The sequence below is a fragment of the Pseudomonas sp. JS3066 genome (genome assembly GCF_036328175.1).
GTDB lineage: Bacteria > Pseudomonadota > Gammaproteobacteria > Pseudomonadales > Pseudomonadaceae > Metapseudomonas.
This window is the reverse complement of record NZ_CP143312.1, coordinates 57672-170978: the sequence shown is the minus strand read 5'-3', so window position 1 is coordinate 170978 and position 113307 is coordinate 57672. Positions and strand designations below refer to the sequence as shown.

General features: G+C 61.2%; 109 protein-coding genes, 6 tRNA genes, 3 rRNA genes and 1 riboswitch (2 of these 119 running past the window's edge). Of the genes, 31 read left to right on the top strand and 87 right to left on the bottom strand.

The features are described from left to right. Both SA496_RS00825 and SA496_RS00820 read left to right on the top strand, forming a co-directional pair. On the top strand, positions 1-290 hold the end of the coding sequence (locus SA496_RS00825; protein WP_330114873.1) for an ATP-binding protein. It extends 712 nt beyond the left edge of the window; 290 of the gene's 1002 nt are visible here — the last part of the coding sequence; its start codon lies beyond the left edge, outside the window; the stop codon is at positions 288-290. Beyond that, complete coding sequence (locus SA496_RS00820) at positions 215-946, top strand: vWA domain-containing protein (RefSeq protein WP_153918413.1); 732 nt, start codon at positions 215-217, stop codon at positions 944-946. Before SA496_RS00825 ends, SA496_RS00820 begins: the two co-directional genes overlap by 76 nt. 68 nt (positions 947-1014) lie before the next feature. Here the strand turns inward: SA496_RS00820 and SA496_RS00815 are convergent, their stop codons facing one another. From SA496_RS00815 to cbiE, 3 genes are read right to left on the bottom strand one after another with little or no spacing between them, the layout of a single operon-like run. Beyond that, complete coding sequence (locus SA496_RS00815) at positions 1015-1722, bottom strand: (2Fe-2S) ferredoxin domain-containing protein (protein ID WP_330114872.1); 708 nt, start codon at positions 1720-1722, stop codon at positions 1015-1017. Further along, entirely contained in the window at positions 1719-2450 is a 732-nt protein-coding gene (locus SA496_RS00810; protein WP_120653257.1) for a cobalt-precorrin-6A reductase, read from the bottom strand. The genes SA496_RS00815 and SA496_RS00810 overlap by 4 nt, the downstream gene beginning before the upstream one ends. Before the next feature lie 22 nt (positions 2451-2472). Continuing rightward, the gene (cbiE, locus tag SA496_RS00805; protein WP_120653258.1) at positions 2473-3675 is read right to left on the bottom strand and encodes a precorrin-6y C5,15-methyltransferase (decarboxylating) subunit CbiE; all 1203 of its coding nucleotides are present in this window, start codon (positions 3673-3675) and stop codon (positions 2473-2475) included. 79 nt (positions 3676-3754) lie between these two features. Continuing rightward, a riboswitch (cobalamin riboswitch) is annotated at positions 3755-3947 on the top strand. Positions 3948-4034: 87 nt separating this feature from the next. On the opposite strand from cbiE, the gene cobG reads away from it, so the two are divergent. The 7 genes from cobG (at position 4035) to SA496_RS00770 (ending at position 12686) form a co-directional block, all read left to right on the top strand. After that, positions 4035-5351: a precorrin-3B synthase gene (cobG, locus tag SA496_RS00800; RefSeq protein WP_280357760.1), complete on the top strand. Its 1317-nt coding sequence runs from the start codon at positions 4035-4037 to the stop codon at positions 5349-5351. Continuing rightward, on the top strand, positions 5348-5974 hold the full coding sequence (locus SA496_RS00795) for a precorrin-8X methylmutase (protein WP_120653260.1): 627 nt from the start codon (positions 5348-5350) through the stop codon (positions 5972-5974). The genes cobG and SA496_RS00795 overlap by 4 nt, the downstream gene beginning before the upstream one ends. Continuing rightward, on the top strand, positions 5971-6720 hold the full coding sequence (locus tag SA496_RS00790; protein ID WP_120653261.1) for a precorrin-2 C(20)-methyltransferase: 750 nt from the start codon (positions 5971-5973) through the stop codon (positions 6718-6720). The genes SA496_RS00795 and SA496_RS00790 overlap by 4 nt, the downstream gene beginning before the upstream one ends. A gap of 90 nt (positions 6721-6810) precedes the next feature. After that, complete coding sequence (gene cobJ / locus SA496_RS00785) at positions 6811-8460, top strand: precorrin-3B C(17)-methyltransferase (protein WP_120653262.1); 1650 nt, start codon at positions 6811-6813, stop codon at positions 8458-8460. Positions 8461-8566: 106 nt separating this feature from the next. After that, positions 8567-9064, top strand: a complete 498-nt coding sequence (locus tag SA496_RS00780; protein WP_120653263.1) for a sigma-70 family RNA polymerase sigma factor — start codon at positions 8567-8569, stop codon at positions 9062-9064. Further along, positions 9064-10020, top strand: coding sequence for a FecR family protein (locus tag SA496_RS00775; RefSeq protein ID WP_330114871.1), 957 nt, complete (start codon positions 9064-9066; stop codon positions 10018-10020). Before SA496_RS00780 ends, SA496_RS00775 begins: the two co-directional genes overlap by 1 nt. A 251-nt stretch (positions 10021-10271) precedes the next feature. After that, on the top strand, positions 10272-12686 hold the full coding sequence (locus tag SA496_RS00770; protein ID WP_330114870.1) for a TonB-dependent siderophore receptor: 2415 nt from the start codon (positions 10272-10274) through the stop codon (positions 12684-12686). A 248-nt stretch (positions 12687-12934) separates the two neighbouring features. On the opposite strand, the gene SA496_RS00765 is transcribed toward SA496_RS00770, so the two are convergent. The 10 genes from SA496_RS00765 to SA496_RS00720 all read right to left on the bottom strand — a co-directional run bounded on the left by SA496_RS00765 (position 12935) and on the right by SA496_RS00720 (position 25391). After that, positions 12935-13873, bottom strand: coding sequence for a 2-hydroxyacid dehydrogenase (locus SA496_RS00765; RefSeq protein WP_330114869.1), 939 nt, complete (start codon positions 13871-13873; stop codon positions 12935-12937). An 88-nt stretch (positions 13874-13961) separates the two neighbouring features. Beyond that, on the bottom strand, positions 13962-15518 hold the full coding sequence (gene garD / locus SA496_RS00760; protein ID WP_330114868.1) for a galactarate dehydratase: 1557 nt from the start codon (positions 15516-15518) through the stop codon (positions 13962-13964). Between the two features lie 107 nt (positions 15519-15625). Next, positions 15626-16972, bottom strand: coding sequence for a glucarate dehydratase (gene gudD / locus SA496_RS00755; protein ID WP_330114867.1), 1347 nt, complete (start codon positions 16970-16972; stop codon positions 15626-15628). A gap of 19 nt (positions 16973-16991) precedes the next feature. After that, entirely contained in the window at positions 16992-18368 is a 1377-nt protein-coding gene (locus SA496_RS00750) for an MFS transporter (protein ID WP_120653269.1), read from the bottom strand. A gap of 88 nt (positions 18369-18456) precedes the next feature. Next, positions 18457-19728 (bottom strand): glucarate dehydratase family protein, encoded by a 1272-nt coding sequence (locus tag SA496_RS00745; RefSeq protein ID WP_330114866.1) that lies wholly within the window; start codon positions 19726-19728, stop codon positions 18457-18459. Between the two features lie 91 nt (positions 19729-19819). Then, positions 19820-21262, bottom strand: a complete 1443-nt coding sequence (locus tag SA496_RS00740) for an aldehyde dehydrogenase family protein (protein WP_330114865.1) — start codon at positions 21260-21262, stop codon at positions 19820-19822. A 21-nt stretch (positions 21263-21283) separates the two neighbouring features. Further along, positions 21284-22195, bottom strand: coding sequence for a 5-dehydro-4-deoxyglucarate dehydratase (gene kdgD, locus SA496_RS00735; protein ID WP_330114864.1), 912 nt, complete (start codon positions 22193-22195; stop codon positions 21284-21286). A 405-nt stretch (positions 22196-22600) separates the two neighbouring features. Continuing rightward, positions 22601-23350, bottom strand: coding sequence for a FadR/GntR family transcriptional regulator (locus tag SA496_RS00730; protein ID WP_120653272.1), 750 nt, complete (start codon positions 23348-23350; stop codon positions 22601-22603). Positions 23351-23501: 151 nt separating this feature from the next. Next, a complete protein-coding gene (locus SA496_RS00725) occupies positions 23502-23987 on the bottom strand; it encodes a single-stranded DNA-binding protein (RefSeq protein ID WP_044872677.1) in 486 nt (161 codons plus the stop codon). Positions 23988-23996: 9 nt separating this feature from the next. After that, entirely contained in the window at positions 23997-25391 is a 1395-nt protein-coding gene (locus SA496_RS00720; RefSeq protein ID WP_120653273.1) for an MFS transporter, read from the bottom strand. A 208-nt stretch (positions 25392-25599) separates the two neighbouring features. Here SA496_RS00720 and uvrA point away from each other — a divergent pair, with 208 nt between their 5' ends. Beyond that, a complete protein-coding gene (gene uvrA / locus SA496_RS00715; protein WP_120653274.1) occupies positions 25600-28434 on the top strand; it encodes an excinuclease ABC subunit UvrA in 2835 nt (944 codons plus the stop codon). A 425-nt stretch (positions 28435-28859) separates the two neighbouring features. Here the strand turns inward: uvrA and rplQ are convergent, their stop codons facing one another. The 54 genes from rplQ to tyrS form a co-directional block, all read right to left on the bottom strand. Then, a complete protein-coding gene (gene rplQ, locus SA496_RS00710) occupies positions 28860-29249 on the bottom strand; it encodes a 50S ribosomal protein L17 (protein ID WP_077525974.1) in 390 nt (129 codons plus the stop codon). Positions 29250-29293: 44 nt separating this feature from the next. After that, complete coding sequence (locus SA496_RS00705) at positions 29294-30295, bottom strand: DNA-directed RNA polymerase subunit alpha (RefSeq protein WP_028629274.1); 1002 nt, start codon at positions 30293-30295, stop codon at positions 29294-29296. Between the two features lie 22 nt (positions 30296-30317). Further along, the gene (gene rpsD / locus SA496_RS00700) at positions 30318-30938 is read right to left on the bottom strand and encodes a 30S ribosomal protein S4 (protein WP_069081980.1); all 621 of its coding nucleotides are present in this window, start codon (positions 30936-30938) and stop codon (positions 30318-30320) included. Between the two features lie 16 nt (positions 30939-30954). Then, on the bottom strand, positions 30955-31344 hold the full coding sequence (rpsK, locus tag SA496_RS00695) for a 30S ribosomal protein S11 (RefSeq protein ID WP_003093689.1): 390 nt from the start codon (positions 31342-31344) through the stop codon (positions 30955-30957). A gap of 30 nt (positions 31345-31374) precedes the next feature. Beyond that, entirely contained in the window at positions 31375-31731 is a 357-nt protein-coding gene (gene rpsM / locus SA496_RS00690) for a 30S ribosomal protein S13 (RefSeq protein WP_077525972.1), read from the bottom strand. 132 nt (positions 31732-31863) lie between these two features. Next, entirely contained in the window at positions 31864-31980 is a 117-nt protein-coding gene (gene rpmJ, locus SA496_RS00685; protein WP_037025762.1) for a 50S ribosomal protein L36, read from the bottom strand. Positions 31981-32010: 30 nt separating this feature from the next. Continuing rightward, positions 32011-33339: a preprotein translocase subunit SecY gene (gene secY / locus SA496_RS00680; RefSeq protein ID WP_120653275.1), complete on the bottom strand. Its 1329-nt coding sequence runs from the start codon at positions 33337-33339 to the stop codon at positions 32011-32013. Then, positions 33340-33774: a 50S ribosomal protein L15 gene (rplO, locus tag SA496_RS00675; protein WP_120653276.1), complete on the bottom strand. Its 435-nt coding sequence runs from the start codon at positions 33772-33774 to the stop codon at positions 33340-33342. Positions 33775-33777: 3 nt separating this feature from the next. Beyond that, complete coding sequence (gene rpmD, locus SA496_RS00670) at positions 33778-33954, bottom strand: 50S ribosomal protein L30 (protein WP_120653277.1); 177 nt, start codon at positions 33952-33954, stop codon at positions 33778-33780. A gap of 2 nt (positions 33955-33956) precedes the next feature. Continuing rightward, positions 33957-34457 carry a 30S ribosomal protein S5 gene (gene rpsE / locus SA496_RS00665; protein ID WP_003448746.1) on the bottom strand — a complete coding sequence of 167 codons (501 nt, stop codon included), beginning with the start codon at positions 34455-34457 and terminating at the stop codon, positions 33957-33959. Between the two features lie 3 nt (positions 34458-34460). Beyond that, entirely contained in the window at positions 34461-34811 is a 351-nt protein-coding gene (gene rplR / locus SA496_RS00660; RefSeq protein ID WP_044872684.1) for a 50S ribosomal protein L18, read from the bottom strand. 10 nt (positions 34812-34821) lie between these two features. Beyond that, on the bottom strand, positions 34822-35355 hold the full coding sequence (gene rplF, locus SA496_RS00655; RefSeq protein WP_077525967.1) for a 50S ribosomal protein L6: 534 nt from the start codon (positions 35353-35355) through the stop codon (positions 34822-34824). A gap of 12 nt (positions 35356-35367) precedes the next feature. Further along, positions 35368-35760 carry a 30S ribosomal protein S8 gene (gene rpsH / locus SA496_RS00650; RefSeq protein WP_016490543.1) on the bottom strand — a complete coding sequence of 131 codons (393 nt, stop codon included), beginning with the start codon at positions 35758-35760 and terminating at the stop codon, positions 35368-35370. Between the two features lie 191 nt (positions 35761-35951). Beyond that, positions 35952-36257: a 30S ribosomal protein S14 gene (gene rpsN / locus SA496_RS00645; protein WP_077525966.1), complete on the bottom strand. Its 306-nt coding sequence runs from the start codon at positions 36255-36257 to the stop codon at positions 35952-35954. 13 nt (positions 36258-36270) lie between these two features. Further along, on the bottom strand, positions 36271-36810 hold the full coding sequence (gene rplE, locus SA496_RS00640; protein WP_077525965.1) for a 50S ribosomal protein L5: 540 nt from the start codon (positions 36808-36810) through the stop codon (positions 36271-36273). A 20-nt stretch (positions 36811-36830) separates the two neighbouring features. Beyond that, positions 36831-37145, bottom strand: a complete 315-nt coding sequence (rplX, locus tag SA496_RS00635) for a 50S ribosomal protein L24 (protein ID WP_077525964.1) — start codon at positions 37143-37145, stop codon at positions 36831-36833. Positions 37146-37157: 12 nt separating this feature from the next. Continuing rightward, on the bottom strand, positions 37158-37526 hold the full coding sequence (gene rplN / locus SA496_RS00630; protein ID WP_003448734.1) for a 50S ribosomal protein L14: 369 nt from the start codon (positions 37524-37526) through the stop codon (positions 37158-37160). A gap of 22 nt (positions 37527-37548) precedes the next feature. Beyond that, entirely contained in the window at positions 37549-37815 is a 267-nt protein-coding gene (rpsQ, locus tag SA496_RS00625; protein ID WP_021219597.1) for a 30S ribosomal protein S17, read from the bottom strand. Positions 37816-37817: 2 nt separating this feature from the next. Continuing rightward, positions 37818-38009 carry a 50S ribosomal protein L29 gene (gene rpmC / locus SA496_RS00620; RefSeq protein WP_016490538.1) on the bottom strand — a complete coding sequence of 64 codons (192 nt, stop codon included), beginning with the start codon at positions 38007-38009 and terminating at the stop codon, positions 37818-37820. Next, entirely contained in the window at positions 38009-38422 is a 414-nt protein-coding gene (gene rplP / locus SA496_RS00615) for a 50S ribosomal protein L16 (RefSeq protein WP_016490537.1), read from the bottom strand. The genes rpmC and rplP overlap by 1 nt, the downstream gene beginning before the upstream one ends. 12 nt (positions 38423-38434) lie before the next feature. Further along, on the bottom strand, positions 38435-39121 hold the full coding sequence (gene rpsC / locus SA496_RS00610; protein ID WP_028629286.1) for a 30S ribosomal protein S3: 687 nt from the start codon (positions 39119-39121) through the stop codon (positions 38435-38437). A 13-nt stretch (positions 39122-39134) separates the two neighbouring features. Next, the gene (gene rplV / locus SA496_RS00605) at positions 39135-39467 is read right to left on the bottom strand and encodes a 50S ribosomal protein L22 (protein WP_007161246.1); all 333 of its coding nucleotides are present in this window, start codon (positions 39465-39467) and stop codon (positions 39135-39137) included. A 13-nt stretch (positions 39468-39480) separates the two neighbouring features. After that, complete coding sequence (gene rpsS, locus SA496_RS00600) at positions 39481-39756, bottom strand: 30S ribosomal protein S19 (protein ID WP_027590504.1); 276 nt, start codon at positions 39754-39756, stop codon at positions 39481-39483. 14 nt (positions 39757-39770) lie between these two features. Further along, entirely contained in the window at positions 39771-40592 is an 822-nt protein-coding gene (gene rplB / locus SA496_RS00595) for a 50S ribosomal protein L2 (RefSeq protein WP_077525962.1), read from the bottom strand. 11 nt (positions 40593-40603) lie between these two features. Next, positions 40604-40903, bottom strand: a complete 300-nt coding sequence (rplW, locus tag SA496_RS00590) for a 50S ribosomal protein L23 (protein WP_077525961.1) — start codon at positions 40901-40903, stop codon at positions 40604-40606. Further along, positions 40900-41502, bottom strand: coding sequence for a 50S ribosomal protein L4 (gene rplD / locus SA496_RS00585; RefSeq protein WP_077525960.1), 603 nt, complete (start codon positions 41500-41502; stop codon positions 40900-40902). The genes rplW and rplD overlap by 4 nt, the downstream gene beginning before the upstream one ends. Positions 41503-41516: 14 nt before the next feature. Beyond that, complete coding sequence (gene rplC / locus SA496_RS00580) at positions 41517-42152, bottom strand: 50S ribosomal protein L3 (RefSeq protein WP_077525959.1); 636 nt, start codon at positions 42150-42152, stop codon at positions 41517-41519. 84 nt (positions 42153-42236) lie between these two features. Beyond that, positions 42237-42548, bottom strand: a complete 312-nt coding sequence (gene rpsJ / locus SA496_RS00575) for a 30S ribosomal protein S10 (RefSeq protein ID WP_003243886.1) — start codon at positions 42546-42548, stop codon at positions 42237-42239. 155 nt (positions 42549-42703) lie between these two features. Further along, a complete protein-coding gene (gene tuf, locus SA496_RS00570) occupies positions 42704-43897 on the bottom strand; it encodes an elongation factor Tu (RefSeq protein WP_103102850.1) in 1194 nt (397 codons plus the stop codon). A 30-nt stretch (positions 43898-43927) separates the two neighbouring features. Continuing rightward, on the bottom strand, positions 43928-46057 hold the full coding sequence (gene fusA / locus SA496_RS00565; protein WP_120653278.1) for an elongation factor G: 2130 nt from the start codon (positions 46055-46057) through the stop codon (positions 43928-43930). A gap of 30 nt (positions 46058-46087) precedes the next feature. Next, positions 46088-46558: a 30S ribosomal protein S7 gene (gene rpsG, locus SA496_RS00560; RefSeq protein ID WP_003448710.1), complete on the bottom strand. Its 471-nt coding sequence runs from the start codon at positions 46556-46558 to the stop codon at positions 46088-46090. Between the two features lie 108 nt (positions 46559-46666). Continuing rightward, positions 46667-47038, bottom strand: coding sequence for a 30S ribosomal protein S12 (gene rpsL, locus SA496_RS00555; protein ID WP_003448708.1), 372 nt, complete (start codon positions 47036-47038; stop codon positions 46667-46669). 164 nt (positions 47039-47202) lie between these two features. Continuing rightward, positions 47203-51402, bottom strand: a complete 4200-nt coding sequence (gene rpoC / locus SA496_RS00550; protein WP_077525957.1) for a DNA-directed RNA polymerase subunit beta' — start codon at positions 51400-51402, stop codon at positions 47203-47205. Positions 51403-51469: 67 nt separating this feature from the next. Beyond that, a complete protein-coding gene (rpoB, locus tag SA496_RS00545; RefSeq protein ID WP_120653279.1) occupies positions 51470-55543 on the bottom strand; it encodes a DNA-directed RNA polymerase subunit beta in 4074 nt (1357 codons plus the stop codon). A 221-nt stretch (positions 55544-55764) separates the two neighbouring features. Further along, positions 55765-56133, bottom strand: coding sequence for a 50S ribosomal protein L7/L12 (gene rplL / locus SA496_RS00540; RefSeq protein WP_028630534.1), 369 nt, complete (start codon positions 56131-56133; stop codon positions 55765-55767). A gap of 86 nt (positions 56134-56219) precedes the next feature. Next, the gene (rplJ, locus tag SA496_RS00535) at positions 56220-56720 is read right to left on the bottom strand and encodes a 50S ribosomal protein L10 (RefSeq protein ID WP_016490524.1); all 501 of its coding nucleotides are present in this window, start codon (positions 56718-56720) and stop codon (positions 56220-56222) included. 212 nt (positions 56721-56932) lie between these two features. Further along, on the bottom strand, positions 56933-57628 hold the full coding sequence (gene rplA / locus SA496_RS00530) for a 50S ribosomal protein L1 (protein WP_153917510.1): 696 nt from the start codon (positions 57626-57628) through the stop codon (positions 56933-56935). Further along, entirely contained in the window at positions 57628-58059 is a 432-nt protein-coding gene (gene rplK / locus SA496_RS00525; RefSeq protein ID WP_003448698.1) for a 50S ribosomal protein L11, read from the bottom strand. The genes rplA and rplK overlap by 1 nt, the downstream gene beginning before the upstream one ends. Positions 58060-58175: 116 nt before the next feature. Continuing rightward, positions 58176-58709, bottom strand: a complete 534-nt coding sequence (gene nusG / locus SA496_RS00520) for a transcription termination/antitermination protein NusG (protein ID WP_028630537.1) — start codon at positions 58707-58709, stop codon at positions 58176-58178. 10 nt (positions 58710-58719) lie between these two features. After that, complete coding sequence (gene secE, locus SA496_RS00515) at positions 58720-59088, bottom strand: preprotein translocase subunit SecE (RefSeq protein ID WP_153917512.1); 369 nt, start codon at positions 59086-59088, stop codon at positions 58720-58722. A gap of 47 nt (positions 59089-59135) precedes the next feature. Continuing rightward, positions 59136-59211 (bottom strand) — tRNA-Trp (locus SA496_RS00510). Between the two features lie 53 nt (positions 59212-59264). Next, a complete protein-coding gene (gene tuf, locus SA496_RS00505; protein WP_103102850.1) occupies positions 59265-60458 on the bottom strand; it encodes an elongation factor Tu in 1194 nt (397 codons plus the stop codon). A gap of 84 nt (positions 60459-60542) precedes the next feature. Further along, a tRNA-Thr gene (locus SA496_RS00500) sits at positions 60543-60618 on the bottom strand. Positions 60619-60644: 26 nt separating this feature from the next. Then, a tRNA-Gly gene (locus tag SA496_RS00495) sits at positions 60645-60718 on the bottom strand. Between the two features lie 26 nt (positions 60719-60744). Next, positions 60745-60829: transfer RNA gene (locus SA496_RS00490), tRNA-Tyr, on the bottom strand. Between the two features lie 140 nt (positions 60830-60969). Further along, a complete protein-coding gene (locus tag SA496_RS00485) occupies positions 60970-61647 on the bottom strand; it encodes an SPOR domain-containing protein (protein ID WP_120653282.1) in 678 nt (225 codons plus the stop codon). A 9-nt stretch (positions 61648-61656) separates the two neighbouring features. Continuing rightward, positions 61657-62406 (bottom strand): pantothenate kinase, encoded by a 750-nt coding sequence (locus SA496_RS00480; RefSeq protein ID WP_120653283.1) that lies wholly within the window; start codon positions 62404-62406, stop codon positions 61657-61659. Further along, positions 62396-63352: a bifunctional biotin--[acetyl-CoA-carboxylase] ligase/biotin operon repressor BirA gene (birA, locus tag SA496_RS00475; protein ID WP_120653284.1), complete on the bottom strand. Its 957-nt coding sequence runs from the start codon at positions 63350-63352 to the stop codon at positions 62396-62398. Before birA ends, SA496_RS00480 begins: the two co-directional genes overlap by 11 nt. 191 nt (positions 63353-63543) lie before the next feature. Next, positions 63544-63659, bottom strand: a 5S ribosomal RNA gene (rrf, locus tag SA496_RS00470). Positions 63660-63794: 135 nt separating this feature from the next. After that, positions 63795-66685: ribosomal RNA gene (locus tag SA496_RS00465) — 23S ribosomal RNA — on the bottom strand. A gap of 228 nt (positions 66686-66913) precedes the next feature. Further along, positions 66914-66989 (bottom strand) — tRNA-Ala (locus SA496_RS00460). Positions 66990-67021: 32 nt separating this feature from the next. Further along, positions 67022-67098, bottom strand: a tRNA-Ile gene (locus SA496_RS00455). Positions 67099-67163: 65 nt separating this feature from the next. Then, a 16S ribosomal RNA gene (locus SA496_RS00450) occupies positions 67164-68700 on the bottom strand. The 16S, 23S and 5S rRNA genes sit together here with 2 tRNA genes alongside, the layout of an rRNA operon. A 526-nt stretch (positions 68701-69226) precedes the next feature. Next, on the bottom strand, positions 69227-70426 hold the full coding sequence (tyrS, locus tag SA496_RS00445) for a tyrosine--tRNA ligase (RefSeq protein ID WP_153920459.1): 1200 nt from the start codon (positions 70424-70426) through the stop codon (positions 69227-69229). A 181-nt stretch (positions 70427-70607) separates the two neighbouring features. On the opposite strand from tyrS, the gene SA496_RS00440 reads away from it, so the two are divergent. Next, on the top strand, positions 70608-72047 hold the full coding sequence (locus SA496_RS00440) for a peptidoglycan DD-metalloendopeptidase family protein (protein WP_120653286.1): 1440 nt from the start codon (positions 70608-70610) through the stop codon (positions 72045-72047). A gap of 4 nt (positions 72048-72051) precedes the next feature. Continuing rightward, positions 72052-73143 carry an anhydro-N-acetylmuramic acid kinase gene (locus tag SA496_RS00435; protein WP_120653287.1) on the top strand — a complete coding sequence of 364 codons (1092 nt, stop codon included), beginning with the start codon at positions 72052-72054 and terminating at the stop codon, positions 73141-73143. 57 nt (positions 73144-73200) lie between these two features. On the opposite strand, the gene erpA is transcribed toward SA496_RS00435, so the two are convergent. After that, the gene (erpA, locus tag SA496_RS00430) at positions 73201-73551 is read right to left on the bottom strand and encodes an iron-sulfur cluster insertion protein ErpA (protein ID WP_120653288.1); all 351 of its coding nucleotides are present in this window, start codon (positions 73549-73551) and stop codon (positions 73201-73203) included. Between the two features lie 151 nt (positions 73552-73702). Beyond that, positions 73703-74737 (bottom strand): N-acetyl-gamma-glutamyl-phosphate reductase, encoded by a 1035-nt coding sequence (gene argC, locus SA496_RS00425; protein ID WP_120653289.1) that lies wholly within the window; start codon positions 74735-74737, stop codon positions 73703-73705. Positions 74738-74871: 134 nt separating this feature from the next. Between argC and hemJ the strand changes: the two genes are divergently transcribed. The 5 genes from hemJ (at position 74872) to SA496_RS00400 (ending at position 79518) form a co-directional block, all read left to right on the top strand. Next, positions 74872-75297 (top strand): protoporphyrinogen oxidase HemJ, encoded by a 426-nt coding sequence (gene hemJ, locus SA496_RS00420; RefSeq protein ID WP_120653290.1) that lies wholly within the window; start codon positions 74872-74874, stop codon positions 75295-75297. A 21-nt stretch (positions 75298-75318) separates the two neighbouring features. Then, complete coding sequence (locus SA496_RS00415; protein WP_120653291.1) at positions 75319-76281, top strand: NAD(P)H-dependent flavin oxidoreductase; 963 nt, start codon at positions 75319-75321, stop codon at positions 76279-76281. Beyond that, positions 76278-77537, top strand: a complete 1260-nt coding sequence (locus SA496_RS00410; RefSeq protein ID WP_153920456.1) for an alanine racemase — start codon at positions 76278-76280, stop codon at positions 77535-77537. The genes SA496_RS00415 and SA496_RS00410 overlap by 4 nt, the downstream gene beginning before the upstream one ends. 94 nt (positions 77538-77631) lie before the next feature. Beyond that, a complete protein-coding gene (locus SA496_RS00405) occupies positions 77632-78675 on the top strand; it encodes a DUF805 domain-containing protein (RefSeq protein ID WP_153920455.1) in 1044 nt (347 codons plus the stop codon). A 54-nt stretch (positions 78676-78729) separates the two neighbouring features. Beyond that, positions 78730-79518, top strand: coding sequence for an SDR family NAD(P)-dependent oxidoreductase (locus SA496_RS00400; protein WP_120653294.1), 789 nt, complete (start codon positions 78730-78732; stop codon positions 79516-79518). 6 nt (positions 79519-79524) lie between these two features. On the opposite strand, the gene SA496_RS00395 is transcribed toward SA496_RS00400, so the two are convergent. Next, positions 79525-81006 carry an AAA family ATPase gene (locus tag SA496_RS00395; protein WP_120653295.1) on the bottom strand — a complete coding sequence of 494 codons (1482 nt, stop codon included), beginning with the start codon at positions 81004-81006 and terminating at the stop codon, positions 79525-79527. Between the two features lie 90 nt (positions 81007-81096). Between SA496_RS00395 and SA496_RS00390 the strand changes: the two genes are divergently transcribed. Both SA496_RS00390 and coq7 read left to right on the top strand, forming a co-directional pair. Beyond that, positions 81097-81435, top strand: coding sequence for a histidine triad nucleotide-binding protein (locus tag SA496_RS00390; RefSeq protein WP_120653296.1), 339 nt, complete (start codon positions 81097-81099; stop codon positions 81433-81435). Between the two features lie 84 nt (positions 81436-81519). Then, the gene (gene coq7, locus SA496_RS00385) at positions 81520-82167 is read left to right on the top strand and encodes a 2-polyprenyl-3-methyl-6-methoxy-1,4-benzoquinone monooxygenase (RefSeq protein WP_120653297.1); all 648 of its coding nucleotides are present in this window, start codon (positions 81520-81522) and stop codon (positions 82165-82167) included. A 60-nt stretch (positions 82168-82227) separates the two neighbouring features. On the opposite strand, the gene speD is transcribed toward coq7, so the two are convergent. Together speD and SA496_RS00375 are read right to left on the bottom strand one after the other, a co-directional pair. After that, the gene (gene speD, locus SA496_RS00380) at positions 82228-83022 is read right to left on the bottom strand and encodes an adenosylmethionine decarboxylase (RefSeq protein ID WP_120653298.1); all 795 of its coding nucleotides are present in this window, start codon (positions 83020-83022) and stop codon (positions 82228-82230) included. Between the two features lie 251 nt (positions 83023-83273). After that, a complete protein-coding gene (locus SA496_RS00375; RefSeq protein ID WP_330114863.1) occupies positions 83274-83699 on the bottom strand; it encodes an OsmC family protein in 426 nt (141 codons plus the stop codon). Positions 83700-83925: 226 nt separating this feature from the next. Between SA496_RS00375 and crp the strand changes: the two genes are divergently transcribed. After that, entirely contained in the window at positions 83926-84570 is a 645-nt protein-coding gene (gene crp, locus SA496_RS00370) for a cAMP-activated global transcriptional regulator CRP (RefSeq protein WP_028631060.1), read from the top strand. A gap of 60 nt (positions 84571-84630) precedes the next feature. On the opposite strand, the gene trpC is transcribed toward crp, so the two are convergent. The 12 genes from trpC to SA496_RS00310 form a co-directional block, all read right to left on the bottom strand. Then, complete coding sequence (gene trpC / locus SA496_RS00365; protein WP_120653300.1) at positions 84631-85467, bottom strand: indole-3-glycerol phosphate synthase TrpC; 837 nt, start codon at positions 85465-85467, stop codon at positions 84631-84633. Further along, positions 85464-86513 carry an anthranilate phosphoribosyltransferase gene (gene trpD, locus SA496_RS00360; protein ID WP_120653301.1) on the bottom strand — a complete coding sequence of 350 codons (1050 nt, stop codon included), beginning with the start codon at positions 86511-86513 and terminating at the stop codon, positions 85464-85466. Before trpD ends, trpC begins: the two co-directional genes overlap by 4 nt. Then, positions 86513-87106 (bottom strand): aminodeoxychorismate/anthranilate synthase component II, encoded by a 594-nt coding sequence (locus SA496_RS00355; protein WP_120653302.1) that lies wholly within the window; start codon positions 87104-87106, stop codon positions 86513-86515. Before SA496_RS00355 ends, trpD begins: the two co-directional genes overlap by 1 nt. Before the next feature lie 10 nt (positions 87107-87116). After that, a complete protein-coding gene (gene trpE / locus SA496_RS00350; RefSeq protein ID WP_120655293.1) occupies positions 87117-88604 on the bottom strand; it encodes an anthranilate synthase component I in 1488 nt (495 codons plus the stop codon). 93 nt (positions 88605-88697) lie between these two features. Next, complete coding sequence (locus SA496_RS00345) at positions 88698-89537, bottom strand: phosphoglycolate phosphatase (RefSeq protein ID WP_120653303.1); 840 nt, start codon at positions 89535-89537, stop codon at positions 88698-88700. Between the two features lies 1 nt (position 89538). Beyond that, the gene (rpe, locus tag SA496_RS00340) at positions 89539-90207 is read right to left on the bottom strand and encodes a ribulose-phosphate 3-epimerase (protein WP_330114862.1); all 669 of its coding nucleotides are present in this window, start codon (positions 90205-90207) and stop codon (positions 89539-89541) included. Between the two features lie 139 nt (positions 90208-90346). Beyond that, complete coding sequence (locus tag SA496_RS00335; RefSeq protein ID WP_120653305.1) at positions 90347-91174, bottom strand: ABC transporter permease; 828 nt, start codon at positions 91172-91174, stop codon at positions 90347-90349. A 13-nt stretch (positions 91175-91187) separates the two neighbouring features. After that, the gene (locus SA496_RS00330) at positions 91188-92435 is read right to left on the bottom strand and encodes an ABC transporter permease (RefSeq protein ID WP_330114861.1); all 1248 of its coding nucleotides are present in this window, start codon (positions 92433-92435) and stop codon (positions 91188-91190) included. A 112-nt stretch (positions 92436-92547) separates the two neighbouring features. Then, the gene (locus SA496_RS00325; RefSeq protein WP_120653307.1) at positions 92548-93579 is read right to left on the bottom strand and encodes an ABC transporter substrate-binding protein; all 1032 of its coding nucleotides are present in this window, start codon (positions 93577-93579) and stop codon (positions 92548-92550) included. A 49-nt stretch (positions 93580-93628) separates the two neighbouring features. Further along, entirely contained in the window at positions 93629-94738 is a 1110-nt protein-coding gene (locus tag SA496_RS00320) for an ABC transporter ATP-binding protein (RefSeq protein ID WP_077520863.1), read from the bottom strand. A 151-nt stretch (positions 94739-94889) separates the two neighbouring features. Further along, positions 94890-95519 (bottom strand): response regulator, encoded by a 630-nt coding sequence (locus tag SA496_RS00315; RefSeq protein WP_120653308.1) that lies wholly within the window; start codon positions 95517-95519, stop codon positions 94890-94892. Then, positions 95516-97906 carry a PAS domain-containing sensor histidine kinase gene (locus tag SA496_RS00310; RefSeq protein ID WP_330114860.1) on the bottom strand — a complete coding sequence of 797 codons (2391 nt, stop codon included), beginning with the start codon at positions 97904-97906 and terminating at the stop codon, positions 95516-95518. The genes SA496_RS00315 and SA496_RS00310 overlap by 4 nt, the downstream gene beginning before the upstream one ends. A gap of 135 nt (positions 97907-98041) precedes the next feature. Here SA496_RS00310 and SA496_RS00305 point away from each other — a divergent pair, with 135 nt between their 5' ends. Beyond that, the gene (locus tag SA496_RS00305; RefSeq protein WP_330114859.1) at positions 98042-99058 is read left to right on the top strand and encodes an alpha/beta hydrolase family protein; all 1017 of its coding nucleotides are present in this window, start codon (positions 98042-98044) and stop codon (positions 99056-99058) included. 4 nt (positions 99059-99062) lie between these two features. Here SA496_RS00305 and SA496_RS00300 read toward each other — a convergent pair whose 3' ends face one another. From SA496_RS00300 to SA496_RS00290, 3 genes are read right to left on the bottom strand one after another with little or no spacing between them, the layout of a single operon-like run. After that, on the bottom strand, positions 99063-99830 hold the full coding sequence (locus SA496_RS00300) for a TerB family tellurite resistance protein (RefSeq protein WP_120653311.1): 768 nt from the start codon (positions 99828-99830) through the stop codon (positions 99063-99065). A 1-nt stretch (position 99831) separates the two neighbouring features. Continuing rightward, positions 99832-100503 (bottom strand): N-acetylmuramate alpha-1-phosphate uridylyltransferase MurU, encoded by a 672-nt coding sequence (gene murU, locus SA496_RS00295; RefSeq protein ID WP_120653312.1) that lies wholly within the window; start codon positions 100501-100503, stop codon positions 99832-99834. Then, the gene (locus SA496_RS00290; RefSeq protein ID WP_330115675.1) at positions 100500-101525 is read right to left on the bottom strand and encodes an aminoglycoside phosphotransferase family protein; all 1026 of its coding nucleotides are present in this window, start codon (positions 101523-101525) and stop codon (positions 100500-100502) included. The genes murU and SA496_RS00290 overlap by 4 nt, the downstream gene beginning before the upstream one ends. 126 nt (positions 101526-101651) lie before the next feature. On the opposite strand from SA496_RS00290, the gene SA496_RS00285 reads away from it, so the two are divergent. The 10 genes from SA496_RS00285 to SA496_RS00240 form a co-directional block, all read left to right on the top strand. Then, positions 101652-104429, top strand: a complete 2778-nt coding sequence (locus tag SA496_RS00285; RefSeq protein ID WP_330114858.1) for an LPS-assembly protein LptD — start codon at positions 101652-101654, stop codon at positions 104427-104429. Then, the gene (locus tag SA496_RS00280; RefSeq protein ID WP_330114857.1) at positions 104410-105702 is read left to right on the top strand and encodes a peptidylprolyl isomerase; all 1293 of its coding nucleotides are present in this window, start codon (positions 104410-104412) and stop codon (positions 105700-105702) included. Before SA496_RS00285 ends, SA496_RS00280 begins: the two co-directional genes overlap by 20 nt. Before the next feature lie 75 nt (positions 105703-105777). Beyond that, the gene (gene pdxA, locus SA496_RS00275; RefSeq protein ID WP_153920442.1) at positions 105778-106776 is read left to right on the top strand and encodes a 4-hydroxythreonine-4-phosphate dehydrogenase PdxA; all 999 of its coding nucleotides are present in this window, start codon (positions 105778-105780) and stop codon (positions 106774-106776) included. A gap of 121 nt (positions 106777-106897) precedes the next feature. Continuing rightward, positions 106898-107704 carry a 16S rRNA (adenine(1518)-N(6)/adenine(1519)-N(6))-dimethyltransferase RsmA gene (gene rsmA, locus SA496_RS00270; RefSeq protein WP_120653316.1) on the top strand — a complete coding sequence of 269 codons (807 nt, stop codon included), beginning with the start codon at positions 106898-106900 and terminating at the stop codon, positions 107702-107704. A 30-nt stretch (positions 107705-107734) separates the two neighbouring features. Beyond that, entirely contained in the window at positions 107735-108115 is a 381-nt protein-coding gene (gene apaG, locus SA496_RS00265) for a Co2+/Mg2+ efflux protein ApaG (protein WP_120653317.1), read from the top strand. Between the two features lie 10 nt (positions 108116-108125). Continuing rightward, positions 108126-108953, top strand: coding sequence for a symmetrical bis(5'-nucleosyl)-tetraphosphatase (locus SA496_RS00260; protein ID WP_330114856.1), 828 nt, complete (start codon positions 108126-108128; stop codon positions 108951-108953). Then, a complete protein-coding gene (glpE, locus tag SA496_RS00255) occupies positions 108946-109275 on the top strand; it encodes a thiosulfate sulfurtransferase GlpE (protein WP_153920438.1) in 330 nt (109 codons plus the stop codon). Before SA496_RS00260 ends, glpE begins: the two co-directional genes overlap by 8 nt. A gap of 287 nt (positions 109276-109562) precedes the next feature. Next, positions 109563-111485 carry a PrkA family serine protein kinase gene (locus tag SA496_RS00250; protein ID WP_120653320.1) on the top strand — a complete coding sequence of 641 codons (1923 nt, stop codon included), beginning with the start codon at positions 109563-109565 and terminating at the stop codon, positions 111483-111485. Between the two features lie 98 nt (positions 111486-111583). Next, positions 111584-112855: a YeaH/YhbH family protein gene (locus SA496_RS00245; RefSeq protein WP_120653321.1), complete on the top strand. Its 1272-nt coding sequence runs from the start codon at positions 111584-111586 to the stop codon at positions 112853-112855. A 13-nt stretch (positions 112856-112868) separates the two neighbouring features. After that, on the top strand, positions 112869-113307 hold the 5' end (the start) of the coding sequence (locus tag SA496_RS00240) for a SpoVR family protein (protein ID WP_330114855.1). The gene runs 1127 nt beyond the window's last position; only the first 439 of its 1566 coding nucleotides appear in the window; its start codon is at positions 112869-112871; the stop codon falls past the right edge of the window.

Here is a 113307-nt window from a genome sequence, read left to right as displayed (position 1 = left end):
GCGTCGACGGCATGCGCGCAGACCTGGTCTGGTTGCGCGCCGCACGGGCCCATGCCGCCTGGCGCGGTGCCGACCGGATCGACGCCGAGGACATCGACGCCGTCGAACACTTTGCCCTCGCCCACCGCCGTACGCACGCCCCGACAACGGCCGAGCAGCCACCGCAATCTTCACCGGTCAGCTCCCAGCCCCAAACCTCCAGTGGCGAAGGCCAATGGGGCGAGCTGCCCGCCCAGGCGGTGCCGATGGGAGAACGGCGCGACCTGCCGCGCTGGCCAAAAAAGCCCTGAGCATCCGCCCGCGTACGGTCACAGGGGCGGGTGCCCGGCCCAGACCCGGCACTCTCGGCAACGGTCGCAGCGGCGCTCGCCGCACGGGATTGGTGGGGGCCATCCAGTGGCTACCGACGCTGTTGCGCGGCCGCCCGCGCCAAGCCACCGACCTGATCCGCGCGCCGCGTAGCCAGCGCCCCGAGCAACTCTGGCTGGTGGTAGTGGATGCTTCCGCCTCTACCCGCCGCCACGGCGCCCTGACACAGGCCAAAGGGTTGCTGACGAGCCTGTTCGAAGCGGCTTACCGCCAACGTGCGCGCCTCGCTGTGCTGCACGCCACTGGCCGTCAGCCCAAGTGGCTCTGGCAAGGTCAAAAAGCGTCCCCCGCCCTGCATCACTGGCTCGCCGAACTCGGCGCTGGCGGCGGCACGCCACTGATTGATGCCCTGCAGCAATCGGCCACCTGGCTGGCGCGTCGACAACGACAGAAACCAGCCGAGGAACAGCGTCTGCTGGTGCTTACCGATGGGCGTTTGAAGGACTGGCCTGCGCTGGTGCCGTTGGGCTGCCCGACGCTGCTGGTGGATATCGAAGGTGGGCCGATCAGGCTAGGTCGGGCGAAGAAACTGGCGCAAGAGTTGGAAGCGGAGTACCGAGTCATTTCCGAGCTCTAGGCCAGCCCCCTCTCCCTCCGGGAGAGGGTTGGGGTGAGGGTGCCTTGGTGTGCGGCTCCAGGTACCGATCAGACCTTCATCAACATGTCCGGCACCGACCGCCCTTCCACAATCCTTTCCTGCACCCAGCGCAGCACCTCTTCCTCATCGCGAATCCGGTACCACTCCCCTTCCGGGTAAAGGCTGGCGGTCGGGCCGAGGTCGCACGGGAACTGGCATTGGGTGCGGGTAATGTGTACACCGCCGTCGCACTCCAGTTTGCCGGCGGCCTTGAGGGTTTCCCGCAGTTTCTTCCACAGCGGCAGGGCACCGCGGCGGGTGCAGCGCGGGCCGTTGCACAGCAGGAGGCGGCGAGCATGGGGTGGGATGCAGGACCAGGCGTGTTGCTCTGGCAGCGCGGGTACGTTCACGCAGTCCAGGTGCAGTTCGTGGCGCTCGACCAGCGCACAGGCAGCGCCGGCCGGGTCGCTGTCGAACTGGCCGAGCAGGCTGGCGACGAAGACGTGTTCAGGAGCCTCCAAAACAGCCAGCTCACTGCGCAACCAGTCCAGGTGTTGGGCGGAGGATTGCGGTTCGAGATCGATCACCAGCAGCGGGCGCGGGCTTTCTTCAACGCGCTGCCACAGTGGCTCGTAGCCGGAGCTCGTATCGACGATATCGGCCAGGGCCTCGTCGCCATGCAGGGCGCCGAGTTGGCGGCGGAAAAGTTCGGCGAAGGCGCCTTCAGAGAGGTCCGGCCCGGCGAACAGCACGCGGGCGTAGGGTGTTGCGGTCATGGTGTTTCCAGGTAGGTAGCGAGGGACTGCCAGAGACCCTCGACGGAATCAAATTCTCGGGCCACGGCGGGAAGCTCCGGGCGCTTGAGGATCAGTACCGGCAACCCGAGCTCGCGCGCCACCTGCAGCTTGGGTTCGGTGGACTGGCTGCCACTGTTCTTGCTGATCAGCACATCGCTTGCCAATCGGGCGAACAACTCGCGCTCACCGTCGAGGTTGAACGGACCACGCGCACCGATCACCTCATAGCGCGGGCCGGCAGGCTGGCCTTGCAGGCAGCGCACCGTCCAGTGCTGCTGCGCTGGAATCTCATGCAGATGCTCCAACGGCTCGCGGCCGAGGGTGAAGAAGGGGCGGCGAAAATCCTTCAGGACGGCAATCAGTTCGGCCCAGTCGGCCACATCACGCCAGTCATCTTCAGGGCCTGCCTGCCAGCCGGAGCGCCGCAGCGCCCAACAGGCAATGCCGGCCAGCTCGGCAGCTGCCGCGGCGTTGTGGCTGATCTGAGCGGCATAGGGATGAGTCGCATCGACCAGCAGGCTGATGCCTTCTTCCTCGATGAAACGGGCCATCCCTTCCGCTCCGCCAAAACCGCCGACACGAACCTGGCAGGCAAGGTCGTCCGGCACCTTGCCGAGGCCAGCGAGGCTGTAGACATGATCGGGACCGAGACGCCGCGACAGCGCCAGCGCTTCGGTGATGCCGCCCAGCAGCAGGATGCGTTTCATCGTTGTTCCACACTGGTCGGAGTCAAGGCTTCACCACGTCCAGCAGCGTGATCGGCAGGGCCGAGCGCCAGGTATCGAAGCCGCCCAATGGTTGGGCCTGGGCGACGGCGATACGGGTGAGCTCGCCACCATGGCTTTCACGGAAGGCCACCAGCATCGCTTCGCTCTGCAGCGTCACGGCATTGGCAACCAGGCGGCCGCCCGGTTTGAGCTGGTTCCAGCAGCGATCCAGAACGCCCGGTTCGGTGACGCCACCGCCGATGAAAATGGCATCCGGCTCTGGCAGCCCCTCCAGCGCTAGCGGGGCCTGGCCCGCGACCAGCTGCAATGCAGGTACGCCAAGCGCATCGCGGTTATGGCGGATGTGCGCCTGGCGGCCTTCGTTGGCTTCGATGGCAATGGCCCGGCAGCTCGGATGCGCGCGCATCCACTCGATACCGATGGAGCCGCATCCGGCACCGACATCCCAGAGCAGTTCGCCGGGACGCGGCGCCAGACGCGCCAGGGTAATGGCACGGACGTCACGTTTGGTGAGCTGCCCGTCGTGGCGATAGGCGTCGTCCGGCAGACCGGTGGTCGATGGCAGTGAGCGCGCGCCTTCGCCGGACTGGATTTCAATGGCGACCAAATTGAGTGCGGCAACCTCGTCGAGGGACCAGTCGCGGGCGATGCCATCGATACGACGCTCACGCTCACCGCCAAGATGCTCCAGCACGACAAGGCGGCTGGGGCCATAACCCGCCTCGGCCAGCAGGCCGGCAATGGACGCCGGACTGCAACCATCGTTGCTCAGCACCAGCAGGCGGGCACCGTCGTGCAGATGGGCATTGAGCGTCGCCAGGGGACGAGCGACGACGGAGAGCAGGGTCACGTCCTGCAATGGCCAACCCAGGCGGGCGGCCGCCAGCGAGTAGGACGAGGGCGCGGGAATCACCTGCATCTCGGCCACCGCAACCTGCCGCGCCAGACTGGCGCCGACGCCGAACAGCATGGGGTCGCCGCTGGCCAGCACGCAGACTGGTGTGCCACGTTTTTCCAGCACCGGGGCCAGCGAGAAGGGGCTTGGCCAGGGGTTGCGGCGGGCCCGGATGCAATGCGGCAGCAGGTCGAGCTGGCGCGGGCTTCCGACCACTTCGACGGCAGCCAGCAAGGCACGGCGCGCGGCCTTGCCCAGACCCGCATAGCCGTCTTCACCTATTCCCACCACTGTCAGCCAGGGCTGCATTCGCTGTCCTCGATTCCAGAAAAGCACGACCATTCGGCTCCCGACAGGCAGCCTTTTCATAGGTCCGGGCAAAGCGGGCATAATAGCGCCCTTCATCGGTTGCCGGCGCGGCACACAATCGCTCCGGCTTAAAGGGAACACGGATAAACCGTGGCTGCCCCCGCAACTGTAAGCAGCGAGTCCATGCATTCTGGTCACTGGAAATACTCCGGGAAGGCCGCACGGGACGACGACCTGCCAGCCAGGAGACCTGCCGATGGAACCAGTCGCGTGTGTACGCATCGAGCGGGGTGTATCGATGCAACGTTGTCCCTGTATCAGGGAACCGGGTCGCCGCGACGCCAACCATGGTGACCTGAGTGAAACACGCCCAGCCCACAGCGCCATCCGTCCGTCCCTCGGCATGCCCGGGGCTGCTGCGTATCGTCCAGGCGAAGGACGGCGGCATCTGCCGGATCAAACTGCCCTGCGGTCGCCTGGACTCGCATCAGGCCCGCGCCATTGCGGCAGCCGCAAGCCAGCATGCCAGCGGCGTGATCGAAGCCACCAATCGCTCCAACCTGCAGATTCGTGGCGTGAAGGCCGACGCCGAACAGGCGTTGATCGACGCCTTGCTCGCCGCGCGCCTGGGTGCGGACTCCCCCGGCGCCGACGATGTACGCAACCTGATGGTCAGTCCGCTCGCCGGACTCGACCCGTCCGCCCTTGTGGATATCTCGCCCCTGGCCGCGCGGATTCTTGCGCTGCTGCAGGACAAGGCGCACTTCCACGCCTTGTCGCCAAAGTTCGCCCTGCTGTTGGACGGCGGCGAGTCGATGGCAATGCTGGAACACCCCCACGATCTCTGGGTCTCGGCCATGGGCACCGGCGACCATGCGCAGTTCGCCTTCGGCCTGGCGGGCTGCCCACCGCAATCGACGGGTGACGTCCCTGCCCTGGCCGCCGTACCGCGCGCCCAGGTACCCGCACTGGTAGAGGCCCTGCTGGACCTGTTCCTCGAACTGGCGACGCCCGAGCAGACGCGCATGCGCCACCTGCTCGCGGAACACCCGGAGGGCGACCTGCTGCTGCGTCTGCAACAGCGGCTGGACGTCCCGCTGCTGCCCGTCGGCGACTGGCACAGACCCGCCCCGCAACCCTTTGCCCATCTCGGCATTCACGATGGCCGCCATGTCGGTGGCGCGCCCGCCCTCGGCCGGCTGGATGCCACGCAACTCAAGGCACTGGCCGATCTCGCCGACAGCCTGGGCGACGGCAACCTGCGTCTGACGCCCTGGCAATCGGTGCTGCTGCCCAATGCCCGTGATCCCGAAGCGGTCCAGCAAGCAATGCATGACCTCGGTCTGGCAACCAATGCGAACGCCCCGTTGGCGCGACTGGTTGCCTGTACCGGTTCGGCTGGCTGCGCCAGGGGGCTGGCGGATACCAAGTCCGATGCCCTGGCTCTGGCGGCGCTGCTGCCGCCAGGCGCGGTGGTTCACCTCAGCGGCTGCCCGCGCTCCTGCGCCTCGGCCCATGTGGCGCCCTTTACCCTTCTGGCCACGGGCCCCGGCCAATATGACCTATACCAGCGCGGCGGCGTCGGCTTTGGCCGATTGCTAGCGCGCGACATCAGCCTCAAGGAAGCCGGCGAACGCCTGGCCTCCCCTCCTGACACCTGGAGTTCCACCCAATGATCGAGTACATCCGCGATGGTCAGGAGATCTATCGCAACTCCTTTTCCATCATTCGCGCCGAGGCCAAACTGGCCGGCATTCCCGCGGACCTGGAAAAACTCGCAGTGCGAGTGATCCACGCCTGCGGCATGGTCGATGTGGTGGAAGACCTGCGCTTCTCACCCGGCGCCGGTGCCGCCGGCCGCACCGCCCTGGCCACCGGCGCACCGATTCTCTGTGATGCACGCATGGTGGCCGAGGGCATTACCCGCGCACGCCTGCCGGCAGACAACAAAGTCATCTGCACCCTCAATGATCCCGGCGTTCCGGAGCTGGCCCGCGAGTTGGGCAACACCCGCTCGGCGGTGGCGCTGGAGCACTGGCGCGAACACCTTGAAGGCAGCGTGGTGGTGATCGGCAATGCTCCCACCGCGCTCTTTTACCTGCTGGAAATGCTCGATGCCGGCGCACCGAAACCGGCGCTGATCCTTGGCTTCCCGGTGGGCTTCGTCGGCGCGGCGGAATCCAAGGACATGCTCGCCGCCGACAGCCGCGGCGTGCCCTATGTGATCGTGCGGGGCCGTCGCGGCGGCAGCGCCATGGCCGCAGCAGCGGTCAACGCACTGGCCACGGAGGTGGAATGATGAACGGCAAAGGACGGCTGATCGGCCTCGGCGTGGGCCCCGGCGACCCGGAACTGATCACACTCAAGGCACTGCGCCTGCTGCAATCGGCACCTGTAGTGGGCTACTTCGTGGCCAAGGCGAAGGCCAGCCAGGGTCAGGGCGGCAACGCGTTCGGCATCATCGAACAGCACCTCACCGACGCCCAGCAGCGCATGCCGCTGGTGTACCCCGTGACCACCGAAAAGCTGGAGCCGCCGCTGTCCTACGAGACGGTGATCAGCGACTTCTACGATACCGCCGCCGAACAGGTCGCCCAGCATCTGGAAGCCGGCCGTGACGTTGCCGTGATCTGCGAGGGCGATCCCTTCTTCTACGGTTCCTACATGTACCTGCACGACCGCCTGGCCGCGCGTTACGACGTGGAAGTGGTGCCCGGCGTCTGCTCCATGCTGGGCAGCGCGGCGGTGCTCGGCGTGCCGCTGGTGTACCGCAACCAGAGTCTTTCAGTGCTCTCCGGCGTGCTGCCGGAGGAAGAACTCAAGGCGCGCCTGGCGGACGCAGAAGCGGCCGTGGTGATGAAGCTCGGGCGCAACTTCGACAAGGTGCGCCGGGTTCTGCAGGACCTCGGCATCGCCAGCCGTGCCCATTACGTCGAGCGCGCGACCATGACCAACCAGCGCATCGTGCCGCTGGATGAGGTGGACCCCATGGCCTCGCCCTACTTCTCGATGATCGTCATCCCCGGCCAGAAGTGGAGAGGCTGATGCCGTTCGGGATGTCCGTGCCCGTAGGGTGCGCCAAGCGCGCCAACGACTTCCGGTGCGCACGGCGCACCCTACCTGTGGAACTCTGCCATGCATAACCCTCCGGCCATCGTCCTCCTCGGCAACGGCGGCGTGCCCATCGCCAAGCGCATCCAGGCGCTTTATCCACAGGCACGCATCCTCGGCCTGTCCGGGCGCGTCGAAGGTGCCGACGACAGCTACGCCGAGTTCGGCGAAACCCTGCGCGAGCTCTACCGCACCGACACGCCGATCATCGCCCTGTGCGCCGCCGGCATCGTCATTCGCACCCTGGCTCCGCTACTGGCGAATAAAGGCGCCGAACCGCCGGTGCTGGCGGTGGCCGAGGACGGAAGCGCCGTGGTGCCCCTGCTTGGCGGCATCGGCGGCGTGAATCGCATGGCGCGGGAAATCGCCACGATCCTGGAGGTGGCGCCGGCCATCACCACCAGCGGCGAACTGCGCTTCGGTACCTGCCTGCTGGATCCGCCAAAGGGTTATGTGCTGGCTGACATCGAACAGGGCAAGCGCTTCGTGTCCGACCTTCTGGGTGGTGAATCCGTGCGCGTGCAGGGTGCAGCACCTTGGCTGGAAGAGGCTCACCTGCCACTGGCGGATGAAGCACAACGGGTCATCCACATCACCGCCAACGCGCGCGCAGCCGAACGTCATGAACTGCTGATCCACCCCCGCGTGGCTATCGCCCGCATCGACGGCGCGGCAGACGCGGAGGCTGTTCGTCTGGTGCTCACCGATGCCGGTTTGGCAGAGCGGTCCCTGGCGTGCCTGGTGGCGGACCATTCACGGATGGTGGATGCCGACCTGGCCACGACTGCCGCCGCACTCGATGTCCCCCTGCGCTTCATCACCGATGAAACCGCCCTGCCGCCCCTGCACCAGCAAGCGCATGGCATTCGCCTCTACCTCGCGACCGAGCCGGTGGACTCGGCGCTGCTCGGCCAGCCCCGTGGCCGCCTCACGGTGGTAGGCCTCGGTCCCGGCGCCGCCGAGTTCATGGTGCCGGCGGTACGCCAGGCACTGGACGAGGCCGAGGACCTGCTCGGTTACGAAACCTATATCCGCATGGCCGGCCCACTGCGCCCCGACCAGGTGGCGCACTGCACCGACAATCGCGAAGAGCTCCAGCGCGCCCGCCATGCCTTCGAGCTCGCGGCAAACGGTCGCCGCGTGGTGGTGGTGTCGTCCGGCGACCCGGGCGTATTCGCCATGGCCGCCGCCGTGCTGGAGGCCCTGGATGAATCCCGCGATCCACGCTGGTTGCAGGTCGAGTTGCAGGTGTTCCCTGGCGTTTCCGCGGCGCTGGCCACTGCCGCCAAGGCCGGCGCGCCCCTGGGTCATGACTTCTGCCTGATTTCTCTGTCAGACAACCTCAAGCCCTGGGAAGTGATCGAGGACCGCCTCGACCACGCCGCGGCTGCCGACCTGGCCATGGCCTTCTACAACCCCATTTCCCGCGCCCGCCCATGGCAACTGGGCCGCGCCCTGGAAATCGTCGCCCGCCACCGTCGCCCGGAAACGGTGGTGGTGCTGGGCCGCGACATCGGCCGCCCGGCGGAGAAACTCATCCTCACCAGCCTCGGCGAGCTGACGCCGGAGCAGGTGGACATGCGCACCCTGGTGATCATCGGCTCGTCGTTGACCCGCCGGGTGCCAAAGGGCAATGGCGAGGATTGGGTGTACACGCCGCGCTGGTATCGCTAGCGGAGCGTGCGTATCAGGCAAGACCTAAGGTCGCTGTTGCAAAAGCCCAGGCGCACAATGAAAATGCGATTAATTTTCATTTGTATCGCATGTCGCGGTGGCCTCAATGTCCTCTCCCCATGTCACCCTCCAGGCGCTGTACAGCGAGCATCACGGCTGGCTGAAGAACTGGCTGCGCAGCAAGCTGGGCAATGCCGCCGATGCCGCGGACCTGGCCCAGGACACGTTCCTGCGCCTACTGGGTAAGGGCGAGCACCTCGAACTGCGTACCCCCCGCGCATTCCTGCGCACCGTGGCGCGGGGGCTGGTGATCGACCACTGGCGCCGCGAGGAGTTGGAACGCGCCTACCTGGAAGCCCTGGCACAGCTGCCTGAGGCCGAGGCGCCCTCCCCCGAGGAGCGCGAACTGATCCTCGAACTGCTGGAGCGCATCGCGCGGATGCTCGACCGTCTCAAGCCGAAGGCGCGCACCGCCTTCCTGCTGGCACAGTGCGAAGGCCTGCCCCACAAGGAAGTCGCCGCGCAGATGGGCATTTCCCTGCGCTCCGTGGAGCGCTACGTGGCGGACGCCCTGTACCACTGCTACCTGCTGAGGTTCGAATAATGAGCGCCCAGAGCCAGGTCGCCGCCCCGAGCGAGCAGGTCGTGCGTCAGGCCATCCACTGGATGATGCGTCTGCGCGGCAGCGGCGATGTCGACCTGCAAAAGGCTTGCGAGCACTGGCGCGGGCAGGAGGTCGAGCACGAACTGGCCTGGCAACGGGTGCAGCAACTCGACCGTGAACTCGGGCTGGCCATGCCCGGAGCCGGCCTGGTGCTGGACAACGCCCGCGCTGGACTGCGTCGACGCCAGGCACTCGAGCTGCTCTCCGGCGCTGCCGTCGGGGGCGCGGCCTTCTGGCTGACCCGCGACATCACCCCCTGGGAGCGATTGACCGCCGACCTCGCCACCGCCACAGGCGAGCGTCGAGGCCTGGCGCTGGCCGACGGCAGTCAGCTGCAACTGAACACCGATTCGGCTGTGGATATCCGCTTCGACTCCCGGCAACGGCTGATCGAGTTGCGCCGTGGCGAGATCCTCGTCAGCAGCGCCATCCAGCCCACACCGATGCGAGTACGCACCGCCCACGCCCAGGTGGAAGCCCAGGCCGCGCGTTTCGTGCTGCGGCAGGGCAAGGCGGCATCGCGACTCAGCGTATTGCAGGGCAGCGTGACGCTGGCCCCGTCCAGCGGCCTGTCGAAACAGGTCATCGAAGCAGGCCAGAGTTTCGACGTCACCCACGAAATCATCCGACAGGTGCAGCGCCCGAACATGGAAGCGGGTGCCTGGGTCGAAGGCCTGATCGTCACCCGTGACATGCGCCTGGCGGATTTTCTCGCGGAGGTGGGGCGCTATCGTCACGGTCGCCTGGCCTGCGCCGAGGCTATTGCCAACCTGCGCCTGTCCGGCGTGTTCCGCCTGGACGACACCGACAAGCTGTTGGCGCTGCTGCCGCGCACCCTGCCCGTGGAACTGCACTACCGCACCCGCTGGTGGGTGACGGTGGAGGAGAGGGTTTAATCCCGAATGTTCGCGATTGAGATCGCTCCCACAGGCGCACGACCCAGGCTCTTGTAGGAGCAAATTGATTCGCGAAACAGGCCGCTCCCATGGGGCAGCTGCGCCGCCCTTGGCGATTGAAATCGCCCCTGCAAGTACTGCCGCGCCCCTGGTCTCCCGAACAATCTTCATTTTTTCTGGCGGGTTTTCCCGCCTGCGCCGGCAAAGGGAATGAATCCCATTAACCTTTGCCGATCCCCACGGATGTTTTCATGACCCCACCCCGCGCTTCCCGCCTTGCCCTTTCCATTCGTGGCGCCCTACTGTCCGCCGCCCTTGCCGCACCGTTGCTGCCCTGCTCAGCCATTGCCGACGAGGCTGCCGCAGTGGCCAGCCGCAGCTACGCCATTCCCGCCGGGGCCCTCGATGAAGCGCTGAACCGCTTCGCTCGCGAGGCGGGCATCAACCTCTCTGCCACTCCGGAGCAGACCCGCGGCCTGAGCACCAGCGGTCTGGATGGCTCCTGGTCGGTGCAAGCCGGTCTGGCGCGGCTGCTCGAAGGGACCTCGCTGCAAGCCGAAAACCTTGGCGGCGGTAGCTTCGTGCTGCGTGAGATACCGGCCGGCAGCGCGCTGGAAGTGCCCAGCACCCAGGTATTCGCCCTGGGCAACGCACTGGGCAGCGAGGACGGCTACCTGGCCACCCACAGCCAGATCGCCACCAAGACCAGCAAGTCGTTGATGGAAACGTCGCAGACCGTGTCGGTGATCACTCGCGAGCAGATCGACGACCAGGGATCCAGGACCGTCCAGCAATCCATGCGCTACACGCCCGGCATCTTCACCGGCCAGGTGGGTGCTTCGAACCGCTACGACTACATCGTCATGCGCGGCTTCGCCGACAACAGCGTCGACAACGTCTACCTCGACGGCCTGAAAACCATGGGCGACAGCGGCACCTTCAGCTCGATGCAGGTGGACCCGTATTTCCTCGAGCGCATCGACGTGCTCAAGGGCCCTTCCTCGGTGCTCTATGGCCGCAGCCTGCCGGGCGGTCTGGTGGCACTGACCAGCAAGAAGCCGCTGTACGAGGACTACCACCAGGTGCAGGCCACCGTGGGCAACATGAACCAGAAGGGCGTGGGCTTCGACTTCAGCGGCCCGCTGGATGAGGAGAAGCGCATCGCCTACCGCCTGGTGGGCCTGGGCAAGGGTGGCGACACCCAGTTCGACCACACCAAGGACGAGCGCTACGCGATCGCTCCGACCCTGGCCATCGACTTCAGCGAAGACACCACCCTGACCCTGCAGGGCTACCTGCAGCATGACCCCAATGGCGGCTACCACAGCGGTGTACCGGCCGACGGCAGCCTGTTCCAGCACAACGGCCGGCGTATCAGCCGCGAGTTCTTCGACGGTGAACCTGGACTGGACGACTTCGACCGCACCCAGCGCATGTTCGGCTACCAGCTGGAGCACCGCTTCAACGACGTCTGGAGCGCCCGGCAGAACTTCCGTTACCTGAGTTCGGACGTTGACCTGTCGCAGGTCTATGGCTATCAGTGGACCGCCCCCGACAGCAACGAACTGAACCGCTACTTCTCCGGTGCCAGCGAAGCGCTGGGTGCCTACATCATCGATAACATGGTGCAGGCCGAATTCGACTGGGGCAGCACCCGCCACACCTTGCTCACCGGCCTCGACTACCAGCGCCGCAAGACCCGTGTGGACTGGACCTCTGGCGTTTCCACGCCGCTCAATGCCTTCGACCCGGTATATGGCAACGAGAGCCTGAGTTTCCTCTCCGAAGACAACCACACCCGCCGTCTGGAGCAGACCGGCCTGTACCTTCAGGACCTGATAGACGTCGACCAGTGGCGCTTCTCCCTCGGCATGCGCCAGGACTGGGTAGACGTCTCCGACGAGAACCGCACCGCGCAAACCAAGAGCGACGAGCAATGGAGCAAGTTCACCGGCCGCGCCGGCGTGCTCTATCTCTTCGAGAACGGCATCGCGCCCTACATCAGCTACTCCGAGTCGTTCAACCCGAACGCTTACTCCGATGCATCCGGCAAGGCTCTGGAACCCACCGAAGGCAAGCAGTGGGAAGCCGGGCTGAAGTTCCAGCCCGAAGGCAGCAACAGCATGTACACCGCCTCGGTGTTCCATATCACCCAGGAGAACGTCGCCTCCAAGCTGCCGCAGGACAACTTCTATACGTCGGTAGGCAAGGTGCGCTCCAAGGGTATCGAACTGGAGGCTCACACCCAGGTCACCGACAACTTCAAGGTCCTGGCCAGCTACACCTACACCGACATCACCTACGCCAAATCGCTCGACGGCAACCAGGGCAATACCCCAAACCAGGCGCCCAAGCACATGGCGTCCATCTGGGGTGACTACAACTTCAACGCTGGCGCTCTCGACGGCCTGCGCACCGGCCTCGGCGTGCGCTACGTCGGCAAGACCTGGGCGGACAAGGAAAACACCCTGCACGTGCCCTCCTACACCCTGGTCGACGCCCTTATCGGCTACGACCTCGGCAAGCTGGGCATGCAGGGCCTGGACCTCAGCCTGAACGCCAACAACCTGCTGGACGAGGATTATGTGGCGTCCTGCTACAGCCTCGACTTCTGCTACTTCGGCGAGAAACGCAACGTCACGGCAACCCTGAGCTATCAGTTCTGATTGCGGCAAGCCTGACCAGCAGCGCCAGCCAGCTTCCCTCACCCCAACCCTCTACCGAAGGGAGAGGGTTGGGGTGAGGGATGGTGGGCCTTGCTGGGTCTCACTCCACAAAAAAAACGGCGCACTCGTGGCGCGCCGGCACTGCGAATCTGCAGCTCAATTTCGCGGGAGGAAACGGCGCCCGGCTTGTGGCGGGGGGCCGCATAGTGGGGCCGCCCGATGCGGCCGCCGCTATAGGGTGGGGCGTGTCAGACCACGGGGGTCAGCATCTCGCCCTTGTCGAGGAACGACTGCAGGTTGGCGAACACCAGTTCTTCCATCTGCAAACGGGTTTCTTCAGTGCCGCTTCCGATGTGCGGCGCCAGCACCACGTTGTCCAAGCCGAACAGGACTTCGGGAACACGCGGCTCGGCTTCGAAAACATCCAACCCCGCACCGCCCAGGCGCCCTTCGCTCAAGGCGACTACCAGTGCCTGTTCATCCACCACTGAGCCACGGGCTACGTTGACCAGGATGCCTTCCGGCCCCAGGGCTTCGAGCACCTGCGCCGAGATCAGGTGATGGGTTGCCGCGCCGCCGGGACAGGTCAGCACCAGGAAATCTGCCCAGCGGGCCAGCGCCAGCAGGTCCGGCTCGAAACCGAAGGGGCTGTCTGCGTCCAAGCGGCGATTGTGGTAGCGCACCTGCATGTCGAAACCGCCGGCGCGACGCGCGACGTCCTTGCCGATGCGGCCAAGACCGACAATACCGAGGCGCTTGCCGCTGACCTTGCGTGCCAATGGGAAATTACCGGCCGGCCAGCTTCCGGCGCGAACGAAGCGATCCGACGCGCTGATGCGCCGCGAGCAGTCGATGAGCAGCCCCATGGCCAGATCGGCGACGCAGTCGTTGAGCACATCCGGCGTGGAACTGACCTGGATGCCACGCTGGCGCGCCACGTCGACGGCAATGGCGTCGTAGCCGACGCCGAAGCTGCAGATGGCGCGCACATTGGGCAGGCGCTCGAGCATGGCGACCGAGCAACCGAAGCGGGCCGAGGTGACCACGATGTCGAACTCGGCGCCGTGTCCCTCGAGAAAGGCCAGCGCGTCACCTTGCTGCCAGAGCTGCGTGACCCGCTGTTCGCTGACCAGGCGTTGGTTGAAGCGCTCGGTCAGCGGGCCGACGTGGAGGATCTTGGGTTCCATTCTGGGTCTCTCATTCCAAACAAACAGCGCCTGTCCACGGTCTCGCAAGCTAGAGAAGAACAAGGCGAGACTGGCTGAGGGCGGACGCTCACGTTACAGGAGCTGGATTGAACAGGGTCAGATCGTTGTGCAGCCGATGCTTCTCCGCCCAGGTGCGTTCCTTGCCGCTGGCCACGTCGAGGTAGTAGCGGAACAGTTCCCAGCCCATCTCTTCCAGGGTGACGCGTCCGGAGGTGATGCGACCTGCATCGACATCAATCAGATCGGGCCAGCGCTCGGCCAGTTGGGTACGGGTGGAGACCTTGATCACCGGCACCATGGACAGGCCATAGGGCGTGCCGCGGCCGGTGGTGAACACGTGCAGGTTCATGCCCGCAGCCAGTTGCAGGGTGCCGCAGACGAAGTCGCTGGCCGGCGTCGCGCAATACTGCAGGCCCTTGCCGCGCACGCGCTCGCCCGGAGCGACGACGCCAGCGATGGCGCTGTTGCCGGATTTGGCGATGGAGCCCATGGCTTTCTCGACGATGTTGTTCAGGCCGCCTTTCTTGTTGCCCGGCGTTGTGTTGGCGCTGCGATCAGCCATGCCACGGGCCAGATAGCGGTCGTACCACTCCATTTCGCGCACCAGCGCCTGGGCCACTTCGGGAGTTGCCGCACGCGGGGTGAGCAGGTGGATGCCATCCCGCACTTCGGTGTTCTCCGAAAACATCACAGTAGCCCCGGCACGCACCAGCAGGTCGGCGGCCACGCCCAGAGCCGGGTTGGCGGTAACGCCGGAGAAGGCATCGCTGCCACCGCACTGCATGCCCAGCACCAGCTCGGACGCCGGGCAGGTTTCCCGGCGGCGCAGGTCGAGGACTTTCAGCCGGTCCTCGATCATGCCCATGATCTGCTCGACCATTCCGGCAAAGCCAGTGGCGGAATCCTGCAGGCGGAACAGCCAGGCTTCCTCGTCCTGCCCGGCGGTGAGCTCGTCGCCCGGCATCAGTTGTTCGGCCTGCAGCTTCTCGCAGCCCAGGCCGATCACCAGCGCCTGGCCACCGAGGTTGGGATTGCGCGCAATGTTGTGCAGGGTGCGAATCGGGATCACCGCGTCCGGCGCGTTGATCGCCACGCCGCAGCCGTAACTGTGGGTCAGGGCGACCACATCATCGACATTGGGGTACTTCGGCAGGACTTCCTTGCGCACACGGTCGACGCAGTGATCCAGCACGCCAGTGACGCACTGCACAGTGGTGGTCACGCCGAGGATATTGCGGGTACCGACTCTGCCGTCCGGATTGCGGAACCCTTCGAAGGTGTAGCCGTCCAGCGGCGCCATCGTCGGCGGCACGGCGGTGGCCATGGGCAGGTTGTCCAGACCCGGGGCTTCGGGAATGCTCAGCAGTTCCTCGCGCACCCAGCTGCCACGCGGAATGGGCTTCAAGGCATGGCCGATCACGGTGCCGTAGCGCAGCACGGCACCGCCGGCAGGGATGTCCACCAACGTGACCTTGTGGCTCTGGGGAATGGCTTCACGGGTGACCAGGCCGTCGGGGAACTGACCGCCCTCCGCCACGCCCTGCTCGTTGATAACGATGGCGACGTTGTCGTCGGGGTGCAGGCGCACATGGCGGGGAGAGTCCTGGTGTTGGATCAACTGCATGGCTGACTCCGTTGTTGTTCTCTGTATCAGGCTTGGTATGGCCCTGTGGGAGCAAATTCATCCGCGATTGAAATCACTCCCACAGGAACCAGGTGCCGCTGGTTGCCTCAGCGCACCAGGCAGGGGCGCTTGTTGTTGAAGGTCCAGTTCGGCACCAGGTACTGCATGGCGATGGCGTCGTCTCGAGCGCCCAGGCCCTTGGACTTGTACAGAGCATTGGCCTTGGCCAGTTCGTCCATATCCAGTTCGACACCCAGACCCGGTTTCTGCGGCACCGCCACCTTGCCGCCCTTGATACGCAGCGGCTCCTTGGTCAGGCGCTGGCCGTCCTGCCAGATCCAATGGGTGTCGATGGCGGTGATCTTGCCCGGCGCCGCCGCGGCGACGTGGGTGAACATCGCCAGAGAGATATCGAAATGGTTATTGGAGTGAGAGCCCCAGATCAGGCCCCAGTCGTTACACATCTGCGCCACCCGTACCGAGCCCTGCATCGTCCAGAAGTGCGGATCGGCCAAGGGGATATCCACAGACTGCAGTGAGATGGCGTGGCCCATCTGGCGCCAGTCGGTGGCGATCATGTTAGTGGCGGTCGGCAGGCCGGTGGCACGACGGAACTCGGCCATCACCTCGCGACCGGAGTACCCGTTCTCGGCGCCGCAAGGGTCCTCGGCGTACGCCAACACATGGTGCTGATCGCGGCACAGGGCAACTGCCTGCTTGAGCGACCAGGCACCGTTCGGATCGAGGGTGATGCGTGCCTCGGGGAAGCGTTCGGCCAGTGCGGTGACCGCTTCGATTTCCTCTTCGCCGCGCAGGACGCCGCCCTTGAGTTTGAAGTCATTGAAGCCGTAGCGGGCATGGGCCGCCTCGGCCAGACGCACGACCGTTTCCGGAGTCAGCGCCTCTTCGTTGCGCAGGCGGAACCAGGCGTCGTCGGCGTCGGCTTCGCTGCGATAATCGAGCTCGGTCTTGTTGCGGTCGCCGACGTAGAACAGGTAGCCGAGCATCTCCACCTCGTCGCGCTGCTGGCCTTCACCGAGCAGGGCCGCCACCGGCACCTCCAGGTGCTGGCCGAGCAGGTCGAGCAGTGCGGACTCAAGCGCGGTGACCGCGTGGATGGCGATACGCAGGTCAAAAGTCTGCAGGCCGCGACCGCCGGAATCGCGGTCGGCAAACGCCTGCCGCACCTGGTTGAGCAGGCTCTGGTAGTTGCCGATGGACTGCCCTACCAGCAAGGCACGGGCATCCTCCAGCGTCTGGCGGATGGCTTCGCCGCCAGGTACCTCGCCAACGCCGACGTGACCGGCGTTGTCCTTGAGGATCACCACGTTGCGGGTGAAGTACGGACCGTGGGCGCCGCTGAGGTTGAGCAGCATGCTGTCCTGGCCGGCCACCGGCACCACTTGCAGTTCGGTGATACGCGGTGCGCCCTGATGAAGATTCTGTTGAGTCATTGCCTTGTCCTTCTGCGAATTAACGGGCTGGACTCGCGGCAGGCGCTTCGCTAGCGGCTGCCGGAACCTCAGCGTCAGTCTTTGCACCCTTGAGCTCTACGCGCTTGATCTCGCCGACGATGAACAGGTAGCTGAACGCGGCCATGAAGGCGTTTACGCCAACGAACACCAGGGCCCACTTGAAGGAACCGGTGGCGGCGATGATGTAGCCGATGACGATGGGGGTGGTGATCGAAGACAGGTTGCCGCAGGTGTTGAAGATGCCACCTGACAGGCCGGCGATCTGCTTGGGCGACGTGTCCGACATCACCGCCCAGCCGAGAGCACCGATACCTTTGCCGAAGAAGGCCAGGGCCATGAAGCCCACCACCATCCAGTCGGCGTCCACGTAGTTGCAGAGGATCATGCTCATCGACAGCAGCATGCCGCAGACGATCGGGGTCTTGCGCGCCACGCTCAGGGAATGGCCGCGGCGCAGCATCCAGTCGGACAGCACGCCACCCAGTACACCACCGATGAAGCCGCAGATGGCCGGCAAGGAGGCGATGATGCCGGCCTTGAGGATGGTCATGCCGCGCTCCTGCACCAGGTACACCGGGAACCAGGTGAGGAAGAAGTAGGTGATGGCGTTGATGCAGAACTGGCCCAGGTAGATGCCGGCCATCATGCGGCTGCCCACCAGTTGCTTGATGTGCTCCCACTTCGGCCCATTGCCAGGCAGCTTGCGGTTCTGGTCCATGTCGACGAGCGCGCCGTTGGCGGCGATGTGGTCGATTTCGGCCTTGTTGGCCAGCGGGTGATCTTTCGGGTTGAAGATGAACTTCAGCCAGACCGCGGAGAACAGGATGCCGATCACGCCCATGACGATGAACACGTGTTCCCAGCCAAAGCTGTGGACGATCCAGCCCATCAGCGGGGCGAAGAGCACGGTGGCGAAGTACTGGGCGGAGTTGAACACGGCGGACGCCGTGCCGCGCTCGGCCGTGGGGAACCAGGCCGCGACGATGCGTGCGTTACCGGGGAAGGACGGCGCTTCGGCAAAGCCCACCAGGAAGCGCAACAAGAACAGCGTGACGACGGTCCAGGCCACCGGCAGGGTATCCACGAAGCCCTGCATCAGGGTGAACAGCGACCAGGTGAAGATGCTCACGGCGTAGACGCGCTTGGAGCCGAAGCGGTCGAGCAGCCAGCCGCCCGGAATCTGGCCGAGCACGTAGGCCCAGCCGAAGGCGGAGAAGATATAGCCGAGCATGACGGCGTCGATGCCGAGCTCCTTCTGCATGGTGGAGCCGGCGATGGAGATGGTGGCGCGGTCGGCGTAGTTGATCGTGGTCACCAGGAACAGCATGAGCAGGATCAGGTAACGCACACGGGTTTGTTTCAGTACTTCGCCCATGGTTCTTCTCTCTGAATTGTTCTTGTCGAAGAGCCCACGCGGGATGACCGCGCGGTGTCGTATTGCATTCCGCAGGCAGCGGACGGGGTCAGAACCTCGGCTTGCGTATTTTCCAAGCCGGGTCGTATTTGCGCATCTGCCGCGCGTCGTCGCGACTTCGTATATCGATGGAAAGGTACTGTTCGTGGAGCTTGGCCAGCTGATCCTGATCCAGTTCCACGCCCAGGCCCGGCGCACGGGTGATGCGTACGCAACCGTCCTGGATCGGCAGCTTGCCGCCCTTGATGACCTCCTCGTCCTCCTCCTGCCACGGGTAGTGCGTATCACAGGCATAGGTGAGGTTGGGGACGGACGCCGCGACGTGGGTCATGGCCATCAGGCTGATGCCCAGGTGCGAGTTGGAATGCATCGACATGCCGAGACCAAAGGTGTCGCACATCCGCGCCAGCACCTGGGTATCGCGCAGGCCACCCCAGTAGTGGTGGTCGGCCAGAACGATCTGCACGCTGTTCAAGGCGACGCTGCGACGGAACTCCTCGAAGTCGGTGACCACCATGTTGGTGGCTAGTTGCATGCCGGTCCGTTCGTGCAGCTCGGCCATGCCATCGAGGCCGGGGGTCGGGTCTTCGTAGTACTGCAGGTCATCGCCCAGCAGCTCGGCCATGCGCAGCGCCGTTTCCAGCGACCAGTTGCCGTTGGGATCGATGCGCAGCGGGTGGTCGGGGAAGGCCTTCTTCAGTGCCTTGATGCACGCCACTTCGTGCTCGGGCTGCAAGGCACCGGCCTTCAGTTTGATGCTCTGGAAGCCGTGGGCCTCGATCATCCGAGCGGCCTGGGCGACGATCTGCTCCTCGCTGAGGGCTTCGCCCCAGGAATCCGGCGCATAGGGGGCGTCGATGTGCTTTGCGTACTTGAAGAAGAGGTATGCGCTGAAGGGCACTTCAGTGCGAATGGCGCCCCCCAGCAGATCTACCAGGGGCATGTTCAGCGAGCGCGCCTGCAGATCGAGGAAGGCGACCTCGAAGGCTGAATAGGCGTTGGCCACCTGCTTGCTGGGGTGGGAGCCGGGCGCCAGTTCGGCGCCGGCTTCGGCCGGACCGAGGCGGGCCACCGTCTGAATGACGCGAGCACGCAGACCGTTGAGGTCGAAGGCGTCCACCCCGGCCAGGCTGTCCTGCATGGCCTGCAGTACCGCCAGGACCGGCGCGTCGCCATAGCTCTCGCCGAGGCCGATGTAGCCGTTGTCGCTCTCCACTTCGATGATCGAGCGCAGCGCGAAGGGTTCGTGGATGCCGCTGGCATTGAGCAGCGGCGCATCGCGGAAGGCGATGGGGGTGACTCTGACTCGTTTGATCTTCACGAGCATTTCCTACCTGTGCTTGTTGTTGTACCGGTAGTCCCTGATGGAGCACGGGGGCAAGCCATGCCCCCGCGGGTGCCTGATGCGTTGATCAGCCTCCGATGTAGCTGGTTTTCACCGTGGTGTAGAACTCCTGGGCGTAGCGGCCCTGCTCGCGCGGGCCGTAGGACGAACCTTTGCGGCCACCGAATGGCACGTGGTAATCCACCCCGGCAGTGGGCAGGTTGACCATGACCATCCCGGCCTGGGCGTGGCGCTTGAAGTGATTGGCGTACTTGAGCGAAGTAGTGGCGATACCGGCAGACAGGCCGAACTCGGTGTCGTTGGCCAGCGCCAGCGCCTCTTCATAACTGGCCACGCGGATCACGTTGGCCACCGGGCCAAAGATTTCCTCGCGGCTGATGCGCATGCCCGCCTCACTGTCGGCGAACAGCGCCGGAGCCATGAAGTAGCCCTCGGTCTCGCAGCGCACCCGCTCGCCACCAGCCACCAAGCGGGCACCTTCGGCGCGGCCGATGTCGATGTAGCTCAGGTCTTGTTCCAGCTGCGCCTGGGACGCAACCGGACCGACATCGATGCCACTGTGCAGGGCATGGCCGACCCGGATGGCACGCATGCGTTCGGCCATCGCCTCGACGAAGCGGTCGTGGATGCCGGCGGTGACAATCAGGCGGCTGCTGGCGGTGCAGCGCTGGCCAGTGGAGTAGAAAGCGCTCTGCACGGCGAGTTCGACGGCGAGTTTGAGATCGGCGTCGTCGAGGATCACCTGCGGGTTCTTGCCGCCCATCTCCAGCTGCACCTTGGCACCACGTGCAACGCAGGCAGCGGCGATGCTGCGACCGACACCTACCGAGCCGGTGAAGCTGATGCCATCGACGCGCTTGTCGTTGACCATGGCTTCGCCGACCACGCGACCGCTGCCCATCACCAGGTTGAACACGCCGGCGGGGAAGCCCGCGCGGGAAATGATCTTGGCCAGGGCCCAGGCACTGCCCGGCACCAGGTCAGCCGGTTTGAACACCACGCAGTTCCCGTAGGCCAGCGCAGGCGCGATCTTCCAGGCCGGGATGGCGATGGGGAAGTTCCAGGGGGTGATCAGGCCGATCACCCCCAGCGGTTCGCGGGTAACTTCCACTGCCACGCCAGGGCGTACCGACGGGACGATTTCACCGGCCAGGCGCAGGCATTCACCCGCGAAGAACTTGAAGATATTGCCGGCGCGAGTCACCTCGCCGATGGCCTCGGGCAGGGTCTTGCCCTCTTCCCGCGCCAGCAGGGTGCCCAGCTCCTCGCGGCGGGCGAGGATCTCGCTGCCCACCTTGTCGAGTGCATCGGAACGAGCCTGGATGCCGGATACCGACCAGGACGGGAAGGCAACGCGGGCCGCCTCGATGGCCTGGGCCACCTGGGCGGCATCGGCCTTGGCGTACTCGCCCAGGCAGTCGGCAAGGTCGGAGGGGTTGATGTTGCGCGAGTAGCCGCTGCCGGCCACCCACTCCCCGCCTATGTAGTTGTCGAAGCGTTTCTCAGTCACGAGACTTCTCCTGGTTACAGGTCACTGCGCGCCCTGGGCGTCGATCAGCGCGGCAAGGCGCTCGTACTCGTCGGGCAACAGGTCGGTCAGCGGAGCGCGGACCGGGCCTGCGTCATAGCCAGCGATACGCGCGCCAGCCTTGACGATGCTGACGGCATAGCCAGCGCGGCGATTGCGGATTTCCAGGTAGGGCAGGAAGAAGTCGTCGATCAGCTTGCCCACGGTTTCGTGGTCGTCGCGAGCGATGGCGTTATAGAAGTCCATTGCGGTCTTCGGGATGAAGTTGAACACGGCGGAGGAGTAGACCGGCACGCCCAGCGCCTTGTAGGCGGCGGCGTAGACCTCGGCGGTAGGCAGGCCTCCCAGGTAGCTGAAGCGATCCCCGAGACGGCGGCGAATGGCGACCATCAGCTCGATATCGCCCAGGCCGTCCTTGTAGCCGATCAGATTCGGGCAGCGCTCGGCCAGCCGCTCCAGCAGCGCCGGGGTCAGGCGGCAGACATTGCGGTTGTAGACCACCACGCCGATGTTCACCGATTTGCAGACCTGCTCGACATGGGCGGCCACGCCTTCCTGGCTTGCTTCGGTCAGGTAGTGAGGCAGAAGCAGCAGACCCTTGGCGCCAAGACGCTCGGCCTCCTGGGCGTACTGGATAGCCAGGCGAGTCGGGCCGCCAACACCTGCGAGAATCGGCACGCTGCCGGCGCAGGTATCGACGGCAGTCTTGATGACAGCGGAGTACTCGTCCGGCGCCAGGGAGAAGAATTCACCAGTACCGCCCGCGGCGAAGAGCGCCGAGGCGCCGTAGGGAGCCAGCCATTCCAGGCGACGGACATAGCTTGCAGCGTTGAAGTTACCGGCGGCATCGAAGTCGGTGACGGGGAAGGACAGCAGCCCGGAGGAGAGGATGGACTTGAGTTCTTGTGGATTCATTATTCGAGCACCCTGCGAAGCGGTTTGAGTTAAGCCGGTGATTCGGCTTATGAGATACGTTATCGTACAACTAAAATTGCTATCAATTGCCGTTCATCCTTCCGTGCGTTCATCGCCCGTTTTCCCGGCACCGGCCTACCCTGCCCGCAAAAAATCCATTTAAGGCTTTAGACAGCACAATACAGCTTGACCCTGGATAGACCGGAAATGGCACGAGCAGCTATCGATCGACCTTGTTTGCGACCAGGTCAGGTCGACCTTGTTGGCCGCCAGGCAATCATGTTGTACGACAACATACAACAGCAGATCTTGTAGGACAACTCCCAAAGAGAGAATTTTTCACCCCCTCACGCCGGAAACAAAAAGGGCCGCACATAGCGGCCCTGTTTCCATGCGGCTAGCCCCTCAGGCCTCCCTCCCCTTCTCGGCTTCTTCGTGGGCCTGACGCAGCCGCTCACGGCTGTTGGTCAGGTGCAGGCGCATGGCCGCGCGAGCGGCATCGCTGTCCTGGCGGGCAATTGCCTCGTAGATGTCTTCGTGCTCGCGGCTCAGGCGCGCAAGGTAGTGCTCGCGATCGTCATGCGCGATGCGTGCGGAGTTGAGGCGCGTCCGAGGAATGATGCTTGTCCCCAGGTGGGTCATGATGTCGGTGAAGTATCGGTTGCCCGTAGCCTGGGCGATCTGCAGGTGGAACTGGAAGTCGGAGGCCACCGCGTCGGTGCCGTGGGCAGCTTTGAGGAAGCTGTCCAGCGCCTCGCGCATGGCCACCAGTTGCTCCGGACTACGACGCTGCGCGGCAAGGCCGGCGGACTCCACCTCAAGGCTGATACGCAGTTCGAGTATGGCCATGACGTCGCGCAGAGTGACGATGGTCGCCGGATCAATGCGGAAGCCGCTGGGGCTCGGGGTATCCAGCACGAAGGTACCGATGCCGTGACGGGTTTCTACCAGCCCGGCGGCCTGCAGGCGCGAGATGGCCTCGCGAACCACGGTACGACTAACGCCCTGTGCCTCCATGATGGCCGACTCGGTGGGCAGCTTTTCACCCCGTTTGATCACGCCATCCTGGATTTGCTGGGAGAGCTCGCTCACCAACTCCTGGGCCAGGCTGCGATGCTTGCGGCGAGGACGTTGCTGGGCGCTTGGGTTGTCCATATCGAAATACGATCTCGGCGAAAACTGAGCGACCATCATATCCCAGCGAGTTGTACGATGACACTCATCCGCCCTTCCCGTATCGACGCCAGAAACGACAAAGGCGCAGCCCGAGGGCTGCGCCTTTGTTTGTTCGCTTGCGCGATTCGACTCAGAACGGGATGTCGTCGTCGAAGCTGTCGTAGTCCGGAGCCGGTTGGGCGGCTGGCTGCGGAGCCGGACGCTGCTGCGGAGCAGACTGCTGCGGCTCGCGCTGCGGGCGCGGAGCACGCGGTGCGTCGCCTTCGCTGCCAGGACGGCCGCCGAGCAGCTGCATCTGGCCGTTGATGTCGACCACGATTTCGGTGGTGTAACGCTTCACGCCGTCTTTTTCCCACTCGCGGGTACGCAGGGAACCTTCGACGTAGACTTGCGAACCCTTGCGCAGGTACTCGCCAGCGATCTCGGCGAGACGGCCGAAGAACACCACGCGGTGCCACTCGGTACGTTCCTGCTGCTGGCCGGTTTGCTTGTCCTTCCAGGACTCGCTGGTGGCCAGGGTGACGTTGGTCACCGCGTTGCCGTTGGGCAGGTAGCGGGTCTCCGGATCACCACCGACGTTACCAACCAGAATGACTTTGTTAACCCCACGGGCCATGACGTTCTCCTAGGCTTCAGCACGTTCCGGGGCCGACTCGATCAGGCGCTCCAGGGACGTGCGGTCCAGTTTTTCAGTATCCACTTTTATGTAGATGGCCGCCTCATCGGCCACCACGACGGCATCTGCCACTCCGGGCAGAGCCAGCAAACGCGCAACCAGCCCGGTATCGGCAACAGCCGCTGCACTGAGCGGCATGCGCAGGCTGGTTACGTACGGAGGTTCACGCATAGTAACAGCAATGGCCAACCAAATCGCACAGACCACCGCACAGCCGACGAATACCGTAGACAGCCCGCCATGCTGGAACAGCCAGCCACCGAGGATGCCGCCTACGGCTGCGCCGAGGAACTGGCTGGTGGAGTAGACGCCCATTGCCGTGCCCTTGCCGCCGGCCGGGGCGACCTTGCTGATTAGCGAGGGCAGCGAGGCTTCCAGCAAGTTGAAGGCGGTGAAGAATACGATGGTGCCAAATACCAGCGCACGAAGGCTCTCGCCGAACTGCCAGAAGAACAGTTCGCAGACACACAGCACCGCAACGGCCCCCACCAGCACACGTTTCATCTGACGCTTTTTCTCGCCGTAGATGATGAAGGGGACCATGCCGAAGAAGCCCACCAATAGCGCGGTGAGGTAGACCCACCAGTGTTCTTCCCTGGGCAGTCCGGCCTTTTCCACCAATGCCAGCGGCAGGGCGACGAAGCTGGCCATGAGGACGGCGTGCAGGGCCAGAATGCCGAAGTCCAGGCGAAGCAGGTCTGGGTGTTTCAAGGTCGGAAGCAGCGCCTGGCGCGCTACACCGGACTCACGATGCTGCAGCGGGTGGGCCGCGCGCGGCACCATGGTGGCGATGATCACGATTCCGAGCAGTGCCATGATAGCGGTTGCCCAGAACAGCCCGGAGAGGCCAAAAGCACGGGTCAGCAGCGGGCCGACCACCATCGCCACGGCGAAGGACACGCCGATGCTCATGCCGATCATGGCCATGGCCTTGGTGCGGTGCTGCTCGCGGGTGAGGTCGGACAGCAACGCCATGACAGCCGCGGAAATGGCCCCGGCGCCCTGCAAAACACGCCCTGCAATCACGCCCCAGATGGAGTCGGCGTTGGCCGCCAGAACGGCGCCGGCGGCGAATATCAGCAGGCCGATGTAGATCACCGGCAGGCGGCCAATGCGGTCGGAAACGATGCCGAAGGGTATCTGCAGAATGGCCTGGGTCAGGCCATAGGCGCCAATTGCAAGGCCGATCAGGGCCGGGGTGGCGCCGGCGAGGTCCTGGCCGTAGGTGGCCAGCACTGGCAATACCATGAACATGCCGAGCATACGGAAAGCGAACACCAGGGCCAGGCTGCTGGCCGCGCGCGTTTCGCTGCCGCTCATGCGTTCAGAGTGGGAATCGTGCATAGGTGCCTCAAGGGAGAACGATCGGGGCCTGCGTCATGCGCCCCTGTCTGGCTGGTCACCCATTCCTGGGTGCCCGGCTGTTGCCGGAGCCCGAAAAATGCCGCGCATTCTAGCAGTCCCGGCCGTTTCCGTGACAGCCGTGACGCTTTGCCGCGTCGCCTTGGCGGGCCGTATAATCGGCGGTTTCCGACCGCCAAGTGAGGCCGTTGTGGACAAGATCCTGATCCGTGGGGCACGTACCCATAACCTGAAGAACGTCGACCTCACCCTGCCCCGCGACAAGCTGATCGTGATTACCGGCCTGTCCGGCTCCGGCAAATCGTCGCTGGCTTTCGACACACTCTATGCAGAGGGCCAGCGCCGCTATGTAGAGTCTCTGTCGGCATACGCCCGGCAGTTCCTGTCGATGATGGAAAAGCCCGATGTAGACACCATCGAAGGCCTTTCGCCGGCAATTTCCATCGAGCAGAAGTCCACCTCCCACAACCCGCGGTCCACTGTCGGCACCATCACCGAGATCTACGACTACCTGCGCCTGCTATACGCCCGCGTAGGTATGCCGCGGTGTCCGGATCACGATGTGCCACTGGAAGCCCAGACTGTCAGCCAGATGGTCGACCAGGTGCTGGCCCTGCCCGAGGGCCGCAAGCTGATGCTGCTGGCGCCGGTGATCCGCGAACGCAAGGGTGAGCACCTGGCGGTGTTTGAGGAATTGCGCGCCCAGGGCTTCGTCCGTGCACGCGTGGACGGCAAGCTCTACGAGCTTGACGAGCTGCCCAAGCTGGACAAGCAGAAGAAGCACTCTGTCGACGTGGTAGTGGACCGTTTCAAGGTCCGCGGCGATCTGCAGCAACGTCTCGCCGAATCGTTCGAGACCGCAATCAACCTCGCCGACGGCATCGCCCTGGTGGCACCAATGGACGACGAAGAAGGAGACGAGATCATCTTCTCGGCCCGCTTCGCCTGCCCCCATTGCGGCCACTCCATCAGCGAGCTGGAACCCAAGCTGTTTTCCTTCAACAACCCGGCCGGCGCCTGCCCCACCTGTGATGGCCTTGGGGTCAAGCAGTTCTTCGACGCCAAGCGCCTGGTCAACGGCGAGCTGACCCTCGCCGAAGGCGCGATTCGCGGATGGGACAGGCGTAACGTCTACTACTTCCAGATGCTTGGCTCGCTGGCCTCGCACTACGGTTTCAGCCTGGAGAAACCCTTCGACGAGCTGTCCGCCGAACACCAGAAGGTGATCCTGTTCGGCAGCGGCCGCGAGGATGTGGACTTCCGCTACCTCAACGATCGCGGCGACATCGTCAAGCGCTCGCACCCCTTCGAGGGGATCATCCCCAACCTTGAACGCCGCTACCGCGAGACCGAATCGGCAACCGTGCGCGAAGAGCTGGCAAAGTTCCTCAGCACCCAGCCCTGCCCCGACTGCCGAGGTACCCGTCTGCGCCGTGAAGCGCGCCATGTATGGGTCGGTGACAAGACACTGCCTGCGGTAACCGGCCTGCCGGTGGGCGATGCAGCGGACTACTTCGGCGGGCTCAGCCTCACCGGCAGGCGCGGCGAGATCGCCGAGAAGATCCTCAAGGAGATCCGCGAGCGCCTGCAGTTCCTCGTCAACGTCGGCCTCGACTACCTGACCCTGGACCGTAGCGCCGATACCCTGTCCGGGGGCGAAGCGCAGCGCATTCGCCTGGCCAGCCAGATCGGCGCCGGCCTGGTGGGGGTGATGTACATCCTCGACGAGCCCTCCATCGGTCTGCACCAGCGCGACAACGAACGCCTGCTGGCGACCCTCACCCATCTGCGCAACCTGGGCAACACGGTAATAGTGGTCGAGCACGATGAGGATGCTATCCGCCTCGCCGACTATGTCGTGGACATCGGCCCGGGTGCCGGCGTGCATGGCGGCCAGATCGTCGCCGAAGGAACACCGGACGAGGTCATGGCTCATCCGAACTCGCTTACAGGCAAGTACCTGTCCGGCCGCGTGAAGATCCAAGTGCCGGCCGAGCGTACCCCGCGCGACAAGAAAAAGTCCCTCAAGCTCAAGGGTGCCAGCGGCAACAACCTGCAGCAGGTGAACCTGGAGATTCCAGTGGGCTTGCTGACCTGCGTTACCGGCGTATCCGGCTCGGGCAAGTCGACCCTGATCAACAACACGCTGTTCCCGATCACCGCCACTGCACTCAACGGCGCCACCTCCCTTGAGGCATCCGCCCACGAGAGCTTCGATGGCCTCCAGCACCTGGACAAAGTAGTGGACATCGACCAGAGCCCAATCGGTCGTACTCCCCGTTCCAACCCGGCGACCTACACCGGCCTGTTCACGCCAATCCGTGAACTGTTTTCCGGCGTGCCGGAGTCCCGCTCCCGTGGCTACGGCCCGGGGCGTTTCTCCTTCAACGTCAAAGGTGGCCGCTGCGAGGCCTGCCAGGGCGATGGCGTGATCAAGGTGGAAATGCACTTCCTGCCGGACATCTACGTGCCCTGCGATGTGTGCAAAGGCAAGCGCTACAACCGCGAGACCCTGGAAATCCGCTACAAGGGCAAGAGCATCCATGAAGTGCTGGAGATGACCATCGAAGAGGCCCGCGAGTTCTTCGATGCGGTACCGGCCATTGCCCGCAAGCTACAAACCCTGATGGACGTCGGCCTGTCGTACATCCGCCTGGGTCAATCAGCGACCACACTTTCCGGCGGGGAGGCGCAGCGGGTGAAGCTGTCTCGCGAGCTCTCCAAGCGCGACACAGGGAAGACGTTGTACATCCTCGACGAACCTACCACCGGCCTGCACTTTGCCGACATCCAGCAATTACTTGACGTGCTGCATCGCCTGCGCGATCACGGCAATACGGTGGTAGTGATCGAGCACAACCTCGACGTGATCAAGACCGCTGACTGGCTCGTGGACCTCGGACCCGAAGGCGGCTCCAAGGGTGGCCAGATCATCGCCACCGGCACCCCGGAAGAGGTCGCAGACATGGCGCAGTCCCACACCGGGCGGTTCCTCAAGCCCTTGCTGGAGCGTGATCGCGCCTGATCCAACGGTCTGTAAAGAAAAGGGCCGGGCAGCGATGTCCGGCCTTTTTTGTGGGGGGCAATGTACCTGCGCGAATCCAGCCCGGAGCGAACGGCATTGCCGAAATGCGGAAGCACTGATCGAAGTGCGCCCAGTGCAGGTCAGCAATGAACCGCGGAACACACGTCATAACCCCGGTGATGTCGAAAATGCCCTGTGTATCTGCCCTACTCGCACAAGTGGAACAGCGCACAAGGCTGGTTTCCTGGCTCTTTAAGCCTCACCCACATGATCTGTTTCATTTCCTTCGCTGGGCGAAAAAGGAGTGTCGATCTACCCGTCACACCGCAGTCGAATTGTTAAAAGAACCGAATCGGTAGACGCAGGTTAAATTTCAGACATAAAAAAACCGGGCACTAGGCCCGGTTTTTCATGCAACGACCGACTTACTCGGCAGCAGCTTCGACTTCACCAGCGACCGGACGGTCAACCAGCTCGACGTAAGCCATGGGAGCATTGTCGCCAGCGCGGAAACCGCACTTCAGGATACGCAGGTAGCCGCCCTGACGGTTGGCGTAGCGCTTGCCCAGATCGTTGAACAGTTTGCCTACAGCGGACTTCGAACGGGTACGGTCGAAAGCCAGACGACGGTTGGCAACGCTGTCTTCCTTGGCCAGGGTGATCAGCGGCTCGGCAACGCGGCGCAGTTCCTTGGCTTTAGGCAGGGTGGTTTTGATCAGTTCGTGCTCGAACAGCGACACCGCCATGTTCTGGAACATGGCCTTGCGGTGTGCGCTGGTGCGGCTGAGGTGACGGCCACTTTTACGATGACGCATGGTTCAATTCCTTACCAAACTTCTACGTTCGGTGATTACGACGATCAGGCAGTCGCCTTGTCGTCCTTCTTGAGACTTGCCGGCGGCCAGTTGTCGAGGCGCATGCCGAGGGACAGACCACGGGAGGCCAGGACGTCCTTGATCTCGGTCAGGGACTTCTTGCCCAGGTTCGGAGTCTTCAACAGCTCTACTTCGGTGCGCTGAATCAGGTCACCGATGTAGTAGATGTTCTCCGCCTTGAGGCAGTTGGCCGAACGTACGGTCAGCTCGAGGTCATCAACCGGACGAAGGAGGATCGGGTCGATCTCGTCTTCCTGCTCAACTACTACCGGCTCGCTGTCGCCCTTCAGGTCGACGAACGCAGCCAGTTGGTGTTGCAGGATGGTAGCGGCACGACGGATGGCCTCTTCAGGGTCCAGGGTGCCGTTGGTTTCCAGATCGATGACCAGCTTGTCCAGGTTGGTGCGCTGCTCCACACGGGCGTTTTCAACCACGTAGGCAACACGACGGACGGGACTGAACGAGGCGTCGAGCTGCAGACGACCAATGCTGCGGCTCTCGTCTTCGTCGCTCTGGCGCGCATCGGCGGGCTCATAGCCACGACCGCGAGACACCTTGAGCTTCATGTTCAGGACGCCGTTGTCCGCCAGGTTGGCGATCACGTGGTCGCCGTTGACGATTTCGACATCATGATCCAGCTGAATATCGGCAGCAGTGACCACGCCCGAACCTTTCTTCGAGAGGTTCAGCGTTACTTCGTCACGGCCGTGCAGCTTGATAGCCAGGCCTTTGAGGTTCAGGAGGATCTCGATGACATCTTCCTGAACACCCTCGATGGCGCTGTACTCGTGGAGTACGCCATCGATCTCGGCCTCGACTACTGCACAGCCAGGCATGGAGGACAACAGGATGCGACGCAGCGCGTTGCCCAGGGTATGGCCGAAACCACGCTCGAGAGGCTCGAGCGTGATCTTGGCGCGGGTCGGACTAACCACCTGCACATCAATGTGGCGGGGGGTCAGGAACTCATTTACCGAACTCTGCATGGATGCACCTATTTTCTAGCCCTTACTTGGAGTAGAGCTCGACAATCAGGTTTTCGTTGATGTCGGCGGACAGATCGCTGCGAGCCGGCACACTCTTGAACACGCCGGACTTTTTCTCTGCGTCAACTTCAACCCACTCCACACGGCCACGCTGACCGCACAGTTCGAGGGCTTGGGCAATACGCAGTTGGTTCTTCGACTTCTCGCGAACGGCAACCACGTCACCAGCTTTGATCTGGTAGGACGGAACGTTCACAGTCTGACCGTTGACGCTGATGGCCTTGTGGGAAACCAGCTGACGGGACTCGGAGCGAGTAGCGCCGAAGCCCATGCGGTACACGACGTTGTCCAGACGGCACTCAAGGAGTTGCAGCAGGTTTTCGCCGGTAGCGCCCTTACGAGCAGCAGCTTCTTTGTAGTAGTTGCCGAACTGACGCTCCAGAACACCGTAGATACGGCGCACTTTCTGCTTTTCACGCAGCTGGGTGCCGTAGTCGGACAGGCGGCCGCGACGGGCGCCGTGCTGACCAGGAGCGGATTCGATGTTGCACTTGGATTCGAGCGCGCGAGCACCACTCTTCAGGAAGAGGTCGGTACCTTCACGACGGGACAGTTTGCACTTGGGACCAATGTAACGAGCCATTTCTCACTGTCTCCTATTACACGCGACGCTTCTTCGGCGGACGGCACCCGTTGTGCGGGATAGGCGTCACGTCGGTGATGCTGGCGATCTTGTAGCCGCAGGCGTTCAGAGCACGCACAGCGGATTCGCGACCCGGACCCGGGCCCTTGACGTTCACGTCGAGGTTCTTCAGGCCGTATTCCAGAGCGGCTTGACCAGCGCGCTCGGCTGCAACCTGGGCAGCGAACGGGGTGCTCTTACGGGAACCGCGGAAACCCGAACCACCGGAGGTAGCCCAGGAAAGAGCGTTACCTTGACGGTCGGTGATGGTCACGATGGTGTTGTTGAAAGAAGCGTGGATATGGGCGATGCCATCCACAACTGTCTTTTTGACTTTCTTACGAGGACGAGCAGCAGGCTTAGCCATGACTTAATTCCTGTCGATTCGCGGGCGCAATTACTTGCGGATCGGCTTACGCGGGCCCTTACGGGTACGCGCGTTGGTCTTGGTGCGCTGGCCATGAACAGGCAGACCGCGACGATGACGCAGACCGCGGTAGCAGCCCAGGTCCATCAGACGCTTGATGTTCATGTTGATTTCGCGACGCAGGTCACCTTCAGTGGTGAGCTTCGCGACTTCGCCACGCAGCTGTTCGATCTGCTCGTCAGAGAGATCCTTGATCTTTGCCGCCGGATTAACACCGGTGGTAGCGCAGATGCTCTGCGCAGTGGTGCGACCAACACCGTAGATGTAGGTCAGCGAGATAACAGTGTGCTTGTTATCTGGAATGTTGACGCCTGCAATACGGGCCATTCAGTGAAACTCCAGTTGACAGCTACCTACGCCCCGGAAGCCAAGAAAAGGGCGCGAGATATTAGCGCTGTAGAAACGAATAATCAACCCGGCAGCGCACTAGCTGCCGGGTTCATAACGCGTGAATCACACTCAGCCTTGGCGCTGCTTGTGACGCGGTTCCGCGCTGCAGATCACGCGAACGACACCGTCGCGACGAACGATCTTGCAGTTGCGGCACAGCTTTTTCACCGATGCACGAACTTTCATCAGTAACTCCTAGAACCTTACGGAACTGGGTCAGCGGAGCATGCCGCTGCCGTAGCCCTTCAGGTTGGCTTTCTTCATCAGGGATTCGTACTGGTGCGAAACGAGGTGGGATTGTACTTGGGCCATAAAGTCCATAACAACCACTACCACGATCAGCAACGAGGTCCCGCCAAGGTAGAACGGTACATTCGCTGCAACCACCAGGAACTGGGGCAGCAGACAAACAGCCGTCATGTACAGAGCACCGAACATGGTCAAGCGGGTCAGTACGCCATCGATATAGCGCGCCGACTGCTCACCCGGACGGATACCCGGAATAAAGGCACCGGACTTCTTCAGGTTCTCCGCCACGTCTTTCGGATTGAACATCAAAGCTGTGTAGAAGAAGCAGAAGAAGACGATCCCTGCACTAAACAGCAGAATGTTCAACGGCTGACCAGGAGCGATAGACTGCGAGACATCCTGCAGCCAGCCCATGCTTTCGGACTGACCGAACCAGGCACCCAGAGAGGCCGGGAACAGCAGGATGCTGCTGGCGAAGATAGCCGGAATAACGCCCGCCATGTTCACCTTCAACGGCAGGTGGCTGGTCTGCGCAGCGAAGACCTTGCGGCCCTGCTGACGCTTGGCGTAATGCACAGCGATACGACGCTGGCCACGCTCAATGAACACCACGAAACCGATGATCGCTACTGCCAGCAGACCGATGGCGACCAGAGCGAAGATGTTGATATCGCCCTGACGTGCAGACTCGAAAGACTGCCCGATCGCTCTCGGCAGACCGGCCACGATGCCAGCAAAAATCAGCATCGAGATACCGTTGCCGACACCGCGCTCCGTGATCTGTTCGCCCAGCCACATCATGAACATTGCACCAGCCACGAAGGTGGTGACAGCCACGAAGTAGAAGCCGAAATCAGACGAGAAAGCGACACCCTGACTGGCCAGACCAACGGACATGCCGATGGCCTGAACCAATGCCAGGGCTACAGTGCCGTAGCGGGTGTACTGGCTGATCTTGCGACGGCCAGCCTCACCTTCCTTCTTCAACTGCTCCAGCTGCGGGCTGATCGCGGTCATGAGCTGCATGATGATCGATGCCGAGATGTACGGCATGATCCCCAACGCGAAAATGCTCATCCGCTCCAGCGCACCGCCGGAGAACATGTTGAACAGGCTAAGAATGGTCCCCTCGTTCTGCCGGAACAGCTCGGCCAGCCGGTCAGGGTTGATACCGGGCACTGGGATGTGCGCGCCGATCCGGTAGACGATGATCGCCAGGAACAGGAAACGCAGTCGAGCCCAGAGCTCGGACAACCCGCCATTGCTGAGCGCGGAGAGAGCACCTTGCTTAGCCATTTAGTCCTCGAACTTACCGCCAGCTGCTTCGATAGCCGCACGCGCACCTTTGGTGGCGGCGATACCTTTCAGGGTGACCGCGCGAGTAACGTCGCCGGACAGCATGACTTTCACACGCTGTACGTTCTGGTTAATCACGTTGGCATCCTTCAGCGACTGCAGAGTTACGACATCGCCTTCCACCTTGGCCAGCTCGGAGGTGCGCACTTCAGCGCGATCCATGGCTTTCAGGGAAACGAAGCCGAACTTCGGCAGACGACGGTGCAGCGGCTGCTGACCGCCCTCGAAGCCCGGAGCAATGGTGCCGCCGGAGCGAGAGGTCTGACCCTTGTGGCCACGGCCACCGGTCTTACCCAGGCCGCTACCGATGCCACGGCCCGGACGGTGCTTTTCGCGACGGGCACCCGGCGCGGAACGCAGATCGTTCAGTTTCATGGATTAACCCTCGACGCGCAGAAGGTAGTAAGCCTTGTTGATCATGCCGCGGTTCTCAGGAGTGTCCTGAACCTCTACGGAATGACCAATGCGACGCAGGCCGAGACCTTTGACGCAAGCCTTGTGGTTAGCCAGACGGCCGTTAACGCTCTTGATCAGCGTTACTTTGACAGTTGCCATGATTAGAGAATCTCCTCGACGCTCTTACCACGCTTGGCCGCAACCGACTCAGGGGACTGCATGTTCTTCAGACCCTTGAAAGTGGCGTAAACCACGTTCACCGGATTGGTGGAGCCGTAGCACTTGGCCAGAACGTTCTGCACACCGGCCACCTCCAGAACGGCACGCATGGCGCCGCCGGCGATGATACCGGTACCTTCGGAAGCCGGCTGCATGAACACCTTGGAGGCGCCATGGGCGGACTTGATCGGGTACTGCAGGGTGGTGCCATCCAGATCTACCTGGATCATGTTGCGGCGTGCAGCTTCCATCGCTTTCTGAATGGCAGCAGGCACTTCGCGGGACTTGCCGCGACCGAAGCCAACACGACCTTTACCATCACCAACTACGGTCAGCGCAGTGAAGGTGAAGATACGACCACCTTTTACGGTCTTGGCAACGCGGTTAACCTGAACCAGCTTCTCGATGTAGCCTTCGTCGCGCTTTTGCTCGTTATTTGCCATAACTTAGAACTCCAGCCCGCCTTCACGAGCAGCATCAGCCAGCGCCTTGACGCGGCCGTGGTACTTGAAGCCAGAACGATCGAATGCCACCTGAGTGACGCCAGCGGCTTTCGCGCGCTCGGCAACCAGCTGACCAACCTTCTTGGCCGCGTCGACGTTGCCGGTGGCGCCGTCACGCAGTTCTTTGTCCAGGGTCGAGGCGCTGGCCAGGACCTTGGCGCCGTCGGCCGAAATGACCTGGGCGTAGATGTGCTGGGAGGAGCGGTACACGCAGAGGCGTACGGCTTCCAGCTCGCGCATTTTCAGGCGTGCCTTGCGAGCGCGACGCAGACGAGTTTCTTTCTTTACGCTCATTTGCTATGCCCTACTTCTTCTTAGCTTCTTTACGACGGACGACTTCGTCGGCGTAACGTACACCCTTGCCTTTGTAAGGCTCCGGCGGACGGAAGTCGCGAATCTCAGCGGCCACTTGACCGACCAGCTGCTTGTCGATGCCCTTGATCAGGATATCGGTCTGGCTGGGGGTTTCAGCGGTAATGCCTTGCGGCAGTTCGTAATCCACCGGATGCGAGAAGCCGAGAGCCAGGGACAGAGTCTGACCTTTGGCCTGAGCCTTGTAACCAACGCCCACCAGCTGGAGCTTGCGCTCGAAGCCCTGGCTAACGCCGATTACCATGTTGTTCACCAACGCACGGGTGGTGCCCGCCATGGCCTTGTTCTGCTGGTCGCCATTGCGAGCGGCAAAACGCAGCTCACCGGATTCCTGCAGTACTTCCACAGACGAGTGCACTTTCAGTTCCAGAGCACCCTTGGCACCCTTCACCGAAAGCTGCTGGCCGGCGATCTTGACTTCAACGCCAGCGGGCAGCTTGACGGGGTTCTTAGCAACGCGAGACATGCTTCAACCCCCTTAGAACACAGTGCAAAGCACTTCGCCACCAACACCAGCAGCGCGAGCAGCACGATCAGTCATCACACCCTTGTTGGTGGATACGATCGATACGCCCAGGCCGCCACGTACTTTCGGCAGCTGATCGACGGACTTGTACTGGCGCAGGCCAGGACGACTTACGCGCTTCAGCTCTTCGATGACCGGACGGCCTTCGAAATACTTCAGCTCGATGGACAGCAGAGGCTTAATGTCGCTGCTGACTTGGTATCCCGTGATGTAACCCTCGTTCTTCAGAACGCTGGCTACCGCCACCTTCAGTTTGGAGGACGGCATGCTTACGACAGACTTTTCAGCCATCTGGGCATTACGGATACGAGTTAGCATGTCCGCTAACGGGTCCTGCATACTCATGGGCTAGATGCTCCTGATACAAAAAGAAATAGCCTTGCGGCTAGAGTCACACGCGAGCACTGGACGGACTAATGCCAGGCCCGGGCGAGCCGGACATTCTAGAGATACTCCAGAAACGAATCAAGCCCCAAAAGGGGCTTGATTCTGATGACCTGGGCTGGGCCGACCAAAGCCGGCCCCACCGACGATCATTACCAGCTGGCTTTCACCAGGCCGGGTACATCACCGCGCATGGCAGCTTCACGCAGCTTGTTACGGCCAAGGCCGAACTTGCGGTAAACGCCGTGCGGACGACCGGTGATGCGGCAGCGGTTACGCAGGCGGGAGGCGCTGGCGTCACGGGGCTGCTTCTGCAGAGCTACCTGCGCTTCCCAACGAGCTTCCGCAGTGGAGTTCGGGTTGGCGATGATAGCTTTCAGCTCAGCACGCTTCTTGGCGAACTTAGCAACCGTCTGCTGACGCTTCAGCTCGCGGTTCTTCATGCTCTGTTTGGCCATGTTCCTACTCCAATCAGTTGCGGAACGGGAATTTGAAGGCGCGCAGCAGAGCACGACCTTCTTCATCCGTACGGGCGGTGGTGGTCAGGGTGATGTCCAGACCACGCAACGCATCGATTTTGTCGTAATCGATTTCCGGGAAGATGATCTGCTCTTTGACACCCATGCTGTAGTTACCACGACCGTCGAAGGACTTGGCATTCAGGCCGCGGAAGTCACGCACGCGCGGCAGGGAGATGGAGAGCAGACGATCCAGAAACTCGTACATGCGATCGCGGCGCAGGGTGACCTTGACGCCGATCGGCCAGCCTTCACGAACCTTGAAGCCTGCAATGGATTTGCGGGCGTAGGTCACGACGGCTTTCTGGCCGGTGATCTTTTCCAGGTCAGCAACAGCGCTTTCGATGACTTTCTTGTCGCCGATAGCTTCGCCCAGACCCATGTTCAGAGTGATCTTGGTGATGCGCGGAGTTTCCATCACGTTGCCGAGCTGAAGTTCTTCCTTCAGCTTCGGCGCGATTTCTTTCCGGTAAATCTCTTTTAGTCGTGCCATGGTTTTCTACCTAGCAGTGCTCAAGCATCAACCGGCTTTTGGGTCGACTTGAAGACACGAATTTTCTTACCTTCCTCAACCTTGAAACCAACGCGATCAGCCTTGTTGGTCTCGGCATTGAAGATGGCTACGTTGGAGAGGTGCATGGGCGCCTCTCGCTCGACGATACCGCCCTGGACACCGGCCATGGGGTTCGGCTTGGTGTGGCGCTTGATCAGGTTTACACCGCTGACCAGCACACGACTGTCAGCGAGAACCTTCAGCACCTTACCGCGCTTGCCCTTGTCCTTGCCGGCGATGACGATGATCTCGTCGTCACGACGAATCTTTTGCATGACGGCTTCTCCTTACAGCACTTCGGGGGCGAGCGAGACGATCTTCATGAACTTCTCGGAACGCAGTTCACGGGTCACGGGCCCGAAGATACGGGTGCCGATCGGCTCCTGCTTGTTGTTCAGCAGGACGGCGGCGTTGCCGTCGAAGCGGATGATCGAGCCATCAGGGCGACGAACGCCATGCTTGGTACGAACCACAACAGCGGTCATTACCTGGCCTTTCTTCACCTTGCCGCGCGGGATCGCTTCTTTAACGGTCACTTTGATGATGTCGCCGATACCGGCGTAACGACGGTGCGAACCACCAAGGACCTTGATGCACATAACGCGACGAGCACCGCTGTTATCAGCGACGTCGAGCATGGATTGAGTCTGAATCATATCTTTCTCCGACCCTTAGTCCTTAGACTTCCACGGCACGTTCGACGACTTCCACCAGGGCCCAGGACTTGGTCTTGGCCAGCGGACGGGTCTCACGAATGGTGACCTTGTCGCCGATACGGCACTGGTTGGTTTCGTCGTGGGCGTGCAGCTTGGTCGAGCGCTTCACGTACTTACCGTAGATCGGGTGCTTAACGCGACGCTCGATCAGAACGGTGATGGTCTTGTCCATCTTGTCGCTGACGACGCGGCCGGTCAGCGTGCGGACGGTTTTCTGAGCTTCAGCCATGATTACTTACCTGCTTGCTGGTTGAGCACAGTTTTCACGCGAGCGATGTCGCGCTTCACTTGCGAGAGCAGGTGAGACTGCCCCAACTGGCCAGTTGCCTTCTGCATGCGCAGATTGAACTGGTCGCGCAGCAGGCCGAGCAGTTGCTCGTTCAGCTGCTGTACGGATTTTTCACGAAGTTCATTCGCTTTCATCACATCACCGTCCGCTTAACAAAGGAGGTGGCGAGCGGCAGCTTTGCAGCGGCCAGGGCGAATGCCTCACGCGCCAGCTCTTCGGAAACACCCTCGATCTCGTACAGGACCTTGCCCGGTTGAATCTGGGCTACCCAGTACTCGACGCCACCCTTACCTTTACCCATACGAACTTCGAGGGGCTTCTTGGTAACGGGCTTGTCCGGGAATACGCGGATCCAGATCTTGCCGCCACGCTTCACGTGACGGGTGAGGGCACGACGTGCGGCCTCGATCTGACGGGCAGTGAGACGACCACGGCCAGTAGCCTTCAGCGCGAACTCGCCGAAGCTGACCTTGCTACCGCGCTGAGCCAGACCACGATTGTGGCCGGTCATCTGCTTGCGGAACTTCGTACGCTTTGGTTGCAGCATTTGGCGTACCCCTTACTTAGCAGCTTTTTTACGAGGAGCGGGCGCTACGGGCTTCAGTTCTTCCTGGCGGCCACCGATGACCTCACCTTTGAAGATCCAAACCTTCACACCGATCACACCGTAGGTGGTGTGCGCTTCGTAGGTTGCGTAGTCGATATCGGCGCGCAGGGTGTGCAGGGGCACACGACCTTCGCGATACCATTCGGTACGGGCGATTTCAGCGCCACCGAGACGACCGCTTACCTGGATCTTGATGCCCTTGGCACCAATGCGCATGGCGTTCTGTACAGCGCGCTTCATGGCGCGACGGAACATCACACGACGCTCCAGCTGCTGAGCTACGCTCTGCGCAACCAGCATACCGTCGAGCTCCGGCTTGCGGATCTCTTCGATGTTGATGTGCACAGGCACACCCATTTGCTTGGTCAGGTCCTGACGCAGCTTCTCAACATCCTCACCTTTCTTGCCGATCACGATGCCGGGACGAGCGGTGTGGATGGTGATGCGTGCGGTTTGAGCCGGACGATGAATATCGATACGGCTTACGGACGCGCTTTTTAGTTTGTCTTGGAGGTACTCACGCACCTTCAGGTCGGCAAACAGATAGTCGGCATAAGTGCGCTTATCTGCGTACCAAACGGAGGTGTGCTCCTTGACGATTCCCAGGCGAATGCCAGTGGGATGTACTTTCTGACCCATCTGATCGACTCCGTTACTTGTCCGCAACCTTGACAGTGATATGGCAAGACCGCTTGACGATGCGATCAGCACGGCCCTTGGCACGCGGCATGATGCGCTTCAGCGAACGCCCTTCGTTGACGAAAACGGTGGAAACCTTGAGGTCATCCACGTCTGCGCCTTCGTTGTGCTCAGCGTTGGCCACGGCCGATTCGAGCACTTTCTTCATGATTTCAGCGGCTTTCTTACTGCTGAAAGTCAACAGGTTGAGCGCTTCGCCCACCTTCTTCCCGCGGATCTGGTCGGCGACCAAGCGGGCTTTCTGGGCGGAGATTCGAGCGCCCGACAGCTTAGCGGCTACTTCCATCGTTCCTTACCCCTTAACGCTTGGCTTTCTTGTCCGCAGCATGACCGCGATAGGTGCGGGTGGCAGCGAACTCGCCCAGTTTGTGACCGACCATGTCTTCGTTCACGAGAACCGGGACATGTTGACGACCGTTGTGTACAGCGATGGTCAGACCGACCATTTGCGGCAGAACGATGGAACGGCGCGACCAGGTTTTCACCGGCTTGCGATCGTTCTTTTCCACCGCCACTTCGACCTTCTTCAGTAGGTGAAGATCGATAAAAGGACCTTTTTTCAGAGAACGCGGCACTGTCGTATCCTCAGTTATTTACGGCGACGGACGATCATGTTGTCGGTGCGCTTGTTCGCGCGGGTCTTCGCACCCTTGGTCGGGAAGCCCCACGGAGACACCGGATGACGGCCACCAGAGGTACGACCTTCACCACCACCATGCGGGTGGTCTACCGGGTTCATCGCCACGCCGCGAACGGTCGGGCGAACACCACGCCAGCGCTTGGCACCGGCTTTACCCAGCGAACGCAGGCTATGCTCGGAGTTCGAGACTTCGCCCAGAGTCGCACGGCATTCAGCCAGGACTTTACGCATCTCGCCGGAGCGCAGACGCAGGGTTACGTAGGCGCCTTCACGGGCAACCAACTGAACGGAGGCACCGGCGGAACGGGCGATTTGCGCACCCTTGCCAGGCTTGAGTTCGATACCGTGAATGGTGCTACCAACCGGGATGTTGCGCAGCGGCAGGGCATTACCGGCCTTGATCGGTGCATTGACGCCCGAGATCAGCTGGTCGCCAGCGCTCACGCCTTTCGGCGCGATGATGTAGCGACGCTCGCCATCGGCGTACTTCAGCAGAGCGATGTGAGCAGTACGGTTCGGATCGTACTCGATGCGCTCAACGGTGGCAGGAATGCCATCCTTGTTACGACGGAAGTCGACCAAACGATAGTGCTGCTTGTGACCACCACCGATGTGACGAGTAGTGATACGACCGTTGTTGTTACGACCACCGGATTTCGATTTTTTCTCGACCAGCGGTGCGTAAGGAGCGCCTTTGTGCAGCTCCTGATTGACGACCTTGACCACGAAACGGCGGCCAGCGGAGGTCGGTTTGCATTTAACGATTGCCATGATGCACCCCTTTACTCAGCGCTGCTGGCGAAATCGAGATCTTGGCCCGGCTGGAGAGCGATGTACGCTTTTTTCCAGTCGTTACGCTTGCCCAGACCGCGAACGGTACGCTTGGTCTTGCCCTTGACTACGAGGGTGGTGACACGAGCGACTTTCACGCTGAACAGGCTTTCTACGGCCTTCTTGATTTCCAGCTTGGTTGCATCAGTGGCAACCTTGAAAACGAACTGGCCCTTGCTGTCAGCCAGCATGGTGGCCTTCTCGGAGACGTGCGGACCAACCAGCACCTTGAATACGCGTTCCTGGTTCATGCCAGCAGCTCCTCGAATTTCTTCACGGCGGACACGGTGATAAGCACCTTGTCGTAGGCGATCAGGCTGACCGGGTCGGAACCCTGAACATCACGAACGTCAACGTGCGGCAGGTTGCGAGCAGCCAGGTACAGGTTCTGATCAACGGCGTCGGAAACGATCAGCACGTCGGTCAGGCCCAGGCCATTCAGCTTGCCCAGCAGAGCTTTGGTTTTCGGGGCATCGACAGCAAAGTCTTCAACCACAACCAGGCGCTCTTGGCGAACGAGCTCAGAGAGGATGGAGCGCATGGCAGCGCGGTACATCTTCTTGTTGAGCTTCTGGGAGTGATCTTGCGGCTTGGCAGCGAAGGTGGTACCACCGGAGCGCCAGATGGGGCTACGAATGGTGCCAGCACGAGCACGACCAGTGCCCTTCTGACGCCACGGCTTCTTGCCACCGCCGGAAACTTCGGAACGGGTCTTCTGCGCGCGAGTGCCCTGACGGCCACCGGCCATGTAGGCGACAACAGCCTGGTGAACCAGGGTCTCGTTGAACTCACCACCAAAAGTACGCTCGCTGACTTCGATAGCCTGAGCGCCATTTACATTCAATTGCATCTCAGCTTCCCCTCTTAACCACGAGCCTTGGCTGCCGGACGCACAACGACATCACCACCGGTAGCGCCAGGAACGGCACCTTTGACCAGCAGCAGATTGCGTTCTGCATCGACACGCACAACTTCCAGGGACTGCACGGTTACACGCTCAGCACCGAGGTGACCGGACATTTTCTTGCCCTTGAAGACACGACCAGGAGTCTGGCACTGGCCAATAGAACCCGGGGCGCGGTGGGAGACGGAGTTACCGTGGGTGTTGTCCTGGCCGCGGAAGTTCCAGCGCTTGATGGTACCGGCATAGCCTTTACCCTTGGACTGACCGGTAACATCTACCAGCTGACCAGCTTGGAACAGCTCAGCAGTCAGTTGATCGCCAGCCTGGTACTCGCCTTCTTCAAGACGGAATTCCCAAACACCGCGACCAGCAGCCACGCTTGCCTTGGCGAAGTGACCGGCTTGCGCCTTGGTCACGCGAGAGGCACGACGCTCACCGACAGTTACCTGCACGGCGCGATAGCCATCGCTTTCTTCGTTTTTGAATTGGGTCACGCGATTCGGCTCGATCTCAATGACCGTAACCGGAATGGAGACGCCTTCTTCGGTGAAAATGCGGGTCATGCCGCACTTACGACCGACTACACCAATAGTCATGTTGTAAACCTCATGAGTGTACGGGGCTTTCACCCGCTATGGCCGCCCATTTCAGAGCGTTACACGACTAAAACCCGAAGGTTATTAGCCGAGGCTGATCTGCACTTCCACGCCTGCCGCAAGGTCGAGCTTCATCAGCGCATCGACGGTTTTATCCGTCGGCTGGACGATGTCCAGAACACGCTTGTGGGTACGAATTTCGTACTGATCACGCGCGTCTTTGTTGACGTGCGGAGAGATCAGAACGGTGTACCGCTCTTTGCGAGTAGGCAGAGGAATAGGACCACGCACCTGAGCACCAGTACGTTTCGCGGTTTCCACGATTTCCTGGGTGGATTGATCGATCAGGCGATGGTCAAAAGCCTTCAACCGAATACGGATTTGTTGGTTTTGCATTTTGACCTCAGACTCTATCTCTGCTTTCCCCAACGGACGGACTACGCCCGTTAAAAGGAGGCGTGATTGTACGGATGCGCCGAGGGGGTGTCAACTTTTGACCAGACAAAAGAAAAGGGCCCCGAAGGGCCCTCTCCTCTTAGCGAGATCTTCGATTACTCGATGATCTTGGCTACAACGCCGGCGCCAACGGTACGACCGCCTTCGCGGATCGCGAAGCGCAGGCCGTCTTCCATGGCGATCGGAGCGATCAGGGTGACAACCATCTTGATGTTGTCGCCCGGCATTACCATCTCAACGCCTTCCGGCAGTTCGCAGTTTCCGGTCACGTCAGTGGTACGGAAGTAGAACTGCGGACGGTAGCCCTTGAAGAACGGAGTGTGACGACCGCCTTCTTCCTTGGACAGCACGTACACTTCGCACTCGAACTTGGTGTGCGGCTTGATGGTGCCCGGCTTGGCCAGAACCTGACCACGCTCTACGTCATCACGCTTGGTGCCGCGCAGCAGGGCGCCAACGTTCTCGCCAGCACGACCTTCGTCGAGCAGCTTGCGGAACATTTCAACACCAGTGCAGGTGGTCTTGGTGGTCGGACGGATACCGACGATCTCGATCTCCTCGCCCACCTTGACGATACCGCGCTCAACACGACCGGTCACCACGGTGCCGCGACCGGAGATGGAGAACACGTCTTCGATCGGCATCAGGAACGGCTGATCGATAGCACGCACCGGCTCCGGAATGTAGGAGTCCAGGGTCTCTACCAGCTTACGAACGGCGGAAACGCCGATTTCGTTGTCGTCCTTACCTTCCAGGGCCATCAGAGCGGAACCGACTACGATCGGAGTGTCGTCACCCGGGAAGTCGTAGGTGTTCAGCAGGTCGCGAACTTCCATCTCGACCAGCTCCAGCAGCTCGGCGTCATCAACCATGTCGGCCTTGTTCAGGAACACGACAATGTAAGGAACGCCTACCTGACGAGACAGCAGGATGTGCTCACGAGTCTGCGGCATGGGGCCGTCAGCAGCCGAGCAAACCAGGATCGCGCCGTCCATCTGCGCAGCACCGGTGATCATGTTCTTCACGTAGTCAGCGTGACCGGGGCAGTCAACGTGAGCGTAGTGACGAATGGCGGAATCGTATTCAACGTGGGAAGTGTTGATGGTGATACCGCGAGCCTTCTCTTCCGGCGCGTTATCGATCTGGTCGAACGCACGAGCGGAACCGCCCCAGGTCTCGGAGCAGACCTTGGTCAGAGCAGCAGTCAGAGTGGTCTTGCCATGGTCAACGTGACCAATGGTGCCGACGTTGACGTGCGGTTTGTTACGTTCAAATTTTTCTTTAGCCACGACAGTAAACCTCTTACTTAAAGGGCTGAATCAACCTTGTTTTTTAACCAGTGCTTCGACGACGTTCGACGGAGCTTCGGCGTATTTGGAGAATTCCATGGAGTAGCTCGCGCGACCCTGGGACATGGAACGCACGTCGGTCGCATAACCGAACATCTCGCCCAGCGGAACCTCGGCACGAATAACCTTACCGGAAACGCTGTCTTCCATCCCCTGAATCAGGCCACGACGACGGTTCAGGTCGCCCATCACGTCACCCATGTAGTCCTCGGGGGTCACCACCTCTACCTTCATGATCGGCTCAAGCACTTTACCGCCACCCTTCTGGGCAAGCTGCTTGGTCGCCATGGAGGCAGCGATCTTGAACGCCATCTCGTTGGAGTCGACGTCGTGGTAGGAACCATCGAACACGGAGGCCTTCAGGCCGATGAGCGGGTAGCCGGCAACAACGCCGTTCTTCATCTGCTCTTCGATGCCCTTCTGGATCGCCGGGATGTATTCCTTGGGAATCACACCACCCACGACTTCATTGGTAAACACCAGACCTTCGGCGATGTTGCCTTTCTCATCCACGTCAGCGGAGGAGAAGCGGATCCAGCAGTGACCAAACTGACCACGACCACCGGACTGACGAACGAACTTGCCTTCGATCTCGACATTGTCCTTGGAGATGGTTTCGCGGTAGGAAACCTGCGGCTTGCCGATATTGGCCTCAACGCCGAACTCACGCTTCATGCGATCGACGAGGATATCCAGGTGCAGCTCACCCATACCAGAGATGATGGTCTGGCCGGTTTCTTCGTCGGTCTTGACGCGGAACGAAGGATCTTCCTGGGCCAGCTTGCCGAGGGCGATACCCATCTTCTCCTGGTCAGCCTTGGTCTTCGGCTCAACAGCTACCGAGATGACAGGCTCCGGGAAGTCCATACGCTCAAGGATGATCGGTTTCTCGATGTCGCACAGAGTGTCGCCAGTGGTGACATCCTTCATGCCGATCAGTGCAGCGATGTCGCCCGCGCGCACTTCCTTGATCTCGTCACGCTGGTTGGCGTGCATCTGCACCATACGACCAACGCGCTCTTTTTTACCCTTCACGGAGTTGATGACCGACTGGCCAGACTCCAGAACGCCCGAGTAGACACGAACGAAGGTCAGGGTACCGACGAACGGGTCGGTAGCGATCTTGAACGCCAGCGCAGAGAACGGCGCGCCATCATCTGCAGGACGCTCGTCGTGGATTTCGTTGTCGTCGGTGCTGTCCGGGTGAACGCCCTTGATCGCAGGAATCTCGGTGGGAGCCGGCAGGAAATCGATGACAGCGTCAAGCACCAGGGGCACGCCCTTGTTCTTGAAAGAGGAACCACAGACAGCCGGAACGATTTCGCAGGCGATAGTACGCTGACGCAGGCCGGCCTTGATCTCTTCGATCGTCAGCTCACCTTCTTCCAGGTACTTGTTCATCAGCTCTTCGTTGGCTTCGGCAGCAGCCTCAACCATGTTGTTGCGCCATTCGTTGGCCAGGTCCACAAGCTCAGCGGGAATTTCTTCCTCGCGATAGGAGGTACCCTTGTCGTCTTCGTTCCAGTAGATGGCCTTCATCTTCAGGAGATCGACCTGACCCTGGAACTCGTCCTCAGCACCGATGGCCAACTGAACCGGAACCGGGGTGTGACCCAGGCGGTTCTTGATCTGGCCGACCACGCGAAGGAAGTTGGCGCCAGCGCGGTCCATCTTGTTCACGTAGACGATACGCGGAACGCCGTACTTGTTGGCTTGACGCCATACGGTTTCGGACTGGGGCTCAACACCGGAAGTACCGCAGAATACAACGACAGCACCGTCCAGCACGCGCAGAGAACGCTCCACCTCAATGGTGAAGTCTACGTGGCCGGGGGTGTCGATGACGTTTACGCGGTACTTGTCGTACTGACCACGCGAACCTTCCCAGAAGGTAGTGATGGCAGCAGAGGTAATGGTAATACCACGCTCCTGCTCCTGCACCATCCAGTCGGTGGTAGCAGCGCCATCGTGAACCTCACCCATCTTGTGGCTCAGGCCTGTGTAGAACAGGATGCGCTCAGTCGTGGTGGTCTTGCCCGCGTCAACGTGGGCGCAGATGCCGATGTTGCGATAGCGGTTAATTGCTGTATTACGAGCCATAAAGCCCTCGCAAAAGAATGGATGCCGTAATTAGAAGCGGTAGTGCGAGAACGCTTTGTTGGCCTCAGCCATACGATGCACGTCTTCACGCTTCTTGACAGCAGCGCCTTTGCCATCGAAGGCATCCAGCAGCTCGCCTGCCAGGCGCAGGGCCATGGACTTCTCGCCGCGCTTGCGCGCGGACTCAACCAGCCAACGCATGGCCAGAGCATTACGACGGGACGGACGAACTTCGACCGGAACCTGGTAAGTGGCACCGCCTACACGGCGGGACTTTACTTCGACCAGCGGAGCGATGGCGTCGAGAGCTTTCTCGAAGATTTCCAGGGGATCGCTGTTCTTGCGGGATTTGACGGTATCCAGGGCACCGTAAACGATGCGCTCGGCTACGGCTTTCTTGCCGCTTTCCATCACGTGGTTCATGAACTTGGCGAGGATCAGGCTTCCGTATTTCGGATCGTCCAGAATCTCACGCTTGGCTGCTACACGACGTCTTGGCATTGATAAGCCCTCAAACGGTCTTCAGGTTAGCCCGGGACCATAACCATTCGGTTACGCCCGACCTTACTCTTATCGACTCAATGAATAAAAAACTGATTTAGCACCGAATTACTTCGGACGCTTGGTACCGTACTTGGAACGACCCTGCTTACGGTCTTTAACGCCGGTGGTATCCAGCGAACCGCGCACGGTGTGGTAACGCACACCCGGAAGGTCTTTTACACGACCGCCACGGATCAGCACTACGCTGTGCTCTTGCAGGTTGTGACCTTCACCACCGATGTACGAAGTCACTTCGTAGCCGTTGGTCAGACGAACACGGCAAACCTTACGGAGTGCGGAGTTCGGTTTCTTCGGCGTGGTGGTGTAGACGCGGGTGCATACGCCACGACGCTGCGGGCAGTTCTGCAGCGCAGGTACGTCGGATTTCTCGACGATACGGCTGCGCGGCTTACGCACCAGCTGGTTAATAGTTGCCATCTAATTGCTCCACTGTTGTCTTTCGACGCTATTGCCTTACAAAGAAAGCAAAATGACAGGGCATAGCGCCCTGCCAAATTTAGGGGTGCATGAGTCTAAAGAGACTCAATGTCCCCGTCAAGGCAATACCCCCCGACGGCCAAGGCCTCCGGGGGGTATCACGCTTAGTTGCTGCTGGAGTTCAGCGCTTCGGTCAGCGCTGCTTCCACTTCGCTCGCGCTCACGCGAACCGGCTTGCCGGCTTCACGCTGACGTTTGCGCTCGCTGTGGTAGGCCAGACCGGTACCAGCCGGGATCAGGCGACCCACAACCACGTTTTCCTTCAGGCCGCGCAGGTAGTCGCGCTTGCCGGTAACCGCCGCCTCGGTGAGGACGCGGGTGGTTTCCTGGAAGGACGCCGCGGAGATGAACGACTCGGTGGACAGCGAGGCCTTGGTAATACCCAGCAGGACGCGTTCGAACTTGGCGATGAAGCGGTCTTCGGTCGCCAGACGCTCGTTCTCTTCCAGCACCTGGGTCAGCTCCATCTGGTCGCCCTTGATGAAGCTGGAATCACCCGACTCGGCAATCTCGACCTTGCGCAGCATCTGACGCAGGATGGTTTCGATGTGCTTGTCGTTGATCTTCACGCCCTGCAGGCGGTACACGTCCTGGATCTCGTTGACGATGTACTTGGCCAGCGCGCTGACACCCAGCAGACGCAGGATGTCGTGCGGGTTGCTCGGGCCGTCGGAGATAACTTCGCCGCGGTTCACCTGTTCGCCTTCGAACACGTTCAGGTGACGCCACTTCGGAATCAGCTCCTCGTACGGGTCGCTGCCATCGTTCGGAGTGATGACCAGACGGCGCTTGCCTTTGGTCTCCTTGCCGAAGGAGATGGTGCCGCTGATTTCGGCCAAGATCGAAGGCTCTTTCGGACGACGAGCTTCGAACAGGTCGGCAACGCGCGGCAGACCACCGGTGATGTCGCGGGTCTTCGAGGTTTCCTGCGGGATACGGGCGATAACGTCACCCACACCCACCTGCGAACCGTCGGCCACACCAACCAAGGCGTTCGCCGGCAGGAAGTACTGGGCGGGAACGTCGGTACCCGGCAGCAGCAGCTCCTTGCCATTGGCGTCGACCAGCTTCACGGCCGGACGAATGTCCTTGCCAGCAGCCGGACGATCCTTCGGATCCAGAACTTCGATGTTGGTCAGACCGGTCAGTTCGTCGGTCTGGCGCTTGATGGTGATGCCCTCCTCCATGCCGACGAAGGTAACGGTACCCTTCATTTCGGTCACGATCGGGTGGGTGTGCGGGTCCCACTTGGCAACGATGGCGCCCGGATCGACCTTGTCGCCTTCCTTCACGGAGATCACAGCACCGTACGGCAGCTTGTAACGCTCGCGCTCGCGACCGAAGTCGTCGGCCACGGCCAGCTCGCCGGAACGGGACACGGCAACCAGATGGCCGTTGAGGTTCTCGACGTGCTTCAGGTTGTGCAGGCGGATGGTACCGCCGTTCTTAACCTGGACGTTGTCGGCTGCGGAAGTACGGCTGGCCGCACCACCGATGTGGAAGGTACGCATGGTCAGCTGGGTACCCGGCTCACCGATGGACTGGGCGGCGATTACGCCGACCGCTTCACCGATGTTCACCTGGTGGCCACGCGCCAGGTCACGACCGTAGCACTTGGCGCAGATGCCGTAGCGGGTTTCGCAGCTGATCGGGGAACGCACAATTACTTCGTCGACGCTCATGCGCTCGATGAACTCAACCCACTGCTCATCGACCAGAGTACCGGCCGGAACGATGACTTCATCGGAGCCCGGCTTGAACACGTCACGGGCAATGACACGCCCCAGTACGCGCTCACCCAGAGGCTCGACGACATCGCCGCCTTCGATGTGCGGGGTCATCAGCAGACCGTGCTCGGTGCCGCAGTCGACCTCGGTCACTACCAGGTCCTGGGCAACGTCTACCAGACGACGAGTCAGGTAACCGGAGTTCGCGGTCTTCAGTGCGGTATCCGCCAGACCTTTACGAGCACCGTGAGTGGAGATGAAGTACTGGAGTACGTTCAGGCCTTCACGGAAGTTCGCGGTGATCGGGGTTTCAATGATGGAGCCGTCCGGCTTGGCCATCAGGCCACGCATGCCGGCCAGCTGACGGATCTGGGCCGCGGAACCCCGCGCGCCGGAGTCAGCCATCATGTACATGGAGTTGAAGGACTCCTGGTCGACTTCCTTGCCCTCGCGATCGACAACCTTCTCTTTCGAGAGGTTGGCCATCATCGCCTTGGACACTTCGTCGTTGGCCTTGGACCAGAGGTCGATCACCTTGTTGTACTTCTCGCCCTGGGTCACCAGGCCGGAGGCGTACTGGGATTCGATTTCCTTCACTTCCTCGGTAGCGGCATCGATGATGCGAGCCTTCTCATCGGGGATGACGAAGTCGTTCACACCGATGGAAACACCGGAAATGGTGGAGTAGGCGAAACCGGTGTACATCAGCTGGTCAGCGAAGATGACGGTGTCCTTCAGACCTACCACGCGATAGCACTGGTTGATCAGCTTGGAGATCGCCTTCTTCTTCATCGGCTGGTTGACGACGTCGTACGACAGGCCAGCCGGGACCACCTGGAACAGCAGCGCACGGCCGACAGTGGTGTCGACGATGCGGGTGTTCTTGGTGATGGAGCCGTCCTTGTCCTTCACGGTCTCGTTGATGCGCACTTTCACGCGGGCGTGCAGGGACGCTTCACCGGCGCGGAATACGCGGTCGACTTCCTGTAGGTCCGCGAACACGCGACCTTCGCCCTTGGCGTTAACGGCTTCACGGGTCATGTAGTACAGACCCAGAACCACGTCCTGCGACGGAACGATGATCGGCTCGCCGTTGGCAGGCGAGAGGATGTTGTTGGTGGACATCATCAGCGCGCGCGCTTCCAGCTGGGCCTCGAGGGTCAGCGGAACGTGAACGGCCATCTGGTCACCGTCGAAGTCGGCGTTATACGCGGCGCAGACCAGCGGATGCAGCTGGATGGCCTTGCCTTCGATGAGGACCGGCTCGAACGCCTGGATGCCCAGACGGTGCAGGGTAGGCGCACGGTTCAGCAGTACGGGGTGTTCGCGGATGACTTCGGCGAGAACGTCCCAGACCTCGGGCAGTTCGCGCTCGACCATCTTCTTGGCCGCCTTGATGGTGGTGGCCATGCCGCGGGCTTCCAGCTTGCCGAAGATGAACGGCTTGAACAGCTCAAGAGCCATCTTCTTGGGCAGACCGCACTGGTGCAGGCGCAGGGTCGGACCTACGGTAATTACCGAACGACCGGAGTAGTCCACTCGCTTACCGAGCAGGTTCTGACGGAAGCGGCCTTGCTTGCCCTTGATCATGTCGGCCAGGGACTTCAGAGGGCGCTTGTTCGAGCCGGTGATGGCACGGCCACGACGACCGTTGTCCAGCAGGGCGTCGACAGCTTCCTGCAGCATGCGCTTTTCGTTGCGCACGATGATGTCCGGCGCAGCCAGGTCGAGCAGGCGCTTCAGACGGTTGTTACGGTTGATCACCCGACGATACAGATCGTTAAGGTCGGAGGTCGCGAAGCGACCACCATCCAGCGGAACCAGCGGACGCAGGTCCGGCGGCAGCACAGGCAGGACAGTCAGCACCATCCACTCTGGATGGTTGCCGGAGTCCTTGAAGGCTTCCATCAGCTTCAGGCGCTTGGACAGCTTCTTGATCTTGGTCTCGGAGTTGGTCTGCGGAATTTCTTCGCGCAGGCGGCCGATTTCATGATCCAGATCGATGGCATTGAGCAGTTCGCGAACAGCTTCGGCACCCATGCGGGCATCGAAGTCGTCACCAAACTCTTCGAGGGCTTCGAAGTACTGCTCGTCGTTCAGCAGCTGGCCTTTCTCGAGGGTGGTCATGCCCGGATCGATCACCACGTAGCTCTCGAAATAGAGCACGCGCTCGATGTCACGCAGGGTCATGTCCAGCAGCAGGCCGATACGGGACGGCAGGGACTTCAGGAACCAGATGTGGGCAACGGGCGAAGCCAGCTCGATGTGGCCCATGCGCTCACGGCGCACCTTGGCCAGGGCGACTTCAACACCGCACTTCTCGCAGATCACACCGCGATGCTTGAGGCGCTTGTACTTACCGCACAGGCACTCGTAGTCCTTCACCGGACCGAAGATCTTGGCGCAGAACAGGCCATCGCGCTCCGGCTTGAAGGTACGGTAGTTGATGGTCTCCGGTTTTTTCACTTCACCGAAGGACCAGGAACGGATCATCTCGGGCGAGGCCAGACCAATACGGATGGCATCGAACTCTTCGATTTGACCCTGGTTTTTCAACAGATTCAGCAAGTCTTTCAAGGCCTTTCCTCCTCACGGACCCGCTACGACCGGCCTTGACCAGCCGTAGCGTTTTGGGCGTCGCGTGTTATTCGGTTTCCAGTTCGATGTCGATGCCGAGCGAGCGGATCTCTTTGATCAACACGTTGAAGGACTCGGGCATGCCGGCCTCCATGCGGTGATCGCCGTCCACGATGTTTTTGTACATCTTGGTCCGGCCGTTCACGTCGTCCGACTTCACGGTCAGCATTTCCTGCAGGGTGTAGGCGGCACCGTAGGCTTCCAGTGCCCAGACCTCCATCTCCCCGAAACGCTGGCCACCGAACTGGGCCTTACCACCCAGCGGCTGCTGGGTAACCAGGCTGTAAGAACCGGTGGAACGTGCGTGCATCTTGTCGTCGACCAGGTGGTTCAGCTTGAGCATGTACATGTAGCCGACGGTGGTCGGACGCTCGAACTGATTGCCGGTACGGCCGTCGAACAGGCGCATCTGACCGCTTTCCGGCAGGTCGGCGAGCTTCAGCATGGCCTTGATCTCGCTTTCCTTGGCACCGTCGAACACCGGGGTGGCCATGGGAACGCCGCCCTTCAGGTTCTTGGCCAGGTCCAGGATTTCCTGGTCGCTCAGCTCGTTCAGGCTTTCCTGACGGCCACCGATCTCGTTGTAGATCTCATGGAGGAATTCGCGCAGTTCAGCGATCTTGCGCTGCTCTTCCATCATACGGTTGATCTTCTCGCCCAGACCCTTGGCAGCGAGGCCCAGGTGGGTTTCGAGGATCTGACCGACGTTCATACGAGACGGTACGCCCAGCGGGTTGAGGACGATGTCCACCGGAGTGCCATTGGCATCGTGAGGCATGTCTTCGACCGGCATGATCACGGAGACCACACCCTTGTTACCGTGACGGCCCGCCATCTTGTCGCCCGGCTGGATACGACGCTTGATGGCCAGGTAGACCTTGACGATCTTCAGCACGCCCGGAGCCAGGTCGTCGCCCTGCTGCAGCTTGCGCTTCTTGTCTTCGAACTTGTCATCCAGCATCTGGCGACGATCAGACAGGTAGGCCTGGGCCTTCTCCAGCTGCTCGTTCAGAGCGTCTTCGGACATGCGCAGCTTGAACCACTGGCCGCGCTCGAGGCCGTCGAGGTACTCGTCGGTGATCTCGGTGCCTTTCTTCACGCCAGCGCCACCTTCGGCAACCTGGCCAACCAGTGCGGAACGCAGACGCTCGAAGGTTGCGCCCTCGACAATACGGAACTCTTCGTTCAGGTCCTTGCGGATCTCGTCCAGCTGCATCTTCTCGATGGACAGCGCACGGGAATCGCGCTCGACGCCGTCACGAGTGAAGACCTGGACGTCGATCACGGTGCCCTTGGTGCCAGTCGGCACGCGCAGGGAGGTGTCCTTAACGTCGGACGCCTTCTCACCAAAGATCGCGCGCAGCAGCTTCTCTTCCGGAGTCAGCTGGGTCTCGCCTTTCGGAGTCACCTTGCCGACCAGGATGTCGCCAGCCTGCACTTCCGCACCAACGTAGACGATACCGGCTTCGTCCAGCTTGTTCAGCGCAGCTTCGCCCACGTTGGGGATGTCCGCGGTGATTTCTTCTGGGCCGAGCTTGGTGTCACGCGCCACACAGGTCAGTTCCTGGATGTGGATGGTGGTGAAGCGATCTTCCTGCACCACGCGCTCGGACAAGCAGATGGAGTCCTCGAAGTTGAAACCGTTCCAGGGCATGAACGCGACGCGCATGTTCTGACCCAGGGCGAGTTCACCCATGTCGGTGGACGGACCATCGGCGAGGATGTCGGCGCGAGCGACCACATCACCCTTCTGCACCAGCGGGCGCTGGTTGATGCAGGTGTTCTGGTTGGAACGGGTGTATTTGGTCAGGTTGTAGATGTCGACGCCGGCTTCGCCAGTCTCGACTTCGTCATCGTTGACACGAACCACGATACGGCTGGCGTCGACCGAGTCGATCACGCCGCCACGCCGGGCCACGACGCAGACACCGGAATCGCGCGCAACGTTGCGCTCCATACCGGTACCTACCAGAGGCTTGTCGGCACGCAGGGTCGGCACGGCCTGACGCTGCATGTTCGAGCCCATGAGTGCGCGGTTGGCGTCGTCGTGCTCGAGGAACGGAATCAGCGAGGCAGCAACGGAAACGACCTGCTTCGGAGAGACGTCCATCAGAGTTACGTCTTCCGGCGCCTTCACGGTGAATTCGTTCAGGTGACGTACGGCTACCAGCTCGTCGACCAGTTGGCCCTGCTCGTTCATCGTCGCCGATGCCTGAGCGATAACGTGGTCGGCCTCTTCGATCGCGGAGAGGAAGACGATCTCGTCGGTAACCTGGGTACCCTTCACAACACGGTACGGGCTTTCCAGGAAGCCGTACTGGTTGGTGCGGGCGTAAGTTGCCAGGGAGTTGATCAGACCGATGTTCGGACCTTCAGGGGTCTCGATCGGGCACACGCGGCCGTAGTGGGTCGGATGTACGTCACGAACCTCGAAGCCCGCGCGCTCACGGGTCAGACCGCCCGGGCCGAGTGCGGAAACGCGGCGCTTGTGGGTGATCTCGGAGAGCGGGTTGTTCTGGTCCATGAACTGGGATAGCTGGCTGGAACCGAAGAATTCCTTGATCGCTGCGGCCACAGGCTTGGCATTGATCAGGTCTTGCGGCATCAGGCCTTCGCTTTCGGCCATCGACAGACGTTCCTTGACCGCGCGCTCGACGCGCACCAGGCCAACACGGAACTGATTCTCAGCCATCTCGCCGACGCAACGAACGCGGCGGTTACCCAGATGGTCGATGTCGTCGACGATGCCCTTGCCGTTACGGATGTCGACCAGGGTCTTCAGCACGTCGACGATATCTTCCTTGCTCAGCACGCCCGAACCTTCGATCTCGGTGCGACCGATACGACGGTTGAACTTCATGCGGCCCACGGCGGACAAGTCGTAACGCTCGGCGCTGAAGAACAGGTTGTTGAACAGGGTTTCGGCGGCTTCCTTGGTCGGCGGCTCGCCAGGACGCATCATGCGATAGATCTCGACCAGGGCTTCCAGCTGATTGCCGGTGGAGTCGATCTTCAGGGTGTCCGAAATGAACGGACCGCAGTCGATGTCGTTGGTGTACAGAGTTTCGATGCGGACAACCTGGGCCTTGGCGATCTTCACCAACAGGTCGGTAGTCAGCTCGGTGTTGCATTCGGCGATGATCTCGCCGGTGGCCGGATGCACGATAGCCTTGGCGCTGGTACGACCCAGCACGTAGTCCATCGGAACTTCCAGCTCCTTGATGCCAGCCTTCTCCAGCTGGTTGATGTGGCGGGCAGTAATACGACGACCCTGCTCCACGATCACCTTGCCGTTCTGATCCTTGATGTCGAACACGGCGATCTCGCCCCGCAGACGCTGCGGAACCAGCTCGAGGTGCAGACCTTCGCCCTTCACGTGGAAGACGTTGGTGGCATAGAAGGCATTCAGCACTTCTTCAGTGCTGTAGTTCAGCGCGCGCAGCAGGACAGTGGCCGGCAGTTTGCGGCGACGGTCGATACGCACGAATACGCAGTCCTTCGGATCGAACTCGAAGTCCAGCCAGGAACCGCGGTAGGGAATGATACGAGCGGAGTACAGCAGCTTGCCCGAGCTGTGGGTCTTGCCACGGTCGTGGTCGAAGAACACACCCGGAGAGCGGTGCAGCTGGGAGACGATGACGCGCTCGGTACCGTTGATGATGAACGTACCGTTTTCGGTCATCAGGGGGATTTCCCCCATGTAGACTTCTTGTTCCTTGATGTCCTTGATCGCTTTGTTCGACGACTCTTTGTCGAAGATGATCAGACGGACTTTTACCCGCAGCGGCACGGCGAAGGTCACACCGCGCAGCACGCATTCCTTGACATCGAATGCCGGCTCACCCAGGCGATAGCCGACGTATTCCAGAGCGGCGTTGCCGGAATAGCTGATGATCGGGAAAACAGACTTGAAGGCCGCGTGCAGGCCGATGTCACGGAATTGCTCTTTGCTGACTCCCGCCTGCAGGAATTCGCGATACGAATCCAGCTGGATGGCCAGGAGGTAAGGTACATCCATGACGTCCGGCAACTTGCTAAAGTCTTTGCGGATACGTTTTTTCTCAGTGTATGAGTAAGCCATCAGCGTTCCCCAGCTTGGTCACCTGCTTGTTTGGCCCCTCCGACGGGAGTAGCCAGAAAATCTTGCAAACCCCTTGGTTTGCTCCGCCTCGCAATAGAGGTCGGGTCACGTCCCAGGTGGCGTCCCAAGACAACCACCTAGAACGGAAAAAGGCCGGTGGCATAAGCCACCAGCCGTCAGCCTTGCGCGGAGCGCTTCGGCTGTTGACGCAAGGTCGTCGCTTACTTGAGCTCGACTTTGGCGCCAGCTTCTTCCAGAGCTTTCTTGGCAGCTTCGGCCTCTTCTTTGGAAGCGCCTTCTTTGACCACGCCCGGGGCGCCGTCAACTACTGCCTTGGCTTCTTTCAGACCCAGACCGGTCAGCTCGCGAACGACCTTGATGACGTTCACTTTCTTCTCGCCGGCTTCGGTCAGGATGATGTTGAACTCGGTTTGTTCTTCAACAACAGCGGCGGCAGCAGCCGGGCCAGCAGCAACGGCAGCAGCAGCGGTAACGCCGAACTTCTCTTCCATCGCCTTGATCAGTTCAACGATCTGCATGACGGACATTTCGGATACGGCGTTGATGATGTCTTCGTTGGTCAGAGCCATGACTCTAATTCCTGTATAGGTGGACGGCCTATGCGGCCATCAAAATTTTGAAAGATTCAGCTTGAAAGAGGGTTATGCGGCCTGGATCAGGCAGCAGCGCCTTCTTTCTGGTCGCGAATTGCCGCCAGAGTACGAGCGAGCTTACTGGTAGCGCCTTGGATAACGCTCATCAGCTGTGCAACGGCTTCGTTGTAGGTCGGCAGGGTCGCCAGTACGTCGATCTGATTGGCTGCGAGGAACTGGCCCTCGAATGCAGCGGCCTTGATCTCGAACTTGTCCTGACCCTTGGCGAATTCCTTGAAGATACGAGCAGCAGCGCCCGGATGTTCGTTGGAGAACGCAATCAGGGTCGGGCCTTTGAACACGTCGTTGAGCACCTCGAACTGAGTGCCGGCAACGGCGCGGCGAGCCAGTGTATTACGCACGACACGTACGTACACACCAGCCTCGCGGGCCTCTTTACGGAGTCCGGTCATAGCGGCTACGGTCACGCCACGGGCATCAGCCACGACAGCGGACAGGCCAGCTTTGGCAGCCTCGTTGACTTCAGCGACGATGGCCTTCTTGTCTTCGAGTTTAATTGCCACGGGTCTAACTCCTGGATGTTACCGTTTCGTCCAGCCGGAGCCGGACGGCGTTTTGGTGTCTGATTCGGTAAACGAATCGGGAGCACCATCTGCGTAGGCTCGGAAATCGCTTCCCGGTTTGAGGCTTGCGCCGCCTACGGTCTTGGATAGCCCCCGCCAGGCAGGGACCCCAATACCTGGCGTGACGGATAAATCCGTCGCGCCTTTATCACTTAGCCTTCGAGGGAAGCCTGATCGATCTGCAGACCTGGCCCCATAGTGGTGCTCAGAGTCACGCGCTTCAGGTACACACCCTTGGAGGTGGACGGCTTCAGGCGCTTCAGGTCAGCCAGCAGAGCTTCAACGTTCTGCTTCAGCTTGATCGGCTCGAAGTCGACTTTGCCGACGGAAGCGTGAATGATGCCGTTCTTGTCGGTACGGAAACGCACCTGACCAGCCTTGGCGTTTTTCACGGCGGTAGCTACGTCCGGAGTCACGGTACCGACCTTCGGGTTCGGCATCAGGCCACGCGGACCGAGGATTTGGCCCAGCTGACCGACGACACGCATCGCGTCCGGGGAGGCGATAACCACGTCGTAGTTCAGGTCGCCGGCTTTCATCTCGGCAGCCAGTTCGTCCATACCGACTTTCTCGGCACCAGCAGCCAGTGCAGCTTCAGCGGCCGGACCCTGGGTGAACACGGCAACGCGGACGCTCTTGCCGGTGCCGTTCGGCAGAACGGTGGCACCACGAACGACCTGGTCGGATTTACGCGGATCGACACCCAGATTGATGGAGACGTCCACGGACTCTTTGAACTTGGAGGTCGCCAGTTCAGCCAGGAGCTTGGCGGCATCTTCGAAACCGTACTGCTTGCCAGCTTCTACTTTCTCGGCGATTGCCTTTTGGCGCTTGGTCAGCTTAGCCATTACACACCCTCCACGTTCAGGCCCATGCTACGAGCGGAACCGGCGATGCTACGCACGGCCGCATCCAGGTCAGCTGCAGTAAGATCAGCCTTCTTGGCCTTAGCGATCTCTTCCAGCTGAGCACGGGTAACGGTGCCTACTTTCTGGGTGTTCGGACGCGGAGAACCGCTAGCGATACCGGCCGCTTTTTTCAGCAGAACGGAAGCCGGGGTGCTCTTGGTCTCGAAAGTGAAGCTGCGGTCGCTGTATACAGTGATGATCACGGGAGTCGGCAGACCCGGCTCGAGGCCTTGAGTCTTGGCGTTGAACGCCTTGCAGAACTCCATGATGTTCACGCCATGTTGACCCAGAGCAGGACCGACCGGCGGCGACGGGTTGGCCTGACCGGCCTTCACTTGCAGCTTGATATAAGCTTGAATCTTCTTAGCCATGTATAACTCCAGTTACGGGTTCTAGCGCCCTAAGGCTCCCCGATTGCTTTCGCGTTTATCCCAGTGACGACAAAACCCCGCAACCTAGGGCTGCGGGGTTGGGATGCCATTGTCAGCTAAGCCTTCTCGACCTGACTGAACTCCAACTCTACCGGAGTAGAGCGACCGAAGATGAGCACGGCCACCTGGATCCGGCTCTTCTCGTAATTAACCTCTTCGACAACGCCGTTGAAGTCAGCGAACGGCCCATCAATTACACGAACGGTTTCACCAGGCTCGAACAGCGTCTTCGGCTTCGGCTTATCACCACTGTCAGCGACGCGACGCAGGATAGCCTCAGCTTCTTTTTCAGTGATGGGCGCAGGCTTGTCGGCGGTACCACCGATAAAGCCCATGACGCGTGGCGTATCCTTGATCAGGTGCCAAGTCGCCTCGTTCATTTCCATCTGGACCAGCACATAGCCGGGGAAGAACTTACGCTCGCTCTTGCGCTTCTGGCCATTACGCATCTCCACCACCTCTTCAGTGGGGACCAGAATCTCGCCGAACTCGTCTTCCATGCCAGCCAGCTTGACGCGCTCGATTAGCGAGCGCATGACATGCTTCTCGTAACCCGAGTAAGCATGCACAACGTACCAACGCTTAGCCACGGCGCACCTATTAACCAACAATCAACGAAACAAGCCAGCCGAGCAGGGTATCAAGCCCCCACAACAGCAGCGCCATTACCAGCACGACAGCCACGACAATCAGAGTGGTCTGGGTGGTTTCCTGACGGGTCGGCCAAACAACCTTGCGAATCTCCGCGCGAGCTTCCTTAGCGAGAACAAAGAAAGTCCGACCCTTAGCGGTCTGCAGCGCCACAACAGCAGCGACAGCAGCAAGAGCAAGAAGCGCGAGAACACGGTACAGGATCGGCTCAGAGGAGAAATACTGATTGCCGACCACACCAACAGCAACAAGAGCCACCACAACGACCCACTTCAGAACGTCGAAGCGTGTTTCTTTGGCTTCAGCCTTGGCATTCATCAGCTAAGATCCTGTGAGAGAAATGCCAGATTCTCACTCTTGGAATCTGGCAGGCCAGGAGGGAATCGAACCCCCAACCTGCGGTTTTGGAGACCGCCGCTCTGCCAATTGAGCTACTGGCCTGTAACAAAGTCAGGCCGACCATTATGCCGGCCTGACACACCAAGATCAAGTCGTTATTCGATGATCTTGGCTACAACGCCGGCACCAACGGTACGACCGCCTTCGCGGATCGCGAAGCGCAGGCCGTCTTCCATGGCGATCGGAGCGATCAGGGTGACAACCATCTTGATGTTGTCGCCCGGCATTACCATCTCAACACCTTCCGGCAGTTCGCAGTTTCCGGTCACGTCAGTGGTACGGAAGTAGAACTGCGGACGGTAGCCCTTGAAGAACGGAGTGTGACGACCACCTTCTTCCTTGGACAGCACGTACACTTCGCACTCGAACTTGGTGTGCGGCTTGATGGTGCCCGGCTTGGCCAGAACCTGACCACGCTCTACGTCATCACGCTTGGTGCCGCGCAGCAGGGCGCCAACGTTCTCGCCAGCACGACCTTCGTCGAGCAGCTTGCGGAACATTTCAACACCAGTGCAGGTGGTCTTGGTGGTCGGACGGATACCGACGATCTCGATCTCCTCACCCACCTTGACGATACCGCGCTCAACACGACCGGTCACCACGGTGCCGCGACCGGAGATGGAGAACACGTCTTCGATCGGCATCAGGAACGGCTGATCGATAGCACGCACCGGCTCCGGAATGTAGGAGTCCAGGGTCTCTACCAGCTTACGAACGGCGGAAACGCCGATTTCGTTGTCGTCCTTGCCTTCCAGGGCCATCAGAGCGGAACCGACCACGATCGGAGTGTCGTCACCCGGGAAGTCGTAGGTGTTCAGCAGGTCGCGAACTTCCATCTCGACCAGCTCCAGCAGCTCGGCGTCATCAACCATGTCGGCCTTGTTCAGGAACACGACAATGTAAGGAACGCCTACCTGACGAGACAGCAGGATGTGCTCACGAGTCTGCGGCATGGGGCCGTCAGCAGCCGAGCAAACCAGGATCGCGCCGTCCATCTGCGCAGCACCGGTGATCATGTTCTTCACGTAGTCAGCGTGACCGGGGCAGTCAACGTGAGCGTAGTGACGAATGGCGGAATCGTATTCAACGTGGGAAGTGTTGATGGTGATACCGCGAGCCTTCTCTTCCGGCGCGTTATCGATCTGGTCGAACGCACGAGCGGAACCGCCCCAGGTCTCGGAGCAGACCTTGGTCAGAGCAGCAGTCAGAGTGGTCTTGCCATGGTCAACGTGACCAATGGTGCCGACGTTGACGTGCGGTTTGTTACGTTCGAACTTTTCTTTAGCCATCGAGAACGTCTCCCATCAAGAATTGAGCGAGTCACGCCACCATTAAAACAAAGGCAGATATTTTCATATCTGCCTTTGTTAAGATGGAGCTCATGAGCGGATTTGAACCGCTGACCTCACCCTTACCAAGGGTGTGCTCTACCAGCTGAGCTACATGAGCCAAACACATTGCAAAAGCAGCAAACTTGGAGCGGGTAGCGGGAATCGAACCCGCATCATCAGCTTGGAAGGCTGAGGTTCTACCACTGAACTATACCCGCGGAGCCTGCAGCTCTCGCTTTGAATCTGGTGGAGGGGGAAGGATTCGAACCTTCGAAGTCTATGACGTCAGATTTACAGTCTGATCCCTTTGGCCGCTCGGGAACCCCTCCAAGGGAGGCGGCATTCTATCTCATGCCACCCTACTGTCAAGCTTTTTCTCATTAAAATCTTGAGGTTAGCTTCATTTGACAGCTGCTTCGCAAATCAGCCTATCGGGCCACGCTGCGAAGCGGGCGCCATTCTATTCAAGCTAACGAGGAGATGCAACACCCTCGCACGGCATAAGTTGATGTTTTAACCCAAAAAAATCTTGAGACAGCTGCTCAAGCAATGGATCGTCAACCAACCTGCGGCTTTCCGGTGCAATCCGCACCCAATAATCACGGTGCGCACGAGCCAGTTCGCGCATGAAGGGCTCATAGCCTGCGTCTCGCAAACGCTGCATGACACTCTCGGCAGAATCCATTCGCGAGAAGATCCCGAGGGATATTCCGTTGATCAGGTCTCCCTGGGTGACGATATAGCTGTCGATCTTCCGCGCCTGAAGCTCCTTGAGCTGACGCAGCGAGGCCTCTCGCGAAGCGAGAGGCGCCAGGTAGACCCAATAGTCGGTACCGGCAGCGGCATCTACAGGCCGCACCTCCGACCGCACATCCAGGCTAATGAGGCGCTGCTCCACTTCGCGCGCCTGCTCCTCTCGCTCAAATCCCCCCAGGAAAAGGCAGACAGCTTCCTCCGTTGATGTCGGGACCACTGCAGTGCGCCTCGGCTGGACATTGCCGGACTCACTAAGCAGACGGATGTCCTGCTGCCCCCCCTTATAAAGAGATAGGGTTTCCACCTCTTTCGGACGCAGTGGTGCCTGCTGCTGATGCCAGACGTAGTAGAAGAGATTGAGAACCAGGAGGAACAGGAACAACCAACGCATGAATCAACCTCAAGGCAATGGGCAGGCAATCGCCAAACCGGCAAACACCAAGTCGGGCAACACTCTTGCCCGCGGCAGCACACTCTTCACCAGCAGCGCATCACCGCCAGTAAGGAAAACCTCAAAATCATCCCCGAGATGCTGCGCCGCCAATTCGATCTGCGCCTGGACGAATCCGCGCAGCATCAGAAGACATCCCCTCTCCACGGCCTCCACCGTCGAGCGGCCGGGAGCCATATCGAGCAGCGCCCTCTCCGCAGCCTGGTCGTCGTAGCGAATTCGGCGAGTGTGCGTCCTCAATTGATTACGCATCAACGGCATACCCGGGCAAATGAATCCCCCGAGATGCTCGCCATTTTCAGCAACCAGATCAGATGTCACCGCAGTACCCAGATCCAGGACCAGGCAAGCCTTGCGAGCTATGTGATAGGCACCCAGCACCGCTAGCCAGCGATCCAGCCCAAGGCGCTGGAACTCTGAGTAGCCATTGCGCACGCCGGACATTTCAGCAGCCGGCTCGACACAGACAGAAACCACGCCGAACACATCCTGAAGCCGGTCGGTCAGTGCACGTGTTTCCTCGTCAGAACGGACACTGACCAACCTGCAATTGCGAAGCACTAGTTCATTCAATGCACGCAACGCAGAAATCAGCTCTTCATCGGAGCCAACCACACCGCCGCCAATAGTTGCGGCTTGCGCACTGTCGATGACACGCCACTTGATAAAGCTGTTGCCACAGTCAAGCTCAAGAATCATCACTCAACCTCAAACTGAGCTCTCCACCACTGTAAGCTCGCTCCTCACCACCGACGTCCAAGCGCAAGGCGCCTGTCGCGTCTATCCCCAATACCAACCCCTGGATACTCTGAACACCGGCGATCAAGTTGACTTGCCGCCCTTGCCAGAGATGCCCGGCTTCCCACTCCTCCCGAAGAGCAGAAAAACCGTATCTCTTGTGACGCACCAGGTAATCGTCGAGGTATTCACTCAAGCGAGCCACCAAGGCACTCCTGTCCACCAAAGCACCGCTTTCCACCTGCATGGAAGTCCAGGGCTGATCTATGTCCTCGGCAGACAACTGCATATTCACATTGATTCCAATACCAATTACGACATGGCAGATGTCGGCCGGGTCCCCCAACAGCTCAAGGAGGATTCCAGCGATCTTGCGGTTCCCAACCAACAGGTCGTTTGGCCACTTGAGGCCAGCCGCCGTCAACCCGAACGACTGCAAGGTCTTCAGCACCGCCAACCCGACAACAAGACTCAAGCCCTCAAGCTGGCGGGCACCGCCATCGACGCGCACAGCAAGACTGTAATAGAGGTTCTGCGCATGAGGACTGACCCATCGACGCCCCCTTCGCCCCCTGCCTTCCGTTTGCCGTTCCGCTATGACCGCAAAGGGCGGCAGTTCACCGCGAGCAAGACCGCGGGAGACCTCCGCATTCGTGGAGTCCAGCGAATCAAACACTCGATGGGACCAAGGAGCCCCCCCCGCATTCAGAACCCCCTGATCAAGGAGACTAAGAGGAAACTGCAGTCGGTAGCCCCGGCCACGCACCTTGTAGATCGCAAGACCGAGCTCCGCTTCCAGCTGCTGCAACTGCTTCCAGACGGCACTTCTGCTTACACCCAGGGCCTCACCCAGCGCCTGGCCTGAGTGAAAGCGCCCATCCTGCAGAAGTTTCAATAGCGTAGGCATGTGCTGGATCCAGCCCTTAATGAGGCAGGCATCATATCTATGCACACTCGGGTTGCATAGAAATCGCGCTCAAGCCGACCGAGCCAACGCCCTCAAACCAGACTGGCTGGAATGCATTCGCGGCCAGCTTTTTTGCGCGCCCAAAGACAAACCCCCGAACCGTTTTCACGGATCGGGGGTTTGGGATAGAAGCTTGACGATGACCTACTCTCACATGGAGAAGCTCCACACTACCATCGGCGATGCGTCGTTTCACTGCTGAGTTCGGGATGGGATCAGGTGGTTCCAACGCTCTATGGTCGTCAAGCAATTCGGTTGGGGTCTCGTCTGCGACGCGACCCCGAATCAGGTATGTGACAGTCTGTTTTGCGGTTCAGGCCAATTTTCGGTCTGTCGACTTCAACCAGTCGCACCCACAATCACCAGATTGTTTGGGTGTTATATGGTCAAGCCTCACGGGCAATTAGTATTGGTTAGCTCAACGCCTCACAGCGCTTACACACCCAACCTATCAACGTCGTAGTCTTCGACGGCCCTTTAGGGGATTCAAGATCCCAGTGAGATCTCATCTTGAGGCGAGTTTCCCGCTTAGATGCTTTCAGCGGTTATCTCTTCCGAACATAGCTACCCGGCAATGCCACTGGCGTGACAACCGGAACACCAGAGGTTCGTCCACTCCGGTCCTCTCGTACTAGGAGCAGCCCCTCTCAAATCTCAAACGTCCACGGCAGATAGGGACCGAACTGTCTCACGACGTTCTAAACCCAGCTCGCGTACCACTTTAAATGGCGAACAGCCATACCCTTGGGACCGGCTTCAGCCCCAGGATGTGATGAGCCGACATCGAGGTGCCAAACACCGCCGTCGATATGAACTCTTGGGCGGTATCAGCCTGTTATCCCCGGAGTACCTTTTATCCGTTGAGCGATGGCCCTTCCATACAGAACCACCGGATCACTAAGACCTACTTTCGTACCTGCTCGACGTGTCTGTCTCGCAGTCAAGCGCGCTTTTGCCTTTATACTCTGCGACCGATTTCCGACCGGTCTGAGCGCACCTTCGTACTCCTCCGTTACTCTTTAGGAGGAGACCGCCCCAGTCAAACTGCCCACCATACACTGTCCTCGATCCGGATGACGGACCAGAGTTAGAACCTCAAGCATGCCAGGGTGGTATTTCAAGGATGGCTCCACGAGAACTGGCGTCCTCGCTTCAAAGCCTCCCACCTATCCTACACAAGCAGGCTCAAAGTCCAGTGCAAAGCTACAGTAAAGGTTCACGGGGTCTTTCCGTCTAGCCGCGGATACACTGCATCTTCACAGCGATTTCAATTTCACTGAGTCTCGGGTGGAGACAGCGCCGCCATCGTTACGCCATTCGTGCAGGTCGGAACTTACCCGACAAGGAATTTCGCTACCTTAGGACCGTTATAGTTACGGCCGCCGTTTACCGGGGCTTCGATCAAGAGCTTCGCTTGCGCTAACCCCATCAATTAACCTTCCGGCACCGGGCAGGCGTCACACCCTATACGTCCACTTTCGTGTTTGCAGAGTGCTGTGTTTTTAATAAACAGTCGCAGCGGCCTGGTATCTTCGACCGGCATGGGCTTACGCAGTAAATGCTTCACCCTCACCGGCGCACCTTCTCCCGAAGTTACGGTGCCATTTTGCCTAGTTCCTTCACCCGAGTTCTCTCAAGCGCCTTGGTATTCTCTACCCAACCACCTGTGTCGGTTTGGGGTACGGTTCCTAGTTATCTGAAGCTTAGAGGCTTTTCCTGGAAGCATGGCATCAACCACTTCGTGTTCTAAAAGAACACTCGTCATCAGCTCTCGGCCTTGAACACCCGGATTTGCCTAAGTGTTCGGCCTACCACCTTAAACTTGGACAACCAACGCCAAGCTGGCCTAGCCTTCTCCGTCCCCCCATCGCAATAACTAGAAGTACGGGAATATTAACCCGTTTCCCATCGACTACGCATTTCTGCCTCGCCTTAGGGGCCGACTCACCCTGCGTCGATTAACGTTGCGCAGGAACCCTTGGTCTTTCGGCGTGCGAGTTTTTCACTCGCATTGTCGTTACTCATGTCAGCATTCGCACTTCTGATACCTCCAGCAAGCTTCTCAACTCACCTTCACAGGCTTACAGAACGCTCCTCTACCGCTCGTCTTACGACGAACCCGTAGCTTCGGTGTCTAGTTTGAGCCCCGTTACATCTTCCGCGCAGGCCGACTCGACTAGTGAGCTATTACGCTTTCTTTAAAGGGTGGCTGCTTCTAAGCCAACCTCCTAGCTGTCTAAGCCTTCCCACATCGTTTCCCACTTAACTAGAACTTTGGGACCTTAGCTGACGGTCTGGGTTGTTTCCCTTTTCACGACGGACGTTAGCACCCGCCGTGTGTCTCCCACGCTGACACTTCCAGGTATTCGGAGTTTGCATCGGTTTGGTAAGTCGGGATGACCCCCTAGCCGAAACAGTGCTCTACCCCCTGGAGTGATACGTGAGGCGCTACCTAAATAGCTTTCGAGGAGAACCAGCTATCTCCGAGCTTGATTAGCCTTTCACTCCGATCCACAGGTCATCCGCTAACTTTTCAACGGTAGTCGGTTCGGTCCTCCAGTCAGTGTTACCTAACCTTCAACCTGCCCATGGATAGATCGCCCGGTTTCGGGTCTATACCCAGCGACTAAACGCCCTATTAAGACTCGCTTTCGCTACGCCTCCCCTATTCGGTTAAGCTCGCCACTGAATATAAGTCGCTGACCCATTATACAAAAGGTACGCAGTCACCTAACAAAGTAGGCTCCCACTGCTTGTACGCATACGGTTTCAGGTTCTATTTCACTCCCCTCTCCGGGGTTCTTTTCGCCTTTCCCTCACGGTACTGGTTCACTATCGGTCAGTCAGTAGTATTTAGCCTTGGAGGATGGTCCCCCCATATTCAGACAAAGTTTCACGTGCTCCGTCCTACTCGATTTCACTTCCTGGACCCTTTCGCGTACGGGGCTATCACCCACTATGGCCGCACTTTCCAGAGCGTTCCGCTAAAATCCAAGAAGCTTAAGGGCTAATCCCCGTTCGCTCGCCACTACTAAGGGAATCTCGGTTGATTTCTGTTCCTCAGGGTACTTAGATGTTTCAGTTCCCCTGGTTCGCCTCTTGCACCTATGGATTCAGTACAAGATACCTAGGTTATCCTAGGTGGGTTCCCCCATTCAGAGATCTCCGGATCAAAGTCTGTTTGCCGACTCCCCGAAGCTTATCGCAGGCTACCACGTCTTTCATCGCCTCTGACTGCCAAGGCATCCACCGTATGCGCTTCTTCACTTGACCATATAACCCCAAGCAATCTGCTCGTGATCATAGGGGTGAAGACGACATTCGCCGAAAATTCGCGCTTGAACTCGCAAATTTTTACCTTGAATTATTGAGTGCAGTGAAACACTCAACAAGTCACTTCTATCACATACCCGAATTTTTAAAGAACGATTCTGAAGCAAAGTTCAGAATTCAATATCCCACCCGGGATATTCAATTCTGGACTCTTGGTCAGCCTGGAGATGGTGGAGCCAAGGAGGATCGAACTCCTGACCTCCTGCGTGCAAAGCAGGCGCTCTCCCAGCTGAGCTATGGCCCCAATGTCAACCGGTCATACGACCCCGCGACAATTGGTGGGTCTGGGCAGATTCGAACTGCCGACCTCACCCTTATCAGGGGTGCGCTCTAACCAACTGAGCTACAGACCCAATCGCCTTCGCAATTGAATCAAGCAATTCGTGTGGGAACTTATGAAGAAGCTGAAGTCTTCGATTAAGGAGGTGATCCAGCCGCAGGTTCCCCTACGGCTACCTTGTTACGACTTCACCCCAGTCATGAATCACTCCGTGGTAACCGTCCCCCTTGCGGTTAGACTAGCTACTTCTGGAGCAACCCACTCCCATGGTGTGACGGGCGGTGTGTACAAGGCCCGGGAACGTATTCACCGTGACATTCTGATTCACGATTACTAGCGATTCCGACTTCACGCAGTCGAGTTGCAGACTGCGATCCGGACTACGATCGGTTTTATGGGATTAGCTCCACCTCGCGGTTTGGCAACCCTTTGTACCGACCATTGTAGCACGTGTGTAGCCCTGGCCGTAAGGGCCATGATGACTTGACGTCATCCCCACCTTCCTCCGGTTTGTCACCGGCAGTCTCCTTAGAGTGCCCACCATAACGTGCTGGTAACTAAGGACAAGGGTTGCGCTCGTTACGGGACTTAACCCAACATCTCACGACACGAGCTGACGACAGCCATGCAGCACCTGTGTCTGAGTTCCCGAAGGCACCAATCCATCTCTGGAAAGTTCTCAGCATGTCAAGGCCAGGTAAGGTTCTTCGCGTTGCTTCGAATTAAACCACATGCTCCACCGCTTGTGCGGGCCCCCGTCAATTCATTTGAGTTTTAACCTTGCGGCCGTACTCCCCAGGCGGTCGACTTATCGCGTTAGCTTCGCCACTAAGATCTCAAGGATCCCAACGGCTAGTCGACATCGTTTACGGCGTGGACTACCAGGGTATCTAATCCTGTTTGCTCCCCACGCTTTCGCACCTCAGTGTCAGTATCAGTCCAGGTAGTCGCCTTCGCCACTGGTGTTCCTTCCTATATCTACGCATTTCACCGCTACACAGGAAATTCCACTACCCTCTACCGTACTCTAGCTCAGTAGTTTTGGAGGCAGTTCCCAGGTTGAGCCCGGGGATTTCACCTCCAACTTGCTGAACCACCTACGCGCGCTTTACGCCCAGTAATTCCGATTAACGCTTGCACCCTTCGTATTACCGCGGCTGCTGGCACGAAGTTAGCCGGTGCTTATTCTGTTGGTAACGTCAAAACAACCAGGTATTAACTAGCTGCCCTTCCTCCCAACTTAAAGTGCTTTACAATCCGAAGACCTTCTTCACACACGCGGCATGGCTGGATCAGGCTTTCGCCCATTGTCCAATATTCCCCACTGCTGCCTCCCGTAGGAGTCTGGACCGTGTCTCAGTTCCAGTGTGACTGATCATCCTCTCAGACCAGTTACGGATCGTCGCCTTGGTGAGCCATTACCCCACCAACTAGCTAATCCGACCTAGGCTCATCTGATAGCGTGAGGTCCGAAGATCCCCCACTTTCTCCCGTAGGACGTATGCGGTATTAGCGTCCGTTTCCGAACGTTATCCCCCACTACCAGGCAGATTCCTAGGCATTACTCACCCGTCCGCCGCTCGCCGGCATCCCGAAGGACCCGCTGCCGCTCGACTTGCATGTGTTAGGCCTGCCGCCAGCGTTCAATCTGAGCCATGATCAAACTCTTCAGTTCAATACTGCTTGGGTTTTGAGAAAACCCTAAACTTGGCTCAGCAATCGCAAATAAACTCTCGAATTCACGAGTGTTACTTGTGATGCTGATAATCAGTTGACTACCAGTCTTACCTCACAAGCACCCACACGAATTGCTTGATTCAGTTGTTAAAGAGCGTTTCGATCAAGTCTTTCGTCTCAACCGAGGCCGCGCATTCTACAGCAGCCTTTCTTACTGTCAAGCTGTTTTTCGAAAATCTCTTTTCTACTCAACCGCTTGCGCTTTCGATCCGATTCACTCTTCTCGTCAGCGGGAGGCGCATTCTACAGCGTTGAAAGTCGCTGTCAACACCTCGGCGATCATCTTCTGGCCGACCTCTCGGAAGACCGAAGCGACAAGCACTACCACCGCCTGCCGACCACCTCTCCCGCGCCTAACTACAGCTAAGTGCTTGATTTTCAAGCCTTTCCGCTGCTTCGTCGCTGGGAGAGGTGCGCATTATAGGGATGCAGAATCTGCCGTCAACACCTTTCCTGAAATCTTTTTACTCGACCGCCAGGGATACGCGAGCAAAGGATTTCTTACCGGCCTGTAGCACATGGGTCGCACCTAGCTTGAAGACGTAGGCACGATCCACCACCTCGCCATCCACGCGCACACCACCAGCACCGAGCAGATCACGAGCCACTGCGGCATTCTTGACCAGGCCCGCCTTATTAAGGACAGAAGCGATGGGCATATCCTCGGTAGCAGTCAGCTGGACTTCCGGCAGATCGACCGGCAGCTCGCCCTCTTTCATACGGTTGCCCGCAGAACGGTGAGCGGTAGCAGCGGCTTCTTCGCCATGGAAGCGAGCCACAATCTCTTCAGCAAGCTTGATCTTGATGTCACGCGGATTGGCACCCACCTCGATATCACGCTTGAACTGCTCGAGCTCTTCCATGGAGCGGAAGCTCAGCAGCTCGAAGTAGCGCCACATCAGCTGATCCGGTATTGAAACCAGCTTGTTGTACATGATCCCCGGCGCTTCCTGGATACCTACATAGTTACCCAGAGACTTCGACATCTTCTTCACACCATCCAGGCCTTCCAGCAACGGCATGGTGAGGATGCACTGGGATTCCTGCCCATAGGCACGCTGCAATTCACGCCCCATCAGCAGATTGAATTTCTGATCAGTACCACCCAGCTCGACATCCGCCCTCAGCGCGACCGAGTCGTAGCCCTGCACGAGCGGATAGAGGAACTCGTGAATCGCGATAGGTTGATTGGTGCTGTAGCGCTTGCTGAAGTCATCGCGCTCAAGCATGCGCGCAACGGTGTACTGCGATGCAAGGCGAATGAAGTCTGCCGGGCTCAGCTGGTCCATCCAGGTGGAGTTGAAGGCCACCTCGGTCTTGGCCGGATCGAGGATCTTGAACACCTGAGCCTTGTAGGTCTCGGCATTGTCCAGGACCTGCTCGCGAGTCAGAGGCGGACGGGTAGCGCTCTTGCCGCTGGGGTCGCCAATCATCCCTGTGAAGTCGCCAATCAGGAAAATCACCTGGTGTCCCAGCTCCTGGAACTGGCGCAGCTTATTAATAAGGACGGTGTGCCCCAAGTGAAGATCAGGAGCAGTCGGATCGAAGCCCGCCTTGATGCGCAGCGGCTGGCCACGCTTGAGCTTTTCGACCAGCTCGGACTCGACCAGGACCTCTTCCGCACCGCGCTTGATCAGCGCCAGCTGCTCTTCAACCGACTTCATGACAGGACTCATAGACCGTGGATAGACAAAGGGGAACCAACCATACAAGATCGCGAACTAATTACAAGTTTTGCGCCCAGCCCCATGCCAGTCAGCGGAAGGCACCAATCCAAGGTTGCCTAGGGCGGATTTTGATTATATTTTAGGCAGTTAGTTCATATTCCAAAAAACACCACACGCCATGACGCATTCAGTACCTAAAGCGCCGCCGTACCCGAAGAGCCACTTGCTGGCTGCAAGCGGTGTGGCTGCGCTGCTCAGCCTGGCCCTGCTGGTGTTCCCGTCCCGCGAAGTCGAGGCGAAGAAGACCTACATCAATCTGGAGCTGGAAAACGGCTCGGAGATGGTGATCCAGGAGAAGGACGATCTCCGACAAGCTCCCGCAGCCGGGGATGAGGGTATCTCGCCGTTTGCCAAGATCGAGAACCCAGCCGAGAACCAGAACAGCGCCGGAAAAGACGCGGACAAGAAGAAAGAAGTAGCTACCGACCTCGCTACCATCAAGACGCCTGTTGATCCCAGCCTCAAAGCTGTGACCGTGGGCAACGGCGACACTTTGTCCACGGTGTTTGCCAAGGTTGGCCTGTCCGCAAACGTCATGCATGACGTCCTGAGCAGCAGCAAGGATGCGAAGCAGCTCAGCCGCCTGAAGGTTGGCCAGAGCTTCGAGTTCAAGCTGGCCCCCAATGGTGAGCTCGAGAAGATCAGCACCAAGCTGAGCGGCCTCGAAAGCGTTCACCTTGAAAAGACATCCAAGGGTTACGCCTTCAAACGTGACCTGATCAAGCCGGAGCTCCGCTCGGCTTATGCCCGCGGCGTCATCGACAGCTCCCTGTTCCTGTCCGCCAAGCGTGCCGGCCTGTCCCATGACCTGACCATGGATCTGGCTAACATCTTCGGCTACGACATCGACTTCGCGCTCGACATTCGCGAAGGCGACGAGTTCGAGATGATCTACGAAGAAAAGGTGGTCGAGGGCAAGAAAGTCGGTAGCGGTGAAATCCTCGCCGCGCGCTTTATCAACCGTGGCAAGACCTTCTCTGCAGTCCGCTACGTCGACAAGCAAGGCAACGCCAGCTATCTGCGTGGTGATGGCACTGCAATGCGCAAGGCCTTCATCCGCACTCCGGTAGACTTCGCGCGCATCAGCTCGCGCTTCTCCAACGGCCGCCGACATCCGATCCTGAACAAGATCCGCGCCCACAAAGGCGTCGACTACGCAGCACCTCGTGGCACCCCGATCAAGGCCACCGGTGACGGCAAAATCGTCCTGGCTGGCCGTCGTGGTGGCTACGGTAATGCGGTGATCATCCAGCACGGCAGCAAGTACAAGACTTTGTACGGCCACATGCAAGGTTTCGCCAAGGGTATTCGCACTGGCGGTAGCGTGAAGCAAGGCCAGATCATCGGATACGTGGGCACTACCGGTCTCTCCACCGGCCCGCACCTGCACTACGAGTTCCAGGTTAACGGCGTGCACGTCGATCCGCTGGGTGTGAAGCTGCCGATGGCCGACCCATTGATGGCCAGCGAGAAGAAGCGCTTCATGCAGATGACCCAGCCGCTGATGGCGCGCATGGACCAGGAAAAGGCCAGCATGCTGGCCATGAACAAGCGCTGATCAGATGCCGCGCTATCTGGGAGTGATGTCCGGGACCAGCCTTGATGGCCTGGACATCGCCCTGGTCGAACAGACCGATCGCATTACCCTCCTCGACACCCACTACATTCCCATGCCCAGCTCGCTACGCAGCGAGCTGTTGGCACTCTGCGCTTCTGGCCCGGACGAACTGGCCCGCGCGGCCCTAGCGGAGAATGGCTGGGTAGAACTGGCGGCTTCCGGGATCAACGCACTACTGGTTCGCAACAACCTGGGCGCCAAGGACATTCGCGCCATCGGCAGCCATGGCCAGACAGTGCGTCACGAGCCCGCACGCGGATTCACCGTGCAGATCGGCAATCCAGCCCTGCTTGCTGAGTTGACCGGCATCACCGTAGTAGGCGATTTCCGCCGGCGCGATGTCGCCGCCGGGGGCCAGGGCGCGCCGCTCGTGCCGGCATTCCACGAGTCGCTGTTCGGAGATGCCGACAACCACCGCGCCGTGCTTAACGTCGGTGGCTTCAGCAACCTCAGTCTCATCGATCCGGGTAAAGCGGTACATGGATTCGATTGCGGTCCCGGCAACGTTCTACTGGACGCCTGGATCCATCTCCAGCGGGGCGAAAGCTTCGACCGCAATGGTGACTGGGCAGCAACCGGCACCCTGCAACAACGCCTGCTGGAAACCCTCTCCGGTGATGCCTTCTTCACCACGCGCGGCCCGAAGAGCACGGGACGCGAGCTGTTCAATCTCAGCTGGCTCCAGTCACACCTGGCGCGCCTCCCGAAATTCAAACCCGAGGATGTGCAGGCTACCTTGCTCGAACTCACCGCGCGAAGCATCATCGATGCGCTGCGCGCCGCGCAGCCGAAGACCGATGACCTCCTGGTCTGTGGTGGTGGAGCGCACAACCGCCAACTGATGCTACGGCTCGCCGCCCTGCTACCCGGCGCTCAGGTCCGCAGTACAGCAGATCTCGGCGTGGACCCGGACTGGGTCGAAGCCATGGCCTTTGCCTGGCTCGCACACTGCTGCCTCGAAGGGATTCCCACCAATCGCCCCAGCGTTACCGGCGCCAGGGGCCTGCGCATCCTTGGCGCAATCTACCCTGCCTGATCCACAAACAAAAACGCCGTGCCCAAAGGCACGGCGTTTGTTGTATTCGGACTCGAATCAGATCGAGAAGGACGAACCGCAGCCGCAGGTGGTGGTGGCATTCGGGTTCTTGATCACGAAGCGCGAACCCTCGAGGCCTTCCTGATAGTCCACTTCGGCACCGGCCAGATACTGGAAGCTCATCGGGTCTACCACAAGGCTCACGCCATCGCGCTCGACAATGGTGTCATCGTCAGACACGTCTTCATCAAAGGTGAAACCGTACTGGAAGCCCGAGCAGCCGCCACCGGTGACGAACACACGGAGTTTCAGGCGCGGGTTGCCCTCTTCATCGACCAGGTTCTTCACCTTGCTGGCCGCGCTCTCGGTGAACATCAGGGCTGAAGGGGTGAAGGTTTCGACGCTCATGCTGCAACTCTCCCGGCTTGACGCCGCCATACTGCGCTAAGGCGAGGCATTATCCGCTTACCCTACAAAACTGGTCAACTATTAAGCGATTCGACCCACTCTATGGATCGGAGTGCGACGCCGACCGTGCAATTGCCGGCGTCGCGCCCCATCAGGGCAGCAGAGCAGCGTGGGACAGGCCCAGGCGCTCCTCGAGGCCGAACATGATATTGAGGTTCTGTACCGCCTGGCCGGACGCCCCTTTGACCAGGTTGTCGATCACCGAGAGCACCACCACCAGGTCGCCGCCCTGAGGACGGTGAACCGCGATCCGGCAAACGTTGGCACCACGGACGCTGCGGGTTTCCGGATGGCTGCCCGCCGGCATCACATCGACGAAGGGTTCGCTGGCATAGCGCTTTTCGAACAGGGCCTGCAGGTCGACGCTCTTGTCCGCGACGTTTGCGTACAGGGTGGCGTGAATACCACGAATCATCGGCGTCAGGTGTGGAACGAAGGTCAGGCCGACCGGACCACCGGCAGCGCGACGCAGACCCTGGCTGATTTCCGGCAGGTGACGATGCCCTTTAACCGAGTAAGCCATCATGCTCTCGCCCGCCTCGCAGAAAAGCGAGCCCACCTTCGCGCCACGGCCAGCGCCGCTGACGCCGGACTTGCAGTCAGCGATCAGTTGCGTGGTGTCGGCAAGGCCAGCTTCCAACAGCGGAATGAAGCCAAGCTGAGTGGCGGTCGGATAGCAGCCAGGGACTGCGATCAGGCGCGCGCCCTTGATCGCTTCACGGTTCACTTCCGGCAGGCCGTAAACGGCTTCCGGCAGCAGGGTGGGCGCTCCGTGGGGCTGACCGTACCACTTGGCCCATTCTTCAGCATCCTGCAGTCGGAAGTCAGCGGAAAGGTCGATCACGCGGGTACCGGCGTCCAGCAGTTCGCCGGCCAGCGCGTGGGCAACGCCGTGCGGCGTAGCGAAGAAGACCACGTCGCAGCCGCCCAAGGTAGCCACATCGGGCACGCTGAACGAGAGGTTGTCGTAGTGGCCGCGCAGGTTCGGGTACATATCGGCGACCTTCACCCCAGCCTCGGATCGCGAGGTGATTACCGCGACCTCCGCTTGCGGATGCTGAGCCAGCAGACGCAGCAGTTCGACACCGGTATAGCCCGTGCCGCCGACGATTCCGACCTTGACCATCACTTGCCCCTCAAAGAACCGATTGGAAAGCTGCCGATGATAAGGCCGCATCGGCCAGGGGCCAACCGCCGAGGTGACGTGCGGCCGCTCAAGCCTCTACTATCCGGGCAATCTGTCTGATGGAAACCGTCCCCATGCTCTATCTGTGGCTCAAGGCCCTGCACATCATCGCCATCGTCTGCTGGTTCGCCGGCCTTTTCTACCTGCCACGCCTCTTCGTCTACCACGCCATGGCCGAGGACGAGCCCAGCCGCGAACGCTTCAAGATCATGGAGCGCAAGCTGTACCGCGGCATCATGGGCCCCTCGATGATCGCCACGCTGGTGTTCGGCATCTGGATGCTCTATCTCAATCCGGCCTGGCTGAGCCAGGGCTGGCTGCACGCCAAGCTCACCCTGGTCATCCTGCTGATTGGCTATCACCACGCCTGCGGCTCCCTGCTCAAGCGCTTCGCGCGCGGAGAAAACCGCCGCGGCCATGTGTTCTTTCGCTGGTTCAACGAAGTCCCAGTGCTGTTCCTGATCGCCATCGTCATCCTGGTGGTGGTCAAGCCCTTCTGACCCTGACAAGAGGAATGCCAGATGCCCCTGCCCGCCCTGCTCGAACAACGCCTGCGCTTGCCGGTCGTAGCTGCGCCGATGTTTCTGGTTTCCAACCCCAAGCTGGTCCTGGCCTGCTGCAACAACGGCATCGTCGGCAGCTTTCCCGCGCTCAACCAGCGCGAGAGCAGCGGCTTCCGCGCCTGGCTCGATGAGATCGAAGCGTCGCTGGGGACGGATGCGGCCCCCTACGCGGTGAACCTGATCGTCCATCACAGCAACCCGCGTCTGCAGGCGGACCTCGCGATCTGCGTGGAAAAGCGCGTCCCGATCGTCATCACCAGCCTGGGAGCGGTGAAGGAAGTGGTAGACGCCGTGCATAGCTACGGCGGTCTGGTATTCCACGACGTGACCACCCGCCGCCACGCGGAGAAGGCCGCCGAGGCGGGCGTGGACGGTTTGATCGCGGTTGCCGCCGGCGCCGGTGGCCATGCCGGCACCTGGAGTCCCTTCGCCCTGGTCGCCGAGATTCGCCAGTTCTTCGACAAGACGCTGCTGCTCGCCGGTTGCCTCAACCACGGCCACGAAATCTTCGCGGCCCAGATGCTCGGCGCCGATCTGGCCTATCTCGGCACCCGTTTCATCGCCACCCAGCAAAGCGACGCCGAAACTCGCTACAAGCAGATGATCCTCGACGCCCGAGCCGCCGACATCATTCATACGCCAGCCGTCTCCGGCGTGCCGGCCAGCTTCATGCGCCAGAGCCTGGAGGCAGCCGGCTACGACATGAAACGCCTCGCCGACAAGGGCAGTGTCGACTACGGCGAGAAGCTGAAACCGGTCAGCGATGAAGCCAAGGCCTGGAAGACCGTGTGGTCCGCCGGCCAAGGCGTCGGCAACATCCGCGACTTGCCGACCGTGGACGAACTCATCGCCCGACTCGACCAGGAATACCGCGCGGCCCGCGACAAGTCCGTGCAACTGGGCCAACGCTGGGCACGATGAGGCGACGAACTCTGCTCGGTATTGGCGCGCTTGGCGCGCTTGGCATCTGGGCGGCGCGCCCGACTGATCATGGCCGCCCCCACGACGCCTACTTCACACGCCTTAACCAACTGTTTCGCGAAGACGGTGGCGGCGTCCCGCAAATGGTCATCGACCTTGATCGCCTGGATGCCAACGCCGATTTGCTCGCCGCCAGGCTGGGTTCGCGCCAATTGCGCCTGGTGGCAAAGTCTTTGGCGTCCGGCGGACTGCTCGATTACCTGGCACGCCGCCTGAACTGCACGCGCTTCATGGTTTTCCACCAGCCGCAGCTGAACCAGTTGGCTCGCCTCTTCCCCTCCGCCGACCTGCTGCTGGGCAAACCCTTACCCACCGCCGCAGCCCTGGCCTTCTACCAGCAGTTGCCCCGTCACCTCGGTTTCGACCCGAGCAATCAGGTCACCTGGCTCGTGGACAGCGCCCAGCGCTTGCAGGAATACACCGAGTTGAGCCGTGCGCTTGGCCAATCGCTGCAGGTTGCGCTGGAGATCGACATCGGTCTCGCGCGCGGTGGGCTCTCTTCACCCGACGCACTGGCCAACGTCCTTTCGCAAATGACGGCGTCTGCGTCTCCATTGAAACTGCGCGGGCTTATGGGATATGACGCTCAGGTCGCCCACGCGCCATTCTGGATCGGCAAGGAACGGGCCCTGAGAGAAAGTAATGCGCGCTACCAGGCATTCATCCAGGTGGCCCGCACATTCCCGATCTGGCCACAGGACCCCCTGCTGAATGGCGGCGGTAGCCAGACCTACCCACTACACGTCGCTGGCAACGGGCCCCTGAGCGAGGTCGCTGTGGGTTCCGCCCTGCTCAAGCCCGCCGCCTTTGACAGCGAATTACTCCGGGAACACCAGGCGGCCCTATGGATAGCCAGCCCTGTGCTAAAGGTGCTCGATGGCACCCTGCCCTATCTGGACAACGTTCAGGGCCTGCTGCAGGGCTGGAACCCTAATCGCCAGCGCGCTCATTACCTCTACGGCGGCAACTGGCAGGCAGAGCCGGTCTCCCCCGCAGGGTTGGGCTACGACAGCCTCTATGGCCGCAGCGCCAACCAGGAACGCCTGATTGGGTCCCGGAGCACGGGGCTTGCCGTGGACGACTGGGTATTTCTGCGCCCCACCCAATCCGAAGGAACCCTTGGCGAGTTCGCTGACTTGCGCCTGCTGCGCCGTGGCAACCTGGTCGGCCGCTGGAACCCGCTGAGCCTGGCCTGAGCCCCACTTTTTGTGCGCCAGGCCGCTTGTGCCGTGGGCCAGCGCGCAATTACGCTGTGCCATCATTCTTTCTGTCGCTGACAAGGATGCCCGCATGACCGAAGCCCGCTTCAAAATCGTCTTCGACGGTGAGCCCATGCCCGGTGTGGCGCTGGAGACCGTCAAGGAAAACCTCGCCCGTCTGTTCAAGAGCGATGCCAGCAAGATCGACAGCCTGTTCGGCGGCCGCAGCGTCGCGCTCAAGCGCGATCTGGTGGAAGCCGAGGCGGATAAGTACCTCACCGCATTGCAGCGAGCCGGCGCGATGGTGCGCAAGGAGCAAGACATTGCAGCCGGCCTGAGCCTGGTGGCCACGGAAGATCACCCTGCCCCGGTCACCGCAGCCGCTGCTGCAGAAACCAGCACTGGCACTGACACCATGAACTGTCCCAAGTGCGGCCACGAGCAGGCCAAGGCAGCCGAGTGTCAGGCCTGTGGGATCATCATCGACAAGTACCTGGCGCGCCAGGCGCAACTGACAGAAGAGGCGCCGCAGGTAAAGCCATCCGTCATCAGTAGCGAAACGACCTCCCCCTACGCGCCACCCAGAGCACAGGTCGGCGAGCAACTGCCAGAGTTCGGGGAACTGAAGGTCCTCGGCACCAGCGGCCGGATCGGCCGGGTGCGCTATCTGGGCTGGAGCATGGCGCTGATGCTGGCGTTCCTGCCGATTGGAGGGGTGATCCTCGGCAGCTTTGCACTCTCCGACGCACTGGCGGCGCTACTGACCCTAGTGGCCTGCCTTGCTCTGGTGGTGGTCAGCGTGTGCATCGGTGTGCAGCGCCTCCACGATATCGGCTGGTCCGGCTGGCTCTGGCTGCTGAACTTCGTCCCGATCATAGGCAGTGTGTTCGCCCTGATCATGCTGTTCATGCCAGGTACAGACGGCCCCAACCGCTATGGCCCACCGCCGCCGCCCAACAGCCGAGGGGTAAAAGTGCTGGCATGGCTGATTATTTTGGTACCGGTTATCGGTATAGTCGCCGCCATTTCGTTACCGGCTTACCAGGACTATCTGATGCGCACCCAGATGGGCGACGCCGCAAGCTTCGAGCAGCCGGGCGATGCGCCCGCCCTCGAAGGCGAGTCCGCAGAGTAAGCAACCTCCCGGGGCCGGCGTTGTCCAACCCGGCCCTGTTATGGAGAACCCCAGATGCCTCGTTATGCCCTGATCACCGGCGCCTCCAGCGGTATTGGCCTGGCTCTGGCCGAGGCACTGGCGCGACGGGGCCGTCGCCTTTTGCTGGTCTCCCGGAATCGGGACGCGCTCGAAAGCATCGCCTGCGAACTGACCCAGCGCTTCGGTGTGGAAGTGCTGTTCCGCTACTGCGACCTCGCCGAACCCCTTCACGTATCCGGCCTGCTGATGGACCTGGAGCAGGGCGAACGGGAAATCGACCTGCTGGTGAACAATGCCGGCATAGGTTCTTCCGGGACATTCGTCGACCAGGACTGGGGCCGTGAGCAGGAACTGATCGAACTGAACATCCTCGCGCTCGCGCGGCTCTGCCACGGCATCGGCGGTCTGATGGCGCGGCAGGGCGGCGGACAGATCCTCAATGTTGCCTCAGTAGCGGGCTTCCAGCCCGGCCCCTGGATGAGCAACTACTACGCCAGCAAGGCCTACGTGCTGAGCTTCTCAGAAGGTCTGCGTGAGGAATTGCGACCGCGCGGCGTGAAAGTCTCGGTTCTGTGCCCCGGCCCCACCCGCACTGCCTTCTTCCGCGGCGCCCACTTGGAAGTCGGGAAGCTTGAGGGCAGCAAGCTGATGATGAGCCCAGAAGAACTGGCACTGTTCGCTGTACGTGCACTGGAAAAGAACCGCGCGATCATCATTCCTGGCTGGCGAAACCGGCTTGCAGCGCAGCTCCCGCGATTGGCACCACGCTGGCTGGTACGCCGCCTACTGGGCCGGATCATTCGCCGCTTCGCCCAGCCCTGAACAGGCTCAATCAGCCTTTACGCAACGCCCATCCGCCCACGCGCGCAAGTTTGCCAACTGCTCGGCCATCAGCACCGAAAGCGGCGCCGTCCCCTTGAGTTCACATAGCAGCAGGGTCTGGTCGGCCGGGCATTGCTGGGCCTGCGACGCATAGAGCATCCCCACCACCGCCTGCTCGATCTCGGCGCCCGAGAAACCATCGCTGGCGGCGACCAGCTGATGCAGGTCGAACTGCGCCGGGTCCAGTTCGCGGCGAACGAGGTGAATGCGGAATATCTCGGAACGAACCTCGGGCTGCGGCAGGTCGACGAAAAACAGCTCGTCGAAACGTCCCTTGCGCAGCAACTCCGGTGGCAGGCGATCAATCGCGTTGGCGGTTGCGACCATGAACACCGGCGCCTTGCGCTCGGCCATCCAGGTCAGCAGGGTCCCCAACACGCGCTGGCTCACGCCACCGTCATGGTCACCGCTGGCCAGCCCCTTCTCTACCTCATCCATCCACAACACGCAGGGCGCCATCTGCTCGGCGAGCTTCAAGGCCTCGCGCAGGTTGCGTTCGGTCTCGCCGAAGAACTTGTTGTACAGGCAGGCAAAGTCCAGGCGTAGCAGTGGCAAGCCCCAGAGGCCGGCAACGGCCTTGGCCGCCAGGCTCTTGCCGCCGCCTTGTACGCCGACTAACAGGACACCCTTCGGCCGGTCCACCGCCTTTTCGTCCAGCACCGCAGCCTGGCGCTCGGCCAACCAACGTTTGAGATTGGCCAATCCGCCCACTTCGGCGAACCGGGCGGTCTCGTATTCGAAGCTGAGCACGCCTTCCAGATCCAGCAACTGGAACTTGGCCTTATTCAGCTCCGGCAAGTCTTCCTGGGTGATGGCACCGTCGTCACAGATCACGTTGCGCGCCAACGCGCGCGCTTCTCCGTGGCTCATGCCGCGCAGGTTTTTCACCACCTGCTGCAGGGTGCGGTTGTCCGTCCGGACCCGCGCGCCCCGATTGCGCTCGCTCCAGCGCGACGCCTCTTCCCGAACGATGCTCAGCAGCTCGTCTTCATTGGGCAGCGCCAGATCGAAACGGGCGGCATAGCGTTGCACCTCCGGCGGCAACTTCAGCGCGTGGGAAACCAGCACCAGCGTCGGCTTGTGATTACCCTCCGCCATGGCCACCTCCTTGAGCAGGCGCACCACCTTGGGGTTGTCACTGAGGAACGGGTGCAGGTCGCACATCACATAGAGGTTCGGTTGCGGATCGGCCTTGATCAGCTTGAGCGCCGTTTCCGGCTCGCGGCTATCACCCTCGCCCAGGACTTCGCCTCCAAAACCCAGGCGCTGCAGCCCTTCGCTGATGGCCCAGGTGAAGAGTCCGAGCCCACGTTTGACCGCAAGGCTGGTGAGCGTTTCCAGCACCCGGCGCTCGTCCCATGACTCGATCAGGATCAGCTTCACGCGTGAGTCCAGTACCAGGCCGAGGTCGTGGATATCGTTCTTCACAGGGGCTCCTTGTGGGCATCGGCCAGCGCTGGCCGGGGCAATCGCTCACCGTTAAACTCGGGACCTCTTATAACAGGCCGGAGAATTCCCGTGGACTGTCTGTTCTGCAAAATCGCCGCCGGAGAAATTCCCGCGCGCAAGCTCTATGAAGATGACCAGGTCGTCGCCTTCCACGACATTGCGCCGCAGGCCCCCGTGCACTTCCTGGTGATCCCGAAGAAGCACATCCGCACCCTCACCGAACTCACTGAAGGTGACAAGGCACTGGTCGGCCACATTGCCTATACCGCCCAGCGCCTCGCTGCCGAACAAGGCTGCGATGAGGGCTTCCGCCTGGTGATGAACTGCAATGAGCAAGGCGGCCAGACCGTCTACCACATCCACATGCATGTCCTCGGCCAGCGCCAGATGCACTGGCCGCCGGGCTGACCCATCGGCCGGGGCCTGATACCGGTCAAGCCTCGGTCATCCCCTTGCGGTAGAATGCCCACCGATATTCCACGGAGGTGCCGCATGGCCAGCGAACGTTCCTATTCCCCCGCCGACCGTCTGCTGCTGCAGGCCGATGCCGCGCTGCGTACGCTGCTGCCGTTCACCGGCCAGCCATTCCGACCCTCCCCTGCCGAAGGCCAGGCCGATGCCGAACTCAAACCTGAGGACGCTCGCCATATCGCCGGACTGATGCGCATCAACCACACCGGCGAGGTCTGCGCGCAAGCGCTCTATCAGGGCCAGGCGCTGACCGCCAAGCTGCCGGAAGTGCGCGAAGCCATGGAACATGCGGCCGAGGAAGAGATCGACCACCTGGCCTGGTGCGAACAGCGCATCCGCGAGCTCGGCAGCCGCCCTAGCGTCCTCAACCCGATCTTCTATGGACTGTCCTTCGGCGTCGGCGCCGTGGCCGGCCTGATCAGCGACCGGGTCAGCCTGGGTTTCGTCGCAGCGACTGAAGACCAGGTATGCAAGCACCTCGACGAACACCTGGCGCAGTTGCCTGCCGATGATGCCAAGTCGCGAGCCATCCTCGAGCAGATGCGTACCGACGAAGAGCAACACGCCACCAGCGCCCTGGAAGCTGGCGGCCTGCGCTTCCCCGCCCCAGTGAAGTTCGGCATGACGCTGCTGTCGAAGGTCATGACCAAGAGCACCTACCGGGTCTGAAACCCGCACATGAAAAAGGGCGCCACCAGGCGCCCTTTTCGTTTCCACTGCGAAACTACATCAGTGAGGCATGTTCCGCGCGTAGAAGATTTCCAGCATTTCGTGGCGCACGCGCTCCTCGACTTCCTTTCGCTGTTCAGGCGTCAGGTTGTTGGTGGCGTCACCAAACAGGTAGTTGTCCAGTTCGAAGTCCTTGAGCAGCATCTTCGTGTGGAACATGTTCTCCTGGTACACGTTGACGTCCGTCATCTGATAGGCGTCCTGGGTGTCGTCGGAGAGGTAGTTCTGGATCGAGTTGATCTCGTGGTCGATGAAGTGCTTCTTGCCTTCCACGTCACGGGTGAACCCGCGCACGCGATAGTCCACGGTGACGATATCCGAGTCGAACTGGTGAATCAGGTAGTTGAGCGCCTTCAGCGGTGAGATAACGCCGCACGTGGAAACATCGATGTCCACCCGGAAGGTTGCGATACCCGACACCGGATGGATTTCCGGATAGGTGTGAACGGTGATGTGGCTCTTGTCGAGGTGGGCCAGGATGGTCTCCGGCAGCGGGCCAGGAGATTCCTCGATCTGGCTGTCGGTGGGGGTCACCGGCTGCTCGGAGATCAGGATGGTCACACTCGCGCCCTGGGGATCGTAATCCTGGCGGGCAATATTGAGGATATTGGCACCGATGATGTCGACTACGTCGGTGAGGATCTGGGTCAGGCGTTCGGCATCGTACTCTTCGTCGATGTACTGGACGTAGGCCTGCTGGTCCTCGGGGGTTTCCGCGTAGCAGATGTCATAGATGTTGAAGCTCAAGGTCTTTGTCAGGTTGTTGAACCCGTGGAGCTTGAGTTTGCTTTTCACCGTTGAGAGCTCTCTGTGCATATGCGGCTCTGCCGCGTGGTTGAGCATGCCCGTCAGAAGCGCACGACACTTCTGCGTAGGACGGTTTACACCTCTTCGCGTTGGCGATTGTGGTCGTAGGTTCGGAGCCCGATGCCCCGGAAATTGGAAGGGGGCGAATTATGCAGACGACGGGCGCCGTCTGCCAGAGTTTGCCGCGCAAATATGATGGCCGGATGTCCTGCGCCATCCGGCCGTCGGCTAATTGGAAATCACGCGCCGAGTTCGACGATCTCGTAATCGTGGGTGATCTCGACGCCGGCACGGCCAAGCATGATCGAGGCCGAGCAGTACTTCTCGGCGGACAGCTCCACCGCGCGCTTGACCTGGGCCTCTTTGAGACCGCGCCCTTTCACCACGAAATGCACGTGGATTCTGGTGAATACCTTGGGGTCTTCGCTGGCGCGCTCGGCCTCAAGAAAAGCTTCACAGCTTTCCACGGGCTGGCGGGACTTCTTCAGGATGCTCACCACGTCAAAGTTGGTGCAGCCGCCCAGGCCAAGCAACAACATTTCCATGGGACGCACGCCCAGGTTGCGACCACCGGACTCGGGTGGACCGTCCATCACTGCGACATGGCCGCTGCCGGATTCGCCAAGGAACAGGGCTTCGCCTGCCCATTGGATGCGTGCTTTCATCGCCTGAAACTCCGCTCGGAAAAAGGTGCGGTAGCTTATCACAGCGCCTTTTCCCCGCCGGCCCGCAAATAGTTCCTGAGCAGGTGTTAGATGCGTCGCAAAATCACATTGTCGAATCAGGGACCTCTGTTAAGCTGGCGCCGGATTACTGGCACACTTGGCCGGACAACTATTAGAAAATTGCCTGTTGGACAAAGGCTTACCTTCTCTTTTTCGGGACTCGGGCATGGTCGCAATTACCCTTACACCAAAAATAAAGAGCCTGGACAAAATACTCGCGCATTGTCACCGCCGCCGTTACACGGCCAAGAGCACCATCATCTATGCAGGTGATCGTTGCGAAACCCTCTTCTTCATCATCAAAGGCTCCGTCACCATCCTGATCGAGGACGACGATGGGCGCGAAATGATCATCGCCTACCTTAATGCCGGCGACTTCTTCGGCGAGATGGGGCTGTTCGAAAAGGAAGGGGCGGAGAAGGAGCGCAGCGCCTGGGTTCGGGCCAAGACGGAATGCGAAGTGGCTGAACTGAGCTACGCCAAGTTCCGCGAGCTCACCCAGCAGGACCCGGAAATCCTCTACGCACTGGGCAGCCAGATGGCTGACCGCCTGCGCAATACCACCCGCAAAGTGGGCGACCTGGCCTTCCTCGATGTCACCGGCCGTGTTGCGCGCACCCTGCTCGACCTGTGCAAGCAGCCCGATGCCATGACCCATCCGGACGGTATGCAGATCAAGATCACCCGCCAGGAAATCGGCCGGATCGTTGGCTGCTCCCGCGAGATGGTCGGCCGCGTACTCAAGAGCCTTGAAGAACAGGGCCTGGTGCACGTGAAGGGTAAGACGATGGTGGTCTTCGGCACGCGCTGAAGCCCCCAACGAAAAAGCCGGCGCAAGCCGGCTTTTTCATTTCTGGAGGACCGAACCGGATCAATCCGGATCGATTCCCGCCACCACGCGGTTGCGATCGGGGAAGAACAGGCGGCCCAGTTCGACGCCCGGCTCTTCGGCGCGCATGAACGCTTCGCCTACCAGGAACGCATAGACGCCGCTGACTTCCATCAGCTCTACGTCGGCGCGGTTGAGAATGCCACTCTCGGTAATGACCAGGCGATCACGTGGAATACGTGGCAACAGATCGAGGGTGTTTTCCAGGCTGACCTCGAAAGTGTGCAGGTTGCGGTTATTGATGCCCACGAGCGGGGTATCCAGGCAGTTCAACGCGCGATCCAGCTCTTCACCGTCATGCACTTCCACCAGCACGTCGAGGCCGACATCCTTGGCGGTGGCGGCCAGTTCCTTCATGCGTACGTCGTCCAGCGCGGAGACGATCAACAGGATGCAGTCCGCGCCGATAGCGCGAGCTTCGACCACCTGGTACGGGTCGATCATGAAGTCCTTGCGGATCACCGGCAGGGAGCAGGCGGCACGAGCCTCCTGCAAGTACGCATCGGCGCCCTGGAAGAAGTCCACGTCGGTCAGGACCGACAGGCAGGCTGCACCGCCAGCCTCGTAGCTCCTGGCGATCTGCGCAGGGTTGAAGTCCTCGCGCAGCACGCCCTTGCTGGGCGAGGCTTTCTTCACTTCGGCAATCACTGCCGGCTCGTGGCGCTCGGCCCGTTCCAGCAGCGCGCGGGCGAAACCACGAGGTACGTCGGCAGAGCGAGCCAGCGCCTCGACCTCGGACAGGGAAACGCGGGCACGGCGCTCCGCCACTTCCTCAGCCTTGCGCGCCAGGATCTTCTCAAGAACGGTTGGGATGCTCACGCTTCATTCTCCACTCGGAACACCGCGGTAAAGGAGGCCAGCTCGTCCAGCTTCTCGCGGGCGAGGCCGGTGTGCAGAGCGTCCTGCGCCAGACGCACACCTTCCTTCAGGCTGGAGGCCAGGTCTGCAGCATAGAGGGCCGCACCGGCATTCAACACGATCATGTCGCCGGCCTTCTGGCCATTTTCGGTCTTGCGCCTGCCCAGGGCATCGCGGATCAGTTCAAGGGATTCCTGTGGGCTGCCAACAGTCAGACCGATCAGGCTTTGGCTCTTGATGCCGAAGTCCTCGGGCTGGATCTGGTACTCGGTCACTTCGCCGTTCTTCAGCTCTGCGACATGGGTCGGCGCGGCGAGGCTCACCTCGTCCAGACCATCGCGCGAATGCACGACCAGAATGTGATCGCTGCCCAGGCGCTTGAGCACCTCGGCCAGCGGACGGCACAGCGTCTGGCTGAACACGCCCACGACTTGGTGCTTCACACCGGCCGGATTCGTAAGCGGGCCAAGCATGTTGAACAGGGTGCGCAGACCCAGCTCACGACGTGGGCCGGCAGCGTATTTCATGGCCTTGTGATGAGCCTGGGCAAACATGAAGCCGACGCCGATGCTCTCGATGCAACGGGCGACTTGTTCGGGATTGAGGTCGAGATAGATGCCAGCGGCTTCCAGCACGTCGGCGCTGCCGGTTTTGCCGGAAACCGCTCGGTTACCGTGCTTGGCAACCTTGCCGCCCGCAGCGGCGACCACGAAGGTGGCGGCGGACGAAACGTTGAAGATGTTGGCGCCATCACCGCCGGTACCGACCACATCCACCACGTGCTTGAGGCTGGAAAGCTCGACTCGTGTCGCCAGCTCACGCATCACCGAGACCGCACCAACGATTTCCTCGATGGTCTCGCTCTTCATGCGCATCCCCATGAGGAAGGCGCCGATCTGCGCATCAGTGCACTGGCCGGTCATGATCAGGCGCATCACGTCCTGCATTTCTTCGATGGTCAGGTCCAGCTGGTTGACCACCCGGTTCAGGGCTTCCTTGATGTCCATCAGCGCACTCCGCCGGTCTGCTTGAGGAAGTTGGCCAGAAGTTCATGGCCCTGTTCGGTAAGGATGGACTCCGGATGGAACTGCACACCCTCGATATTCAGCGTTTTGTGACGCAGCCCCATGATCTCGTCGACGGTGCCATCGGCATGCTGGGTCCAGGCGGTGACTTCCAGCTCGCCGGGCAGGGTTTCCAGCTTCACCACCAGGGAGTGGTAGCGGGTGACGGTCAGTGGGTGGTTCAGGCCTTGGAAGACGCCCTGGTCCTTGTGGAACACCGGGCTGGTCTTGCCATGCATGGCCTGGCGCGCGCGCACCACATCGCCGCCGAAAGCCTGACCGATGCTCTGGTGACCCAGGCAGACGCCGAGAATCGGCAGCTTGCCGGCGAAGTGGCGGATCACCTCCAGCGACACGCCCGCTTCGTTGGGCGTGCAGGGGCCGGGAGAGACCACGATGCGTTCCGGGTTCAGCGCTTCAATCTCGGCGATGGAGAGCTCGTCGTTACGGATCACATGCACGTCCGCGCCCAACTCACCGAGGTACTGCACCACGTTGTAGGTAAAGGAATCGTAGTTGTCGATCATCAGCAGCATGGTGCAATCCTCAGGCGTCGGTCTTGGCGGTCTGTTCGGCGAGAGCCACGGCACGGAACATGGCGCGGCGCTTGTTCAGCGTCTCTTCCCATTCCAGTGCCGGGACTGAGTCGGCGACGATGCCGGCGCCGGCCTGCACGTGCAGCTCGCCGTCCTTGATGACCGCCGTGCGGATCGCGATGGCAGTGTCCATATTGCCGTTCCAGGCCAGGTATCCCACGGCACCACCGTAGACGCCGCGTTTGACCGGTTCGAGGTCGTCGATGATCTCCATGGCGCGGATCTTCGGTGCGCCGGAAAGCGTGCCGGCCGGCAGGATGGCGCGCAGGGCTTCCATTGCGGAGATGCCTTCCTTGAGCTGGCCGGTGACGTTGGAAACGATGTGCATCACGTTGGAGTAACGCTCGATCACCATCTTCTCGGTGACCTTGACGCTGCCCGTGCTGGCAACGCGGCCGACGTCATTGCGGCCGAGGTCGATCAGCATCAGGTGCTCGGCCAACTCCTTGGCATCGGAGAGCAGGTCTTCTTCCAGGGCGCGGTCGGTCTCCTCGGTCGCGCCGCGCGGGCGAGTGCCGGCAATCGGGCGCACGGTGACCAGGCCATCCTCGACGCGCACCAGCACTTCCGGCGAACTGCCCACTACGTGGAAGTCACCGAAGTTGAAGAAGTACATGTAAGGCGTTGGGTTGAAGCAGCGCAAGGCGCGGTACAGATCGATGGGAGCGGCCTGGAAGGGAATCGACATGCGCTGGGATATCACCACCTGCATGCAGTCACCGGCCAGGATGTACTCCTTGATCTCACGCACCGCCTGCTCGTAGTCCTCACGGGTGAAGCTGGAGCGGAAGTCCGGCTCACCCCCGACAGGCAGGCTGGGGTCCACGCCCAGGCGCGGCACTACCGGCTGGCGCAGTTTCTGACGCAGTTCGACCAAGCGCGCCTGGCCCTTCTCGTAGGCCTCGGGCTGAGTCGGATCGACCAGGACGATGGCGTGCAGCTTGCCAGCGAGGTTGTCGAACACGATCACAGCGTCCGAAACCATCAGCAGGATGTCCGGAGTGCCCAGCGGATCGGGATTCGGGCAATTGGCCAAACGCTTTTCTACGTAGCGCACGCAGTCGTAACCGAAGTAGCCGACCAGGCCGCCGTTGAAACGCGGAAGGCCAGCGATGGGCGCCACCTGATAGCGTTCTTTGAACGCTTCGACGAAGGCCAGCGGGTCTTCGCAATCGTGGGACTCAACTTCGACATCATCGACGCTGACGCTGACTTTCGGGCCGTGGGCGCGCAGTACAGTGCGGCTCTGCAGGCCGATGATGGAGTAACGGCCCCATTTCTCGCCGCCCTGCACGGACTCCAGCAGGTAGGAGTACGGGGTATCAGCGAGCTTCAGGTAGAGGGAAAGGGGGGTATCGAAATCCGCCAGGGTTTCGAACGCAAGCGGAATGCGGTTATAGCCTTCGGCGGCCAAACGCAGGAATTCTTCGCGGGTCATGATCAGCCTCATGGGGCGGGGAACCCCTTTGAGGGGTTCCTGGAGAAAAAGACGTCGGTGTGAAAGCGCGCCGGAGTATCCGGCCAGAATGAATTAGGCGCGCCAGCGCCAACGGGCGACGGCCTTGATGATCTTCATTCCGGCTCGTTCGAGCCAATGCTTGCAGGGAACCACCACGTGTCTGTCTCGTTGAGGCGGATTGTCGGAGGAGTTCGGCGACATTAGCGCAGCGCCGTGGGCGGCGCAACCGCCGGGAAGCAGCTCACGCAGGTCATCCACCACCAGCGCCGGTTCCTCTTCGGCGATGGGCCGGCCGTGGTTGTAACCGTAGCTCAGGGCCACGCATTTGACCCCGGCGGCCTTGGCAGCGAGCACGTCATTGCGCGAATCACCGACGAACAAGGCCTCGCCGCGGCTGACGCCAGTCATGTGCATCACATGGAGCAACGCGGCCGGGTCAGGCTTCTGTTGCGGCAGGGTGTCGCCAGCGATGATCAGCGGGAAATAGCGGCCCAGCTTCATCTCGTCCAGCAAGGGTGCAACGAAACGCTCGGGCTTGTTGGTGATCAGCGCCAGCTCCACGCCCTTCTTCTTCAGCCACTTCAGGGTTTCTGCCACACCGGGATAGACAGTGGTCAGCGCATGGCTGTCGGCGTAGGCCTCCATGAACAGCTCCAGGCCGCGTTCGGCGTCGCTGTCATGCACGGAGGAATGGTCGAGGCCGCCGGCCAAGGCACGGCGTACCAGCACCCGGGCGCCGTTGCCAACCCATTCGCGGACCTGCTCGACGCCAGCCACTGGGCGCCCCAAGGCGACCAGCATGCGATCAATGGCGGCCGCGAGGTCCGGCACCGAATCCACCAGGGTACCGTCCAGGTCGAACATCACCAGGCGTGGCAGACGCCCATCGAACAGCCGGTGCAACGTGCCCATATCAGACCTGGGCCAGCTCGGCGCGCATGGCGGCAATGACTTCGGCGTAATCCGGCGTATTGAAGATGGCCGAACCGGCGACGAAGGTATCGGCGCCCGCAGCGGCTATCTCGCGGATGTTCTTGACGTTGACGCCGCCGTCGATCTCCAGGCGGATGTCTCGACCTGAGGCATCGATCAGGGCGCGGGCCTCGCGAAGCTTGTCGAGGGTGCCGGGAATGAACTTCTGCCCACCGAAGCCAGGGTTGACGCTCATCAGCAGGATCATGTCGACCTTGTCCATCACGTACTTCAGCACGTCCAGCGGAGTGGCCGGGTTGAACACCAGGCCGGCCTTCGCACCGCCGTCGCGGATCAGTTGCAGGGAGCGGTCGATGTGCTCGGAGGCTTCCGGGTGGAAGGTGACATAGGTGGCGCCGGCTTCAATGAAGTCGCCAATGATGCGGTCCACCGGCTTGACCATCAGGTGCGCATCGATGGGCGCAGTGATGCCGTACTTGCGCAACGCCGAACAGACCATGGGGCCGATGGTCAGGTTGGGCACGTAGTGGTTGTCCATCACGTCGAAGTGAACGATGTCGGCGCCGGCGGCGAGAACGTTCTCCACTTCCTCACCCAAGCGGGCGAAATCGGCGGAAAGAATCGACGGTGCGATGGCGAAAGGCTGCATGGCTGACCTCAGGGCAGAATCACGGTGGCGCGAATTGTAGCCGGGATGGATGGCGCGCGGGGATTCGACCGATGACTGAGGCGGGGCGGAAAAGAACCTGCCCGCGACGGGGACGCGGACAGGTGAAGGTTAAAGACGTTTACTCCGGCATGGATGTGCGCATGCGCTCGCTGCGGCCGCGCAGCCACTCCAGCACCAGCAGCAGCGCAATGGAGAAGCCGATCAGCAGGGTTGCAGCGGCGGCGATGGTGGGGCTGAGGTTCTCGCGTATGCCACTGAACATCTGCCGCGGCAGGGTCGCCTGCTCGGGGCCGGCGAGGAACAAGGTCACCACCACTTCGTCGAAGGAGGTGGCGAAGGCGAACAGCGCCCCCGAGATCACTCCCGGTGCGATCAGCGGCAGGGTCACCTTGAAGAACGCGGTCAGCGGCGGTGCGCCCAGGCTGGCGGCGGCACGCACCAGGTTGTAGTTGAAGCCCTGCAAGGTCGCCGACACCGTGATGATCACGAACGGCACGCCGAGCACCGCGTGCACCAGTATCAGCGACAGGTAGCTGTTACCCAGGCCCAACGGGGCGAAGAACAGGTAACTGGCCACACCGATGATCACCACTGGAACCACCATTGGCGAAATCAGCAGGCTCATCACCAGTGCCTTGCCGCGAAATTCGCCACGGGTCAGGCCAATGGACGCCAGCGTACCGAAGACCATCGCCAGTACGGTCGCTGCCGGGGCAACGATCATGCTGTTGGTCAAAGAGCGCATCCACTCCGCCGAGTTGAAGAAGTCGGCGTACCAGCGCAGGGAAAAGCCCTGCAGCGGGTACACAAGGAAGGTGCCGGAATTGAACGACAGCGGGATGATCACCAGCACCGGCAGGATCAGGAACAGCAGCACCAGGCCGCAAAGGCCACGCAGCGTGTAGAACCACAGGCGCTCGACCGGAGACATGTAGGGACTCAGCATTTTCTTGTTCTCCTCAACCCAGACGCAGACGGCCAGCGCCGACAAGCCAGCTGTAGACCACATAGAGGATCAGGGTGGCGAACAGCAGCATGCCGCCCAGGGCCGTGGCCATGCCCCAGTTGATGGTGGTGTTGGTGAAGAAGGCGACGAAGTAGCTGACCATCTGGTCGTTCGGGCTACCCAGCAGTGCCGGTGTGATGTAGTAGCCAATGGACAGGATGAACACCAGCAGGCACCCGGCGCCAACACCGGCCACGGTCTGCGGGAAGTACACTTTCCAGAAGCTGGCGAAGGGGTGGCAGCCAAGGGAGATCGCCGCCCGCATGTAGCTCGGGGAAATGCCCTTCATCACGCTGTAGATCGGCAGGATCATGAACGGCAGCATGATGTGCACCATGGCGATGTAGACGCCGGTGCGGTTGAACACCAGTTGCAACGGCTGGTCGATCAGACCCAGTTTGAGCAGCGCTCCGTTGATCAGACCGCCGGACTGCAACAGCACGATCCACGCTGCCACACGCACCAGAATGGAGGTCCAGAACGGCAGCAGCACCAGGATCACCAACAGGTTGCTCTTGCGCGTCGGCAAATTGGCCAGCAGGTAGGCCAACGGATAGGCCAGCAGCAGGCAGATCACGGTGATGACCGCGCCCATCCAGAAAGTGCGGACAAAGATATCCAGATAGATGGCCTGGTCCGGGGTAGCCGGGGCCAACTCTCCCAGATCATCGATGCGATGGTCGAGGGCGGCCAGCAGATAATAGGGGGTCAGGTGGCTGGCGTTGCGGCGAATCGCCTGCCAGTACGCAGGGTCGCCCCAGCGCTCGTCCAGGCTTTCCAGCGCGTCCTTGTAGGAAGCTGGCTCAGCCTTGAACGGCAGGGCGCGGGCGGTCTTGGCCATCAGGCTGCGGTAGCCGGCCAGTTCCATGTTCAGGCGCTTGGAGAGGTCGCCGATTGTCTGGTTCTTGCGCGCCGCGGCGAGGTCTTCGGCCAAGGCCTTGTACACAGGCTCGGCGGGCAGCGCCTTGCCGTCCCAGCTGGAAATGGCTTCGACCGTACGCGGCATGGAGCCGACCACTTCCGGGTTGTTCACGCTCTTGTAAAGCAACGCGCCGATGGGCACCAGGAAGGTCAGCAGGAGGAAAATCAGCAGCGGCAGGATCAGCGCCTGGGACTTCAGGCGGTTCATCCGCTCGGCTCGGGCGAGGCGCTGCTTGAGGCTGGGGCCGGCGACCTCGTTCAGGGGCACTGCAGTGGCCATGGCGAACTCCGTTGGAACAGGTATTTAGGTTCAGGCCCCACCGGGGCCGGGTGAGGGAACCCCCCTCACCCCCCGCCCCTCTCCCATCGGGAGAGGGGCGATACAGGCGGACTTACTTGGCCGCCCAGGAGTTGAAGCGCTGCTCCAACTGCTCGCCGTAGTCAGCCCAGAAGGTGACGTCCATGGCGACCTGATCCTTGATGTTCTCCGGAGTGGTCGGCATGTCCTTCAGCAGGCCCTTGTCCAGCAACGGCACCGCCTGGGTATTGGCCGGGCCATAGGCGATGTTCTCGGAGTAGATCTTCTGCTGTTCGGGCTTGACCGAGAAGGCGATGAACTCCTTGGCCTTGTCGGCATCCTTGGCACCCTTCGGAATGGCCCAGGAGTCGAAATCGTAGATACCGCCGGCCCACACGACCTTCAGGTTGCTTTCCTTCTGCACGGCAGCGATACGGCCGTTGTAGGCCGAGCTCATGACCACGTCACCCGAGGCGAGGAACTGCGGCGGCTGGGCGCCGGCTTCCCACCACTGGATGCTCGGCTTGATTTCGTCGAGCTTCTTGAACGCGCGATCCTGGCCTTCCTTGGTGGCCAGCACGCTGTAGACGTCCTTGGGAGCGACGCCATCGGCCATCAGGGCAAATTCCAAGGTGTACTTGGCACCCTTGCGCAGGCCGCGCTTGCCGGGGAATTTCTTCACGTCCCAGAAATCAGCCCAGCTGGTGGGGGCGGACTTCAGCTTGTCGGCGTTGTAGGCCAGCACGGTGGACCAGACGAAGAAGCCGACGCCGCAAGGCTGGACGGCGCCGGGAACGAAATCTTCAGCCTTGCCGAACTGGGCAGCGTCCAGTTCTTCGAACAGGCCTTCGTCACAGCCGCGGGACAGCTCTGGCGACTCCACTTCCACCAGGTTCCAGGAAACGCTGTTGGTGTCGACCATGGCCTTCACCTTGGCCATTTCACCGTTGTACTCGCCTGCGATGATCTTGTTGCCGGTGCTCTGCTGGTAGGGCTCGTAGAACGCCTTGACCTGCGCATTCTTGTTGGCTCCACCAAAGGACACCACGGTCAGGTCGGCGGCCATTGCCTGAGCGGCGCAGGCCAACCCGAGGGCGATGGCGGTAAGTTTCAGGGATTTCGACATTGTTGTTTTCTCCACAGTGCAGGGTTGCTTATGCCTTGGCGCCGCCGCGTCATTCCGCCAGAAGCGGGTCCAGTGCGCGGACGTGCTCCACTTGCCAGCCGAGCGGCACCACATCGCCTACCGCCAGTGCGGGGTCGAGCTCAGCAATAGGTTGCTTGACGAAGAAATCGGGCTTGCCACAGACCTCCATGCGGATACGCACGTGGTCGCCCAGGTAGATGAACTCGGCGACGCGACCGGAAAAACGGTTCACGCAACTCTCGCTGTGACCGTTGATGCGCACGCGCTCGGGACGAATTGACAGGGTCACCGGCTCGCCCGGCTGGCCGACGTTGATTGCCAGGGCCTCGACCTTCTCACCACGGCCCAGGCGCACGACGCAACGTTCGCCGTCGCGGCTTTCCAGCTGGCCGTTCAGGCGATTGTTCTCACCGATGAAGTTGGCCACGAAGGTGTTCTTCGGCAGTTCGTAAAGCTCGCGCGGCGGAGCGATCTGCTGGATCTCGCCCTGGTGGAATACCGCCACACGGTCGGACATGGTCAGCGCCTCGCCCTGGTCGTGGGTCACGTAGACCACGGTGACGCCCAGGCGCTGATGGATGTGCTTGATCTCCATCTGCATGTGCTCACGCAACTGCTTATCCAGTGCACCGAGGGGCTCGTCCATCAACACGAGCTGGGGCTCGAACACCAGAGCACGGGCCAGGGCGACACGCTGCTGCTGGCCACCGGAAAGCTGGCCGGGGTAGCGATTGCGGAATGCATCCAGCTGGACCATGGAGAGAGCGCGCTTGACCCGCTCACTGGCGTCAGTCTTGCTCATGCCGCGCACAGAGAGCGGGAAGGCCAGGTTCTCGGCCACCGTCATGTGCGGGAACAGCGCGTAGTTCTGGAACACCATGCCAATGTCGCGCTTATGCGGAGGCACGTTGTTGATGGAACGACCGGCCAGGAGAATCTCGCCGCTGGTGGGGGTTTCGAACCCGGCGAGCATCATCAGGCTGGTGGTCTTGCCGGAGCCGGATGGCCCGAGCAGGGTGAGGAATTCGCCTTTGCGAATATCCAGGTTGAGGTCTTTGACGATCAGGGTCTCGCCGTCGTAGCTCTTCTGCACGCCGCGAAAGCTGACCAGGATGTCGTTGCCTTGTGTCTCGGCCATAACCGCACCTTTGTTTTTGTGTCTGCCGTAGTGGAAAGCGTAGAGAAGGCGGCAGGCCACGCAAATCGGGCGGTATGAGAGATTGCTATAAGGCTTGGAGAGGATTCCTTGTAGGGATCGCCCTACAATTCACAGCGCGATTGTCGGACATTCACAGCAGTTTGTGCTCGACCGCGTACTTCACCAGGTCCGCGACCGAGTGCATCCCCAGCTTCTGCATCAGGCGCGCCTTGTGGGTACTCACCGTCTTGCTGCTGACCGCCAGTTGCTGGGCGATTTCATTCACACCTTCGCCACGGACCAGACGCTCGAAAACCGAGAACTCGCGCTCCGAAAGCAGCGTATGGGCCGGGCGGGCATCGGTCAGCCCTACCTCGAAGACCATGCGGTCGGCCAGGTCCGGGTCGATGTAGCGACCACCCGAGGCCACCTTGCGGATGGCGGTGAGCAACAGGGCCGGGTCGCTGTCCTTGGTGGCGTAACCGGCGGCGCCGATCTTCAGCGCCCGCGCAGCCATCTGCGCTTCATCGTGCATCGATAGCACCAGCACCGCCGGCGGATTGCCGAGGGCGCGAATGCGCGGAATGGCTTCCAGTCCGTTGACACCGGGCATGGAGATATCCAGCAGCACTACCTCGCAGGGTGTCTGGCGCAGAACTTCCATTAGCTGCTCGCCGTTGCCGGCCTCCCCAACCACGCAGAGGTCCTTGGCAAGGCCAATCAGCTGCTTGATGCCCTCACGGACGATGGTGTGGTCTTCTGCCACCAGTACTCGGATCACGCCGCTTTCTCCTTATCCAACGCTACGCGCACGCAAAGGGTGGTGCCCTCGCCTGGCTGGCTCTCTATCTGCAGGCTGCCGCCCAGCATCAGCACGCGCTCGCGCATGCCCACCAGGCCGAATGAACTACCGCGTCTGGCGCCGGTATCGAACCCCCGACCATCGTCGCTGATACGCAGGCAGAGCGCGCCATCTTCTTCGCTCAGGCGAACCGCGACAGTATGTGCCTCAGCGTGGCGCATGACGTTGGTCAGCGCCTCCTGCAGTACCCGGAACAAGCCTACCGCCTTGGCATCGGACAGCTGCGGCAACTGCTCAGGCACTTCCACCAGGCACGGTATCTGTGTTCGCGCTTCGAAGCGCCGGGCCTGCCACTCGATGGCCGAAGCGATGCCGGCATCGAGGATCGGCGGGCGCAACGCCGTCGCCACATCGCGTACCAGCTGGAAGAGCTGCGCAATCAGGCGTTTCATGCTGTCCAGGCGGTCACGCAGGCCTGAGTCGAGCCCAGCGAAGGCCAGCTCGCACATGGAAGTCTCCAGCTTGAGCACGGTAAGCACCTGGCCCAGTTCGTCATGCACTTCGCGGGCAATGCGAGCCTTCTCTTCTTCGCGCACGCTTTCCAGGTGCGCCGACAATTCCCGGAGTTGCGCACGGGAAGCCGCCAGCTCCAGCTCGATCTGCTTGTTCTCGGTGATATCCCAGACGACGCCGTCCCAGACCGCACGGCCATCTTCGAAGACCCGCGCACTCGCTTTGATATCCGCCCAGCGCAGAGCGCCATCACGAGTGAGAATTCGGCCCTGCCAGTGCCAGTCACGATCTGCATCCAGCGCCTGTAGCTGGCTTTCCCAGTAGCCGTCGCGGTCGTCTGGATGGACCAGACCGCGAATGCCACGGCCGGTACTCAGCAACTCGCTGGCGCTGTAGCCCACCAACCCTTCGCTGCCCTCACCGATGAACGCGAAAGCAGTTGGTGCGCCCGCTTTCGGCCGTTCCAGACGGAATACGAGCCCGGGAACGTTGGAGGCGATGCCCTTGAGGCGCGCTTCACTTTCTTCCACGGCCTCCCGGGCACGACGGCGCTCGGTGGCATCGGAGAGGAACACCACCAGGTATTCGGAGGAGCCGAAGCGCAGGAAACTGAGCGACACATCCGCCGGAAGCCAGGAACCGTCTGGACGCAGGCAACGGGTCTCGAAACTCAGCGGGCCTTCGTCACTGTTGCGTGCGCGGCGCCAGAGATTGAGCCAGCGGTCCATGTTCAGCTCGGGCTGGAAATCCGCCAGAGGGCGATCCGCAAGACTGCCCGGCCGATAGCCGAGCATCTGTTCGGCGGCGCGGTTGGCGTAGCGCACATGGCTGTCCCAGTTCACCCAGAGTATGCCCAAGGTGCTCTGGTCGATGGAGAACTGGGTAAGGCGCAGGGCTTCTTCGGCCGCTTCGCGCAACTGCAGTGCGTGACGCGAATCCAGCAGTTGCCGCTCCAGACGACGCTGCTGCCGCCGAAGCCAGGCGATGATGGCCGCCGCAGTGAGCAACAGCACGCCGAGCAAAAGGCTGAGGTTCTGCCAGAAGCCGCTGGATTCGCCGAGGCGGGGATACTGGGGCTGCAACCAGCGCTCATGCAGTTGGTCGAGGTCCTTTGGCGGCAAACTGCGCAGGGCGATATCGATGATGGCAGCCAGTTCCGGCCAATCACGTCTTGATGCAACGCGCAGCAACTGCGGAAAACCGATGTCCCCGACCACGGCCAGTCCGGTGAATTCCTGCTCGCGAGACAATCGGCTGAGCTGGGCCTCGTCGAGCACGGCATAGCGTACCTGCTCGGCAAGCAAGGCCTGCAGGGCCTGCCGCTCGCTGTCCATGGGCCTGAGGTTGAGGTTGGAGTAGGTCGAGCGCAGGTAATCGGCCACGGCGCTCGGATGACGCAGGGCTACAGGCGAAGTGGCGTCAAGCTGCTCCAGGTCCACTGAGGCATTGCCTTCGCGCTCGCCGACCAGCAACTGCGAGACGCGCATGTAGGGATCGGAGAACAGCCACAGACGCAGTCCGGCGGGCGTCTGCCCAAGTCCGGGGGCGAGGTCGATCTGTCCGGAGCGCAGGGCCTGCTCCAGTTCGCCGGGGCTGTCATAGGTGCGCCAGATCAGCTCGACGCCCATGGCCTTCGCGAGCCAGTTCATCAACTCGACGTTGGCACCCGAAAGCTGTTGCAGGCGACGATCCAGCTGGACGTAAGGTGCCTGCAGCACAGCACCAACGCGGAGCTGTCCATGGTTCTCGAGCCATTGCCGCTGCCCCTCGTCCAGGGGCAGCCCAGCTGGTGCAGCCAGTACAGGCATCGCCAGGCAGAAGGCGAACAGGAGGGAAAGGAGTGCACGGATCATCGAGGACCAACCGCAACAAGGGGAAACAGCCGACATACCTTACTCCAGCCAAGACGAACCATGCGAAGGCACGGCCTGACAAAAGACCATTGAGCCATTAGGCTCCTGTTTCCCAGCTCGACCAGGAATGTCCAGATGCTCCGCGCCATTCGCCTGCCCCTTGCGGCCCTTTGCCTCACCCTGCTGCCCGCCTCTCCTGCCGTGCTGGCGGAAGAGGGCTCCGCGGCAGCGCCCAAGGAACCTGCACCGGCAGTGGAACGGGCACCGCTGGGGGAACGTAGCCAAGAGGACTCCGTCAGCCTGGAGCGCCAGATTCCGAGTAGAGAACAGCAACAACTCAAGGCTGGCGAGGAGAGCTTTCTCGCACTGTGGCAGCCTGCCAATGTCAGCGACCCCAGTGGGCTGGTGATCCTTCTACCCGGCGACGGCGAGACGGCCAACTGGCCGGAAGCGATCGGCCCACTGCGGCGCAGCCTGCCGAACTCCGGCTGGAGCACCCTCGCCCTGACGCTGCCAGACCCCAGCGACGACCCGCTGCCACCGCGCCCGCTGAAGACCGAGGAAACGACGAAGGCGGAACCTGCTGTGAGCCCCGAGAAAGCCCAGGAAGAGGGCCCGGCCAATACCGAGCAGGCTGGAAGCGCTGAACCCAGCACGGACCCGGCGCCTCCGCCGCAATCCCGCGACGCTATCCAGAAGACCCAGACAGACCGGGTGTTCGCCCGAATCGAGGCAGCCCTAGCCTTCGCGCGCCAACAGAAACCCAAGGCGATTGTGTTGCTGGGACACGGCACCGGTGCCTATTGGGCGACGCAGTACCTTGCCGCCAATGAGCCGAAGGATGTGCGCAATCTCCTCTTGGTGGCAGCGGAGCTGCCCGCAGGCTATGAGCCGGCGTTGGAGGATTCACTACCCGATTTGAAACTGGCCACCGGCGACTTCTACTACAAAGACCAGCCGGCCGACCGTGACGCCGCGCTGCGCCGTAGCCACGCGAGCAAGCGGCAGAAGCACCCGGCCTATATCCAGATCGCCATGAAGGGCCTTCCGGGCGATCGCGCCACCGAGCAGGAACAGCTTATCCGCCGTATTCGTGGCTGGTTGACCCTGCATCTGGAAGCAGGCGCCGGAAAGGCCTTGACCGACGGTTGAAAGCTCAGCGGAAACCGTGGCGCTCGCGGATCAGGTTGTAGGCACTATGCAACTCGCGGGTGCGATCAGTCGCGGCACGTACTACGGCAGGGCTGGCGCCTGAACCGGCCAGCTTGTCCGGGTGGTTCTGACTGAGCAGGCGACGGTATGCACGCTTGATCACCGCGGGTTCACAGTCGGCAGTCACGCCAAGCAGGGACAGGGCGTCTCTGTAGCTATTGCCACGCTTGGGAGGCAGGCCCTGGGGGGTGTCATAGCCCGCGCCGAGCGCCTCCACCTGGTGAGCCGCGAGCCCGAGCCAGCTTCCCCATTGCAGAATGAGCGCGCGCTCCCGCTGGCCGATCCGGCCATCTGCCGCCGCCATCTGCCAGCAGCTACGTAGCAAGCGCTCCACCGTTACCCGCTCGCCCTTCAGCTTGTGCAACGCCGGGTGCAGGTTGTCGCCACCCGACTTGCCCCGGCTGAAGGCTGCGATGGCCCGGCGGGTACCCGCTTCATCCAGACCGATGCGCTTCATCTCTGATCGCGCTTGCTGAATGTGTGCCTCCTGTACCCGACCGTCGCTCTTGGCCAGGCGCCCCAACAGGATGAACAGCAGGTCCTGTTGGTCGATAGCAGGGTCGCCACGCATGCGGGCACGCAACGCACCCCAGGAGTCCAGGTGCAGGCGCCGGTCGAGCACATGCCCCAGCAAACCGCCGAGCATGGCTCCCGGGATGTTCGCCAGGGCGAATCCCGCAGCAGCGCCGATCAGGGTAGCTGGCCAGACCAACTCAAGCCTCCGTCATCAGCAGGCGTTCGACTTCCGCCAGGCGCTCGTGGGTGCCGACGTCGACCCAACGCCCGGAGAAACGCTCGCCAGTCACCTGTCCAGCGGACATTGCCTGACGCAGCAACGGCGCCAGCTTGAAGGCGCCCGGCTGACACCCTTCAAACAGGCGCGGATGAATTACCGCAATTCCGCTGTAAGTGAGGCTGGGCTCGCCCGATACCGCATCACGCACACGACCATTCTCCAGCAGGAAGTCGCCGTGGGGATGGTGCGCCGGGTTGTCCACCAGCACCAGATGCGCCAGGCCGTCCAGTGGTTGGTGCAGATGGCTGAAATCGAAATCGGTCCAGACATCGCCATTCACGATCAGAAAAGGCTCATCTCCCAACAGTGGTAAGGCGCGAAAAATACCGCCGCCGGTTTCCAGGGGTTCGCCTTCTGCCGAGTAACGAATGGACAAGCCGAAGCGTGCGCCATCGCCCAGATGATCCTCGATCTGCTGGCCAAGCCAGGCATGGTTGATCACCAATTCCTGAAAGCCGGCCCTCGCCAGGGCGTTGAGGTGAAACTCGATCAGCGGGGTCCCGGCGGCGCGAACCAGGGGCTTTGGGGTATGCAGGGTAAGGGGACGCATGCGCTCGCCCTTACCCGCCGCGAGGATCATCGCCTTCATGGCTGAACGGCCTCGTCTCGGGGCAGGCTTGCCAGCAAATCACCCAACTCGGCCAATTCGGGACGGCGTTCGATCACTTCCTTTATATAGGCAAAAAATCGCGGCACATCGCCCAGGTACTTGGGCTTGCCATCGCGATGGCAGATACGCGCGAAAATGCCGATGACCTTGAGGTGACGCTGCACCCCCATCAGGTCGCTGGCGCGGCGGAACTCGGCGAAATCGGACTGGACCGGGATTCCCGCATCGCGGGCGAGGTTCCAATATCGCTCCAGCCAGCCGGCGACTCGTTCTTCAGGCCAACTGAGGAAGGCATCCTTGAACAGGCAGGTCACGTCGTAGGTCACCGGACCGTACACGGCGTCCTGGAAATCCAGCACGCCTGGGTTGGGGGTGCTGAGCATCAGGTTGCGCGGCATGTAGTCCCGGTGCACCAGCACTTGCGGCTGAGCCAGGGCGCTGCCGATCAGCAGGTCGGAAATGCGCTGCCAGGCTGCCAGGCGTTCACCTGCCAACTCGATACCCAGGTGACGTTGCAGGTACCACTCGGGGAAAAGCTGCAGCTCGCGGCGCAGCAAGGCGTCGTCGTAACTGGGCATGGGCACATCGAGGCTGCGTTTCTGGAATGTCAGCAGAGCCTGCAGGGCATCTTCGAACAACTGGTCGGCGTTATCGGCATCGATGACCTCGAGGTACGTCTGGCGTCCGAGGTCGTCGAGGATCAGGAAGCCTTGCTCCACATCGGCGGCAAGGATGCGGGGCACATGCACGCCTGCCTCGGCGAGCATTCCAGCCACCTTGACGAAAGGGCGGCAGTCCTCGCGGGGCGGAGGGGCATCCATCAGGATCAGGGTGCGGCCTTCGGCTTGCCAGCGGAAGTAGCGGCGGAAGCTGGCATCACTGCTGGCCGGGACCAGCTCGGCAGCCGGCACGGGGCCCCAGCCTTCGGCAGCAAACAGGGTGGGCAACTGCTGATCAAGCCACTGGCTCAGCTGCTGAAGTCGCAGGTCTTCATGGTGCATCGGGTGGTCTCCGGCGGCGCTAGCCGTTGTGCGGGTCATGCTTTATTATCCAGCATCTTTTTCAGCCCATCGAGAGGCGTGCGGCCCTAGCGGGTCGAAGGCGCGCAGGAAGCCCGGACTAACAAGATGGCAGTAAGATCCCCCGCGTTTCGTAGAAAGTTCCCTCTGCTGGTGACCGGCAGCCTGCTGGCCCTCCAGCCAGTAGCCACCTCATTCGTCGTCGCCGCAGAGCAATTCGACTGCCAGGCTTCCGCAACTGGCGGGTGGGCATGCGCCCCCAAAGCCAGCACCGAGAGCCTGCCGCCACGCCCCGTGCATAGCGGCAGCGCCGTGAGCTCGACCATTGGTGCCGCTCCGCAGGCCACCCAGGAAGGTGAGGCCGAAGGCAGTAAAGCCACCCTGGTGACCGAGGCAGAAGGCAAAGGCCTGGCAACCCGCAGCGCTGACTACAGTCACCTCGACTGGGTACCGCGCGACAAGCTCACACCCGCACAACTGGCCGAAGCCGGCCCTTACTGCGCCGGTGCCTACATCGAGCCGCCGCGTCCAGGCATGGACGACCGCACGCCGATGGAAGACGCGCCGACCTATATCTCCGCCAAGGCCTCGCGCTACGAGCAGGAGAAACAGGTCGCCACCCTCGCCGGTGATGTGGTCCTGCGCCAGGGCAGCATGCAGGTGGAGGCCGACGAGGCCAACCTGCACCAGGCGGAAAACCGTGGCGAGCTGGTCGGCAACGTCAAGCTGCGCGACAAGGGCGCCCTGGTTGTCGGCGACCGCGCCGAACTGCAACTGGACAACGGCGAAGCCAAGGTCGACAACGCCGAGTACGTCCTGCACCAGTCGCACACCCGCGGCAGCGCGCTGTACGCCAAGCGCCAGGAAGACGCGATCATCCGCCTGAAGGACGGCACCTACACCCGTTGCGAACCGGGTGACAATGCCTGGCACCTGAAGGGCAACAACATCAAGCTGAACCCGGCCACCGGTTTCGGCACTGCGACCAACGTCACCCTGCGGGTCAAGGACATTCCGGTGTTCTATACCCCGTACATCTATTTCCCGATCGACGATCGTCGCCAGTCCGGCTTCCTGCCGCCGACCATCGGCAGCAGCAGCGACACCGGCTTCCTGCTGGTCACGCCGTACTACTTCAACTTGGCGCCGAACTACGACGCCACCCTGTATCCGCGCTACATGGCCAAGCGCGGCCTGATGATGGAAGGCGAGTTCCGCTACCTGACCCACAGCAGTGAAGGCCAACTGGGCGCTGCCTATCTCGATGACAAGGAAGACGAGCGCAAGCTCATGTCCGAGTACGAGAAGAAGCGCTGGCTGTACAACTGGAAGCACACCGGTGGCCTGGATTCCCGGCTGTTGGCCGAAGTCGACTACACCGACATCAGCGATCCCTACTACTTCGACGACCTGGATACCGACCTGGGTGTGGACACCCCCACCTACGTCAACCAGCGCGGCACCCTGACCTATCGCGGCGATAGCTACACCGCGCGGTTGAATGCCCACGCCTACGAACTGGCGACCATTTCGGACATCACGCCGTATGACCGCCTGCCGCAGATCACTCTGGACGGCGCCCTGCCCTTCCAGCCCGGCGGCCTGAACTTCGCCTACAGCACCGAGTTCGTGCGCTTCGACCGCGACCTGCGCGACGGCCTGTTCACCGACATCGACGGCAACACCTCGAACTGGAACGACAACAACCTCCAGGGGCTGGCCCGCGCCAACGGCGATCGTACCCACCTCGAGCCGGCCGTCAGCCTGCCGATGAACTGGACCTGGGGCTTCGTCAAGCCACAAGTCAAGTATGCCTATACCCAGTACGATCTGGACCTGGACCAGCGAGGCAAGAACACCCTGCTGGCCGAACAGACCTTCCACGGAAGCCAGGATCGCCAGGTACCGATCTACAGCCTCGACAGCGGCCTGTACTTCGACCGCAAGACCCAGTTCTTCGGCAAGAACTTCACCCAGACCCTGGAACCACGCCTGTTCTACCTCTACGTACCGGAAGAGGACCAGACCGACATTCCGCTGTTCGACACCGGCGAATCGACCTTCAGCTACTCGTCGCTGTGGCGTGACAACCGCTTCAGTGGCCGCGACCGCATCGGCGACGCCAACCAGATATCCCTGGGTGCGACCAACCGCTGGATCGAGTCCAATGGATTCGAACGTCAGCGTTTCAGCATTGGCCAGGCGTTCTACTTCGAAGACCGCAAGGTGCAGCTGCCGGGTATCGACTACCGCGATCGCGCCGACGCCCAGGCGTCGACCTCGCCGTACGCGCTGGAGTACATGTACCGCTTCAACCGCGACTGGCGCTTCAATTCGGACTTCAACTGGGACCCGGACTCCCACCGCACCCGCTCCGGCAGTGCGATGTTCCACTACCAGCCTGAAGACAATCCGAACAAGGTGGTCAACGCTGGCTATCGCTACCGCAATGACACCATCCGCTTCGACCAGTCCACCGGTACCTGGAACGTAGGCGGTGGCGACTTCGGTACTCCGGGCACCCCGGGCTTCATCGAGGACTACTACAAGATCAGCCAACATGACTTTTCCGTCATCTGGCCGGTGGTCCCACAGTGGAGCGCCATCGCTCGCTGGCAGTACGACTACAACCGCAACCGTACGCTGGAAGCCTTTGGCGGCTTCGAGTACGACAGTTGCTGCTGGAAGCTGCGCCTGATCAACCGCTACTGGGTCGACTACGACGAATTCGACCAGACACCGGACCCGACCAACGAAAGTGGCGACCGCGGGATCTTCCTGCAGATCGTCCTCAAAGGCCTCGGTGGCGTCGTGGGCAACCAGACCGAAGGCTTCCTGGAAAAAGGCATTCAAGGTTACCGTGAACGTGAAGACCAAGCTCTCTGATTGTCTGCGCCCGCTGCTATTGGGCGCCCTGATCCTCGGCGGCCTCGCGCACGCCGAGGTTCGCTCCATCGACCGAGTGGTCGCCATTGTCGATAACGATGTGATCATGCAGAGCCAGCTGGACCAGCGCCTGCGTGAAGTGCAGCAAACCATCGCCAAGCGCGGCGCCTCTCTGCCGCCTGAGCATGTGCTCAGCCAGCAGGTGCTGGAGCGCCTGATCATCGAGAACATCCAGCTGCAGATTGGCGATCGCTCCGGCATCCGTATCGCTGACGAAGAACTGAACCAGGCCATCGAAGCCATCGCCCAGCGCAATGGCATGACGGTCGAGCAGTTCCGCGGCGCGCTCGCTCGTGATGGCCTGTCCTATGACGATGCACGCGACCAGGTTCGTCGCGAAATGGTCATCAGTCGTGTACGCCAGCGCCGCGTGGCTGAACGTATCCAGGTCACCGATCAGGAAGTACAGAACTTCCTGACTTCCGATATGGGCAAGATCCAGCTGTCGGAAGAGTTTCGCCTGGCCAACATCCTGATCCCTGTACCGGAAGGCTCCTCGCCCGGCACCATCCAGGCTGCCGAGCGCCAGGCCCAGGAGCTTTACCAGCAGCTCCAGCAAGGCGCCGACTTCGCCCAGTTGGCCATTTCTCGCTCCGCCGGCGAAACCGCTCTGGAAGGCGGCGAAATTGGCTGGCGCAAGGCGGCCCAATTGCCCCCGCCCTTCGACGGCATGATCAGCGCCCTGCGGCCCGGCCAGGTTACCGAGCCCGTCCGCACTCCGGGCGGCTTCATTATCCTGAAGCTGCTGGATAAGCGCGGTGGCGACACCCTGGTTCGCGACGAAGTGCATGTTCGCCACATCCTGCTCAAGCCCAGTGAAATTCGCAGCGAAGCAGACACCAAGCGCCTTGCCGAGCGTCTTTACGAGCGCATCCAATCTGGCGAAGACTTCGGCGAACTGGCCAAGAGCTTCTCCGAAGACCCGGGGTCGGCCCTCAACGGCGGCGACCTGAATTGGATCGACCCCAATGCCCTGGTGCCGGAGTTCCGCGAAGTCATGGGCAAGACCCCAGCCGGCGAGCTCTCCAAGCCGTTCAAGAGCGCCTATGGCTGGCATGTACTGGAAGTGATGGGTCGCCGCGCTACCGACAGCAGCGAGAAGTTCCGCGAACAGCAGGCCATGAACATCCTGCGCAACCGCAAGTACGACGAAGAACTGCAGGCCTGGCTGCGCCAGATCCGCGACGAAGCCTACGTCGAAACCAAGCTGTAAATCCCAAGCGAGTCTCAGCCGTGCGCTGGCGGTACAATCCCCGCCAGCGTATCGGCCCCCTGCACAGGACTCGCCATGACTCCCCTTCGTTTCGCGCTCACCCCCGGTGAACCCGCCGGCATCGGTCCCGACCTCTGCCTGCTCCTCTCCCGCACTGCCCAACCTCATGCCCTGATTGCCGTCGCCAGCCGCGAACTGCTTGCACAGCGTGCTGCCGAATTGGGCCTGCCCACTCAGCTGATTGACGTCGATCCGGCCCGGCTACCAGAAACACCAGCCCCTGCTGGCAGCCTGTATGTGTGGGACACGCCTCTGCGCACCCCGGCCATTCCCGGCCAACTGTCGCCGTCCAATGCTGACTATGTGCTGGAAACCTTGACCCGCGCAGGTCAGGGCTGCCTCGACGGGCTGTTCGCCGGGATGATCACCGCGCCAGTGCACAAGGGCGTGATCAATGAAGCCGGCATTGCCTTCTCCGGGCATACCGAGTTCCTCGCCGACCTCACCGCGACCCGCCAGGTGGTGATGATGCTGGCAACTCGCGGCCTGCGCGTAGCCCTGGTGACCACTCACCTGCCCCTCAAGGACGTCGCCGCGGCAATTACCCCGGAGCGACTGCAACGCGTCAGCCGCATCCTGCATGCCGACCTGGTGAACAAGTTCGGCATCACCCAGCCACGCATTCTGGTCTGCGGCCTGAACCCGCACGCGGGTGAAGGCGGCCACCTCGGCCGGGAAGAGCTGGAGGTCATCGAGCCAACCCTGGAAGGCCTGCGCGCCGAAGGACTGAACCTGATCGGCCCGCTACCGGCCGACACATTGTTCACGCCGAAGCACCTCGAACATTGCGACGCAGTGCTCGCCATGTACCACGACCAAGGCCTGCCGGTGCTGAAGTACAAGGGCTTCGGCGCAGCGGTGAACGTTACCCTGGGTCTGCCGATCATTCGTACCTCGGTGGACCATGGCACCGCGCTGGACTTGGCCGGCACTGGCCGCATCGATTGCGGCAGCCTGGAAGTCGCCCTGGAGACGGCCTACCAGATGGCGGCCGCACAGCAACGCAGTCATTGATCCAGCCTCCCGCGCCGCTTTAACGTCCTGTCTTAGGCGGCGCGGGCTGGGGCCTGATAAACTGCGCGATTGAGTTTCCACGCCAGGCCCTTCGGCCTGGCCTCAAGGCCCGGAGCCTTCGATGTCCGAACACTACCAACACCGCGCGCGCAAGCGCTTCGGCCAGAACTTCCTGCACGACGCTGGCGTCATCTATCGCATCCTGCGCAGCATCCACGCCCGCGAAGGCGAGCGCCTGCTGGAAATCGGCCCAGGCCAGGGCGCGCTCACCGAAGGTTTGCTTGGCAGTGGTGCCCAGCTCGATGTGATCGAACTGGACCTCGACCTGATCCCCATCCTGCAGCACAAGTTCGGTCAGCTGCCCAACTTCCGCCTCAATCAGGGCGATGCACTGAAGTTCGACTTCCGCCGGCTCGACGCCGAACCACACAGCCTGCGGGTAGTGGGCAACCTTCCGTACAACATTTCCACGCCGCTGATCTTCCACCTGCTGGACCACGCAGACCTCATCCGCGACATGCACTTCATGCTGCAAAAGGAAGTGGTGGAGCGCCTGGCTGCCGAGCCGGGCGGCGGCGACTGGGGCCGGCTTTCGATCATGGTCCAGTACCACTGCCGCGTGGAGCACCTGTTCAATGTCGGCCCAGGCGCGTTCAATCCGCCGCCCAAGGTGGATTCAGCCATCGTGAGGCTGGTTCCGCACGAGGTCCTGCCGCATCCGGCCAAGGACGTCGCCCTGCTTGAGCGCGTGGTGCGTGAAGCCTTCAACCAACGCCGCAAGACCTTGCGCAATACGCTCAAAGGCCTTCTGGACGCCGCCGCAATCGAAGCGGCTGGTGTCGACGGCGGTCTGCGTCCGGAACAATTGGACCTCGCTGCCTTTGTCCGCCTGGCTGATCAACTGGCTGCAGCAGACCCCAAACCCTAGACTCATATCCAGCTACTCGAGAGCCTTCGCGTGTCCGATCCCCGATACAAGGTCGACGTCAGCGTCGTCACCCGCTTCCTCCCGGAACAATCGCAGCCGGACGAGAATCGCTTTGCCTTCGCGTACACCGTGACCATCCACAACAACGGCGAGCTGCCCGCCAAGCTGCTTACCCGTCACTGGGTGATCACCGACGGCGACGGCCATGTGCAGGAAGTCCGAGGTGCCGGCGTAGTCGGCCAGCAGCCCCTGATCGACCCGGGCGCCAGCCATACCTACACCAGCGGTACCGTCATGGCCACACGAGTCGGCAGCATGCAGGGCAGCTACCAGATGGTCGCCGACGACGGCAAACGCTTCGATGCCATCATCGCGCCCTTCCGCCTCGCCGTTCCCGGCTCGCTGCACTGAGAGAACCGGCATGACGACCTATGCAGTTGGCGATCTCCAGGGTTGCCTGGATCAGCTGAAGTGCCTGCTGGAGCGGGTGCGATTCGACCCGGCGAAGGACGAACTCTGGCTAGTGGGCGATCTGGTCAATCGCGGCCCGAAGTCGCTGGAAACCCTGCGCTTCCTATATTCGATCCGCGACTCCGTGGTCTGTGTGCTGGGCAACCATGACCTGCACCTTCTGGCCGTGGCCAACAACATAGAGCGACTGCGCAAGGCCGATACCTTGCGCGAGATCCTCGAAGCACCGGACTGCGCCGAACTGCTGGACTGGCTACGCCAGCAGAAACTGCTGCACTACGACGAGCAACGGGATATCGCCCTCGTTCACGCCGGCATCCCACCCCAGTGGTCGCTCAAGAAGGCGCTGAAACGTGCCGCCGAAGTAGAGGAGGCGCTGCGGGACGATGCCCGCCTGCCCCTCTTTCTCGACGGCATGTATGGCAACGAGCCAGCCAAGTGGGACAGCGACCTCCACGGCGTCACGCGCCTGCGGGTCATTACCAACTACTTCACGCGCATGCGCTTCTGCCGTGCCGATGGCACCCTGGACCTCAAATCCAAGGAAGGCCTGGACACGGCGCCTCCGGGATTTGCCCCCTGGTTCAGCTTCCCCGAGCGCAAGACCCGTGGGCAGAAGATCATCTTCGGCCACTGGGCAGCCCTGGAAGGCAAATGCAATGAACCCGGCCTGTACGCTCTCGATACTGGTTGCGTCTGGGGCGGCAGCATGACTCTTTTGAATATCGACAGTGGCGAGCAAATCAGCTGCAGCTGCGAGGAGAACCGCCATGAGTGAATTCAAACGCATCCTGCCTGAACAGGCGCAGACCCTGCGCGAACAAGGCGCCGTGGTCGTGGATATCCGCGACCCGCAGAGCTTCGCCCTGGGTCACATCAGCGGCTCGCACCACCTGGACAATTACTCCCTGCCTGACTTCATCGCCCAGGCCGACTTCGAAAAGCCGCTGATCGTTACCTGCTATCACGGCAACTCCAGCCAAGGCGCGGCCGCCTATCTTGCCCATCAGGGCTTCTCCGAGGTCTACAGCCTCGATGGCGGCTTCGAACTGTGGCGCAGCGTCTATCCCGGGGAAGTCGCCCAGGGCAGCGTCGAATAAAATTTTTTCGGTGAGGCGCAACCCCGCGCCATCACTGGCTTGGCGTCACTTCTCCGACGGACGGTAATCCCCTGTTATCGTCCCGTAACGCTTGACCTTGCCGATAACGAACTACTCTTAGCTCAGGCCATCCAAAAAAGGGGAGAGCCGGTACACCGGTTCCGGGCCATCGGCAGCGACCATTCAGGTGTTCTGGGGGATTTCAATCGGCCGACCTTCTTCGGCTGACTGCCCGCACCCGCATAACCGACCCCGCGCCGGCTTCCTGATTCCAGCGAGGTGACGTCATGAGCATTTTCAGCCACTTCCAACAACGCTTCGAAGCGACTCGCCAGGAGGAATATTCCCTTCAGGAATACCTCGACCTGTGCAAGCAGGACCGCAGCGCCTACGCCACCGCCGCCGAACGTATGCTCATGGCCATCGGTGACCCGGAACTGCTCGACACCTCGCTCGATCCGAGGTTGTCACGGATCTTCTCCAACAAGGTGATCCGTCGCTACCCGGCCTTTGCCGACTTCCATGGCATGGAAGAGTGCATCGACCAGATCGTTTCCTACTTCCGCCACGCTGCCCAAGGCCTGGAAGAGAAGAAGCAAATTCTCTATCTACTTGGCCCAGTGGGTGGTGGTAAGTCGTCCCTGGCGGAAAAGCTCAAGCAGCTCATGGAGCGCGTTCCCTTCTACGCCATCAAGGGCTCGCCGGTGTTCGAATCGCCTCTCGGACTGTTCAACGCGGATGAGGACGGTGCCATCCTCGAAGAGGAATACGGCATCCCACGTCGCTACCTGCGTTCAGTGATCTCGCCCTGGGCGACCAAGCGCCTGAATGAGTATGGCGGCGATATCAGCAAGTTCCGCGTGGTCAAACTCTATCCATCGATCCTCAACCAGATCGCCATCGCCAAGACCGAGCCCGGTGACGAGAACAACCAGGACATTTCTGCCCTGGTGGGTAAGGTGGATATCCGCAAGCTCGAGGAATTCCCACAGAACGACGCCGACGCCTACAGCTTTTCGGGCGCGCTGTGCCGGGCCAACCAGGGCCTGATGGAATTCGTCGAGATGTTCAAGGCGCCGATCAAGGTGCTGCACCCGTTGCTGACCGCTACCCAGGAAGGCAATTACAACAGCACCGAGGGCCTGGGCGGCTTGCCCTTCAGCGGCATCATCCTGGCCCACTCCAACGAATCGGAATGGCACAGCTTCCGCAATAACAAGAACAACGAAGCCTTCATCGACCGGATCTACATCGTCAAGGTGCCCTACTGCCTGCGGGTTGCCGACGAGATCAAGATCTACGACAAACTGCTCGTCGGCAGCTCCCTGGCCCATGCCCACTGCGCGCCGGACACCCTGCGCATGCTTGCACAGTTCTCGGTGCTGTCACGCCTGAAGGAACCGGAGAACTCCAACATCTATTCGAAGATGCGTGTCTACGACGGTGAGAACCTTAAAGACACCGACCCGAAGGCCAAGTCGATCCAGGAGTATCGCGATACCGCAGGCGTAGACGAAGGCATGAACGGACTCTCGACCCGTTTCGCCTTCAAGATCCTCTCCAAGGTATTCAACTTCGACCCGCACGAAGTGGCAGCCAACCCGGTGCACCTGCTCTATGTGCTGGAGCAACAGATCGAGCAGGAACAGTTCCCGGCAGAGATGCGTGAGCGCTACCTGCGCTACATCAAGGAATACCTGGCCCCGCGCTACATCGAGTTCATCGGCAAGGAAATCCAGACGGCCTATCTCGAGTCCTACAGCGAGTACGGCCAGAACATCTTCGACCGCTATGTGCTGTATGCGGACTTCTGGATCCAGGATCAGGAATACCGCGATCCGGAAACTGGCGAGATCCTCAATCGCGTAGCCCTGAACGAGGAGCTGGAGAAGATCGAGAAGCCGGCCGGCATCAGCAACCCGAAGGACTTCCGCAACGAGATCGTCAATTTCGTGCTGCGCGCCCGGGCCAACAACAACGGCAAGAACCCCAGCTGGCTGAGCTACGAGAAGCTGCGCGTGGTCATCGAGAAGAAAATGTTCTCCAACACCGAGGATCTCCTGCCGGTCATCAGCTTCAATGCCAAGGGGAGCAAGGAGGAGCAGCAGAAACACAACGACTTCGTCAAACGCATGGTCGAGCGCGGCTATACGGAGAAACAGGTACGCCTGCTGTCCGAATGGTACCTGCGGGTACGCAAGTCGCAGTAAAACAGTCTCAAGCTGCAAGCCAGGAACACGCCAGCCGGAGGCGCCGTCTCGTACGGCGTCCTCCGCGCTTTGCAGCCTGAAGCTCCCCGGAGGGGTCTATGAGTTACGTCATCGACAGGCGATTGAACGGGAAGAACAAGAGCACCGTGAACCGGCAGCGGTTCCTGCGGCGCTACCGCGAGCACATCAAGAAGGCCGTGGAGGAGGCCGTCAGCCGCCGTTCCATCACCGATATGGAGCATGGCGAACAGATCAGCATCCCCGGTCGTGACATCGACGAGCCCGTCCTGCATCACGGTCGCGGTGGTCGCCAGACCATCGTCCACCCTGGCAACAAGGAGTTCACCAGCGGTGACCGCATCCCTCGCCCTCAGGGTGGCGGAGGTGGGCGTGGTGGCGGCAAGGCAAGCAACCAGGGCGAGGGGATGGACGATTTCGTCTTCCAGATCACTCAGGAGGAGTTCCTCGACTTCATGTTCGAGGACCTTGAGCTACCCAACCTGGTAAAGCGCCACCTCACCGGCTCCGACACATTCAAGACTGTCCGCGCCGGGATCAGCAATGAGGGCAATCCATCGCGGATCAACATCGTCCGCACCCTTCGCTCGGCCCACGCCCGTCGCATCGCACTTTCCGGCAGTAGCCGCGGCAAGCTGAAAGAGGCGAAAGCGGAGCTGGAGCGCCTGAAGCGCGAGGAACCGGACAACTTCGGCGATATCCAGGAGCTTGAGGCGGAAATCGCCAGGCTTCGCGCCAGAATCGAGCGAGTCCCCTTCCTCGACACCTTCGACCTCAAGTACAACCTGCTGGTCAAGCAGCCCAATCCCTCGTCCAAGGCGGTGATGTTCTGCCTGATGGACGTGTCCGGCTCCATGACCCAAGCCACCAAGGACATCGCCAAGCGCTTCTTCATCCTCCTGTACCTCTTCCTCAAGCGGAACTACGACAAGATCGAGGTCGTGTTCATCCGCCATCACACCAGCGCCCGCGAGGTGGACGAGGAGGAATTCTTCTATTCCCGGGAAACCGGCGGCACCATAGTCTCCAGCGCACTCAAGCTGATGCAGGAGATCATGGCAGAGCGCTACCCCATCAACGAATGGAACATTTACGCCGCCCAGGCTTCGGACGGCGACAACTGGAACGACGATTCACCCATCTGCCGGGATATCCTGATCAAGCAGATCATGCCGTTCGTGCAGTACTACACCTACGTCGAGATCACACCGCGCGAGCACCAGGCGCTGTGGTACGAGTACGAACAGGTCTGCGAAGCGTTCGGCGATACCTTCGCCCAGCAACAGATCGTCTCGGCGGCGGATATCTACCCGGTGTTCCGCGAGCTGTTCCATCGCAGGCTCGTGACCTGAGGGGAGGCGTGAAATGACTGCCAGCAAGAAGGAACGAAAGCCCATCTCCACAGGGTCGGAATGGACCTTCGACCTGATCCGCACCTATGACCGCGAGATCAGCAGGATCGCCGAGCGCTACGCGCTGGACACTTACCCAAACCAGATCGAAGTGATAAGCGCCGAGCAGATGATGGATGCCTATGCTTCAGTCGGCATGCCTATCGGCTATAACCACTGGTCCTACGGCAAGCATTTCCTTGCAACCGAGAAAGGTTACTCGCGCGGCCAGATGGGTCTGGCATACGAGATCGTGATCAACTCCGACCCCTGCATCGCCTATCTGATGGAAGAGAACACCATCACCATGCAGGCCCTGGTCATCGCCCATGCCTGCTACGGCCACAACAGCTTCTTCAAGGGCAACTACCTGTTCCGCACCTGGACCGATGCCAGTTCGATCATCGACTACC

What these genes read in the sequence shown, in the direction of transcription:
- SA496_RS00820 (WP_153918413.1), top strand. Translation starts at nt 215, where the DNA reads ATGGGGCGAGCTGCCCGCCCAGGCGGTGCCGATGGGAGAACGGCGCGA.
- SA496_RS00815 (WP_330114872.1), bottom strand. Translation starts at nt 1,722, where the DNA reads ATGACCGCAACACCCTACGCCCGCGTGCTGTTCGCCGGGCCGGACCTC.
- SA496_RS00810 (WP_120653257.1), bottom strand. Translation starts at nt 2,450, where the DNA reads ATGAAACGCATCCTGCTGCTGGGCGGCATCACCGAAGCGCTGGCGCTG.
- cbiE (WP_120653258.1), bottom strand. Translation starts at nt 3,675, where the DNA reads ATGCAGCCCTGGCTGACAGTGGTGGGAATAGGTGAAGACGGCTATGCG.
- SA496_RS00795 (WP_120653260.1), top strand. Translation starts at nt 5,348, where the DNA reads ATGATCGAGTACATCCGCGATGGTCAGGAGATCTATCGCAACTCCTTT.
- SA496_RS00790 (WP_120653261.1), top strand. Translation starts at nt 5,971, where the DNA reads ATGATGAACGGCAAAGGACGGCTGATCGGCCTCGGCGTGGGCCCCGGC.
- cobJ (WP_120653262.1), top strand. Translation starts at nt 6,811, where the DNA reads ATGCATAACCCTCCGGCCATCGTCCTCCTCGGCAACGGCGGCGTGCCC.
- SA496_RS00780 (WP_120653263.1), top strand. Translation starts at nt 8,567, where the DNA reads ATGTCCTCTCCCCATGTCACCCTCCAGGCGCTGTACAGCGAGCATCAC.
- SA496_RS00775 (WP_330114871.1), top strand. Translation starts at nt 9,064, where the DNA reads ATGAGCGCCCAGAGCCAGGTCGCCGCCCCGAGCGAGCAGGTCGTGCGT.
- SA496_RS00770 (WP_330114870.1), top strand. Translation starts at nt 10,272, where the DNA reads ATGACCCCACCCCGCGCTTCCCGCCTTGCCCTTTCCATTCGTGGCGCC.
- SA496_RS00765 (WP_330114869.1), bottom strand. Translation starts at nt 13,873, where the DNA reads ATGGAACCCAAGATCCTCCACGTCGGCCCGCTGACCGAGCGCTTCAAC.
- garD (WP_330114868.1), bottom strand. Translation starts at nt 15,518, where the DNA reads ATGCAGTTGATCCAACACCAGGACTCTCCCCGCCATGTGCGCCTGCAC.
- gudD (WP_330114867.1), bottom strand. Translation starts at nt 16,972, where the DNA reads ATGACTCAACAGAATCTTCATCAGGGCGCACCGCGTATCACCGAACTG.
- SA496_RS00750 (WP_120653269.1), bottom strand. Translation starts at nt 18,368, where the DNA reads ATGGGCGAAGTACTGAAACAAACCCGTGTGCGTTACCTGATCCTGCTC.
- kdgD (WP_330114864.1), bottom strand. Translation starts at nt 22,195, where the DNA reads ATGAATCCACAAGAACTCAAGTCCATCCTCTCCTCCGGGCTGCTGTCC.
- SA496_RS00730 (WP_120653272.1), bottom strand. Translation starts at nt 23,350, where the DNA reads ATGGACAACCCAAGCGCCCAGCAACGTCCTCGCCGCAAGCATCGCAGC.
- SA496_RS00725 (WP_044872677.1), bottom strand. Translation starts at nt 23,987, where the DNA reads ATGGCCCGTGGGGTTAACAAAGTCATTCTGGTTGGTAACGTCGGTGGT.
- SA496_RS00720 (WP_120653273.1), bottom strand. Translation starts at nt 25,391, where the DNA reads ATGCACGATTCCCACTCTGAACGCATGAGCGGCAGCGAAACGCGCGCG.
- rplQ (WP_077525974.1), bottom strand. Translation starts at nt 29,249, where the DNA reads ATGCGTCATCGTAAAAGTGGCCGTCACCTCAGCCGCACCAGCGCACAC.
- SA496_RS00705 (WP_028629274.1), bottom strand. Translation starts at nt 30,295, where the DNA reads ATGCAGAGTTCGGTAAATGAGTTCCTGACCCCCCGCCACATTGATGTG.
- rpsD (WP_069081980.1), bottom strand. Translation starts at nt 30,938, where the DNA reads ATGGCTCGTTACATTGGTCCCAAGTGCAAACTGTCCCGTCGTGAAGGT.
- rpsK (WP_003093689.1), bottom strand. Translation starts at nt 31,344, where the DNA reads ATGGCTAAGCCTGCTGCTCGTCCTCGTAAGAAAGTCAAAAAGACAGTT.
- rpsM (WP_077525972.1), bottom strand. Translation starts at nt 31,731, where the DNA reads ATGGCCCGTATTGCAGGCGTCAACATTCCAGATAACAAGCACACTGTT.
- rpmJ (WP_037025762.1), bottom strand. Translation starts at nt 31,980, where the DNA reads ATGAAAGTTCGTGCATCGGTGAAAAAGCTGTGCCGCAACTGCAAGATC.
- secY (WP_120653275.1), bottom strand. Translation starts at nt 33,339, where the DNA reads ATGGCTAAGCAAGGTGCTCTCTCCGCGCTCAGCAATGGCGGGTTGTCC.
- rplO (WP_120653276.1), bottom strand. Translation starts at nt 33,774, where the DNA reads ATGAAACTGAACGATCTGCGTTCCGCGCCGGGTGCCCGTCGCGAAAAG.
- rpmD (WP_120653277.1), bottom strand. Translation starts at nt 33,954, where the DNA reads ATGGCAACTGTCAAAGTAACGCTGATCAAGAGCGTTAACGGCCGTCTG.
- rpsE (WP_003448746.1), bottom strand. Translation starts at nt 34,457, where the DNA reads ATGGCAAATAACGAGCAAAAGCGCGACGAAGGCTACATCGAGAAGCTG.
- rplR (WP_044872684.1), bottom strand. Translation starts at nt 34,811, where the DNA reads ATGAGCGTAAAGAAAGAAACTCGTCTGCGTCGCGCTCGCAAGGCACGC.
- rplF (WP_077525967.1), bottom strand. Translation starts at nt 35,355, where the DNA reads ATGTCTCGCGTTGCTAAGAACCCCGTCAAGCTGCCCGCTGGCGTTGAA.
- rpsH (WP_016490543.1), bottom strand. Translation starts at nt 35,760, where the DNA reads ATGAGTATGCAGGACCCGTTAGCGGACATGCTAACTCGTATCCGTAAT.
- rpsN (WP_077525966.1), bottom strand. Translation starts at nt 36,257, where the DNA reads ATGGCCAAACAGAGCATGAAGAACCGCGAGCTGAAGCGTCAGCAGACG.
- rplE (WP_077525965.1), bottom strand. Translation starts at nt 36,810, where the DNA reads ATGGCACGACTAAAAGAGATTTACCGGAAAGAAATCGCGCCGAAGCTG.
- rplX (WP_077525964.1), bottom strand. Translation starts at nt 37,145, where the DNA reads ATGCAAAAGATTCGTCGTGACGACGAGATCATCGTCATCGCCGGCAAG.
- rplN (WP_003448734.1), bottom strand. Translation starts at nt 37,526, where the DNA reads ATGATTCAGACTCAATCCATGCTCGACGTCGCTGATAACAGCGGTGCT.
- rpsQ (WP_021219597.1), bottom strand. Translation starts at nt 37,815, where the DNA reads ATGGCTGAAGCTCAGAAAACCGTCCGCACGCTGACCGGCCGCGTCGTC.
- rpmC (WP_016490538.1), bottom strand. Translation starts at nt 38,009, where the DNA reads ATGAAAGCGAATGAACTTCGTGAAAAATCCGTACAGCAGCTGAACGAG.
- rplP (WP_016490537.1), bottom strand. Translation starts at nt 38,422, where the DNA reads ATGCTGCAACCAAAGCGTACGAAGTTCCGCAAGCAGATGACCGGCCAC.
- rpsC (WP_028629286.1), bottom strand. Translation starts at nt 39,121, where the DNA reads ATGGGTCAGAAAGTACATCCCACTGGCATTCGCCTGGGAATCGTCAAG.
- rplV (WP_007161246.1), bottom strand. Translation starts at nt 39,467, where the DNA reads ATGGAAGTAGCCGCTAAGCTGTCGGGCGCTCGAATCTCCGCCCAGAAA.
- rplB (WP_077525962.1), bottom strand. Translation starts at nt 40,592, where the DNA reads ATGGCAATCGTTAAATGCAAACCGACCTCCGCTGGCCGCCGTTTCGTG.
- rplW (WP_077525961.1), bottom strand. Translation starts at nt 40,903, where the DNA reads ATGAACCAGGAACGCGTATTCAAGGTGCTGGTTGGTCCGCACGTCTCC.
- rplD (WP_077525960.1), bottom strand. Translation starts at nt 41,502, where the DNA reads ATGCAATTGAATGTAAATGGCGCTCAGGCTATCGAAGTCAGCGAGCGT.
- rplC (WP_077525959.1), bottom strand. Translation starts at nt 42,152, where the DNA reads ATGACTATTGGTGTAGTCGGTCGTAAGTGCGGCATGACCCGCATTTTC.
- rpsJ (WP_003243886.1), bottom strand. Translation starts at nt 42,548, where the DNA reads ATGCAAAACCAACAAATCCGTATTCGGTTGAAGGCTTTTGACCATCGC.
- fusA (WP_120653278.1), bottom strand. Translation starts at nt 46,057, where the DNA reads ATGGCTCGTAATACAGCAATTAACCGCTATCGCAACATCGGCATCTGC.
- rpsG (WP_003448710.1), bottom strand. Translation starts at nt 46,558, where the DNA reads ATGCCAAGACGTCGTGTAGCAGCCAAGCGTGAGATTCTGGACGATCCG.
- rpsL (WP_003448708.1), bottom strand. Translation starts at nt 47,038, where the DNA reads ATGGCAACTATTAACCAGCTGGTGCGTAAGCCGCGCAGCCGTATCGTC.
- rpoB (WP_120653279.1), bottom strand. Translation starts at nt 55,543, where the DNA reads ATGGCTTACTCATACACTGAGAAAAAACGTATCCGCAAAGACTTTAGC.
- rplL (WP_028630534.1), bottom strand. Translation starts at nt 56,133, where the DNA reads ATGGCTCTGACCAACGAAGACATCATCAACGCCGTATCCGAAATGTCC.
- rplA (WP_153917510.1), bottom strand. Translation starts at nt 57,628, where the DNA reads ATGGCTAAGCTGACCAAGCGCCAAAAGGCAATCGCCGAGAAAGTAGAA.
- rplK (WP_003448698.1), bottom strand. Translation starts at nt 58,059, where the DNA reads ATGGCTAAGAAGATTCAAGCTTATATCAAGCTGCAAGTGAAGGCCGGT.
- secE (WP_153917512.1), bottom strand. Translation starts at nt 59,088, where the DNA reads ATGAATGCCAAGGCTGAAGCCAAAGAAACACGCTTCGACGTTCTGAAG.
- tuf (WP_103102850.1), bottom strand. Translation starts at nt 60,458, where the DNA reads ATGGCTAAAGAAAAGTTCGAACGTAACAAACCGCACGTCAACGTCGGC.
- SA496_RS00485 (WP_120653282.1), bottom strand. Translation starts at nt 61,647, where the DNA reads ATGCGTTGGTTGTTCCTGTTCCTCCTGGTTCTCAATCTCTTCTACTAC.
- SA496_RS00480 (WP_120653283.1), bottom strand. Translation starts at nt 62,406, where the DNA reads ATGATTCTTGAGCTTGACTGTGGCAACAGCTTTATCAAGTGGCGTGTC.
- birA (WP_120653284.1), bottom strand. Translation starts at nt 63,352, where the DNA reads ATGCCTACGCTATTGAAACTTCTGCAGGATGGGCGCTTTCACTCAGGC.
- tyrS (WP_153920459.1), bottom strand. Translation starts at nt 70,426, where the DNA reads ATGAAGTCGGTTGAAGAGCAGCTGGCGCTGATCAAGCGCGGTGCGGAA.
- SA496_RS00440 (WP_120653286.1), top strand. Translation starts at nt 70,608, where the DNA reads ATGACGCATTCAGTACCTAAAGCGCCGCCGTACCCGAAGAGCCACTTG.
- SA496_RS00435 (WP_120653287.1), top strand. Translation starts at nt 72,052, where the DNA reads ATGCCGCGCTATCTGGGAGTGATGTCCGGGACCAGCCTTGATGGCCTG.
- erpA (WP_120653288.1), bottom strand. Translation starts at nt 73,551, where the DNA reads ATGAGCGTCGAAACCTTCACCCCTTCAGCCCTGATGTTCACCGAGAGC.
- argC (WP_120653289.1), bottom strand. Translation starts at nt 74,737, where the DNA reads ATGGTCAAGGTCGGAATCGTCGGCGGCACGGGCTATACCGGTGTCGAA.
- hemJ (WP_120653290.1), top strand. Translation starts at nt 74,872, where the DNA reads ATGCTCTATCTGTGGCTCAAGGCCCTGCACATCATCGCCATCGTCTGC.
- SA496_RS00415 (WP_120653291.1), top strand. Translation starts at nt 75,319, where the DNA reads ATGCCCCTGCCCGCCCTGCTCGAACAACGCCTGCGCTTGCCGGTCGTA.
- SA496_RS00410 (WP_153920456.1), top strand. Translation starts at nt 76,278, where the DNA reads ATGAGGCGACGAACTCTGCTCGGTATTGGCGCGCTTGGCGCGCTTGGC.
- SA496_RS00405 (WP_153920455.1), top strand. Translation starts at nt 77,632, where the DNA reads ATGACCGAAGCCCGCTTCAAAATCGTCTTCGACGGTGAGCCCATGCCC.
- SA496_RS00400 (WP_120653294.1), top strand. Translation starts at nt 78,730, where the DNA reads ATGCCTCGTTATGCCCTGATCACCGGCGCCTCCAGCGGTATTGGCCTG.
- coq7 (WP_120653297.1), top strand. Translation starts at nt 81,520, where the DNA reads ATGGCCAGCGAACGTTCCTATTCCCCCGCCGACCGTCTGCTGCTGCAG.
- SA496_RS00375 (WP_330114863.1), bottom strand. Translation starts at nt 83,699, where the DNA reads ATGAAAGCACGCATCCAATGGGCAGGCGAAGCCCTGTTCCTTGGCGAA.
- crp (WP_028631060.1), top strand. Translation starts at nt 83,926, where the DNA reads ATGGTCGCAATTACCCTTACACCAAAAATAAAGAGCCTGGACAAAATA.
- trpD (WP_120653301.1), bottom strand. Translation starts at nt 86,513, where the DNA reads ATGGACATCAAGGAAGCCCTGAACCGGGTGGTCAACCAGCTGGACCTG.
- SA496_RS00355 (WP_120653302.1), bottom strand. Translation starts at nt 87,106, where the DNA reads ATGCTGCTGATGATCGACAACTACGATTCCTTTACCTACAACGTGGTG.
- trpE (WP_120655293.1), bottom strand. Translation starts at nt 88,604, where the DNA reads ATGACCCGCGAAGAATTCCTGCGTTTGGCCGCCGAAGGCTATAACCGC.
- SA496_RS00345 (WP_120653303.1), bottom strand. Translation starts at nt 89,537, where the DNA reads ATGGGCACGTTGCACCGGCTGTTCGATGGGCGTCTGCCACGCCTGGTG.
- rpe (WP_330114862.1), bottom strand. Translation starts at nt 90,207, where the DNA reads ATGCAGCCTTTCGCCATCGCACCGTCGATTCTTTCCGCCGATTTCGCC.
- SA496_RS00335 (WP_120653305.1), bottom strand. Translation starts at nt 91,174, where the DNA reads ATGCTGAGTCCCTACATGTCTCCGGTCGAGCGCCTGTGGTTCTACACG.
- SA496_RS00330 (WP_330114861.1), bottom strand. Translation starts at nt 92,435, where the DNA reads ATGGCCACTGCAGTGCCCCTGAACGAGGTCGCCGGCCCCAGCCTCAAG.
- SA496_RS00325 (WP_120653307.1), bottom strand. Translation starts at nt 93,579, where the DNA reads ATGTCGAAATCCCTGAAACTTACCGCCATCGCCCTCGGGTTGGCCTGC.
- SA496_RS00320 (WP_077520863.1), bottom strand. Translation starts at nt 94,738, where the DNA reads ATGGCCGAGACACAAGGCAACGACATCCTGGTCAGCTTTCGCGGCGTG.
- SA496_RS00310 (WP_330114860.1), bottom strand. Translation starts at nt 97,906, where the DNA reads ATGATCCGTGCACTCCTTTCCCTCCTGTTCGCCTTCTGCCTGGCGATG.
- SA496_RS00305 (WP_330114859.1), top strand. Translation starts at nt 98,042, where the DNA reads ATGCTCCGCGCCATTCGCCTGCCCCTTGCGGCCCTTTGCCTCACCCTG.
- murU (WP_120653312.1), bottom strand. Translation starts at nt 100,503, where the DNA reads ATGAAGGCGATGATCCTCGCGGCGGGTAAGGGCGAGCGCATGCGTCCC.
- SA496_RS00290 (WP_330115675.1), bottom strand. Translation starts at nt 101,525, where the DNA reads ATGCACCATGAAGACCTGCGACTTCAGCAGCTGAGCCAGTGGCTTGAT.
- SA496_RS00285 (WP_330114858.1), top strand. Translation starts at nt 101,652, where the DNA reads ATGGCAGTAAGATCCCCCGCGTTTCGTAGAAAGTTCCCTCTGCTGGTG.
- pdxA (WP_153920442.1), top strand. Translation starts at nt 105,778, where the DNA reads ATGACTCCCCTTCGTTTCGCGCTCACCCCCGGTGAACCCGCCGGCATC.
- rsmA (WP_120653316.1), top strand. Translation starts at nt 106,898, where the DNA reads ATGTCCGAACACTACCAACACCGCGCGCGCAAGCGCTTCGGCCAGAAC.
- SA496_RS00260 (WP_330114856.1), top strand. Translation starts at nt 108,126, where the DNA reads ATGACGACCTATGCAGTTGGCGATCTCCAGGGTTGCCTGGATCAGCTG.
- glpE (WP_153920438.1), top strand. Translation starts at nt 108,946, where the DNA reads ATGAGTGAATTCAAACGCATCCTGCCTGAACAGGCGCAGACCCTGCGC.
- SA496_RS00250 (WP_120653320.1), top strand. Translation starts at nt 109,563, where the DNA reads ATGAGCATTTTCAGCCACTTCCAACAACGCTTCGAAGCGACTCGCCAG.
- SA496_RS00245 (WP_120653321.1), top strand. Translation starts at nt 111,584, where the DNA reads ATGAGTTACGTCATCGACAGGCGATTGAACGGGAAGAACAAGAGCACC.